The sequence below is a fragment of the Halopseudomonas phragmitis genome, from assembly GCF_002056295.1.
Lineage (GTDB): Bacteria > Pseudomonadota > Gammaproteobacteria > Pseudomonadales > Pseudomonadaceae > Halopseudomonas > Halopseudomonas phragmitis.
Genome location: NZ_CP020100.1, coordinates 2,190,020 through 2,303,149 on the forward strand (window position 1 = coordinate 2,190,020; position 113,130 = coordinate 2,303,149).

Sequence of the window (113,130 nt, forward strand, 5' to 3'; positions counted from 1 at the left end):
TTTTCGATCAACAACAGTGGTGATGATCAGGCAATGCAGATCGGGATGCACCACGACGGCATGCACTTTTTCCCGATTGAGGGTGAGGAGCCTTTTGAGGGTAGCTCCGAAGATGGCTTGCTGGTACTCAACCACGAGTACGTAGAGCCGCGCTACATGCATGCCTCACATTTGGGCCAGTCGCTGAGCTCCGGGGCGGTGCTGGTCAACGCTGGGGTGCGTGCCACCGATGAGGTTTTGAAAGAAATGAATGCGCACGGCATCAGCATCGTGCGGGTTCGCAAGGGCGTCAATAATGAATGGTCGGTTCAGCCCGACAGCCTGAACCGCCGGATCACAGCGCTGACTCCGATGGAAATTCAGGGGCCGGTGCGTGGTTCGAGCTTTGTACGCACTCTGTACAGTCCCAATGGCACCATGACCCGCGGTACGTTGAATAACTGTGCCCATGGCGTGACTCCGTGGAACACCTACATGTTCTCTGAGGAGAACTGGGCTGGTTATTTCCGTAATGGTGGCGACAACCCTCGCGAGCACTCACGCTATGGGGTCAACTCATCGCCGACCGGAACCGGCCGTTACGCCTGGGAACTGGCCGAGAGCGGTGAAGATCAGTACATCCGCTTTGATGCCAGCATCAAGGGCGCCGATGCTACCGCGGATTATCGTAACGAACCGAACTGCTTTGGCTGGATGTGTGAAGTTGATCCTTTCGATCCGACCAGCGTGCCGAAGAAACGTACCGCTTTGGGGCGTTTCGCCCACGAGGGTGTGGTATTCGCCCCGGCAGTGGAAGGCAAGCCGGTGGTCTGCTACTCCGGTGACGACTCGACTTTCCAGTTCATCTACAAGTTCGTCAGTGCCGAGAACTACAACCGTAATACCGCCAGCGGCGCTTTGCTGGATACTGGCACTCTGTATGTAGCCAGGTTCAATGCAGACGGCAGCGGTGAGTGGCTGCCGCTGGTATACGGCCAGAACGGTCTGACCAATGCCAACGGTTTCACCAGTCAGGCCGATGTTCTGGTCAATACCCGCCTGGCAGCCACCACCGTTGGGGCTACGCCGATGGACCGTCCGGAGTGGGGCGCGGTCGATCCGAACAATGGCGACGTATATTTCACCCTGACCAACAACAGCGCTCGTACTGAGGATCAGGCAACTGGCGCCAACCCGAGAGCGGTCAACCGCCATGGCCATATCATTCGCTGGGCTGAGGCTGACGGTGAGCATGCTTCCAATAGCTTCGAATGGGATATCTTCCTGTTTGCCGGCGATGGTGGTGAAAGTGGTCAGGATAACCTGACTGGACGTGACCTTAATGGCGATGTGCTGGGTGAAGAGGCCTACATGAGCTCGCCGGACGGCCTGTGGATCGACAAGGACAGCCGGGTCTGGATTCAGACCGATATCGGCGAAGGGTCGCAGAATAATGGGGTGTTTGAGATCTTCGGCAATAATCAGATGTTTGCCGCCAACCCGGAGACTGGAGAAATTCGCCGTTTCCTGACTGGGCCGATCGGTCAGGAAATTACCGGGGTGATCACTACGCCGGATCAGCGCACCATGTTCATCAATGTTCAGCATCCGGGTGCTACCGCTACTCCCGCCGAGTGGGCGGCTGGTGAGACCCGTAGCACCTGGCCGGACCACATGCCGTCGCTGTATCCGCCGCGCTCGGCCACGGTGGTGATCTGGAAGGATGACGGTGGCGTGATCGGTACCTGATCCGGTCGACAGGGCCGGCTTCAGCTCCGGCCCTGTCGCGGGCAGCAATAACAATCCATTTTGTCGAATTTGCGCCGCGCACTACCAGCGTGGCGCCTTGTTTTGGAGAAGCTCTCATGGGTATTGGCGGAGTCAGTGTTGGTTCGTTGTTGATTGTATTGGTCATTGTCATGCTGCTGTTCGGCACCAAGCGCCTGCGCACCATTGGCAGTGATCTGGGTGGCGCGCTGAGCGGGTTCCGCAAGGCGGTCAAGGAGGGTGAGGACACTCAGGAGAGCCTGAGTGCGCTGGAGTCCGCTACGGTACATTCCGTACACAAGGACCGCTCGGTCGGCAGAACAGAGCATGTTCGATAGCGGAATTACCGAACTGCTGCTGGTCGCGCTGGTGGGTTTGCTGGTGCTCGGGCCTCAGCGTCTGCAGCATAGCGCCAGGGTGTTGGGGCGGCTACTGGGCAAGGCCAAGGGTTGGCTGGCAGAGGTACAGGCTCAGGTGGGGCAGGAGTTGCCCGAGGCTGAGTTGAAGGAACTGCGCCGGGATATGGAGCGGGTGCGTTCATCCAATGTGCGGCGGAATCTGTTGGAGCAGGTTACGCTGTCCGAAAAGTCAGAAAGGGCTGATATCACAAGGTAACAGCCCTTCTGACTTAAATACTGCTTATGGAGTGCAGGCTGGCATCAGGCTACGCACGACTTCTTGAGGGAAGCCATCGATGGTATAGGTACAGCCAAAATTGCTGTCAGCCATTTGTGCCTGATCAAGCAGGTCATCGCCGCCCGGTTTGATGCCGTTTTGCTCCCATTGGATCATTGCGTCGAAGGTTGCGGTGAACTCGGCTATAGAGAAATCACAGTGGCCCGGCGCTCTTATCGCGCGTTGTACTAGCCAGTCCCCGAAACCGTTGGCCTCAAGATTCTGGCGATAAATTTGCTGCATGCTGATTGGGACGAACAGGTCGCCCAGGGTATGCACGGTGACCACGGGGATCTCGGCGTAAAGCTCACCATTGACCTTGGGTATCCAGCGCAGGCCGTCTTGGCGCAGGGCATTGGCTCCAGGTACGGCTTCTGCCTGAATTATGCTCTGGTTGAAGGCTTGTTCATTAGCACTCAGTGTCTGTCCGGGTAATGTCTCGAAGCGATAAACAGTGCTGGTCGTGTCTACTACGCTGTCGTTGAGAATACCGGTGATGGTTCCGTCGGAACCGAGGAAGCCCTGGAGCAGGTCTTGGAAACCGCCAAAAGCCTGTGCGTAGATGGGCCGTGGACCGCCGGTCAGGTTCTGCAAAATCGGAAAGAGTGGCTGTCCGGCAAGAGTCAGACCCAGTGGTGTCTTGTTTGCGGCGTAGTCGGTCCATAGTACCTCTCGAGCGATATCTCGCTTCTCGATGGCTTCATCGAGCGGTACCGGGAAACTGTCAGCACCGACACCGGCCAGTTGGTACAAGGCCAAACCGTAGGCCGTAAAGTAGTCAAACAAGGCGGTGTCGCCCATGACGCCGCACATGGGGGCTGCGCCGGCATAGGGAACGAAGTTGTTGGCGGTTTGCTGGGTTTCAAGCTCGATTGCGGCACCAGCAATATGCCCACCCATTGAGACGCCGGTAATGTAGTACTTGTCTGGTTCGGCCAGAGTGCGGCCATTGGCTGCAGCGATATCGGTGAAGGCCAGGGCAAGCTTGTTGGTATCCTCAACGCCAACCCTGACATCGTAGAAATTGGCGCTGTAGGTTGAGGCCGCCCAGGCGAAGCCATTGTCCAGCAAGTACTGGCGCATGGGCGGGCTGTCGACTGTCAGGTCAGGGCCTTCGCCTCTGAATCCGTGTGCATACATCACTAGATGACCGTTCCAGTTTTCCGGCACTTCGATGCGATAGCCTGCTCCGTCAAGCACTCCCCACCAGCGGCTGGTGTTGTCGTAGGCCGGAACACCGGCAGCCAGTGAGGCGAAGGGCAACTGAGCTTCATTCACGACAAAGAAGCCGTCATCAATACGTTCCTGTTGGGCGCGAACGGGCTCGTCGGGGGTGGGTGCAGTTCTGTTGCTGCTACTACTGCTGCTCAGGCAGCCGCTCAGCGCCAGGGCGCTGACCGCCAGACCAATGTAGGCGGTTTTTTTCAGCTTGTTCATTATTATTCTCCTGAATGCGCAAGGCCGTTTTGTTGTGAGGGAGTTGTTGGCGATGCTGTCGCAAGTTAAGTGGCAAACGCGCCGAGGAGCAAGTAGCCGAAGGGGCTTGAACGGTTTTTTGCTGGACCGGATATGCTGACTTATCAGTCGGTTTGATCACGGTTTCTGAAACTTCACCCGTTTGGGTGATCTGGTCGCGCAATAACCCATTCTAGGGGTTGCTGGCGTGTGGCAAATTCGTGACAATCGAGACAGTGGTGCAGCCTGTTTCAGGCGTATAACAATAATTTTGCAAAGAAAGGTCAGTAGTGTGTAACACCATTGACCCTCACTACCGGACGTAGTGTGCGCTTTGCCTTGGAGACCCTATGCCGCTGGTTGCCCGAATCCCTCTCGAGCCCCTGCTTAGACTGGCCACGTTCCTGTTGATATTGGTTGCTGCCGTGTTGTTGGGGCGTCTGACCTGGGCGGTTCTTGAACCCTCGAGTCTGATGCCGGCGGTCGAGCCGGTCAGTCAGGCCGCAGCGCCTGGTACAGCCTCAAGCACTGTCTCATTGGCCAGTTTCCGAGAACTGGCTGGTAAATCCATTCTTGGCTCTGCCAATGCCCCCGCTCCGGTGCAGATCGATGCGCCGGAAACCACTCTGAGCTGGGTGCTCAAAGGTGTGTTTTCCGATCCTGATCCGGCGCGGGGAGCTGCCATCCTCGCGCCTCAAGGTCAGCCTGAAAAACTCTATCGGGTCGGTGCCAACCTGCCGGGTAATGTACGCCTTGAGCAGGTACTGGCTGACCGGGTGTTGCTGGCCCGCGATGGGAAACTGGAAACCTTGCGCCTGCGGCGTGCGGAAACGGCCTCGCGTAGCGCTCCCCGGGCTGCGCCCGCGTTGCCGAGTGTCGATCCTGGCGTGACTCTGGCCAGCGATGGCGGGGTCGCCCGGATTGATCGTGACGCCTGGGTGAATGATCCGCAGCGTTTCCTCGATGTGATTACGGTCAACCCGGTCATGGTCGAGGGGGCGCTCTATGGGCTTGAGGTCAGACCTTCGCGCAATGCCCGTGAGTTCGAGGCAGCTGGCCTCCAGTCTGGTGATGTGATTCTGGAAGTTGAAGGGCGTCCGGTGGCTGAGATCAATGACTACCGCGAGATTCTTCAGGAGCTTTCAGGTGCCAGTAGCGTGTCCGTTTCGCTGGAGCGTGGTGGCGAGCCCATGAATATAACGATAACGATGGATTGATACAGAATGCTGAAGCTGTCCCCGTTTTGCCGTCATGCCTTGCCCCTGGCGCTGAGCCTGGTGCTGAGCACGCCCTTGCTGGCGCAATCTACCTCGGCCGATCCCAATGAAGAGCTGGTACTCAATCTACGGGATGCGGATATCAATGGGTTGATCGAGATCGTCAGCCAGGAAACCGGGGTGAACTTCATTGTCGACCCCCGCGTGCGCGGCCAGGTCAATGTGGTCTCCGGACAGCCGATCCGGCGTGGCGAGCTGTATGACCTGTTCCTCAGTGTGCTCAAGTCCTATGGTTTTGCTGCAGTCACCGGCGCCGAGGGTACGGTACGGATCATTCCCGAAGTGCAGGCCAAGGAGAACGAGATTGCCGGGCTTGAACCGGGAAGTCGTGGAGATGAGGTAATAACCCATGTCATCAGCGTCAAGCATATCAATGCCGGGCAACTGGTGCGGATTTTGCGCCCGTTGGTACCCAAGGGTGGGCACCTGGCGGCTGCAGCCGAGTCCAATACGCTGGTCATAGCCGATACTGCAGCCAATGTGCGACGGATCCAGGCGCTGATCGAGCGGATCGACCTGGAGTCAATGGAGGACTTCGAGCTGATCGCCTTGCGTCATGCATCGGCAATTGATGTCGTGCGTATGGTCCAGGGGCTGGAGGGCGCAGCTTCAGGTGAGGACTTCACCAAGCGTACCCGGGTCATTGCCGATGAGCGGACCAATACCGTGATTCTGCGTGGCGATCCCGAAGGTCGACGCGGGCTGCGGAGCATGATCATGGGGCTGGACGTACCCGGCGAAGATGCCGGGACCCAGGTGCACTATCTGCGTTACGCCAAGGCCGAGGAAGTTGCCGAAGTGCTGCGCGGAATTGCCGAAGGTCGCGAGTTGCCTGGCAGCTCCGGCCAAGCCGGAACCAGCGCGACTGCCACCGGGAGTGGTGGCTACAGTAGTAGTAATCTTGGGCGGGTGAGGATCCAGGCCCATGAAAGTACCAACTCGGTAGTGATCAACGGTCCGGCCGAGCTGAGCCGGGAAATGGCGATGATTATCCGGCAGCTGGATATCCGCCGGGCTCAGGTACTGGTCGAAGCGGTGATCGCTGAAGTCTCCTACGACCGCGCCAAGGAGCTGGGGGTGCAGTGGGGCTTTGGTAACGAGCGCAGTGGGGTAGGGGTGATCAACTTCAACCGCAATGACCGGGGCATCCTCAACTTTGCTGCTGGGCTCAACTCCTTCCTGGAGGGTGATGTATCGACGCCGCCGGCGTTGGGTAGTGGTGCCACCATTGGTGGGATCGGGCGGATCGGCAGCTCGCACATTGCCGTGCTGGTCAACGCCCTGCAGGGAGACAGCTCCAGCAATATCCTGTCGACCCCGAGTCTGCTGACTCTGGATAACGAAGAGGCGGAAATTGTTGTCGGTCAGAATGTGCCGTTCATCGTCGGCCGTTCAATCGAGAGTTCGGGCCAGGCCTTTGACACCATTCAGCGTGAGGATGTCGGGATCAAGTTGCGTATTCGCCCGCAGATCAACGAAGGCAACGCGGTACGTCTGGAAATCGAGCAGGAAGTGTCGCAGATCGCTCCGGGCGCCAGTGGCGCGGCTGATATCATCACCAACAAGCGAAGTCTGACCACCCATGTGATGGTCGACGACAATGAATTGATCGTGCTCGGCGGGCTGATTGACGACCAAATGGTTGAAACTCGCGACAAGGTGCCGGGGTTGGGCGATATCCCCGGACTGGGTCGATTGTTCCGGTATGACACCGCCAGCATGGAAAAGCGCAATCTGATGATTTTCCTGCGTCCGGTGATCGTGCGCGACCGTGCGGTGGCTGAAAGCCTGACCCACTCCAAGTACAGTTATATTCGTGACCAGCAGGTGCGTGAGCAGAGCCGTCGTGATCGCCTGATGCGCGATGTGGATCTGCCGATTCTACCGGACTGGGATTACCTGCTCAGCCTGCCGGCTCCGTTCGAGAATGCGATGCAGGGCGCTACCCCTGACCGTTCGCGGATTATCGCCCCGCCGACCAACAACTGAGGGGAGGTCGCGGATGAACGACAGTGAGATTGCTGATCTGGGGAATACCCCGGGCCATCAGGCGGAAACCGGTTACCGGTTCGCCCGCCGCTTCGGTGTTTTGCCCGGGCAATTACACGATGGCGAGCTGGAAGTGTATGTGCGTGCCGACTGTGACCCCCAGGCCTTGTTGGAACTGCGGCGCCGGGCCGGGCATCCGCTGCGCCCGACGGTGCTGGACGATGACAGTTTCGCTGCTCGCCTGCGCGAGCGCTACGAGCGTTCGGCCAACGATGCCATGCAGTTCGTCGAGGGGCTCAGTGATGATGCCGACCTGATGTCGGTCGCTCAGTCGCTGGCCGAGCCGGAAGATTTGCTTGAATCACAGGATGAGGCGCCGATCATCCGCCTGATCAACGCCTTACTGTCTGAAGCGGTTAAGGAAAATGCTTCGGATATCCATATCGAACCGTTCGAGAATCGTCTGTCGATTCGTTTGCGGGTCGACGGCGTGCTGCGCGAGGTACTGGAGCCGCCCAGGGCTCTGGCTCCGGTGATCGTGTCGCGGATCAAGGTTATGGCCAAGCTGGATATCGCCGAGAAACGCCTGCCGCAGGACGGCCGGATTGGCTTGCGGCTGGTCGGTCGAGCGGTTGATGTCCGGGTGTCTACTTTGCCATCTGGGCATGGCGAACGGGTGGTGCTGCGTCTGCTCGACAAGCAGGCCGGACGCCTGGAATTGCGTCAGTTGGGCATGTGCGACGAGCATTATCAGGCCATGGAGCGGGTTATTGGGCGGCCACACGGCATCGTGCTGGTCACTGGGCCGACTGGCTCGGGCAAGACCACTACCCTGTACTCGGCGCTGATGCGGCTCAATGATCGCAGCCGCAATATCCTCACCGTCGAGGACCCGATTGAATACTATCTGGATGGCATCGGCCAGACCCAGATCAACACCAAGGTCGACATGACCTTTGCCCGCGGGCTGCGGGCAATCCTGCGTCAGGACCCGGACGTGGTGATGGTCGGTGAGATCCGTGACGTGGAAACCGTGCAGATAGCTATCCAGGCCAGTTTGACCGGTCACCTGGTGTTCTCCACCCTGCATACCAATACCGCCATCGGTGCCATTACCCGCTTGCGTGATATGGGGATCGAGCCTTTCCTGTTGTCTTCGACCCTCAACGGCGTGCTGGCTCAGCGTCTGGTGCGGACCCTGTGTCCGGCCTGCCGCAAGCCTCATCAGGCCAGTGCCAGCGAATGCCGGTTGATGGGAGTCGACCCCGAGCAGCCCCCCACCCTCTATAGCGCTGCTGGCTGTGAAGAGTGCAATCACAGCGGTTATCGCGGGCGTACCGGGATCTATGAGCTGATTGAGATTGATGACACCCTGCGTGGTCTGATTCATGACGGTGCTAGTGAACAGGCCATGGTTCGGCATGCCCGGCTGGCGCAAATGGGAATCCGTCAGGATGGCCTGCGCCGGGTGCTGGCTGGCGAGACCACGCTGGAGGAAGTCCTCCGCGTGACCCGGGAGGACTGACCGTGCCGGCCTTCGAATATACCGCGCTGGACGCTGCCGGCCGAGTTCGCAAGGGCGTCGAGGAGGGCGACTCCTCGCGTCAGGTGCGGGCCCGTCTGCGTGAGCAGGGGTTAATGCCGACCACCGTCAGTCAGGTGGCTGAGCGCAGCAATTTGCTACGCATGCCGGTGTTTCAGGCCCGGGTCAAACCACTGGAGCTGGCCCTGGCTACCCGGCAGATGGCGACCCTGGCACGTGCCGGCATGCCAATTGAGGAGGTCTTGGGCACGGTGGCTCGGCAGAGCGAGTCGGCCAAGGTTAAGACCACTCTGGCGGCTGTGCGCACCCGGGTTATGGAGGGATTGCCGCTGGCCCATGCCATGGGTGAGTTCCCTTCGGTGTTTCCGCCAATCTATCGCACGACCATTGCCGCCGGGGAGCAGGCCGGGCGGCTGGATCTGGTGCTTGAGCGGCTGGCCGACAATGTCGAGGCGCAAAACGCCATGCGCCAGAAGATCCAGTTGGCGATGTTCTATCCGGCGATCCTGACCGTGGTCGCTCTGTTGGTTACCGTGGCGCTGTTGACCTATGTCGTGCCGGAGGTAGTCCAGGTCTTTGCCGGTATGAATCAGGAGTTGCCGCTGCTGACCCGTTCATTGATCGCCACCAGTGATGCCCTGCGACAATGGGGCTGGTTGATGCTGCTGGTGCTGATTGGTGGTCTGCTACTGGGGCGTGAACTGCTCAAACGTCCGGCCTTGCGTTATCGCTGGGATAGCGGTCTGTTGCGCATGCCTCTGTTGGGGCGACTGACCCGAGGGCTCAATACCGCCCGTTTCGCTCGCACCCTCAACATTCTGGCTGGTAGTGGTGTGCCATTGCTTGAAGCGCTCAATATGAGTGCCAGCGTGATAACCAACGTGCCCATGCGCGAAGCCGTAGGAGATGCCGCGCAACGGGTACGTGAGGGCGCGGGTATAGGCCATTCCCTCGAGCGCAGCGGCTATTTCCCGCCCATGACGCTGAGCCTGATCAAAAGTGGTGAAAGCAGCGGTACCCTTGATCAGATGCTTGAGCGGGCTGCCGAAACCCAGGAGCGTGAACTGGAAGCGCGGATCGCCATGGTCATGGGGGTATTCGAGCCGCTGCTGATTCTGGCTATGGGAGGCATTGTACTGATTATTGTGCTGGCCATTCTGTTGCCGATCTTTGAACTCAATCAACTGGTGAATTGAACATGTGCAAACCTGTAACCGTTAATGCGCGCCGGCAATCCGGCTTCACTCTGATCGAGGTTATGGTGGTCGTGGTGATTCTCGGAATTCTGGCTGCGGTGGTGGTGCCCCGGGTCATGGATCGACCGGATCAGGCCAGGGTTACCAAGGTTCAGAACGATATCCGTGCGCTGGAAAGTGCCTTGAATTTGTACCGCTTGGACAACTTCAACTACCCAACCAGCGAACAGGGCCTGCGGGCTCTGGTGGTTCAGCCAACTGGTCCGGATGCTCCGCGTAACTGGCGTTCGGGCGGCTATATTGACCGCTTGCAGAAGGATCCGTGGGGTAATGATTACCAGTACCTGCGTCCGGGGCGTGACGGTCGGGAATACGACCTGTTCAGTTTCGGCGCCGATGGCCGGGCCGGCGGTGAGGGCAACAACGCCGACATCGGCAACTGGAATCTGGATCAGTCCCCTGGCCGTTGATGATGCGCCTGCTGCGGGTTGAGTGCCAGGGCCAGAGGGGCTTCACCCTGTTGGAGCTGCTAGTGGTACTGGTCCTGATCGGAATCGTTGCCAGCCTGGCAACCCTGTCGCTGGGCAATGGTGCCGAGCGCTTGCTGCGCAGCGAAAGCGAACGCCTGGCGGGTGTGCTGCGGCTGGCCCGTGATGAACTGTTGATTACCGGGGGGGCAGACCGGGCATTGGGCCTGCGACGCGACGCCTACAGCCTGCTGGAACTGGTGATTCTCGATGATGCCAGCCGTGAATGGCAGCCCTTGCTGGATCCCCAGCTGGGGCCGCGTCAGCTCGAAGAAGGACTGCTTGAAATCAGTTTCCAGCAGAACGGCAATCGCCGACCGCTGCCGCAGACCGGGGGCTGGGAGCCGCATGTGTACTTGAGCAACACCGGTGAAATGACTCCAGGGCTGATTATTTTGCGCGTGCCCCGGCAGAACCTGGAACGGCATATCGAGATTGGCCTGGAAGGGCGGGTGGAGGTGCTTGATGCGCAGCCCCGTTGAGCGCGGTTTTACCTTGCTGGAGGTGCTGGTGGCCCTGACTGTGCTTGGAGTGGCCCTGGCTGCGCTGGTCAAGGGCGGAGCCGATCATGCCCGCAACACCGCCTATTTGCAGGAACGGACCCTGGCCCATTGGGCCGGGCAGAACTTGTTGGCCGAGTACGAAACCGGCATGCGTCCGGCCCAGACTGGCAACCGTACCGGTGAAACCAGCATGGGGCCTTACCGGTTCGGCTATCGGGTGGAAATGAGCGATTACAGCCCGCAGAGTCCGTTCCCGTTACCAGCGGTGCGGCGGGTTGATATTCGCCTGTGGCTGGCCGAGCGTGGCGAGGCTGAGCAACGGGCCATGGTCACCGGGTTCGTATTGCCATGATGGGGCGACGTCCTGCTCAGCGCGGCTTCACTTTACTGGAAATGCTGATCGCCCTGGCGGTATTTGCGGTCATGAGCATGGTGGCCTATCAGGGCTTGCGGGCGGTATTGGATGCCGACCGGATCAGCCGGGAGCAGGCTCAGCGGCTGGCCGATCTGCAGGTGACCCTGAGTGTGCTGGAGCGGGATCTGGCCCAGGTAGTTGATGTGGTGGTGCGAGACGAGTTTGGCGACCGGCTGCCGCCTTTGCGCTTGCGCCCCGGCGGGGAGGCGGTACGGTTGGAGCTGGTCAGGGCCGGTGCTGGTGGCGAGCAGCGTCTGCGGCGTACTGCCTGGCGTCTGACCGAGCGCGGGCTGGAACGCGAACTGTGGCCTGGCGTCGATGTGGTGGACCGGGACAGCATGAGGGTACGGCCCTTTGCCAACCTGGTCGGTGAGCAGCAGCGCCTGGGCGTGGACAGTGGCTTTGCCTTCGTGGTGCGAACTGCAAGTGGATTGGAGCGGGTGGATGCCTGGCCGCCGCTGGATGGGGACCCGGCGGCGACCCAGTTACCGTTGGCCGTGGAGCTGGTGCTGGATGTGCCTGGGGTAGGCGAGATTCGCCGTTTGATGGCGGTGGGGCAATGAGGCAGACCCAGCGGGGCGTAGCGCTGGTCACCGCGCTGTTAGTGGTGGCTCTGGCAGTCGTGGCAGCGACTGCCATGGCCTTGCGCGGCCAGGCTGATATTCGCCGGACCAGCGCAGTGTTCGAACGCGATTTGGCGCGTCAGATCGCGCTGGGCGCGGAAAAGATGGTGCTGCAGTATCTTGAGCGGGTCGATGGGCCTGATGATTTGCTCTGGGACACCTGCCGCTCGCCAGTGCTGCCGTTTCAGGTCGATCAGGTCCGGCTGCAGGCGACCCTGGACAACATGCAATGCCGTTACAACCTCAACGCTCTGGCCGGCGCTGACGAGGCTGAACTGGGCTACTTTGCTCGTCTGGTCGACCGGGTCGGTCAGGATGCGGGCGTATCGACCCCACCGGGCGCGCAGTTGGCGATGGCGGTGAACGACTGGATGAATGCGGAAACTGACGATCCCATCTATCGTCTGGCTGATCCGCCTCGGGCGTCTGGCAACAGGGCTTTTTTACTGGCTTCGGAACTGAACAGTGTAACCGGAATGACGGCCGAAGCCTGGCAGGCCATGGCCCCCTATCTGGCGGCATACCCTGGTACTGCCAGCCCGATTGATCTGGTACGCAGTCCGGAACTGCTACAGGAAGTGTTTAGTGGCCGGCCAGTGCCGGATCAGGCGCCTTGGTATGTGCGGCTGGAAGTGGTGGCGGAATTCGGCCAGCGGCGGTTTTACCAGTGCAGTCTTCTGGATGCGCCCAATGGCAGAGTGGTCCTCAGAGAACAAACGGCTTGTGAGCCCTGATAAAGAACGGATCAAGTTATGTTGATAGTGCTGTTAGCGCAAGCTTCTGCAGGTGAGTCAGCTCTTCTGCCCTGGTGGCGGCTTGAGCGTGATGGGCAACTGCTGGAGTATGGGGAGTCCAGCCTGCAGGTGCTGCGTGATCGTTTTCCGGGCGAGCGGCTGCGGGTGCTGGTGGCGCCGGCCATGGTCAGCCTTTACCGGGTTCAGGTGCCGGCCCGCAGGGCCTCGGTAGTACGTGCAGCGTTGCCGTTTGCCCTGGAGGATCAGCTCAGTCAGGAGCTTGATGAATTGCACATTGTGGCCGGCCCGCGTCGGGCTGACGGCAGCCTGGCAGCGGTGGTGGTTGAGCATCGGCTGATGGAGCAGTGGCAGGAACAACTGGCCGCAGCTGGTTGGCGTGCCGAACTGCTTCTGCCGCTGAGCGCGCTGTATGAACAGCGTGAACCCGAACAGGGTCTGGTCCTGATGCCGGTGGATTGGCCCGGTTTGCCGGAGGGGGTGCTGGTGCTCTCGGCTGACCAGGAGCCGGTGCTGGTTGAGTCGAGCCTGTTGGCGTTTTGGCTGCAGCGGCGGCTGGCGGACGTAGAGCCTGAACAGCGGCAACTACGCCTGTGCGGTCTGCAAGTCGAGATGCTGGGCACGCTTGATCCGCAGTGGACAGTACTGACAGAGCCGACGCCACTACCCGAGCGGCAGACTCTGCTGGCCCGGTGTCTGGGTCATCAGCAACCCTTCAACCTGCTCAATGGGCCTTATGCCGCCAGTATGGCTGCCCCGCCTTGGCGCAAGCTGCGTCCACCGCTGATCGCCGCCGCCGCAGTTGTGGTTTTGCTGGTCGTGCAGTTGGGGTTGGAGTGGTGGAGCCTGAGTCGTGAGCGTGAACGTCTGTGGCTGGAGGTAGACCGCCTGTTCAGTGCGACCCTGCCCAATACGCCGCAAAGTGATCCGGTGTTCCAGTTTCGCCAGGTGCTGGAGGGGCGCGGCGACGCTGCCAATGGTCAGGCCAGTCTGGGGCCGCTACTGCATGATGCGCTGACGGCGATCAGCAATGTCGGCAAGGCCCGGATCCGGCAGGTTCGCAGTAACGGCGAAGAGGTAGAGATCGAGTTGCAAGTGGCCTCCTTCGCCGAGCTTGAGTCGATCAGGGCCGAGCTGTCGGCCAATCCGCGGCTGCTTGAAAGCCTGCAAGGGGCCGATTCTGGCAGCGAAGGTGTGACCGCGCGGTTGCGGATTCAAAGGAGAGCATCATGAGGGCCTGGTGGGAAAGTCTGGCCCAGCGCGAGCGCCGAGTCTTGAGTGTGGGGCTGGCAGTGCTGGTTGTGGTGTTGTTCTGGATCATGATCTGGGAGCCGCTGGCCAATCAACGCAGCAGCCTGCGTAATGAGGTCAGTCGCCTGTCGTCCGAACTGGCCTGGATGCAGCAGGTGGCTGATCAGGTGCGGCGTCAGGCCGCGGTCCAGCGTTCACAGGGTGAAACCGGACGCAGTAATGGTTCGGTTCTGACGCTGGTCGAGGTGTCGGCCAATGCTGCTGGTGTCAAACCGGCATTAGAGCGCCTGCAGCCGGAAGGGCAGGGGGCACGGCTGTGGCTGGAAGGTGTTGGTTTTGATGCCTTGCTGGTGTGGTTGGCCGAGTTGGAACAGCGTCACGGCTTGTTGGTGAGTCAGTTGGCGGTGGATGTCGGTGACGAACCGGGCCGAGTTTCGGCGCGGATTTTGTTGGAGCCCCGCTGATGCTGCGACGATTTAATCTCAAGGGTATGCTGGCGCTTGCGTTGCTGGTTTATCTGTTGACGCTTGCCTGGCATTTGCCCGCGTCGTTCGTCTGGCATCGGCTATCGGCCCAGTTGCCGGTGCCTGTCGAGTTGCAGGGACTGGCCGGCACGCTGTGGTCCGGGCAGGTGGCCCGGATCACTGTAGATGGTATCGACCAGGGCGGGTTGCGCTGGCAATGGCGCCCGAGCGCCCTGATGCGTGGCCAGGTGCAACTGGATCTGGAGTGGCTGCCTCGCAATAGCCGGGTACAGGCTCAGCTCAAGGCAGGCATCGGCGTTGTGCGTCTGGAGCAGGTCAATGGTCGACTCGATGCTGCCAGCATGGCGATGGTCAACAAGGCGCCATTCCTGCTGGGGGGAACCTGGCTGTTGGATGTACCTGTGCTTGAATTGCGCGATTTCGAATTTGTCAGTGCTGCTCATGGGCGTCTGGTCTGGCAGGAAGCGGCAGCAGGTCTGCCGCAAACTTTGGCCCTGGGGCATCTGAAAGCCGAGCTGGATAGTCGCGACGGGTGGCTGACCATGGCCTTGCAGGATCAAGGCGAGGGGCCTCTCGGGTTGCAGGGGGATGCTCGCTGGCGCCCAGGCCAGGCGCTGCAGCTCAATACCAGGATACAGGCCCGTGAGGTCGCTGACCCCAGCCTGGCTGGCGCGGTGGCGCTGCTCGGGCGGCCTGACAGACAGGGCTGGGTGCGTTGGCGTGCCCAGCTTCAGTAGCAAGAGGAGATAACCATGCGATGGTTGGTACTGCTGGCGGCGCTGGCAACCTTAGGCGGTTGTGCTTCGATGGGCCAGATAGATGGGCAGCGCACTGCAGCGATCAATGATGCCAGGGCCAAGCTGGGATTCAGCGGTTGCGACATGACTCTGGTTGAGGAAATTCGGCGTCTGAAAGAACCAGGGCTGGAGCTGGAGGCGGGTTATCAGTGCCTGCAGCAGGGTGAGCTGGCTGAAGTTGAACGGCTGCTGGGCGACTATCGCCAGCGTCATGTGTCGCCGCCGTATCCGGATTATGCCGATTATCTGTTGGGTCTGAGTGCGCTGCTGCGCTTCGAGATGCTGGGCGAAGAAGACCCTGAGCGTCTGCAGTTGGGGCGTGAAGTACACCGGCAACTGGCCGGCTTTGTGCGGGCTTATCCGCAATCGAGCTATCGCGAAGGGGTAGGTCAGAGCCTTAAGGCGGTGCTCGACGGGATGGCGAGAACCGAATATCGCCTGGCCCAGGAGGCTCTGGCGCAGGGAGATAATGACGCTGCGGCTGCGCGCTTGCGCTATGTGGTTCAACAGTATCCACGCAGCGCTGCGGCAGGTGATGCGGCCTCGTTGCTGGAGCGCCATGATGCACTTTGATGGGGCTAGCTAGTGACCTGCGGCCAAGCGGTTGTGCACAGTCACGGAGCAAGCTTGTCACTTTGCTGTCACAACTGCGCGTAACTTGCTGAAAGTAGAGTGTATTTGCGCAAGATATTGATTTTTAAAGATAAAATTAATTGATCAGTTTTTGATCATTCTGAACCCGTCCAGCGTGTTTCAGGCGCTGAACGGGTTTTTTATCAGGCTACCCACAGTTTTATCCACAGATATTGTGGATAGTTCCCATTGCCTCTCGGGTTATACGCCCTGGGGGATGTCTTCACCACCCAGCGCATTGCTCAGGGCTGGGATTAGGCTCGACAGAGTCATGGCCATCAGGGTAAAGCTGGCGTCAAGTTGTCCGGCCATATCGTCGCCACCTTGCTCGTCGGCTTCCTCGCGCAGCAGATCCTCGAACTTCAGGCGCTTGATGGTCAGCTTGTCATCCAGGCTCAGGGACAGCTTGTCACGCCAATGCAGGCCAAGCTGGCTGACCTGCTTGCCAGCGCTCAGGTGTTGCTGGATTTCATCGCTGCCCAGATCCTGACGCTTGCAACGGATAACACCACCGTCCTCGGAGGTATCGCGCAATTCGCACTCATCGCTGATCACAAAGCCCTCCGGGGCTTCGCCGCTGCGTACCCAGTCGGTCATGCAGGCGGCTGGAGCCATTTTCACGTTGAGTGGCCGTACCGGCAGGCTACCAGTGCCTTCACGCAGCAGGTTAAGCAGGTCTTCGGCGCGCTTGTTGCTGGAGGTATCGACGGCGATCCAGCCTTCGGCAGGCGCAATACAGGCCAGGGTTGTCTGGGTCCGGGTAAAGGCGCGCGGCAGCAGGGACATGATGATGTCGTCCTTGAGAGTGTCACGCTCCTTCTTGTAGACCTTGCGTCCGTCACGAGCTTCGATCTCTTCGACTTTCTCAGCCAGCGCGTCCTTGATTACGCTGGAGGGCAGCATGCGCTCTTCCTTGCGCAGCGCGACCAGCCAATAACCCTGAGCCACTTGCAGCAGGTTTTCCGAGTGTCGACCGAACGGGGTGGTCCAGCCCAGGGTATGGGTCTCCTGGCTGGCACAGGGGCGAGCCGGACGTTGTTCCAGAGCCTTGAGCAGCTCGGCTTCGGTGAAGGGGACGGATTGACTGAAACGATAGAGGAGGAGATTACGAAACCACATGGTGCTGTCCTTGATGAATGATGCATGGGCGCAGGGCGCCCAGGGCCGCCCATATTGCCTGAGAGGTCCGCTGGCGACCAGTCTTCCCGGGGCTTTGAATAAGGTATTGATAATGAGTGAAATTTTTTTTGAAAAAGGTATTGCCAGGTTGGGAAAAGGTGCCTAGAATGCGCACCACTTCGAGAGCAAATGGGTGGTTAGCTCAGCTGGGAGAGCATCTGCCTTACAAGCAGAGGGTCGGCGGTTCGATCCCGTCACCACCCACCACTCGAGAAGTTACGCGCAGCGGTAGTTCAGTCGGTTAGAATACCGGCCTGTCACGCCGGGGGTCGCGGGTTCGAGTCCCGTCCGCTGCGCCATTTCCTTCCTGTTTTCCTTCCCCTAGTGACACTGTTATCGATTTCCAAGATTGCCTGACTGGCCGGTAGCCTGTCCGGGCAAGCCCTGTTAAGCTTCCTGCTTCCATAGTGCCCGTCACGGGCTTGTTACTTGAGGTAAGCATGAAGCGAAATCTGCTGGCAGCCAGCGTAGCCATTAGCATTCTCACCCTGGTCGGTTGCGGTGAAAAAGAGCCTGAGCTCAATACCCCGATCCAGCAGGCATCCTACGGTATTGGTCTGAACATGGGCGAAAGCCTGTTGCAGGATGGGCTCGATGATATCGATCCCAAGGCCCTGGCCCTCGGCATGCAGGATGCGCTGGCGCGCGAAACCCCGCGTCTGGATGACGAAGAGTTGATGAAAGCCTTCTCCGAGCTGCAAAAGCGTGCTGAAGACCGGGCGCGCAAGCTGGCCAGCGATACTCTGGAAGCGAATGAAAAATACCTGACCGAGAACGGCCAGCGCGATGGCGTGACTACCACTGCGTCGGGTTTGCAGTACGAAGTGCTTGAGTCCGGCGATGGCGAGGGTGCCAAGCCGACTGAGACGGATGTGGTTACCGTGCATTATGAAGGTCGACTGGTCGATGGCACTGTGTTCGACAGTTCCATTCGCCGTGGCGAGCCGACTCAGCTTCCGGTCAACGGTGTCATTCCGGGTTGGGTCGAGGCGCTTCAACTAATGGAAGTGGGCGACAAGTGGAAGGTGACCATTCCCAGTGAGCTGGCCTATGGTGACCGCAGCCCGAGCCCGGTGATTCCGCCGAACTCGGTACTGGTATTTGATATGGAGCTGATCAGTATCGACTCGCTCGAAAATTGAGCCGAGTCGGTAACGGATCGCGAGGCCGGGCCAGAGCGCCCGGACCTCACAGTGTTACCGTTATGCACATTTGCAGGTAACACACAAGACTTGATTTCCCTTCCTGATTCATGTTTTCCCCTTTCGCATAACTCCATGATTTTAATCATATTTTTTGTTGATTAAAAAATGTCCATTCTGTCCTGAGGGCCGTTTAAACAGGCGTTTGCGCGACTTGCTCAAGCCTTGTTCACAGACTTATCCACAGCATCTGTGGGTAACCATGATCAAGGGCTCAGAGGCCCTCGAATGGTTGTAGCAAATGGGGCAGGGTGCCGTCTTCAACCAGACTGTCGATGGCTTCAGCCACCTGGCGGGACCAGTTCGGATCCGGGTAGCTTACGACGCACTGCAGGGCAAAATGCTCAACTACCCAATCATTCAGGCGCAGGTTGTCCAGCCCTTGTTGGGCAATGGCATATTGGGCCGAGCGGCGAAACTCGATGGTTGCATCCAAGCGGCCATGCAGCAGCATGTTGAGTCGGGTCGGCAGGTTTCGGGCGTCATGTCGGATCACCTGCCCGGAATTGAACGCGTTGGTCAGTTCCGGGGCGTAGTAATAACCCAAGGTGGTGCCGACAATGGCGCCAGACAACGAGCCCAGGTCATGAATCGGGGCTTGATCGAGCCGGTTGATTATGATGTCGGCATCTTCATAGATTACCCGGCTCCACTGGTAGCGATCAGGCTGCTCAATCCAGTTTGGTATGGTGTTGCAGATGACGTTGATGTGGTGGCTGGCCAAGGCGTCGTCAATGCGGTTGTTGGGGACTGGAATGAAGCGCACAGATCGGCCCAGACGCTCGGCGACGGCGTGTCCCAGGGTTAGGGTGATGCTGGGGCCGAGCTGATGGTTTTCGACTACCACATAGGGCGCGGGGTCGTTGGGGGCATAGCCCCATTTCAATGGCGAGCCAAGGCCGGTGAGCGGCCAGATGACCAGGCTGGTACTGATGAGGGGTATCAGCGCTCTTCTCACATTGCGACCTTTTTCGCGAAGAAGTTCGCTCATACTAAATGAGTTGTTGGGTTTTTTGAACGGATGAGTCCGGTTTTTAAAGCGCGCTTGTGTGGACCAGGCTTAGTGGTCGTAATATAACGCTCGGAGTCGCGCGACTGGATAGCTTTTGTGCCAGCGCCAGGTCGCTCAGCTCAGGCTCGGCCTCCGGGCGACCAAGCCAATAACCCTGTACCCAGTCCACACCCATGCTGCTGAGGGTTTCCAGTTCTTCGCGCTGTTCTATACCTTCAGCAATGATATGGGCCTGAGAAGCGCGTGCTATGTTCAGCATGGAGCCAACAAACTCTTTCTTGAGTGGGTCGCGGTGAATGCCATCGATGAAGTGCCGGTCGATCTTGACGAACTCTGGGCGCAACTCCGACCACAGCCGTAGGCTCGAATAGCCGGCGCCCAGGTCGTCCAGGGCGATGGTGAATCCCATGTCGCGGTAATGATGCAGGGCGATGTGCAGCAGGTTGTAGTCTTCGACCGGGGCCTGTTCGGTCAGTTCGATGACCACGCGCTTGGGGTCAAGCCTGGCGGTCTTCAGCATTTGTAGGGTGCGGCCTGGGGAGTGGCTTTGCTCCAGCAGGCTTTCGGGAGAGACATTGAGGAACAGGCGTCCAGGCAGGCATAAGCTGCTGAAACGCTTGACGGCTTGTTGCCGGCAGAGCATCTCTAGTTCGGTCAGCAGACCGGTGCGGCGGGCGGCGGCGAACAGAATCAGTGGTGAGTGCAAAGGGCTGTTCGAGGGGCCGCGACTCAGCGCCTCGTAGCCGACAATCCGCTTTTCCAGAGTTGAAACTATAGGTTGAAACAGGGTGTTCACCGCCTGGTGGCGGAGGATGGTGCGTAACGCTTGGCGCTGTTCGGAAAGAGTCATAGCGGAGCCGGGCTGGTAAATCGGAAATCAGCCAGGTTGTCCTCTGCTGGTTACATCACGGACAACCGATCTGGTTCCGTGAGTGTGACCAGCAGCGATGACATTAAGATGACATGATAAGGCTCAGCTGGCTTTGGCTACCTGTTGCTCCAGCTCCAGCAGATCGATCAGGATTTTTCCAGTCTCGGCCAGGAAGGGGTCGTGCTCAGACTCCTGCTCCTCATGACCGGCAGCCAGTTCGCCTTCGAGTGGATCATCCTTTTCCAGTTCGGTGAGCAGAGTTTCACCTAGGGCCTGGCGGCGCTGATTCTCCAGAGCTAATAAGCGCTCCTCGAACTCCTTCTGCTGCTGGCGGCGCTTGGCTTCGTTAAGCGGCAACTGCTCGCGGGCCTGCACTTCACGGTTCAGTTCGATGCGAGCCATGGTGTAGGTGAAGTCCGGATCATTGGCTGCGCGTTGCAGATGACGCTCGGTCAGAGTGCCGAGCAGCGGCGCGAGCTGGCGGTCACTGCGGTATTTGGCCGGGGCGATGGTGTCCCAGGGCAGCGCGCGCGGCAGGCTGCTTTCACCAATGTCGGTGGTTTCAAGCAGAGACGGATAGCTGATGTCGGGAATCACGCCGCGGTGCTGGGTGCTTTGCCCCGATACGCGGTAGAACTTGGCTAGCGTCAGCTTCAGCTCACCATGATTGAGCGGCTGGATTGACTGTACAGTGCCCTTGCCAAAAGTCGGTTCGCCGATGATCAGCGCCCGACCGTAATCCTGCATGGCACCGGCAAAGATTTCCGAGGCCGAGGCGGACAGCCGGTTGACCATGACCGCCAACGGACCACCATAACTGATGCCGGTATCAGGATCGTCGAGAATCTGCACCTGGCCTTGGCTATCACGCACCAGAACGGTCGGGCCGCGATCGATGAACAGGCCAGTCAGTTCGGTGGCTTCCTGCAGCGAGCCGCCGCCATTGTTACGCAGGTCCAGGACGATGCCGTCGACTTTCTGGGTCTGCAACTCGCTCAGCAACTGGCGTACGTCGCGGGTGGTGCTACGGTAATCCGGGTCGCCGCGGCGGTAAGCCTTGAAGTCGATGTAGAAGCCGGGCACCTCAATGACGCCGATGCGATAATCGCGCCCTTGTTGGGTGAAATCCAGAACTCTGGACTTGGCCGCCTGGTCTTCAAGCTTGACAGCCTCGCGCACCAGAACCACTTCGCGGCTGGTTAAATCGGTGGGCGGGTTGCTGGCCGGAATGACCTCCAGGCGCACGCTCGAGCCTTTGGGACCGCGAATCAGTTTGACCACCTCATCCAGGCGCCAGCCAACCACGTCGACGATTTCGCCAGTGCCCTGGCCGACACCGATAATACGATCAGCCGGGGCCAGTTGTTGGCTTTTCTCGGCCGGTCCGGCCGGAACCAGGCGTACGATCTTGGTAAATTCGTTATCGCTTTGCAGGACAGCGCCAATACCTTCGAGCGACAGGCTCATGTTGATATCGAAGTTTTCCGCATTCTCCGGTGACAGGTATTGAGTGTGCGGATCGTAGACCTGAGCCAGAGCGTTGATGTAGTTCTGGAAAATGTCTTCACTGCGGGTCTGGTTCAGGCGCAGGGCCTGGCCTTTGTAGCGTTTGTCGAGCAGTTCGGCGATGCCATCAAGGTCGCGGCCAGCCAGTTTCAGACGCAGTACTTCGTCCTTGAGTTGTTGGCGCCAGAGCTGCTTGAGCGCATTGTTGTCGGCTGGCCAGGCGGCTTCTTCACGGTCGACCAGAATGGTCTGGTCGCTGTTGAAGTCGAGCTTGTCAAGGCCTTCGCCCAGCAATGACTGAATGAAGTCGACCCGTTCCAGGGCGCGGGTCAACTGGCGCCGATGCATGTCGAAGCCGACACTCAGATCGCCGGCCAGGAGTAGGTCGTCAATGCGGTAACGGTAACCCTCGAAACCCTGGATATCGGCTGCGCTGAACAGGCTGCGTTGAGGGTCGAGATGACGCAGGTAAGTGTCGAAGATTTCACTGGACAGAGCATCATCCAGTCGAATCCGGTTGTAGTGATGCCGACGCAACAGTTCCACGGTATTGAGGCTGGCAATCATTTGCTCGCGCGTGGGCTGCAGGCTGTCGAGGTCCAGGGTGGTGCCCTGCGGGTCCGCTGCGTAACCGGTACCGCCGAAACTCAGTAGGGCGATAAGGCAGGTCGTGCGCAGGGTATTTAAGCCGTTCATCGAAGTATCACATCCGGACTGGGTGGGAGTATGCTCTTAGGCCTCATACGGGAGCATGGGTTCCCGTTACTGTAGACCCTTTAATTGCACTATGGAGGCAGCGTGAGAGGATTGCAAGCCGAGGGCGGGGCCCTGATTTGGCGTGAACAGCCCCATGTAGAGCTGGCCGAGGGCCAGGTGCGGGTGCGTGTTGCAGCGGCAGGATTAAATCGTGCCGACTTGTTACAGAAGGCGGGGATGTATCCGCCGCCGCCCGGTGTGACCCAGGTGCTGGGGCTGGAGTGTGCCGGAGAGGTGGTTGAAATCTGTGGTGCTGTGCGCTGGCAGGTCGGTGACAGGGTCTGTGCGCTGTTGGCGGGCGGTGGAATGGCCGAGGAAGTGGTGGTTGATGCCGGCCACCTGTTGCCAGTGCCCAAGGGTATGAGCTGGGCCGAGGCGGCGGCGATTCCCGAAGTGTTCAGTACCGCCTGGCTCAATGTGTTCGAATTGGCTGCGGCCAAGCCGGGTGAAAAAGTCCTGATTCATGCGGGTGCCAGCGGGGTGGGTACGGCGGCGATTCAGTTGTGCAAGGCGCTGGGCAATCCCTGTTGGGTCACGCTCGGTAGCCAGGGCAAGCTCGATGCCTGTCTGGCACTGGGAGCAACGGGTGGTCTGTTGCGCCAGGCCGGGATTGCCGGGCTGGCCAGCGAGGGGCCCTTCGATGTGGCTCTGGACCCGGTTGGGGCGACCTATGCGGCAGATCATCTGGACCTGTTGGGGGTGGATGCCCGCTGGGTGATTATCGGTCTGATGGGCGGACGTGAGGCGACACTGGATCTGGCCAAACTGCTGGTCAAGCGTATTCAGTTGATCGGTTCGACCTTGCGTACCCGCAATGCTGACTTCAAGGCTGGCCTGCTGGCGCGTATGGAGCAGCGCCTGTGGCCATTGTTCGCTAGCGGTGAGTTGAAACCGCTGGTGGCCAAGACCTTTGGCTTTGATCAGGCCGAGGAGGCTTTTGCTGAACTGGCGGCCGATCAGATTGTTGGCAAGGTTGTGCTGGTGCGCTGATTGTTGTCTACGACAGTGAAGCCTTAAGGAACCTCTGAAAAACTACCTGCGTTGGCAATACTGCGTTAAAAATGGCCTCAAGATGCTCATTTACAGCGCGTAAACTGCGCTCTTTCGGCCATTTTTGCCTTGTCTTGCCGGCCTCGCCTACGTTTTCAGAGGTTCCTTAAATCAGGGCTTCGCTGTTGAAAAACTCCCGCAAAGCGCGAACCAGATAGCCGGGGTCACGACTGCCGGCCAGTTCGCGGATCGAGTGCATGGCGAACGTCGGCGCGCCGACATCGACCGTGCGCACACCCAGACGGCTGGCAGTGATCGGGCCAATCGTGCTGCCACAACCCATATCACTACGCACCACGAAACTCTGTACCGGTACTCCGGCCTGGTGGCACAGGTGGCGGAAGAAGGCGGCTGTTTCGCTGTTGGTGGCATAGCGCTGGTTGCTGTTGACCTTGATCACCGGGCCGGCGTTGAGTTGTGGGCCGTGGTTGGCGTCGTGGCGGTCAGCGAAGTTGGGGTGTACCGCGTGGGCGTTGTCGGCTGATACCAGCAGTGAACGCTGAATGGCGCGAATGCGGCTCTCGGCTTCCGGCAACAGGCGGGCCAGCACGTCTTCCAGGAACGGACCGTCGGCGCCACAGGCCGAGCAGGAGCCGATCTCCTCGTGGTCGGTGCACACCAGCAGGCAGGCCTGACGCTTGTCGCTGTCGAGCAGGGCGCGCAGGCCGGCGTGGCAAGACAGCAGGTTGTCCAGGCGCGCGGCGGCGAAGAAGTCCTCGTCCAGCCCCAGGGTGCTGGCCGGCTGAGTGTCATAGAAGCTCAGTTCGTAGTCCAGAACCTGGTCAATTTCCAGGTTCGGGTGTTCTTGCTGCAACTGTGTAACCAGTAGTGCTCGCAGGTCGCGGCGTGGTTCCAGGCTGTGGGCCAGGACTGGCGGCAGGTGGGTCTGGGCATTGATGGCCAGGCCGTCATTGACGCCGCGGTTGAGGTGAATTGCCAGGCTCGGGATTACCGCGATGGGCCGCTTGAAGTCGATCAGACGGCTCTGCAACTGACCGCTGCAGTCGCGAAAGGTCACGCGGCCGGCCAGTGACAGGTCGCGGTCGAACCAGGGCGCGAGCAGGGCACCGCCATAAACTTCGACGCCCAGTTGCCAGAGCCCCTGCATGTCGATTTCCGGCTGCGGCTTGACCTTCAGGCACGGGCTGTCGGTGTGTGCGCCCACCATTCTCAAGCCGCGCTCAAGAGCGCCTGGCTCGCCAGTGCGAAAGGCGATCAGTGACGAGTCGTTGCGCCGTACCAGGTAGCTGCCATTGACCTTGAGCTGCCAGTCATCACGCTCATCGAGCAGCTCAAAGCCGGCGTCCAGCAAGCGCTGGCTGAGGCTCTGAGTGGCATGGAACGGCGTCGGGGACGCCTGGATGAAGTCGGCCAGATCCTGGTTCAGGGTGCTGTGGGGCATGGCATGTTCCTTGTTCAGAAAGGGGCTGGGCTGTCGAAAACCAGGTGTTCTTTGCTCTGCGGGTGGCGAATGCCGAGCCGGGCCGCGTGCAGCGCCAGGCGTGGGCAGGCGGCCAGGGCCTGGCTGTGGGCATAGAGCTGATCACCCAGCAGCGGATGCCCGATGGCCAGCATGTGTACGCGCAACTGGTGCGAGCGCCCGGTGATCGGGGTCAGTTCAACCCGACAATAGTTGCTGTGCCGTTCCAGTACCCGCCAGAATGTCTGGGCCGGCTTGCCCAGTTCATGATCGACGATATGACGGGGCTTGTTCGGTGGATCATAACGCAGCGGCAGGTCGATGTGGCCGCTGTCGCTGTCCGGCTGCCCCCAGCACAGGGCAATGTAGGTTTTCTCGGTTTCCCTGTCGTGGAACTGGCGAGACAGTTCGCGATGGCTGTCCGGGTCGCGGGCGATCACCAGCAGACCGGAGGTTTCCCAATCGAGCCGATGGACGATCCGGGCTTCGGGATAGCCGTTGTCCTGCAGACGGGTGATCAGGCAGTCTTTGTTGTCTTCAGCACGGCCGGGAACCGATAGCAGCAGGCTGGGCTTGTCGACGATCAGAAAACACGGATCCTCGTGCAGGATCCCGATATTGGTCAGCGGCATGCAAACTCTGAAGGCGCCGCCGTAGCGGCGCCTGTCATCAGGGGCGGTCGGGCAGGGTGATGTTCAGTTCGAGAATCGAGCAGTGGTCCTGATTATCCAGGGCCACATGTACTTGCTCGCGGTCGATCGGCACGTACTTGCTGATCACGTCGATGATTTCCTGTTGGAGCTGCGGCAGGTAATCAGGTTGAGTACGCTGGCCACGCTCATGGGCGACGATGATCTGCAGGCGCTCCTTGGCGACGGAGGCCGGCGTGGTGCTTTTCTTACGGTCGCGGAAATAATCGAAAATGCTCATTAACGGCCACCAAACAGGCGCTGCAGCAGGCCCTTCTTCTGCGCTTCGAGGAAACGATGCGGAACGTCTTTGCCGAGCAAGCGGTCGACAGCGTCGCTGTAGGCCTGGCCGGCATCGCTCTTGTCATCCATGATTACCGGGATACCCTGGTTCGAGGCCTTGAGTACGGCCTGGGATTCGGGGATTACCCCCAGCAGCGGAATCGACAGAATTTCTTCGACATCGCTGACAGAGAGCATTTCGCCGTTTTCCACCCGCTCCGGGTTGTAACGGGTCAACAGCAGATTTTCCTTGACCTTGCCGCCCTGTTCGGCCAGCCGTGATTTGCTGGCCAGCAGTCCGAGCATGCGATCGGAGTCGCGTACCGAGGAGACTTCCGGGTTGGTCACGACAATTGCCTCGTCGGCGAAGTACATGGCCAGGTGGGCACCTTTCTCGATGCCGGCCGGGGAGTCACAGACGATGAAATCGAAGGTTTCTTTCAGTTCGTTGAGAACCTTTTCAACGCCTTCCTCGGTCAGGGCATCCTTGTCGCGGGTCTGGGACGCCGGCAGGATGTAGAGGTTGTCGGCGCGCTTGTCCTTGATCAGGGTCTGATTAAGGTTGGAGTCGCCGTTGATCAGGTTGACGAAGTCATACACCACGCGACGTTCACAGCCCATGATCAGGTCCAGATTGCGCAGGCCAACGTCGAAGTCGACGATCACTGTTTTATAGCCGCGCAGGGCGAGTCCGGTACCGATGGCGGCGCTGGTCGTAGTCTTGCCAACACCGCCTTTGCCTGAGGTAACGACTAGAATCTTTGCCAAGATGACCTTCCTGTCGATATATGTGAGGTTGCTCTGGTACCGGCGTTACAGCGCTCTGCGCCGGTCGGTTCGAATTGGTTTGGGTGGCCCGGGTACTGGCTTCAGGCCAGATATGGCGGGCACTCCCGGATGGCGCACAGTATCTGTCAAAGACTCGTCATCTTCAAGTTGTCGCCGTCGAGGAATGTCTGAGTGGCCTGTTTCCAGAGGCTGTCCTTACGCAGATCCTCGGCTACCTTGTAGTGCCCGGCGATTGAGATCAGTTCAGCCTCAAGGCTCTGACACAGGATGCGGGCTTCGGTGTTGCCGCGCACGCCAGCCAGGGCCCGGCCACGCAGTGGGCCATAGACGTGGATATGACCATCGGCTAGCAGTTCTGCTCCGGCGCTGACTGGAGCCAGAACCACCAGATCGCCGCCACGGGCATAAACCTGCTGCCCGGAGCGGACCGGTTGAGTGATGATCCGGCCCTGGCTGGGCGGCGCCTCACTGGGGGCTGGGGCTGGAGACGGTTCGGCCGGCTTGGTCGGCTCACCGGCAAGTTCCTGGGGTTTGTCGCGGTTGCGTCCCGGCGGCATCAGTACTAGCCCTGCGTCCTGGGCCAGTGGTCGGCAGCTTTCGTTGCCGCGCAAACCAACTGGCAGCAGCCCATGCTCACGGCAGATACGCAGCAGGCTGGCCAGACTGCTTGGGTCTGGCTGGCCGTCTAGTTTGTCGAGACCGATGACCACAGGGGTGTCCTGAAAGAAGTTGGGAGCCTGCTCGACTTTTTCGGCCAGTTGCCGGGCAAAGCGTTCCGGCTCCTGGCGCACCAGCTCAAGTACGGTCATGGTCAGCATGCCGCCCTTGAGATGGAAGACGGGGTCGTTATCTAGCAGGTCAAGGGTGGTTTCAACGCTCATGTTGGTTCCAGGCTCAAGTGATGCGGACACTTATATAGGCTGGCTATGCTAATCGCAAGGGAACCTCTGAAAAACTACCTGCGTTGGCAATACTGCGTTAAAAACAGCCTCAAAATGCTCATTTACACCGCGTAAACTGCGCTTTTTCGGCTGTTTTTCCTTGTCTTGCCTGCCTCGCCTACGTTCTTCAGAGGTTCCCAAGAGTTGTTCGGTGCCTCTCACAGGGTAGAATGCGCCTTTTGCCGAATGGTTTGCCGAGAATGAGTCGTCCTGGTTTCAGTGCCCGCCTGGTACACCCCCGCTATTGGCCGCTGTGGTCGGGCTTGGGCGTGCTCTGGCTGATTACCCGTTTGCCATATCCGTTGTTGCTGCGGCTTGGCCGGGTGCTGGGTTGGGCAATGTACCACCTGATGCGGGAACGACGCAGCATTGCCCGGATCAACCTGCAGCTGTGCCTGCCTGGCTGGTCCGAGGCGCAGCGTGAGGCTCTGGTGCGTGAAAATTTTGCCAATTATGGCATCGCTCTGTTCGAAATGGCCATGGCCTGGTGGTGGCCACCCAAGCGCTTGGCCCGGTTGGCCCACATCGAAGGGCTGGAGCATCTGCAGCGGGCTGCCGCCGAGGGGCGGGGTGTGGTGCTCATGTCGCTGCATTTCACTACTCTGGAAATTGGTGCAGCGCTGCTGGGGCAGGCGGTGACCATTGATGGTATGTACCGTGAGCATGACAACGCCGCGTTCGATTTTGTGCAGCGGCGTGGCCGAGAGCGTCACAATGCCGATGCCAAGGCGGTTGAGCGCGAGGATGTGCGCTCGATGCTCAAGTCGCTGCGCGCCGGACGGGCAATCTGGTATGCCCCGGACCAGGATTATGGGCGCAAGGCCAGCATCTTTGTGCCGCTGTTTGGTGTGCCAGCGGCCACGGTGACTGCGACCAGCACCTTTGCTCGATTGGGTAAGGCACTGGTGGTGCCCTTTACCCAGGTCCGGCTGGATGATGGGAGTGGTTATCGACTGGTGGTGCACCCGCCGTTGGAGGGTTTTCCAACGGGTGATGATCATGTTGATGCTCTGCGTATCAACCAGTGGGTGGAGCAGGCGATACGCGAGCATCCTGAGCAGTACATGTGGGTGCACCGACGCTTCAAGACCCGGCCAGAGGGTGAGGCTCGGCCTTACCCGAAACGTCAACGCCGCAAGCGCAGAAACTGAGGATGGGCATGCACGGAAGTCTGAGCGAACAGGCCTGTACCGGACTGATTCTGTCCGGCGGCGGTGCTCGGGCGGCCTATCAGGCCGGGGTGCTCTCGGTGGTTGCCGGGCTGCTGCCCGATCATTCAAGGAATCCGTTCCCGGTGATCTGTGGCACGTCTGCCGGGGCGATTAATGCCTTGGCGCTGGCTACTCATGCCGATGATTTCAGTGCCGGGGTCGAGCGGATGCTGGAGGTGTGGTCTGAGTTCCGCTGCCATCAGGTCTATCGCACCGACTGGCTGTGCCTGCTGGTTCAGGCCTGGCGCTGGAGTCGGGCCAATTTGCTGGGCTGGGGTGGGCGCCAGCCGACTTCACTGCTGGACAACAGTCCATTGCGCGAGCTTCTGGCCAGCCGGCTGTCCTTTCACAAGATTGAACAGGCGCTGCAGAGTGGGTACTTGCGGGCCGTATCGGTCAGTGCCTTTGGATATCAGTCGTCGGAGTCGGTATGTTTTTATCAGGGCCATGAGCGCATTGTGCCCTGGAGCCGTCATCGTCGGGTTGGGGTGCAGACCCAGTTGGGCCTGGAGCATTTGATGGCTTCGGCAGCCATCCCTCTGGTGTTTCCGCCGGTGCTGATCAATCGCGAATGGTATGGCGACGGTGCGGTGCGTCAGCGGACGCCTGTCAGTCCGGCGCTGCACCTGGGAGCCAACCGGGTACTGATCATCGGGGTGTCGGACAACCTGAGTCAGCGCGAGGCGGCTGGTGGTCGGCGTGGTCCGCGCTTGCGTACAGCGCTGCCGCCGACGCTGGCACAGATTGGTGGACACCTGCTCAACAGCACCTTCGTTGACCACTTGGAGGCCGATGTCGAGTTGCTCGAACGGCTCAATCGGTTGTCAGGCTATCTGCCGCTGGCGGCCCGCCAGCATGGCAAGGGTGTGCGCCCGGTGGAAGTGCAGATCATCTCGCCCAGCGAGCCGCTGGATGTGATTGCCAGCCGCCATCGTAAGGCGCTGCCGGCAGGGCTGCGGGCCTTCATGCGCGGCAGTGGTGCAACCCGGGCTTCGGGTGGCAGTGCCTTGAGTTACCTGTTGTTCGAGGCTGAGTATTGCCAGGAGCTGATTGAGCTGGGGCGCAAGGATGCCTTAGCCCAGCGTGAAGCCTTGCAGAGGTTTCTCGGACTATATTGCCCTTTGTAGGGCTGGTGGGAACGGGGCTCCCACCAGCCCAGAGAGCTACCCGGCAAGCAGAATGCGAATGGCGTCCAGCCGCACCTTGGCCTGGCGCAGGGTTTGCTCGCCAACCTGTTTCTGTTGCTCCAGAGCCTGGATTTCCGCCGGTTTGACCAGTGGGTTGACCGCTGCCAGAGCCTTCAGACGCTCGATTTCCTCATCCATCTGCTGGCTGTATTGGTTCGCCGCGCTGTCGACCAACTCATAGTGCTGCAGATCGGCCAATGCCTCGGCGCGGTCAAGCAGGCGCTCGACCACCTCTCGCTGGCTTTTGGCAACCTTGCTGGCCAGGTGCTTGGGCAGTTGTTCAAGTTGCGCATCGAGGGTGTCGAAGCTGACCTTGGCGGCCAGATCGTGACCGTTGCTATCGAGCAGGCAACGGACCGGTGTGGGCGGCAGGAAACGGTGTAGTTGCAGATGCCTTGGGGCAATGGCCTCGCTGACGAACAGGCATTCGAGCAGCAGGGTTCCAGGTTTGAGCGCTTTGTTCTTGAGCAGGGCAACCGCGCTGTTGCCCATGCTGCCCGATAGCACCAGATCCATGCCTCCCTGGAGCATCGGATGCTCCCAGGTGATGAACTGCATGTCCTCGCGGGTCAGGGCAGTTTCGCGATCATAAGTGATGGTCACGCCTTCATCGTCACCCAGCGGGAATCCGGCGTCGAGCATGCGCTCGCCAGGGCGCAGGACCAGCGCATTGTCGGAATGGTCTTCGCTGTCGATACCGAACACATCGAACAGTCGTTCCATATAAATAGCCAATTGCGGGTCGTGGTCCTGCCGTTCGATCTGGGCAATCATGCGCTCGGCATCGCCATGGCCGCGTGAGTGGATTTCCAGCAGGCGGTCGCGACCGTCGTGCAGTTCCTGCTCCAAGGCCTGGCGGGCATCGCCAGCTTCCTGGATCAGGGCTTCCCAGTCACTGTCGTCCGGGTGATCCAGATGTGCGAGCAATCGGGTGCCGAACTGGTGTTGCAGGGTATTGCCAGTTGGGCAGGTGGCGAGGAAGGCATTCAGGGCCCGGTGATACCAGTCGAACAGGCGTTCCTGGGCCGTGCCTTCCAGGTAGGGGATATGCAGTTGAATTGTTTGGCGCTGGCCAATTCGGTCCAGGCGACCAATGCGCTGCTCCAGCAGGTCAGGGTGATTGGGCAGATCGAACATCACCAGGTGATGGGCGAACTGGAAGTTGCGGCCCTCACTGCCAATCTCTGAGCAGATCATCACCTGGGCACCAAACTCTTCGTCGGCAAAGAAGGCAGCCGCCCGGTCCCGCTCGACAATGCTCATGCCTTCGTGGAACACAGTGGCCGGGGTGCCGCTGCGCAGACGCAGGGCATCATCCAGATCCAGTGCCGTTTCAGCATGGGCGCAGATCACCAGTACTTTGCTGCGCTTGAGCATTTTTAAGGTGTCTATCAGCCACTCAACCCGGGGGTCGTCCTGCCACCAGGCAGCTTCCTCGGCGCTGGTTTGTCCTTGCAGGGCTGTTTCCGGATACAGCGCGGCACGGCCCTCAATATCGGTGTAGATGCCTGGGCACGGGAGCGGGTAGGGGTGCAGTTGCCGCTCAGGGAAACCGGCGATTGCCGCGCGGGTGTTGCGATACAGCACTCGACCGGTGCCATGACGGTCGAGCAACTGACGAATCAGGCTGTCGCGGGCGGCTTCGCCGGCCTCGCCTGGCTGTTCCAGGTTGGCCAGCAAGGCGCTGGCGCTGTCACCCAGCCAGTTGATCATGGTTTGTTGGTCGCTGGCGCTCAATGACTGGCCGTCGAGCAGGCGCTGGACTGCTTCGGCAACTGGGCGGTAGCCGGCACTTTCGGCGCGAAAGGCTTCCAGGTCATGGAACCGGTCCGGATCAAGCAGGCGCAGGCGGGCGAAGTGGCTGGCCTGGCCCAGTTGTTCTGGGGTTGCGGTCAGCAGCAGGACGCCGGGAATCAATCGGGCCAGGGTTTCCACCAGTTGGTATTCGGGGCTGGCCTGTTCTTCGTGCCAGACCAAGTGGTGGGCTTCATCGACCACCAGCAGGTCCCAGTCGCTGGCCAGCAGCCAGTCATGTATCTGGGGCCGTAGTTGCAACAGCTCCAGAGAGACCAGGGCCAGTTGCTCTTCTTCAAAGGGGTTGTCCTCGGCGCCCTGGCAGCGATCATCATTGAACAGGGCAAAGCGCAGGTTGAAGCGCCGACGCATTTCCACCAGCCATTGGTGCTGGAGGTTTTCCGGTACCAGAATCAGGATCCGCCGGGCGCGCCCGGTCTGCAGTTGACGGTGCAGTACCAGGCCGGCTTCGATGGTTTTGCCCAGGCCAACTTCATCGGCCAGCAGCACTCGCGGGGCAATCCGGTCTGCCACGTCGCGGGCAATATGAAGCTGGTGTGCGATCGGCTGGGTGCGAACCCCGGACAGGCCAAGCAGTGGTGAGCGTTGGGTCCGGCAGTAGTGACGCAGGCTTTCGTAGCGCAGACTGAACCAGGCCAGCGGATCGATCTGACTGGCGAACAGGCGATCGCTGGCCAGGCGGAACTGGATGAAGTTATCCAGCATGGTTTCGGCGAATTCGGTCTGGCTGCCATTGTCGCGCAGGCCGCTGTATACCAGCAGGCCGCTGTCTTCGCGGACATCGCTGACGGTCAGGGTCCAGCCCTCGTGGTGGCTGATCTGATCCCCTGGTGAAAAGCGCACGCGGGTCAGCGGTGCGTTGCGCAGTGCATAGTGACGGGTTTCGCCGCTGGCAGGAAACAGCAGTACTACCAAGCGTTCATCCTGTGACAAGACCGTGCCCAGCCCCAGTTCCGATTCACTGTCACTGACCCAGCGTTGCCCAGGAGTGAATACTGTCATGTGCTGCTCCTACCCGTCTGCAAAAAAGGGCGCTATGGTAACCGATAGGCCGAGCCTCACAAACCGCTGTCTGGCCTTGTTTTTAATAAGGTTGCCAAGGGCAGTGTGTTGTCCGGTTTTGTCGGTTGCGTCACAGGTTTGGGGATAAAGCTTGCGTGGTTGCTGTCGATAGATAGAAGAGTAGTTCAGTGCTGATGGTCGGCGGCACTTTATGTCGTTCTCGGAAATCCGTTCCGACCGTACGAGGTGAGCCATGCTGATTCCCGGGCTCCCGAACGTGGGAGCGCAACAAGACGTGATCAAGCCCAAGCGCCAGGTCCAGCCGACGGCGGAAACCGGGCCGACTCGCGAGGCCGTGGACGACAAATATCTGGAAAGGCGTCAACGCGATATTGGCCACTTGCCCGAGCGGCGCCGCAGCCGCCGGCGCAGGCTGGGAGAGGCTGATGCCGAGTCAGGCGCTGCGACGGTTGAGCCGGTTGAGTTGCCCAGCAAAGGCTTGTTGATTGACATCGAAGTCTGAGCCGGTGGTAGTCTGTAAGGGACAATTGCAGGTGACCTATCATGGATAAACCCCAGCAACCCGCCATCATTGATTTTGATGAAGCACGCCGCGAACGTATTCACGACATTCACGAGGCCAGGCTGCAGCAGGTGCGCTCGGCCTTTGAGCAAGCCTTCCCGCTCAAGAGCAAGCCCGCCAAGCCGGCTCGCGGCAAGAAGAAATCCCGCAAACGTTAGAAAAGTTCGCAAAATTGATCCGGGTCAATAACCCGGATTTTTTTTGTGGATATTCTGCAATCGTTGATGGACGCAAGGTGGGGAGAAGCCCATGTATATCGATGATGCAGTGATTGCCGGTGTGTTGACGGTTGGTTTGATGATCGCGTTCTTGGGAGGGGTCGGTTATTTCATCTGGTCCGATAGTCGCAAGGCCAAGAACAAGCGTTCCTGAGTAGGCCTCAATGGTTTTCAAGTGCATGGCTCGCAAGGCCTTTGGCGGTCACCTTCTGGGTTGACCGCCTTTTTTTTGTTGCTGGTGGTAGTGGGTGGGTGTGGCTGTGATACTGTATATAAATACAGTTATTGAGGTTTGCCATGACTTCTCAATACCAATCGGGGCGCGGTGCCCAGGCTAACCCGGTCAATCGTTTTGCCCCGCTGCACAGCGAATCTTGTGATGACGGCTGGTTCCAGGAGTTGCCTGAACGCTGCGTGACTGAGGTGCGCGAAGAACAGTCGCGGCACATCATCAGCCGTAACAACTCGCCGGACTTGCCATTTGATCGCTCGCTCAATCCATATCGAGGTTGTGAGCACGGTTGTATCTACTGTTACGCCCGACCAAGTCATGCCTATTGGGATCTGTCGCCGGGGCTTGATTTCGAGACCCGGTTGATTGCCCGCACCAATGCCGTTGACTTGCTGGAACAGGAGCTGTCACGGCCTGGCTACAGTTGTGCGCCAATCAATCTGGGAGCCAATACTGATCCTTATCAGCCAATCGAACGCAACTACCGCCTGACTCGAAGGTGTCTTGAGGTGTTGTTGCGCTATCGCCATCCGCTGACCCTGGTTACAAAAGGGGCTTTGGTGTTGCGTGATCTGGATCTGCTCGTGGCTCTGGCTGAGCGGCGTCTGGTCCGGGTGATGATCAGTCTGACTACCTTGGACGATGACCTGAAGCGCAGACTAGAGCCGCGCGCGGCTTCTCCAGCGGCGCGTCTGCGGGTAATTCGCGCGCTGCGTGAGCGGGGGGTCCCGGTTGGGGTGCTGTGCTCGCCGATGATTCCGCAGATCAATGATCATGAGTTGGAGCATCTGCTGGACGCGGCGGTGGCGGCTGGTGCCGACAGTGCCGGCTATATGCTGTTGCGTTTGCCGCGTGAGGTGGCAAGCCTGTTTCAGGACTGGCTAGAACAGCATTATCCGGGCAAGACCGAGCATGTACTGAGTCTGTTGCGCCAGTCGCGTGGTGGCCAACTTTATGATGCCAGCTTTGGTAAGCGCTTTCGCGGTGAGGGGCCGTTTGCCGAGTTGCTGGCCCAGCGCTTTCAGTTGGCCTGTCGGCGTCTGGGGCTGCAACGGGCGCAGGGTAGCAGCGAGCTGGATTGTTCGCAGTTTGCCCCGCCAGGTCGACAAATGGGGTTGTTTTGAATGTCAGTGACGGTAGCTAGGGTCTGAGCGCAGTAGAATAGTGGCATGACTACTTTATCCAAGCGTCCTCGCTGTCAGCGCTGCCAGCGCCCTCTTGATCACTGCCTGTGTCCCTGGATACCCGACCTGGAGTCTCGCACGCGAGTGCTGATTATCCAGCACCCGAGCGAACGCCAGCATGCGCTCAATACTGCACGCCTGCTGGCTCTGGGGCTGCGTCAGTGCCAATTGCTGGTGGTGGAGCGGTTGGATGATCAGCCCGAGTGGCAGGCCTGGCTACGTGACTCGAACTGGCGTACCGAACTGCTGTTCCCAGGGCCGGATGTGCCGCTGCTGAGTGCCGCGGTGGAAGATTCGCGCCCGCGACAATTGGTGTTGCTCGATGGCACTTGGCGCAAGGCCCGCAAGCTGCTGTATCTCAATCCGCTGCTGCAGGAGTTGCCAAGGGTGGCGCTGCCAGTTGCCGGCAAGAGCCGGTACCGGTTGCGCAAGGCGCCTTCGGCCGAATCCCTGGCAACCATTGAGGCTGGTGTTCTGGCCTTGAGCCTGATCGAACCGCAAACGGACTTCTCTCCCCTGCTAAAGCCCTTCGAGCGAATGATCGAGGGGCAGATTCAGGCCATGGGCCTGGATACCTATCATGCGCATCACCCCCATCAGTGACTGATGGGGGTGGCCCATTCGCCGCAGTGATGTTGCCCATCTTTGCTCATCAGCCGGGTTTTCAGTCGCTAGACTGAGGCCATACAAAAACAAGAACTCAATCGCCGAATTATGGCGAACTGCTGCGATTAGAGAGGCATTTATGCAATTGACTGGGCAACGAGTGGTGATCACTGGAGCGGGTAGTGGGTTGGGCCGGGAGCTGGCTCTGCGCTATGCACGCGAAGGCGCCAGGCTGCTATTGGCCGATATTCAGGATGAGGGCTTGAAGCAAACCCGGGCGCTGGTCGAAGCATCTGGTGGTTGGGCGTTGACTCAGCGCTGCGATGTACGCGATTTCAGTCAGTTGGCGGCGTTGGCCCAGACCTGTCAGGAGCGCCTGGGTGGTGTCGAGGTACTGATCAACAATGCCGGAGTGGCTTCTGGAGGATTTTTCTGGGATCTGTCGCTTGAGGATTGGGATTGGCAGATCAGCATCAACCTGATGGGCGTAGTCAAGGGCTGCAAGGCGTTCATGCCAATGCTGACCGAGCAGCGCCAGGGCCAGATCATCAATATTGCTTCGATGGCGGCACTGATGCAGTCACCTGGGATGAGCAACTACAACGTAGCCAAAGCTGGTGTTGTGGCCTTGTCGGAAAGCCTGCTGGCCGAGCTGCGTCCGCTGGGCATCAAGGTCAGTGTGGTGTGTCCGTCGTTCTTTCAGACCAATCTGCTGGACTCCTTCCGCGGCCCGGACCAACAGAGCAAGCAGCAAGTGGCCAAACTTTTGGAAAGCTCGCCCATTACTGCGGCCGAGGTGGCCGACATCATTTATCGGGAAAGTCAGGCCGATCAGTTCATGATCCTGCCGCACGAGGCTGGCAAACAGGCCTGGGCGCTCAAACAGGCCGACCCGCAGGTCATTTACGACGATATGGCACGCCTTGCGTCGAAAAAAATGGGTTTGCCGCTGGCCGAATAACCGCGCCGCCCCAGTGGCAGCGCGCTGTGGTTGTGGCACAATGCGTCTTTGACCTGAAAGGGCAGGGCTGAGGCGTATCATGTTGTTCAACTGCGGGCGCGGAGTCACGGATGGCTGCTGATACGCGGCGGGTTGCTTTTCTTCTCTGGCCGGGAACACACCCGGCCACTCTGGTGCCTGCGCTTTCGGTATTGCGCTCGGCCAATCGCATGGCTGAGAGCCTCTGTTACAAAGTCGACTGCTTCAGCCTGGACGGCCAGCCGCTGGTTAGCCCGGAAGGGTTGCAGATGCCTGCCCGGCAATGGCAAGCCCCGTATCCCGAATTGCGCCGGCTGTGGCTGGTTGCCGATCAGTTGCCCGAGACCCTACCGGCAACCCTGGTGCAACATTTGCGGACGCTGGCGCGTGATGGCTTGCCGCTGGGGGCGATTGAAGGCGGTGTTTTCCCTCTGGCGATGTCCGGGTTGCTTGATGGGCACCGCTGTGCGGTGCATTGGCGGATGATCGATGAGTTCCGCGAGCGTTTTCCGGCGGTGACTGCTTCCAGCCAATTGTTCGAGCAGGACCGGGCCCGGCTCAGTAGTAGCGGTGGTCAGGCCACGCTGGATCTGTTCTTGAGTCTGGTGGCCGAAGATCATGGGCAGGATCTGGCAGCTCTGGTAGCTGAGGACCTGGTGCTTGAACGGATTCGCGATGGCAGTGAGCGTCAGCGGGTGCCGCTGCGCAATCGTTTGGGCAGTACTCATCCGAAGCTGACCCAGGCGGTAATCCTGATGGAGTCGAACATCGAGGAGCCTCTGACCACTGATGAAATTGCCCGCCATGTGTGCGTGTCACGGCGCCAGTTGGAACGGATTTTCAAGCAATACCTCAATAGCGTACCGTCGCAGTATTACTTGGAACTGCGTCTGAATCGCGCGCGGCAAATGCTGCTGCAAACCAGCAAGTCGATCATTCAGATCGGCTTGTCCTGCGGATTTTCATCTGGTCCGCACTTTTCCAGTGCTTACCGGAACTGCTTTGGCATCACTCCGCGAGAGGATCGCAACCAACGTCGTGCCCAGCAGGCGATGGATGCCGGTGCCAAGGATACGCAAGAACAATGAGCCGGGGGCTGCCGGGCTTCAGTCGTGATTATTCCGCCAAGGGGCGGGCAGAGGAGAGGAGAGCAATGTCGGATTCAATGCAGGTCGACCGGTCGGATTTTGATCGGGTCATGGTTCCCAATTACGCGCCAGTGGACATGGTACCTGTTCGTGGCCTGGGCTCGCGCCTGTGGGATCAGCAGGGTCGTGACTATATCGATCTGGCCGGCGGCATTGCGGTCAATGCCCTGGGGCACGCCCATCCTGGTCTGGTCGAGGCACTGACCGAGCAGGCCGGCAAGCTCTGGCATGTCTCCAATGTGTTGACCAATGAGCCGGCCCTGCGGCTGGCGGCCAAACTGATTGAAGCGACTTTCGCCGAGAAAGTTTTCTTTGCCAACTCTGGCGCCGAGGCCAATGAGGCGGCGTTCAAGCTGGCCAGGCGCTGGGCGCATGAAACCGCCGGGCCGGACAAGCATGAGATCATCGCCTGCACCAACAGCTTCCATGGCCGGACCCTGTTTACCGTCAGTGTTGGCGGTCAGCCAAAATACTCGCAGGGCTTTGGTCCGGCAATCGAAGGTATCAGTCATGTACCGTATAACGACCTGACGGCACTTGAGCAGCTTATGTCAGCGCGTACCTGTGCGGTGGTTATTGAGCCGATTCAGGGCGAAGGTGGGGTGATTCCGGCGACGGATGCATACCTGCAAGGCGTGCGGGCGCTGTGTGACAAGCACAATGCCCTGTTGATCTTCGACGAAGTGCAAAGCGGAATGGGTCGTACCGGCAAGCTGTTTGCCTATATGCACAGTGGCGTGGTGCCGGACATATTGACCAGCGCCAAGAGTCTGGGCGGCGGTTTCCCGATTGCCGCAATGCTGACCAGTGACCGAATTGCCCAGCATTTCGGGGTGGGTACCCATGGCAGCACCTATGGTGGCAACCCGCTGGGCTGTGCAGTGGCCGAACGGGTGTTGGATATCGTCAATACCCCGGAGCTGTTGCAGGGTGTCGACGCGCGTCATCAGTTGCTGGCCGAAGGCTTGATGGCGCTGTCCGCCGAGTTTCCGGTATTCGAACAGATTCGTGGGCGTGGGTTGCTGATTGGCGCGGTATTGACCGAGGCCTGGCGTGGCCGGGCCCGGGATATTCAGGAGGCTGCTCAGCGCCATGGCTTGTTGGTACTGCAGGCTGGGCCTGATGTGATGCGCCTGGCTCCGAGTCTGGTAATCCCTGAAGCGGATATCCGCGAAGCGTTGCAGCGCTTGCGCGCAGCACTGGCCAGTCTGGCTGGTTGATACCCGGAGGCTTTCATGCTGGTCCAACGCCTGTGCTGTACCGCCGACCTGAGCGCCATTGAAGCGCTGGCCGCCGCCAGTCCTGTGGGGGTGACCTCATTGCCGGCGGACCGTCAGCGGCTGGCCGAGATCATTGAAAGCTCTGAAGCGTCAATGGCTGAAGAGGTCGCCTTCAGCGGTGAGGAGCGCTACTTCTTCGTGCTGGAGGATGCTGACAGTGGGCGTCTGGTCGGCTGTAGCAGTATCATCGCGGCGGCGGGTTTCAGTGAGCCGTTCTATACCTTCCGCAACGAAATGTTCGTGCATGCCTCGCGTGAACTGGGGTTGCACAACCGTATTCACGTATTGTCGCTGTGTCATGATCTGACCGGTTACAGCCTGTTGGCCGGGTTTCATCTGCAGCCTGAATACCAGCAGCACTGTTCGGCCATGGCGCTCAACGCCCGTGGCCGGTTGCTGTTTATGGCCAGTCATCCGCAACGTTTTGCCGAGTCGATTGCGGTCGAGATCGTCGGTATCAGCGATGAGCAGGGGAATGCGCCGTTCTGGGATGCGGTCGGGAGACATTTCTTCGCGGTCAGCTATAGCGAGGCCGAGCTGATTGGCAGTAGTCGTGGGCGCAGTTTCCTGGCCGAGCTGATGCCGGGTTATCCGATCTATGTACCGATGCTGTCGGATGAAGCGCAGGAGGTGATTGGTCAGGTTCATCCGTCGGCACAGGGGGTGTTCGATATCCTGCTGCGCGAGGGGTTCGAAACCGACAATTATGTCGATATCTTCGATGGTGGGCCGGTAGTGCATGCCAAAACCGCCGACCTGCTCAGTGTGCGGCACAGCTATCAGGCTGCGGTTCAGGTTGGCAAAAGCGCGGGCGGTTCGCAGCGCTGGCTGGTGGCCAATGGTCAGGTTGGCGGTTTCCGGGCCACGATGCTGGAACTGGACTGGCAGCCTGGGCAGCCGCTAACCCTGGATAATCGTCAGGCCGAGTTGTTGCAGGTGGCCGCCGGTGACGCGGTTCGGTTGGTCAAGGAGGTCTGAATATGCTGGTACGAGCTGCGGGTAGCCGGGATTTGCAGGCGCTGCTGGAAATGGCCAGCGCCGCTGGCTCCGGTTTGACCACCTTGCCGGCCAGCGAGGAGCGCCTTGCCAGACGCTTGCAGGTTGTTGAGCAGAGTTTCCGTGGGGGCATGCCGATGGCCGATGCGGACTATCTGTTCGTGCTCGAAAGCGAGGCAGGAAAGGTGATAGGCACGAGCGGGATGGTCGCCGCCGCAGGTCTGCGCGAACCCTGGTACAGCTATCGCATGGGGTTGACGGTCACGGCTAGCCGGGAACTGAATGTCTACCGGCAGCAGCCGACGCTGTTTTTGGTCAATGATCTGACCGGAGCCACGGCGTTGTGCTCGCTGTACCTGCCGCCGGAACACCGGCAGGGGCTCAAGGGGCGATTGTTGTCCAAGGCCCGGTTCCTGTTCATGGCCGAGTATGCCCAGGATTTTGCTGCTCGGGTCATCGCCGAGATGCGTGGACGTTCCGATGTGCAGGGGCGCTCACCGTTCTGGGATAGTCTGGGCCGGCATTTTTTCAAGATGGAGTTTGCCCGGGCCGATTACCTGACCGGGATCGGCAGCAAGGCCTTCATTGCTGAGATGATGCCAAAATTTCCACTGTATGCCTGCTTTCTCAGCGATGAGGCGCGTGCTGCCATCGGTCAGGTGCACCCTGATTCCGAGCCAGGGCTGTCGATGCTGCGCGAGGAGGGCATGAGCTATCAAGGCTATATCGATATCTTCGATGGTGGTGCGACCCTGGAGGCACCGCTGGCCCAGGTGCGTGCAGTCAGTGATAGTCAGATATTGCTGCTGGCGGTTGGTACGCCGGGAGATGAAGCCAGTTCCTATCTGATCCATAATCGCGGCCGCCACAATTGCCGGATAGTCGCGGCTTCGGCCCGTGTGGCAGCGGGCACTTTGGTGGTGGCGCCGGATACCGCTGAGCGGCTGGGGTTGCGTGCCGGAACTCCGGTGCGGGCTGTGTCGCTGGTCGGCCGGCAGGGGGATAGCATGCTTGACCCCTACCAACTGCCGGGCTGACGGCTGATTGCCGGGTCTTCTATACTGAATTATCCAATCATATGAGGGAGGTTCAGTTCATGCGAGGTCTACTGGTGTTGCTGATGCTGCTACCGGTATGGGCGCTCGCCGGGCAGTGTCCAGCTTTGTTGCAGCATGAGTTGCCGGCGTTGCGCTCGCAGGATCGCATCGACTTGTGCGGTTTTGCTGGCAAGCCGCTGATCATCGTCAATACCGCCAGCTTTTGCGGTTATACCCCGCAGTTCGAAGGGCTGGAGAATGTTTATCAACGCTATCGCGAACAAGGCCTGGAGGTTCTGGGCGTGCCTTCCAATGATTTTCGTCAGGAAGCCAGGGATCAGGCAGCCATTGCCGAGGTGTGTTATGTCAATTATGGCGTCACCTTTCGCATGAGCGAACCGCAGGTGATCACCGGCAAGCAGGCGCATCCGCTGTATCGTGCTCTGGCTGAGCAGGCGGGTGAGCGTCCACGTTGGAATTTCCACAAATACATTGTCGGGCGTGACGGTCAGGTCAAGGCCAGTTTTCCCAGTGCTGTCAGTCCGGATGATCCACGCTTTATCGAGGCGCTGGAAAAAGCCCTGTGATCTATCAGCATCATAGGGATTATCAAACCGGCGGCTGATGCGCGCTGTCACCTTATACCTATATAATGCAACCCTTTGCCATGCGTGCGGCCGGCTTGTGCCCGGGCCTGCGCATGGGCCGACAATCTTGTGGTAAGGGACCTATGAAAAGCGCTGAGATCCGTGAAGCCTTCCTCCGCTTCTTTGAAGAGAAGGGGCATACCCGTGTCGCCTCCAGTTCGTTGATTCCCGCGGACGACCCCACCCTGCTGTTCACCAATGCCGGGATGAATCAGTTCAAGGACTGTTTTCTCGGGCTTGAGAAGCGTGGCTATACCCGCGCCACTACCAGTCAGAAGTGTGTGCGTGCCGGCGGCAAGCACAACGATCTGGAGAATGTCGGCTACACTGCGCGTCACCATACCTTCTTCGAGATGCTCGGCAATTTCAGCTTTGGTGACTACTTCAAGCGTGACGCCATCCACTATGCCTGGGAGTTTCTTACCTCGGATAAATGGCTGAACTTGCCCAAGGAAAAGCTCTGGGTCACCGTCTATGCCAGTGACGATGAAGCCTATGAGATCTGGAACAAGGAAATTGGCGTGCCGGCCGAGCGCATGGTGCGCATCGGTGACAACAAGGGTGCGCCCTATGCATCGGATAACTTCTGGGCGATGGGCGATACCGGCCCCTGCGGCCCCTGTACCGAGATCTTTTTTGACCACGGCCCGGAAATCTGGGGTGGCCCGCCTGGCAGCCCGGAAGAGGACGGTGACCGTTACATCGAGATCTGGAACAACGTGTTCATGCAGTTCAATCGGACTGCCGACGGCCAGATGCAGCCGTTGCCGGCGCCCAGTGTCGATACCGGGATGGGGCTGGAGCGCATCAGTGCGGTGATGCAGCATGTGCACTCGAACTATGAGATCGACCTGTTCCAGAGCCTGCTCAAGGCGGCTGCCCAGGCGATTGGTTGTGCCAACGATGATGCTGCCTCGCTCAAGGTGGTGGCAGACCACATTCGCTCCTGCGGTTTCCTGATCGCAGATGGTGTGCTGCCTTCCAATGAAGGGCGTGGCTATGTGCTGCGCCGGATCATTCGCCGTGCCTGCCGGCACGGCAATAAGCTTGGGGCCAAGGGCTTGTTCTTCCACAAGATCGTGGCGGCTCTGGTGGCTGAGATGGGCGAGGCCTTCCCTGAGCTCAAGGCGCAGCAGGCGCATATCGAGCGGGTGCTCAAGAGCGAGGAAGAGCAGTTCGCCAAAACTCTGGAGCAGGGCCTGAAGATTCTCGAACAGGATCTGGCGGGTCTTGAGGGCAATGAAATTCCCGGTGATGTGTTGTTCAAGCTGTACGACACCTATGGGTTCCCGGTGGATCTGACTGGTGATATCGCCCGTGAGCGCGGCCTGTCGATCGATGAGGCCGGTTTTGAGGTGGCGATGGACGCTCAGCGCGAGCGCGCCCGTTCGGCCAGCCAGTTCGGCCTGGACTACAACAGCCTGGTCAAGGTCGATGCCGATACCCGGTTCGAGGGTTACGCCAGTACCGATGGGGCAGGCAAGATTGTGGCTCTGTTCCGCGACGGTAAGGCAGTCGATCAACTGGCTGATGGTGAAACTGGCGTGGTGGTGCTGGATCAAACTCCGTTCTATGCAGAGTCCGGCGGCCAGGTGGGCGATACCGGCTACCTGGAAGGTGCTGGTGTGCGTTTCGATGTCCGCGACACGACCAAGGCTGGCGGGGCTCATCTGCACCATGGTGTGGTTGCCAAGGGCGGTCTGAGTGTCGGCGCATCGCTCAAGGCAGTGGTCGATGCCGGGGTGCGCCAAGCTACCAAGCTCAACCACTCGGCTACCCATCTACTGCATGCCGCGTTGCGCGAGATCCTCGGTGAGCATGTGACCCAGAAGGGCTCACTGGTGGATAGTCAGCGTCTGCGCTTTGACTTCAGTCATTTCGAGGCGATCACCGCCGAACAGTTGCGTGCACTGGAGTTGCGGGTCAATGAACAGATTCGGCTCAACTCGGCGGTGCAGGTTGAAGTTACCGATATTGAGACCGCCAAGCGCAAGGGGGCAATGGCCCTGTTCGGCGAGAAATACGGTGAGCAGGTGCGGGTACTGACCATGGGCGGCGGTTTTTCGGTCGAGCTGTGCGGTGGTACTCATGTCGAGCGCACAGGCGATATCGGCCTGTTCAAGATTATCAGTGAAGGTGGGATTGCGGCTGGCGTGCGTCGTCTGGAAGCGGTAACTGGTCAAGGCGCGTTGGATTATGTGGCTGAGGCCGAGGACCAGTTGCGCCAGGTGGCGCAACTGGTCAAGGGTAGTCGCGATAACCTGTTGGACAAGGTATCAGGGTTGGTTGAGCGCAATCGCCAGTTGGAGAAAGATGTCGAGCAGCTCAAGGCCAAGGCTGCCAGCGCTGCCGGCAGCGATCTGGTTGCAGAGGCTCAGGTTCTGGGTGACTTGACCGTGTTGGTCAAGCGCCTGGATGGCCTTGATGGCAAGGCCCTGCTGGCGCTGGTTGATCAGTTGAAGAATAAGCTCGGCTCGGCGGTGATCCTGCTTGGCGGCGAACTGGATGGCAAGGTGGTGCTGGTTGCCGGGGTCACTCAGGATCTGACGGCCAGGGTCAAGGCTGGTGACCTGATCCGCAATACTGCTGCCAATGTTGGTGGCAAGGGTGGCGGACGTCCGGACATGGCGCAGGGTGGCGGTACCGAAGTGGCGGCGCTCAATGCTGCGCTGGCCGGGGCGTTGGAGTGGTTGGCGCAACAGTAGTTTGGGGCAGGCACCTGTCGGTGCCTGGTGGCGGGGTCGGGATAACCGACTTTAATGGAGGTTGGTGCAACACATGGCACTTATTGTCCAGAAGTTTGGTGGTACCTCGGTGGGTAGCGTTGAACGCATTGCCCAGGTGGCCGAGAAAATCAAGGGGTTCAAGGCGCAGGGTCACGATCTGGTGATCGTGGTGTCGGCCATGAGTGGCGAAACCAACCGTTTGATCGATCTGGCGAAGCAAATGCAGGCAGTGCCTGATGCGCGTGAGCTGGATGTGATCGTTTCCACCGGTGAGCAGGTAACCATTGGTCTGTTGGCCATGGCCCTGAAGTCCCGGGGCGTGCCGGCGGTTTCCTATACCGGCAGCCAGGTTCGCATCGTTACCGACAGCGCCCACAACAAGGCCCGCATCCAGCATATCGATGACGCCAATATCCGCGCCGATCTTGAGGCGGGTCGGGTGGTGATTGTTGCAGGGTTCCAGGGGGTCGATGAGCAAGGCAACATTACTACGCTTGGTCGTGGTGGCTCTGATACCACTGGAGTAGCTCTGGCCGCTGCGCTTAAGGCTGACGAGTGTCAGATCTATACTGATGTTGATGGGGTCTATACCACCGATCCGCGGGTGGTGGAGCGTGCCCGCCGACTGGACAAGATCACCTTTGAGGAAATGCTGGAAATGGCCAGCCTGGGCTCCAAGGTGCTGCAGATCCGCTCGGTCGAGTTCGCCGGCAAGTACAACGTCCCGCTGCGCGTGCTGCACAGCTTCAAAGAGGGTCCCGGGACCCTGATTACCCTTGAGGAAGGTGCTTCAATGGAACAACCAGTCATTTCCGGTATTGCCTTCAACCGTGATGAAGCCAAGCTGATCATTCGTGGTGTGCCTGATACCCCGGGTGTGGCCTTCAAGATCCTGGGGCCGATCAGTGCCGCTAATATTGAAGTGGACATGATTGTTCAGAACGTGGCCCAGGATAACACTACCGATTTTACCTTCACCGTGCACCGCAATGACTTGCGCAAGGCGGAAGACATTCTGCGTAAGGTGGCCGAAGATATCGGCGCCCGGGAGGTCGGTGGCGACGACAAGATCGCCAAGGTCTCGATCGTTGGGGTTGGCATGCGCTCCCATGCTGGCGTTGCCAGCAAAATGTTTGAGGCGCTGTCGCGCGACGGTATCAATATTCAGATGATCTCCACCTCGGAAATCAAGATCTCGGTAGTAATCGACGAGAAGTATCTGGAGCTGGCGGTACGTGCCTTGCACACCGCATTCGACCTGGATGCCGAAGCGGCAGCTGGCGATCACCTATAATCTGATTGATGGGTTGGGGTTTTTTGCCCCTCAGGGCACGGTGTCTGGCTGCCGTGTCCGCCGGTCGAGGAACCGTGGAAACAATCTGCGACTAAAGCGGACGAACACGGGGCAGGGATAGCGGTCAAGATGACTAGCCGTCCCGGCTGTATCGACAGGCAACAAGCCGGTTTTTTGCAGACTGCTGTGTCCTGATCAAAGCAAGGAGAAATGGAATGCTTATTCTGACTCGACGGGTTGGTGAAACCCTGATGGTGGGCGATGAAGTGACTGTAACCGTACTGGGTGTCAAAGGAAACCAGGTGCGAATTGGCGTCAACGCCCCGAAAGAAGTGGCGGTGCATCGCGAGGAAATCTACCAGCGCATCCAGAAAGAAAAGGATGAAGAACCAAATAGCTAATTTTATTGAATTTTTCGTTGCATTCGCGGCGGCGCGCAGTTAGTATTCTGCGCGTGTTACGGAGAGGTGGCCGAGAGGCTGAAGGCGCTCCCCTGCTAAGGGAGTATACCTCAAAAGGGTATCGCGGGTTCGAATCCCGCCCTCTCCGCCACTTTTGCTTGTTGTAGTGGCGTCAAACGTTAGTTTCTGAAATTAAAGAAAAAAATGTTTGACAGGTGGTTTAAAAGCCCTATAATTCGCACCCACAACGCACTCGTAGCTCAGCTGGATAGAGTACTCGGCTACGAACCGAGCGGTCGGAGGTTCGAATCCTCCCGAGTGCGCCATACAGAAAACCCACTGACATGTCAGTGGGTTTTTTTTTGCCCGAAGGGTGGCCGCCGAGGCTGAGCCGGCGTCCAAAGCCTGCTAGGCTTGGAAGCGTTGGCTATCGTTGATTCGCAAGGGTCGACCAGCGCTGGTTTGTCCTGTCATGGAAGTATGGCTATGTCAGAGCTCAACAGAAAATCTCCGGAAAGTCTTCAGGACCGGCTGGACCAGGTGGTGCAGTTGCTCAATCGCCATCGTCTGGTGGAGAACCTCGTGCACAAGCAGGAGGGTCAGCATCAGGAGTTGGTTGAGCATCTGGTGCATCAGCAGAACCTGGCTGAGTTGCAGCGCAAGCTTGACGAGTTGCACCCGGCTGACGTTGCCTTCATTTTAGAATCGCTGCCGCTGGAAGAGCGTCTGGCGATCTGGCAGTTGGTACGTTCCGAGCGTGATGGCGACATCCTGCTTGAGGTCTCCGACGCGGTCAGGGAAACCCTGATCGCCGACATGGACAGCCACGAGATCATCGCGGCTGCCAATTCCCTTGATGCTGATGAACTGGCTGATCTGGCTCCGGATCTGCCGCGCGATGTGGTTCGTGAGCTGATGGATACGCTGGATGCCCAGCAACGTGAGCGACTCAAGTCGGCCTTGTCCTATGACGAGGATCAGGTTGGGGCGTTGATGGACTTCGATATGGTGACCATTCGCGATGATGTCACCCTTGAGGTCGTGATTCGCTATCTGCGACGTTTCGATGAGTTGCCTGACCATACCGACAAGCTGTTCGTGGTTGATACCGAAGGCGCTCTCAAGGGCGTATTGCCGATCAAGAAGCTGTTGGTTGGTTCCCCCGATGCTCTGGTGGGGGAAGTCATGGCCGAGGATCCGGTGGTGTTCGATCCGGAGGATGATGCCGGGGAGGCTGCCCAGGCGTTCGAGCGTTATGATTTGGTGACGGCGCCGGTGGTGGATGCCAAGGGCAAGCTGTGCGGGCGTCTGACTATCGATGAGATGGTCGACTATATCCGTGAGGAGAGTGAAGCTGAAGTGCTGAATGCGGCGGGTCTGCGCGAAGAGGAGGATATCTTCGCCTCGGTCTGGAAGTCGGTGCGCAACCGTTGGGCCTGGCTGGCAATCAACCTTTGTACTGCGCTGGTCGCTTCGCGGGTGATTGGCTTGTTTGAGGGCTCGATTGAGAAGTTGGTGGCGCTGGCAGCCTTGATGCCAATCGTTGCCGGGGTTGGTGGCAACTCGGGTAATCAGACCATCACCATGATCGTGCGCGGGATTGCCACCGGCCAGGTTCAGGTCGCTCACGGTAAGCGGCTGTTGCGCAAAGAGGTCGGTGTGGCGCTGTTCAATGGCTTGTTCTGGGGAATGGTACTGGCTGGAGTGGCCTATCTGCTCTATGGCAATCTGCCGTTGTCGGTCGTACTGCTCTCGGCAATGACGCTGAACATGTTGCTGGCTGCTGTTATGGGGGTATTCATACCCTTGATCCGGCTACGCCTGGGGCGTGATCCGGCGCTGGGCTCAAGTGTTATGATCACCGCAATTACTGACAGTGGCGGCTTTTTTATCTTCCTGGGGCTCGCAACTATCTTCCTGCTCTGAAATAGGCTGACCGAGTGGTCAGTGATGTCGCCTGGATTGCTAAAAATGTCACATCAGGATACATTAGCCCGGTTTTTGCTATAGGCGGGATCAATCTGGGAGGGTTGCGGCTGATCAGTCGCCGATTTGTTCCGCTGATATCTTAAAGGCATGCCGATTGGCGTGCCTTATTATTGCAGGAGATACAATGACTTCGTCCGACTTGCTGCTTGAAGGTGTGGAACTGATGCTCATCGGCATGGGCTCGGTGTTCACTTTCTTGGTGATCCTGGTGATCGCGACAACCCTCATGTCCAGAATTCTGGGACGCTTTTTCCCTGAAGCGGCCCCTGCACCGGCTGCCGCCGCTGCCCGGCCTGCCGCTCCGGCTGCGGTCGATGCCGAGACCATCGCCGTCATCGGTGCCGCGATCAAGCAGCACCGCGCCAAGCGCCGCTCCTGACACCCATTTTTCTTTAATCACGGTTTCCCATTACAAACAAAGGCCATAACCCTATGACCGATACCAAGAAGCCCCTGGGCATTACCGATGTAATCTTGCGCGACGCCCATCAATCGATCCTTGCGACCCGGATGCGATTGGAAGACATGCTGCCGATTGCCGGCAAACTCGACCAGGTTGGTTTCTGGTCGGTTGAGTCCTGGGGCGGAGCGACCTTCGATGCCTGTATCCGTTATCTGGGAGAGGATCCTTGGGAGCGTATCCGTGAGCTGAAGAAGGCCATGCCCAATACCCGTCAACAAATGCTGTTGCGCGGTCAGAATCTGTTGGGTTATCGGCACTATGCCGACGACGTGGTGGAAAAGTTCGTTGAGCGTGCCGCCGTCAATGGCGTAGATGTGTTTCGGGTATTCGACGCGATGAACGATCCGCGCAATCTTGAAACCGCCCTCAAGGCTGTGAAGAAGCAGGGCAAGCACGCTCAAGGCACGATCTCCTATACCACCAGCCCAGTACATACCATCGACATGTGGGTCGACCTGTCCAAGCAAATCGAGGACATGGGGGCGGACTCGATTGCGATCAAGGATATGGCTGGGATTCTCACTCCATACACGGCCTTTGAGCTGGTCTCGCGCCTGAAAGCGACTCTGGATATTCCGGTTCACATGCAGTGCCATGCCACTGCCGGTCTGTCGACTGCTGCAATCCTCAAGGCTGTTGAGGCCGGCATCGACAATGTCGACACTGCCATCTCCTCAATGTCCATGACCTATGGCCACTCGCCGACCGAGTCGGTAGTAGCGATCTTCAAGGATACTGATCGCGACACCGGTCTGAATCTGGATCTGCTGGAAGAAATCGCCGCCTACTTCCGTGAGGTGCGCAAGAAGTACGCCAAGTTCGAGGGTAACCTCAAGGGTGTGGACTCGCGGATTCTGGTTGCCCAGGTTCCGGGTGGCATGCTGACCAACATGGAAAGCCAGCTCAAGGAGCAGGGCGCTAGTGACAAGTTCGATGCCGTGCTGGCCGAAATTCCACGCGTGCGCGAAGACTTGGGCTTTATCCCGCTGGTAACTCCTACCTCACAGATCGTTGGTACCCAGGCGGTGATCAATGTCCTGACCGGTGAGCGCTACAAGTCGATCACCAAGGAAACTGCCGGTGTTCTGAAAGGCGAGTACGGCGCTGCGCCGGCCCCGTTCAATGCCGAGTTGCAGGCCCGTGTACTGGATGGCGCTGAAGCCATTACCTGCCGCCCGGCTGATGTGCTCGAGCCGGAAATGGACAAGCTCAGCGCCGAGCTCCAGACAATTGCTCAGGAGAAAGGGATCAAGCTGGCCGCCGATGCAATCGACGACGTGCTGACCTATGCGCTGTTCCCGCAGATCGGTTTGAAATTCCTGGAAAATCGTGGCAATTCCGATGCCTTCGAGCCGGTGCCGACAGGTAAGGAAGTCAGTGCCGCGGCCAAGCCGGGCGAGCCGGAAGTCTATACCGTGACCGTTAATGGCAAGGAGTTCGTGGTTCAGGTTGCCGATGGTGGTGATATCACTGGTATCAAGCCTGTCTCTGCCGATGGTGCCGCTCCGGCTGCTGCGCCTGCTGCGTTGCCGGCTGGTGGCGGTGACCCGCAGGCTGCTCCGTTGGCTGGCAATATCTTCAAGGTGCTGGTCAATCCGGGCGATCAGGTCCAGGAGGGTGATCTGGTGATGATCCTTGAGGCCATGAAGATGGAAACCGAAGTGCGAGCCTTCAAGGCCGGCACTGTTGGCAGTGTCAACGTCAAGGTCGGCGACGCGGTAGCGGTCGGCGATACCTTGCTGACCATCGGTTAAGGGGGAAGGTTCATGGAGAAGCTTCTCCAGTTGTGGCAAACCACTGGTTTGGCCCATATCGCACCTGGCCAACTGGTGATGATCGTCATTTGTCTGGGCTTGATCTACCTGGCCATTCGCAAGGGCTTCGAGCCCTTGCTGCTGGTGCCGATTGGCTTTGGCGGGATTCTCGCCAACCTGCCGATCGCCGGCATGGGTGATCCGGGTGGGTTGTTGTACATGTTCTACAGTGCCGGGGTACCAACCACAGTATTCCCGCTGCTGATCTTCATGGGCGTGGGGGCGATGACCGATTTTGGTCCCATGCTTGCCAATCCGCGTACTCTGTTGCTTGGTGCGGCGGCCCAGTTTGGTATTTTCGGTACCTTGCTTGGGGCTCTGGCGCTTACGGCCTGGGGTATTCCTGGTTTTGAGTTCAGTATCCAGGAAGCCGCGTCGATTGCCATCATTGGTGGTGCCGATGGTCCGACTTCGATCTTCGTGACCTCGCAGTTGGCTCCGCACCTGCTGGGACCGATTGCTGTGGCGGCCTATGCCTATATGGCGCTGGTGCCGATGCTGCAGCCGCCGATCATGCGTGCTCTGACCTCGCAGAAAGAGCGGGCCATCACCATGACTCAGCTGAGGGTCGTCAGCAAGACCGAGAAGATCATTTTCCCGCTGTTGCTGCTGATGCTGGTGGCGATGCTGTTGCCTTCAGCGGCTCCTCTGGTTGGCATGCTGTGCTTCGGTAACCTGATGCGCGAGTGTGGTGTGGTCGAGCGTCTGGCCGATACCGCCCGCAATGCGTTGATCAACATCGTTACCATCGCCTTGGGTCTGGCGGTAGGTTCGCAGCTCAAGTCCGAGTCGTTCCTGCAGTTGACCACCATGGGTATCCTTGTACTGGGTATGGTGGCCTTCTGTGTTGGTACCGCGGCTGGTGTTCTGATGGCCAAGTTGATGAACCTGGTCAGTAAGCAGCCGATCAATCCGCTGATCGGTTCGGCTGGGGTTTCGGCGGTGCCGATGGCCGCACGGGTCTCGAACAAGGTCGGTCTTGAGGCCAATCCGCAGAACTTCCTGCTGATGCATGCCATGGGGCCGAACGTTGCCGGGGTGATTGGTTCGGCAGTGGCGGCGGGTATCCTGCTCAGCTTTGCCGGCTAATAAGCTGGCTCCAGCCAACAAAAAAACCCGCGAAAGCGGGTTTTTTTGTGCCCGGTCTAAGCCGGGTACGGGGTGCCTGCGAGTGAGCTGATCAGGCTCAGGCAGATTCGCTGGCCAGCAGGGCGAGCAGGGCGTTTTGCTGGCGCCGGCTCATTTCCCGGAAGCGCAAAAGCAGTTCGCGTTCGGGGTGGCTCAGGTTGTCCAGTTGTTGGTCATTGAGAACATGGCGGCTCGGATGCTCGGGCAGGCTGGGCAGATCCAGCAGGCTGTGTTCCAGCCGGGCGATGATTTCCGAGTTCATGCTGCGGTGATGTTGTTTGGCGACGTCTGCAATACGGTCGCGCATACCTTGCGGCAGGCGAACGACAAACTTGTCGGCGGTACGGCTAGTGTAGTTTTGGGTTGCAGTTTTCATAGGGCAACAATAATCGCTTTTGAAGATTAATCGATACTGGCCAATTGGAATCCGCGAGGCTTCCTGCCATCCAGAACACCTGCCAATCAGGCATCAGCGCCATAGATGAATTTTGACAGCAATTTCTACTTCAGTGCCTGCCTTTATACTCTTTTTTTGAACCAGATGGCACATTGGCGACAAAATAATGTCTATCTTTGTGACAAAATTCCGACGGATGGCATTTTGGAACTATCCGGCGGTCTGGCCTGTCTAGAGTGGTCAAGCGGCTTGGCTTTCGGGTAAGATGCCGCCACCATTTCAGCGACGGCCCCGTTGGCCAGTCACTCTTTGAGTGGTAATTCCACCAGTGGTTCCCTGTGCGCTTGTAGCTCAGCTGGATAGAGCAACCGCCTCCTAAGCGGTAGGTCGCCGGTTCGAATCCGGCCTTGCGCACCATTTCCCTGTTATCGTTGCCTACACTGGCTCTATACGTCGGTTATGTTGTTTCCATGGAGGATCGATGCCCAGAACCTTGACTGCGTTTTCCTCGTTGTATTTCGCCACGCTGTTGATGCTGCTTGGCAGCGGTTTGCTCAGTACTTATCTTGGGTTGCGACTGGCCCAGGACGGAGTGAGCGAGCTGTGGATCGGTGTGATGATGACCGGCTATTACCTGGGACTGGTGCTGGGTGCGTCGGTAGGGCACCGGTTGATCGCTCAGGTTGGTCATATCCGCGCCTTCGTGGCTAGTGCTGGGGTGGTTACAGCATCGGTGTTGGGGCACGCTCTGACCGGTAGTGTCGAGATCTGGCTGGGGCTGCGCATTCTGGTCGGCATGGCGATGATGTGTCAGTACATGGTGCTTGAAAGTTGGCTCAATGAGCAGTCCGAGTCCCATCAGCGTGGCATGGTATTCGCCAGTTATATGGTAGTGACCTATCTGGGGCTGGTCTTGGGGCAGGTGGTGCTGACGGTCATGCCGGAGCTGGATATCAAGCATCTGCTGTTGGTCGCGATGTGCTTCTCCCTGTGTCTGGTACCAGTCGCGGTTACCAAGCGCCTGCATCCTGCACCGTTGCACCCGGCACCACTCAAGGTCCGGTTATTTGTGCAGCGGATTCCGCAGGCCTTGACCACTGTCGCGGTTGCCGGCTTGCTGCTGGGCGCGTTCTATGGACTTGCTCCGGTGTTTGCCAGCGGTGTTGGTTTGAGCACCTCGGAAATCGGGGTATTCATGGCCGTGGCCATTGGTGCTGGTTTGTGCGCGCAGTGGCCGGCAGGCTGGTTGTCGGACCGTTTTGAACGCAGTCGGACCATTCAGTTGAATGCCATTGTGCTGACCGGAGTGGTGTTGATCATCGCTCTGACGGCGGCTCCCGATTTTGCCTTGCTGGTGCTGACTGCGATGTTTGGGGTGCTAGCCTTCACTCTTTATCCTTTGGCGGTAGCGTTGGCCAACGACCATGTTGAGCAGGAGGAGCGGGTGCCGCTCTCGGCAATGTTGCTGGTGACCTTCGGTCTGGGTGCCAGTTTGGGGCCTTTGCTGGGTTCGCTGGTGATGAAGCAATGGGGCATTGAGATGCTCTATGTGTTTATGGCCTGCTGCAGCATGATTCTGGTGGTCAAGGTCAGACCGGGTACGGTAACGGGTGATCATCTGGTCGAAGAGGCGCCAGTTCATTTTATGCCGGCTGCCGGTAACGTAGTGAGTTCACCGCTGGCGGCTGCTTTGGATCCGCGGGTTGATGAGCAGATGGTGGTCGAGCAGATGCTGGACGATGGTGATGCGCTGGCTGCAATGAGCGAGCGGGACGAAGATCAGGCCGATCATCGCCCCGGCTAGACAGGGTCAGAACAGATCATTCTTCTCAAAACGGCGGGCCTCGCGCTGGAGTTGGTTGACGAAGCGGTCGATCTGGCGCTGGATATTGGGACTGGCCTGCTTGAACTTGATTCCTACCTGGGTTTCATCCTGGTTGGCGTCGTAGTGGCAATGACGGATTTCCACGCTTACCGGCATGCGCCCGCTATCGGGTAGTTCCAAGTAACTGAGGTCGAACACTTCGCCTGGTTGCAGGCGTTCGTGCCAGGCACCGGCAAGGCGGATTTTGCAGCCGGTGGCGGATATGTCGATCAGTTGGCCGTTGGCTTCATAGCTGCGCTGACTGTGGACCAGTCCGAGTTTGGTATTGAGCCCGCGGGCTACAGCTGCCCTGAACGCGCCACGTTTCTGGTGATAGGTCAATTCAAGCGGCAGGCTGGTTTCAAACGCCGGAGCGTCATCGAGCATGACCTGGCGGGCGCTCGGACAGTACCAACGAATATGCACGCCGTCACGCCAGGCGTCCACCTGAAAGGCTTCCTGCTGGCTCATGTAGCGATTGCCTTCCTGGGGGATCAACTCATCGATCCATAGACGATCACTGTCCAATTGGACGATAAAGCTCTGAAACGCCTGGTGGCGATCATCGAAGCTGATTTTCAGCGGTTCACGGTGTTGCTGCAAACCTTTGAGCAGGGCCAGGATTTCGATGCTCGAACGAATCTCGCGGGGCGGCTGTGGGCCAGCTTCTTCTTCAAACAGGTTTGACACTTAGGTATCTCGGCTCGAACGACAATCGGTCAACTATAGCAGGCTGATGGCCTTGTGACAGCCATCTCAGGCCTTGCTCAATGGCCTGCCTTGACTGCCATGAATTTGACCCAGGCGATCATACAAATTGCTACTGGGTTCGCCTTGGTTGCGCAGCATGTCGAGCAGGCGCACCGTGACGTGCTGGTTGTGATGAACCAGTCGGGCGTTGCGCTCATTGGCTTCACGGCATTGTTGCAAAGCCTGAAGCAGTTCCCGGTATTGAGTGTGCAAGGCTTCGCCGTGAGTGTCATGGATATGACGCTCAAGTTCGCCGGTGGCGGCCAGGCCCTGGCTCTGGCAGTAGCTGGTGAGCGCGCTGTCCAGTTGGCTCAGTGCTTCTATCGCGGGGGCTTTGGCGGCTACCAGAGTGTCAAGCTGCTGTAGGTCGCGGGCGCTGAGAGCGGCCAGTTCCTGGTCCAGAAGCTCAATGAATTGACGCCCGTGCTCAAGGGTACGCTCAATGATGGCGTTAAGGTCTTGCATGCGGTGGCTCCTTGGCGCTAGCCGCCACTCGCACAGGGGGAGTGGCGGGGATCAGTTTTCCAGGTTCAGCAGCTTGTCGGCAATACGGGTGCTGTCGACGCTGTAGTTGCCCTGGGCGATAGCCTGGCGAATCTGGGCGACGCGTTCACTGTCAACTTCCGGCAAATCGCGCAGGCGTTCTTCAATAGCCTGCAATTGTTGTGCCTGGCTGCTGAGCTTGACTGCGGTATCTGCCGCCGGCGGGCTGGCCGGAGCCTTATTGGCCTGGTCTTTGCTGGCGCTTTCGAGCCCAGCATCGCGCTTACCCGCTGCGGCGCCACTCTGGGCGCTACGGCTGCTGCCGTTGGCATTGTTGGAAGCGTTGAAGTCAATAACCATTCTGTTGTCCTCAGGACCTAATATTTTCTATCAACACCTGTAACGGCCGATGTTGGAAAAACTTTAGGAAAAAAACCTGTGACAGGGCGCACAAAATGCCGCAGGTTGCTGATGCCGCAGTATAACCCAGTCGGTTGCTCCTTCACATCGCCACCTGCACCTGCCCGGGGCCCAGAATGCGGGCGGTGACCACTCTGCCCGATCGGGTGTTGCGGACCCGGATCTGACTGCCGGTGATGCCGCCTTCCAGGGCTTCGCCGGGCATACGCACAGCTATCTGGGCGTTGGCGGCGCTGATCACTACCTTGTCGCCACGCCGGACCACTTCATCGAGTTCAAGCTGGCTGGCACTGATGGCGCTATCGGCGCTGATCGGGCGGCGTACCCGCATGCCGACCACCTGGCTCGGGTCGGTCAGGTAGGTGTCTCCCAACTGGCCGATGTCCCGTTCCAGCAAGGCGATATCCTGGTTGCCGATCACGTTATGGCGCCCCAGCGGTCGGACAGCCACTACTACGTTCTGATACAGGCTGACCTGGGCAGGAACAAATAGTCGCCAGCGATTTTCACCTTCGCAACTGACGCGCACCGTGACCCGACCGACCGGCACTGCCGGACTTTCCAGGCTGACGCTGAGGTCTTGGTCGGCACACTGCGGCAGACGCAGGCGCGGGTCCAGTCGGCTGACCTGGATTTGATAGCGGGCCTCGCGGGCACTGCGGGCCAGGTGCATTTCTATTTCATCCTCAAGAAATGCAGTAGTCGCGCCGATAAGCTGATCAATCAGCGGATTGGCCGAGCTGGCGGCGGAAAAAAATACCGTCAAAGCCATGCACTGTTTGAGAAAACGCATACAATACACCTGGATGGCAAAGGTTGCTGCCCGTCAAGTTGTTGGCATTGCGTTGAATCCAGCAAGAAGCGTGCCGTTCTGCTTACCGTGACCCATAATGTCTATAAGGAGTTGCTCATGGCTGGCGTGATGGATTCGGTCAATCAGCGTACTCAGTTGGTTGGCCAGAATCGCCTGGAGCTCTTGCTGTTCCGGTTGGCGGGCAACCAGCTTTACGGCATCAATGTGTTCAAGGTCAAAGAGGTGCTGCAATGCCCCAAGCTGACCTTGATGCCCAAACTCAACCCGGTGGTTCGTGGTGTTGCGCATATCCGTGGCGGTACGCTACCGATTCTCGACCTGAACAAGGCAACTGGCGGTCCAGGGCTGAGCAACCTGGACAATACCTTTGTGATCATTACCGAATACAACACCAAGGTTCAGGGTTTTCTGGTGCGCTCGGTCGAGCGGATTGTCAACATGAACTGGTCAGAGATTCATCCGCCGCCACGCGGGACAGGACGTGAGCACTACCTGACGGCGGTGACTCGGGTTGATGACCAGATGGTCGAGATCATCGACGTCGAGAAGGTGCTGGCAGAGGTCGTGCCGGTCAACGAGCACTTGTCTCAGGGCCTGGTTGACGAGCAGACACAGGCCGAAGCGGTGTCGCGCAAGGTCCTGATCGTTGATGATTCGTCAGTAGCGCGCAAGCAAGTCAAGCGTTGCCTGGAAGAGGTCGGGGTTGAGGTGGTTGCGCTCAACGACGGCAGGCAGGCTCTGGACTGGCTCAAGGCGTTGGCCGATAGTGGCGAGGATGTTTCCAGCCATCTGTTGATGATGGTTTCGGATATCGAAATGCCGGAAATGGACGGTTATACCCTGACTGCCGAGATTCGCAATGATTCTCGTCTCAATGGCTTGCATGTGATGCTGCATACTTCCTTGTCAGGGGTGTTCAATCAGGCCATGGTGAAGAAGGTTGGCGCGGATGATTTCCTGGCTAAATTCAAGCCGGATGAACTGGCTGGCCGGGTGGTCGCCAGGCTGCATGCCCTGAGGGGAGAGGCGGGTGCCTGAGAGTGGATTTGAATTGATTATGGGGCAAGCTGCGTGACGTCATCCAGTCAGGATTTTCAGGTGTTCCGGGAGTTTCTGGAAAAGGCCTGCGGCATTGTGTTGGGGGACAACAAGCAGTACCTGGTGGCCAGCCGGCTCAATCGGTTGATGGATCAGGAAGGCATCAAGAGTCTCGGTGAATTGGTCAAGCGGATTCAGTTCCAGCCGCGTGGCGGCTTGCGTGAGGCGGTCATTGATGCCATGACCACCAATGAAACCTTGTGGTTTCGCGATGTCTATCCCTTCGATGTGCTCAAAAACCGATTGATTCCTGAGTTCATTCGGGATAATCCCGGTCAGCGCCTGCGGATCTGGTCGGCGGCCTGTTCTTCGGGGCAGGAGCCGTATTCGCTGAGCATGGCGATCGATGAGTTCGAGCGCGCCAATCTGGGCCAGTTGCGCGGTGGTGCCCAGATCGTCGCGACCGATCTGTCGGGCGGTATTCTCAATGCGGCAAAGGGTGCCGAATACGACAGTCTGTCGGTTGCCCGGGGGTTGTCCCAGGATCGCCTCAATCGTTTTTTCGATCCTGTCGGGCCGGGGCGCTGGGTGGTCAAGCCGGCTATTCGCAATCGGGTCGAGTTTCGGGCGATGAACTTGCTCGACAGTTACGCCATGCTCGGCAAGTTCGATATCGTCTTCTGCCGCAATGTTCTGATCTACTTTTCGGCGGAAGTGAAGAAAGACATCCTGCGACGCATGCATGCCACGCTCAAACCGGGCGGGTACCTGATGCTGGGGGCTTCCGAAGCTCTCAACGGTTTGCCTGAGCTGTACCAGATGGTGCAGTGCAGTCCGGGGATTGTTTACAAGGTCAAGTAGGGTTCTCTGATTCTGCTGATTCTGATTGCCGCCCGCCCTGGGCGGCAATTTGCCTTTTGCCTTTTGCCGCTTTTTGCCATTGCCAGCTTTGCCGCTTGCCGGTCAAGTCTTGCCGCACGGCGTTCTTTATATCTTCTATCCCATTGAAAATAAAGGGATTGGCGTTTTGGCACGGGCTTTGCTTTTGAACTCCTGAAAGTTATCGGTCGGCTAGCAGCCGGAGTGGGAGTGTCACTATGAGCCTGAATTTTGAGCGTGCCCTGGGGCTGCATGAGCAAGCGCTGAAGTTTCGCGCCGAGCGTTCAGCAGTGTTGGCCAACAATATTGCCAACGCCGAAACCCCGAACTATAAGGCCCGCGATCTGGAATTCGCCAGTGTGCTGGAGGCTCAGCAACAGGGGGGTGCCCAACGCTTTCAGGCTAACCAGACACATGCTCGGCATATTGCCGCTGAAAGCCTGATTGATCAGGCGGCGGGGCTGCGTTACCGCGTGCCGCTGCAGCCAGCCGTCGATGGCAATACTGTGGATACCCAGGTCGAGCAGGCCAAGTTTGCCGAGAATGCCATTCAGTTTCAGGCCAGCTTTACCTTCCTCGACAGCAAGTTCAAAGGGCTGATGACCGCCCTGCGTGGAGAATAACCATGTCCCTGACCCAGATTTTCAATATTGCCGGTTCCGGCATGAGCGCTCAGTCGCTGCGGCTCAATACTGTCGCCAGCAACATAGCCAACGCTGAAACCGTATCCAGCAGTATCGATCAGACCTATCGGGCCCGGCATCCGGTGTTCGCCACCGTATTCAGCAGCCAGCAAAACCTCGGGCCGTCGTTGTTCGCGCCTGAAAGTGAGCCGGGGCAGGGTGTGCAGGTGCTGGGCATCGTCGAATCGGATGCCGAGTTGCAGGCTCGCTACGAGCCAGATCACCCAATGGCCAACGAGGACGGGTATGTGTACTACCCGAATGTCAATGTGGTCGAGGAAATGGCCAACATGATGGCTTCATCAAGGGCCTACCAGACCAACGTGGAAATCATGAATACCACCAAGACCATGCTGCAGCGCGTGCTGACGCTTGGGCAGTGATAAGGAAGCCTTGAATCATGTACACCAATAATGTCGGTGCCGGCGCCCTGGACAACTACCAGATCGACAATGAGCGCTTCAACAAGGGGGGCGAGCTGGGTAAGGACGAGTTCCTGAAACTGCTGGTGGTTCAGCTCAATAATCAGGACCCGCTGTCGCCGCAGGAAAACGGTGAGTTCATCGCCCAGTTGGCACAGTTCAGTACAGTGGAAGGTATCGGCAATCTGAACGACAGCATGGAAGCGATCATGAGCGGTTTCCAGTCGTCCCAGGCGCTGCAGGCATCCTCTCTGGTCGGGCGCACGGTGATCGTGCCGACCGACAAGGCAATTGTCGATACCGCTGAAGGGATCAAGGGCGACGTGGTTTTGCCGCAGTCCAGCAGCAACGTATTTGTGGGCATCTATGACGAGGCTGGCACTATGGTGCAGCGGATCAACCTGGGCAGTCAGCAGTCTGGTTTGGTGGCGTTCGAGTGGGACGGCACCGATAGTGGCGGCAATATTTTGCCGCCCGGCAAATATAGCTTCAAGGCTGAAGCTGGCATCGAGGGTGAAAACCAGCAACTGATTACTCTGCTGCCGGCCAATGTCGACAGCGTATCGCTACCGGGCACGCCGGGTGGCGACCTGATTCTCAATGTGGCGGGCCTTGGCAGTATCGGCCTGTCGCAAGTTCAGATCATTGGCAAGTAACGTCGTCTGTGACGCATTGATACAAGGAACCAGATCATGTCCTTCAATATCGGTTTGAGTGGTATCCGGGCGGCGTCGGCCGACCTGAATGTTACCGGTAATAACATCGCCAATGCCGGTACCATTGGCTTCAAACAGTCACGTGCCGAGTTTGCCGATGTCTATGCCGCCTCGGTGCTGGGCACCGGACGCAATCCGCAGGGCAGTGGCGTGCTGCTGAGCAACGTGGCCCAGCAGTTTACCCAGGGCAATGTCAACTTCACCCAGAACACCCTGGATCTGGCGATCAACGGCAATGGCTTTTTCGTCACCAGCAACAATGGGGCGATCAGCTATACCCGTGCCGGTTATTTCGGGACTGACCGTGAAGGCAACATCATCAACAACTTCGGTGAGCGCTTGCAGGGGTATGGGGTCAATCCGGTCACCGGGCAGATCAATCAAGGTGTGCGGACTGATCTGCGGATCGATACCCGGGCCGCCGAGCCGAATGCCACCACCGAGATTCGCTCGACCCTCAATCTGAATTCGACCAATGTGCGCCCGGCTCTGTGGCAGGAAGCCTATGACCAGGCCTATGCTGCCTCGATTGCTGGTGCTGCTGATCCGGACAATCCGACCGCCGGCGAGATCGCGGCTGCCGAGGCTGCTGGTCTGGCTGCCGCCGAGGTTTCCTTCGATCCGACTGACTCAACGTCCTACAACAGTTCGACATCAGTGGATGTTTACGACAGCTTGGGCAACTCGCATGTGCTGACCAAGTACTTCGTCAAAACCGATGCCAATACCTGGGAGATGATCGTGCTGGTCGATGGTCGCGACCCGCAAACCGGGGTGCTGGCTTCGGATCCGGCCTATGCGCCTTCGGCTGGCGCGCGTTTTGATGTCAACTTCAACAATGCCGGGCAAATGACCACTGCCCAGCCGTTCAACCTGTCCGGCTGGGTGCCACTGGACGCTAACGGTCAACCCACCGGCGCCACCTCGCCGGTCGCTCAGTTGGCGATCAATCTGACCGGTTCGACCCAGTATGCATCGACTTTTGGGGTTAACTCGGTAGTGCAGGACGGTTTTACCACCGGTGAACTGGCGGGCCTGGAAATTGACGATACCGGGGTGATTTTCGCCCGTTACACCAACGGTCAGACCCGGGTTCAGGGGCAGCTCATTCTTGCCACCTTTGCCAACCAGCAGGGCCTGACGCCGTTGGGCAAGACCGCCTGGGCGCAGTCGTTCACCTCTGGTGAACCGGTGATCGGTACGCCGGGGTCGAGCACGCTTGGGGTGGTGCAGTCAGGGGCGCTGGAAGCCTCCAACGTGGAGCTATCCGATCAACTGGTCAACCTGATCGTGGCCCAACGCAACTATCAGGCTAACGCCAAGACCATTCAAACCGAGGATGCGGTGACGCAGACCATCATCAACCTGCGCTGATTCTCGCTTGCTGGAACGGCAATAGCGGCAATGGTCTTTGCCGCTATTGCCGTTTTTATTTTCTGCTCGTTTATATCTTTTTGATTTTGCTGAACAAATACCGTCCCGATAGGTCTGGCACGATGTCTGCATTACTCCTGGTGAATAAGGTTAAAGCGGCAATTCTTTGTCGAACCGGGAGTTCCCATGGACAAATCGTTGTACATCTCCATGACCGGCGCCAGTCAGAACATGCTGGCGCAACGGGCGCACGCCAATAATCTGGCGAACATCAATACCACCGGTTTTCGCGGTGATTTCGAGCAGGCTCGGTCGATGCCGGTGTTCGGTGAAAGCTATCCGACCCGGGCCTACGCGATGACCGAACGCCCGGGCACCAACTTTTCCCAGGGCAGCTTGCTGGAAACCGGTCGTGACCTGGATATCGCCGTGGAAGGTGAGGGGTGGATCGCGGTTCAGGCTCCGGACGGCACTGAGGCCTACACCCGGGCCGGCAGTCTGGGCGTCGATGTGTTCGGCATTCTGCGTACCAGCAATGGTTTGCCGGTGATGGGCAATGCCGGGCCGATCGCCATTCCTCCGGCCGACAAAATCGAAATCGGCGTAGACGGCACCATCACCATTCGTGCCCAGGGTGAGGCGCCCAATGTGCTGGCCGAGATTGACCGGATCAAACTGGTCAATCCCGATCCCGCTTCGTTGCGCAAGGGCCCAGACGGTTTGATGAGGGTCGAGGGTGAGCTGGAGCAGCCGGCTGACGGTGCGATTCGGGTAGCTACCGGTTTTCTGGAAGGCAGCAACGTCAATGCGGTGTCGGAAATGACCTCAATGCTGGCGCTGGCCAGGCAGTTCGAGCTGCACGTCAAGATGATGCGTACCGCCGAAGAAAACAGCCGGGCCAGCGAGCGCCTGTTGCAGATCAGCTAAAGTTATCGGAGAAACAACATGCACGCAGCACTCTGGGTAAGCAAGACCGGTCTGTCCGCTCAGGACACCATGCTCACCACCATTTCCAACAACCTGGCCAACGTCGCAACCACTGGTTTCAAGCGTGACCGGCCCGAGTTCGAGGACCTGCTGTATCAGGTCAAACGCCAGCCTGGCGGCCAAAGCACCCAGGACACCCAACTGCCATCTGGCCTGCAGGTCGGGACCGGGGTGCGGGTGGTTGGCACGCAGAAAATCTTCACCCAGGGCTCGTTGCAGACTACCGAGCAACCGCTGGACATGGCCATCAACGGCCGCGGGTTTTTCCAGATACTGATGCCTGACGGCAACATCGGTTACACCCGTGACGGTAGCTTCCACCTGGATGCCGAAGGCCAGATCGTCACTTCCAGTGGCTTTGCGTTGGAGCCAGGCATTGCCCTGCCCGATGACGTGCAGACCCTGACCGTCGGTGAAGACGGCACAGTCAGCATCACCGTATTCGGCGACCCGGGCATTCAGCAGATTGGTCTGATCCAGACCGCCGACTTCATCAACCCGGCCGGCATGCAGGCGATTGGTAACAACCTGTTCCTGGAGACCGCTGCCAGCGGCGCGCCACAGGTTGGCAACCCCGGTCAGAACGGCCTGGGTACTGTGCTGCAGAACACCCTGGAAAATTCCAACGTCAGCGTCGTCGAGGAACTGGTCAACATGATCACCACTCAGCGCGCCTACGAAATGAACTCCAAGGTGATTTCCACCGCCGACCAGATGCTGCAATACGTCAGTCAGACCCTCTGACGGGAGTGATGTGAAATGAACGCCCTGAGAACCACTGTGTTGATGCTGGCCAGCCTGAGTCTGGTGGCTTGCGTGCAAACTCCGCCGCGCCCGGACGATCCGGCCTATGCGCCGGTACTGCCGCGCACGCCGATGCCGCAGGAGCTGAACAATGGTGCGATTTATCAGCCAGGGTTTGAAATGAGCCTGTATGACGACCGCAAGGCGCATCGGGTGGGCGACATCATTACCATTACCCTGCAGGAGCGCACTGCCGCTCGCAAAAGCGCCGACAACGAGATCAGCAAGAGTAGCTCGACTCAGATCAGCACCCCGACCCTGTTTGGCAATGGCGTACGCATGGGTGGCCTGAACATGGGGGTTGACATGGGGGGGGAGCGCAGCTTTAACGGTGACGCTTCGGCCAATCAGAGCAACAGCCTGACAGGTTCGATCACTGTGACTGTGGCCGAAGTGTTGCCCAATGGCATTCTGCGGGTGCGCGGTGAGAAATGGATCACCCTAAACAATGGCGATGAGCTGATCCGCATTGCCGGGCTGGTACGCAGCGACGATATCGGTCAGGACAACACTGTACCCTCGACCCGGGTGGCCGATGCCCGTATCACCTATTCGGGCACCGGTGCCTTTGCCAATGCCAGCCAGCCCGGTTGGCTCAGTCAGTTCTTCATGAGCCCGCTGTGGCCTTTCTAGGAGCATCGATCATGCGTAGCCTGCTGCTTTCCCTGTGCCTGATTCTGCTCAGCCCGCTGGTACATGCCGAGCGTTTGAAGGATATCGCCAGTATTGCCGGGGTGCGGACCAACCAGTTGATCGGTTATGGCCTGGTGGTTGGTCTTGATGGTTCTGGTGACCAGACCAGCCAGACCCCGTTCACGGTGCAGACCTTCAACAACATGTTGACCCAATTCGGCATCACAGTGCCGCCGGGGACCCGGATTCAGATGAAGAACGTTGCCGCAGTGGCGATTCACGCCGACCTGCCGCCGTTCGCCCGCCCGGGGCAGACCATCGACATCACCGTGTCCTCGATCGGCAATGCCAAGAGTCTGCGTGGCGGCAGCCTGCTGATGACCCCGCTCAAGGGGATCGATGGTCAGGTCTATGCCATTGCCCAGGGCAATCTGGTGGTCGGCGGCTTCGGTGCCGAGGGCGCCGATGGCTCGCGGATCACCGTCAATGTACCGAGCGTTGGCCGGATTCCCGGCGGCGCTACGGTTGAACGGGCGGTGGCCAGTCCGTTTGCCTCCAGCGATCACCTGGTGTTCAACCTCAATCGTCCGGACTTCACCACCGCCAAGCGGGTGGTTGATCAGATCAACAACACCTTTGGCCCTGATGTGGCCCAGGCGCTGGACGCCGGGGCTATCAAGGTCCGGGCGCCGCTGGATCCGAATCACCGGGTCGACTACCTGTCGATGGTCGAGAACCTGCGCATTGAACAGGGCAACGCCGCCGCCAAGGTCATCATCAATTCGCGCACCGGCACTATCGTCATCGGTCAGGATGTCCGGGTTCAGCCGGCGGCGGTGACCCATGGCGGGTTGACCGTGACCATCAGTGAAAACCTGCAGGTCAGCCAGCCGGGTGCACCCTTCGGTGGCGGTCAGACCGTGGTGACGCCCAGCTCACAGATTGATATTGCCGAAGGTGATGGCCGGATGTTCGTCTTCAACCCCGGGGTTTCTCTTGATGAGATCGTCCGTGCGGTCAACCAGGTAGGTGCGGCTCCCGGTGACCTGATGGCGATTCTCGAAGCCCTGCGTCAGGCCGGTGCGCTGAATGCCGACCTGGTGGTGATCTGAGCGGAGCAGCGAGCATGAACCTTACAAGCCAGCAGAGCCTCAACTACACCGACCTCAATGCCATGAGCCAGCTCAAGCATGGTAGCCAGGCCAACAGCCCGGGCAACCTGCGGCGGGTGGCTGAGCAGTTCGAGTCGCTGTTTCTGAACATGATGGTCAAGAGTATGCGCGATGCCAACGAAGTGTTCGCCGAGGGCAATCCGCTCAACACCAATCAGACCCGCTTCTATCAGGATATGTACGACAACCAGATGAGTGTGCATTTGGCCGAGAAGCAGGGCGTTGGGCTGGCCGACATGATGGTGCGGCAAATGTCACCCAAGGGCCAGTCTGGTGGTTCGCAAGCGGCTGAGGCTGCACCGGCAGCAGACCAGTCGGCCCTGCTGGCGCGTCGGCGGCTGGCGATGATCAGCCGTAATCCGGCGGTAATGGGAGAGGGCGCCGCTCCGGTTAACAATGAGCGCCCGGTTAGCCAGGCCGAGAGCGTGACCAACTGGCAGCCGCTCAGGGCTATGCAGGGTGTCAGTCGCACTGCGCCAGCGCAGAGTTCAGTCAGTGACGCTGCGATTGCCGGGCGGCGCAGCTTTGCCAATCCGGCCGAGTTCGTTGCCACCATGCTGCCGATGGCCGAACGTGCCGCTGAACGCCTTGGCATCGACCCACACTACCTGGTAGCCCAGGCAGCTCTGGAGACCGGCTGGGGCCGCTCATTTGCCGGCGGTAACAGCCATAACCTGTTTGGTATCAAGGCTCATGGCGGCTGGCAGGGAGATTCGGCCTCGGCCATGACCCATGAGTTCCGTGACGGCGCGCTGAATCGTGAACGGGCCAACTTCCGTGCCTATGCCTCGTTCGAGCAGAGCTTTGACGACTACGTTGAATTCCTGCACCGCAATGGCCGTTATCAGCAGGCCTTGCAGACTACCGACAACCCTGATGCCTTTTTCCGTGAGCTGCAGCGCGCCGGTTATGCCACCGACCCGCAGTACGCCAGCAAGGTATCGCGCATTGCCCGCCAGTTGCTCAGCCAGCAGACTACAGCCGGCAATGACAACCGTCAGCTGAGCTGAACAGGGAGTAAAGCATGGCAGACCTGTTATCGATTGGCCTGAGTGGCCTGTCCATCGCCCGAACCAATCTGGCGGTCACCGGACATAACATCACCAACGTCGACACCCCCGGCTTTTCCCGCCAGGGCGCGATCCAGTCCACCCGTCCGGCCCAGTTCACCGGTGGCGGCTATATCGGCTCCGGGGCGACCATCGTCGATGTGCGGCGGATATACAACTCGTTCTATACCAACCAGTTGCAGGTCAGCAGCGCGATCAGCAGCGACGTCAAGGCTTACAAGAGTCAGATCGATCAGCTCGATGCGTTGCTCGGTGGGACCACCACCGGTATTGGCCCGGGTATCCAGAAGCTGTTTGCCGCGCTACAGACCGCTGCCGAAGATCCGGCCAATATTCCGGCCCGGCAATTGGTTATTTCCGAATCCCAGGGGCTGGCCAGCCGTTTCAACAGCCTGTATGCGCAACTGGAAACCCAGAACAACTTCATCAACAAGCAGATGGGGTTGGTTTCCGATCAGGTCAACCGGCTGTCGGCGAGTATTGCCGGTTATAACAATGCGATTGCGGTAGCTGCGTCCAGTGGTCAGCAGCCTAATGATCTGATCGATGCCCGCGACGAGGCGATCCGTCAACTGAGCACCTATATCGGGGTGACCGCGGTTCCTCAGGATGACAACACTATCAACTTGTTCATTGGTTCCGGTCAGCCACTGGTGGTTGGTAATAGCGCGTCGCGGCTGGAAGTGGTGCCGGGTTTGCGTGATCCGTCACGCTCTGAGGTGCAACTGGTCAATGCCGGGTCGCGGCAAGGGGTAACCGACCTGATTACCGGTGGGGAAATGGGTGGTTTGCTGCGTTATCGTAGTGAAGTGCTGGATGATGCCTTCAATACCATCGGTCGGCTGGCGCTGTCGATTTCCGAACAGATCAATAACCAGCTGGGCCAGGGCCTGGATCTGCTGGGCAATGCTGGTGGCAACCTGTTCACCAATATCAACAGCCCCGAGTATGTTGCTCTGCGCAGCCTGGCCCGGGCCGGCAACAGTGATGACAGCGCACTGCTTGGGGTGAATATCACCGATACCAGCAAGCTGACCACCTCCGACTACGCTCTGGAGTTCACCAGTGCCGACACCTTCACCTTACGCCGGCTGTCGGACAATACTCAGGTCGGGGTATTCAACATCAACGATGTGCCACCACCGGAAGTCGATGGGTTCAGCATCTCTGCATTGAACGGCAGCTTTGCCGCCGGGGACCGTTTTGTCCTGACGCCGACCCGAAATGCCGCCGCCACCATCGGCACGGTGATGACCCAGCCTGAGCAACTGGCACTAGCTCTGCCAGTCACGGCCGAGGCAGCGCTGAACAATCGGGGTAACGGTACCATCAGTCAGCCTGAGATCATTGATGGTCCGCAGCCGCTGGACACTGCCGCGTTGCAGGCCATGCTGCCATTCAGCTTCACGGTCAATAACAATGAGTTGACGGCCAGTAGCGGCAGCTTCGTGCCCTCGCCACTGACCATTACCCCAGGGCAGCCGAATCAGGTCGAGTGGACCGATGGTACTCACACGCTGCGTTTCACTGTGGCCGGTAACCCCCAGGATGGCGATAGCTTCAGCGTTAACTACAACGCTGATCCGGCAACCGGTACACCAGGTGTATCGGACAACCGCAATGCGCTGAAACTGCTGGAGTTGCAAAACAAGGCGGTGATTGGCTTGCAGGGCGGTGCCAGCGGGATCTCCTTCGTCGACTCCTATGGCGATATGGTGCAGCGGGTCGGAACCCTGACCGCTCAGGCGCGCATGGATGAACAGGCCAGTGGCGCAGTGCTGGCCCAGGCCCAGAACAACCGTGATTCGGTTGCCGGGGTCAACCTGGATGAAGAGGCGGCCAACCTGATCAAGTTCGAGCAGTACTACAATGCCTCGGCGCAGATCATTCAGGTTGCTCGCTCCTTGTTCGATACATTGATCAGTTCCTTCCGTTAACGGTGCCGGTTATGCGTATTTCGACCATTCAGGCTTTCAATAACGGCGTCAACGGCTTGCAGACCAACTATGCGAGCCTGACCCGAACTCAGCAGCAGATCAGTACCGGGATGCGCATACTGTCGCCTGCCGATGATCCGGTGGCCTCGGTGCGGCTGTTGCAACTGGATCAGGAGGCCTCCAGGCTAAGCCAGTACAAGGCCAATCTTGATGCTGCGGAAAACAGTCTGACTCAGGAAGAGATCGTGTTGCAGTCGGTGGTCAACATCATGCAGCGGATCCGCGAGATTGCCGTACAGGCTGGTAATGGCGCTCTGGACAGCGGTGATCGGGCCAGTCTGGCGCAGGAACTCAAGCAGCGTGAAGACGAGCTGTTCGGGCTGTTCAATAGCCAGAATGCCCGTGGCGAGTATCTGTTTGCCGGTTATCAGGGCAAGACTCAGCCGTTTATCCGCGAGCCCGATGGCAGTTACAGCTATCAGGGTGATGAGGGCCAGCGGTTTCTCGAGATCGCCAGCGGCAACCAGATTGCCATCAATGATAACGGCAAGGCGCTGTTTCTCGATATTCCCAATGCCAACCGGGTCGATACGGCTGCTGATCCGGGTAATACCGGTAGTGCGCGGATTTCTCTTGGGCAGGTGGAGAACAAGCTGGCCTTCGACAATCAGCTCTATCCGCTGGGTGGGGTACAGATCGTCTTTTCCAGCACCACGGACTACGAGATTGTCGACAGCAACGGCGATCCGTTGGCGCCCCCGGTCACCGGTCAGCTAAGCCCCAACGAGGACAATGAATACACCATCCGCTATGGTGGGGTAGCCATTACCCTCAATGGCGAGCCCGCAGCGGGCGACAGCTTCAGCATTACCCCCAGTGGAGAGGAAAAGCGAGGCATCCTCGACAGTATCCGGGTGTTGCGCCAGGCACTGGAAAATGCTGAAGACACTCCCGACGGTAATCTGGCCACCCGCGACGCAGTGGCGGTGGGTCTGCTCAATATCGACAATGCCATCGGCACGGTGTTAAGCAAACAGACCGAACTGGGTGCGCGGCTCAACGTGATCGATACCCGGCGTGATGAGAACCTTGATCTGACCCTGATCAACCAGTCGGTTACCTCGGAGCTGCAGGATCTGGACTATGCCGAGGCACTCAGCCGTCTCAGCCTGCAAACCGTGCTGCTGGAGGCGTCACAGCAGAGCTTCGTCAAGATCAACGGCCTGAGCCTGTTCAATCTGCTGCGCTGAGGCGTTGACGGTTCTCGTCTTGCAATAATCGTATGAAAGCCCGGGCGGCCGGCGACAGTGGTCGTCCGACCCGGGTTACCAGGCCATAACTGGTACCGGGCAGCAGTTCCGGCCAGTCCAGCAATACCAGCTCTCCACGTGCCAGGTCCGGGTCCAGAATGTCTCGTGTGGCAAAGCTCAGGGCGTCACTGTGGCGTACCAGGCGCATCAGTACGTCCAGGTTGTCGCATTCCAGGTTGATCAGTGGCTCGCGGCCGGCAAGTGTGCGGCTCATGTAATCATGCACCGGTTGCGGCAAGCGGAAGCTTGCCAGTGGATAGGTGTTGAGGTCGGCATTGTTTAGTCCGGCCTTGTTGGCAAGCGGATGGCCGGCCCGGCAGAACAGTACGCTGGGGTTTTGGCGTAGCGGCAGCACATGCAATTGCGGATCCTGCTCCAGCTCCCGGATATCGGCGACGAACAGTTCCAGGGTGTCAGCCAGCAAGCGCTCGCGTAACTCTTCCCAATGCTGGATGACCAGCTTCAGCGCCACGCCGGGGTGCTGGCGATTGAACCGGCCCATGGTTGCAGGCACCAGTCGGGCAGCCGGGAAGGGACCGGCGCCAATCAGCAGTTCGCCTGACTCCAGATCGTTGAACTGTTGCAGGGCGTTTTTCAGCGCTGCACTGCCGGCCAGCAGGCGTTTGGCGTGTTCAAGTACCAACTGTCCCTGTGGGGTCAGTTCCACGCCCTTGCCGCCACGAATGATCAGTGGGCAACCCAGGCGCTGCTCCAGGTTCTGGATGCTGCGGGTTAGTGCAGGCTGGCTCAGGCCGATGGCTTCCCCAGCGCGAATAAAGCCCTGGTGTTCGACCAGGGCAACAAAATGGCGCAGGGCGCGCAGGTCGATGGGCTGACTCATTGGTCGTTGCTTCCGGTAGCGGCCAGGTTGTCGAGAATCGGACAGTCTGGCCGGGTATCACCATGGCAACAGTGCGCCAGGTGGGCGAGGGTGTCTCGGATAGCCTGAAGATCAGCAATCTTCTGTTCCAGCTCAAGCACATGTCCCTGGACCAGGGTTTTGACCTCCGCGCTGCTGCGTTCGCGGTCCTGCCACAGAGCCAGAAGCTGGGCAATCTGTTCGATCGAAAAGCCCAGACCACGGGCGCGATGAATGAACCGCAGGGTATGCAGGTCGCGTTCGTCATAGCGGCGATAACCTGCCGCGCTGCGAGCGGCATCGGGCAGCAGATCGATGCTCTCGTAATGACGGATCATGCGCGGGGTCAGACCACTGTGTTTGGCTGCTTGGCTGATATTCATTGCTGTTCTCTATCCAGGTCTGGCCGCCAGCGCTTGAGCAGCAGGGCATTGGTCACCACACTGACGCTGCTGGCCGCCATCATGGCGCCGGCCATCATCGGATTGAGCAGGCCGATGGCTGCCAACGGGATGCCCAGACTGTTGTAGATGAAGGCCCAGAACAGATTTTGACGGATTTTGCGCCAGGTGTGCCGGGAAATATCCAGTGCCGCAGGGACCAGTTGCGGTTCACCGCGCATCAGGGTGATACCGGCGCTGTGCATGGCCACGTCGGTGCCGGTAGCCATGGCCATGCCGACATCGGCGGCGCTCAGGGCTGGGGCGTCATTGATGCCGTCGCCGATCATCGCCACCACCCGGCCTTGTTCGCGTAGACGCTGAACGTGTTGAGCTTTGTCCTCGGGCAGTACTTGGGACTCAACATGCTTGATTCCCAATTCAGCGCCGACGCTGTTGGCGGCAGCCTGACTGTCGCCACTAATCAGCCAGGTGTCTATACCCTGCTGGCGCAACTGTGCGACGGTATCCCGGGCGCCGTCCTTGATCTGGTCGGCATAGGCCAGCAGGGCCTGGGCTTTGACTTGCCCGGGCTGCCCGGCAGCCAGCCAGGACAGGGTATGGCCCTGGGCTTCGTGGTTGTCGGCCTGGGCCTGGCTGGAGTTCAGCTCCACGCCCAACTCATTCATCAGCAGGCGGTTGCCAAGCCAGACTGACTGACCGTTGACCAGACCGCTGGCACCGCGACCGGCCTGAACCCGGAACTGCTCGGCGTCGGCGCTGCTGATTCCGTGCTGGATGGCATAGTCACGCAGGGCCGCGGCCAGTGGGTGTTCGGCCTGACGCTGAACCGCCAGGGCCAGGCTTAGCGCAGCATCATGCTCCGCCCCATTCAGTGGCTCAAAGGCTTGAACCACAGGCTTGCCCAGGGTCAGGGTGCCAGTCTTGTCGAAGATCACCGTATCGACCCGATGGGCCTGCTCCAGCGCTTCAGCGTCACGAATCAGAATGCCATGGCGGGCGGCCACCCCGGTACCGACCATGATCGCGGTAGGGGTGGCCAGGCCGAGTGCACAGGGACAGGCAATCACCAGCACGGCGATGGCATTGAGCAAGGCCTGCTCAGGGCCGAACCACAGGCTGCCCAGCGCCCAGGCCGCAACGGCAATGACCAGAACCACCGGCACGAACACTGCACTGACTCGGTCTACCAGGCGCTGGATCGGCGCCTTGGACGCCTGGGCGTTTTCCACCAGCCGGACGATTTTCGACAACAGGGTGTCCTGGCCGATGGCGGCGGTATCGAGCAGCAACATGCCGTCCTGATTCATCGCTCCGGCACTGACCCGGTCGCCAGGCTGCCGGCTGACCGGCAGGCTTTCACCGGTCAGCATCGATTCATCCACATGGCTGCCACCTTCGAGCACCAGGCCATCGACCGGAATGCGCTCACCGGGTTGAACCACTACCTGGTCACCAATCCTGATCTCGCTCAGGGCGACCAGTTCATCACCCTGGGCTGTTCGCCGCCGAGCCTTGTCCGGGCGCAGGGCGGTCAGAGCTCGGATTGCTTCCAGAGTCTGGCCCTTGGCCCGGCTTTCCAGATATTTGCCCAGCAGCACGAAACTGATGATGATCGCTGATGCTTCGTAATAGAGCACCGGCATCTGACCGGCCGGGGTGCTGAACACATGCCAGGTGCTCAGGCTCCAGCCAGCCGATGTGCCGATGGCCACCAGCAGGTCCATGTTGCCGGTACGGTTGCGCAGGGCATGCCAGGCGCCCTGATAGAAGCGGGCACCGAACACGAACTGGACGATTGAGGCCAACAACAGTTGCAACAGGGCAGGCAGCATCAGGTCGTGGCGGCCGAACAGTTCCGGCAGCATGCCCAGCGCCAGCGGCGCGCTGAGCAGGGCTGCAGCGATCAGGTGTCGGCGTTCACGTTGCAGGCGTTGGTGTTGGGGATCTGTTTCACTGCCGCCCGTCGTTTCCTGCTGGTTCAGCCACTGACCGGGGTAGCCGGCCTTGACCAGTGCCTGTAACAGACTGTCTGGGTCAGTGCCTGCGAGCAATCTGACTCGGGCCTGTTGACTGGCCAGATTGACCTCGGCGCTGAGTACGCCAGGGACTTTGAGCAGGGCGGTTTCGCTGCGGCGTACGCAGCCGGCGCAGGTCAGGTTGCTCAGACTCAGCAGGCGCTCTTCGATAGCCACGCCATAGCCAGCATGCTGCACAGCCTCGCAGGCGGCCGCGAGTTGTTCAGGTTGTTCAAGTTGCAGTTGGGCAGTTTCCGCGGCCAGGTTGACCTGGGCGGTCCCGATCCCGGGAATTGCGCCCAGCGCCTGCTCAATCCGGCGCACGCAGCTGGCGCAGTTCATGCCGCTGATATGGAGGGTGACTGTGCTCATGATCCAGCTCCTGAAGATAGGACAACCAGATCATGAGCCTTGACATGATGTCAAGGTCAACAGCCCCTAGTATTTCCCCAACGGCTCAGCTCGGCTTGCTGGGATCGACAAAACCGTCCGGTTTGACCACCAGCACATCGCAGGGGACATCATCGAGTAGTCGCTCGGCGGTGTGTCCAAGCAGGGCGCTGTCCAGACGTGAACGCGATACCGCCCCCATCACCAGCAGGTCGATATCCTGGTCGCTGGCGAACGCCGGAATTGCCTCTTCCGGATAGCCCTGCAGCAGATTTCGGTGTGAGGCGTCTACTCCGGTCTGATTGGCCAGTTGCTCAAAAGCGCTGGCGTGGCGTTGGCGAACATCATCGGCATAACCATCGTAATCGGTGATCACACTGGCATCGAAAACCAGGGTGCGCGGCAGCGGGTTATAGCAGTGCACGACATGGGGCTGGCTGTTGGTTAGCTTGGCCAGACCCTGGGTCAGGGAGATCAGTTTCAGGTCCAGTGCCGCCGGTTTGTCCGCCTCGTGCAGCGGATCGACGCTGGCGCAGAGTTTTTGCAGCGGTCGATCGGCCTGCTTGACCAGCCAGACCGGTACTTCGCTATGGCGGATCAGCTGCCAGTCGGTATTACTCAGTAGCAGGCGCTTGAGCACATTGTGGTGGTGGGTGGTTTTCAGCACCAGATCAGCCTGGTATTCAGCGATGGCGCGCAGAATATGGCGGTCCAGACGCTTGCCCCAGAGTGCTTCGGTATCGACTTTGAGGCCCTTGTCGCGCAGTGGTTTGGCCAGCCGCTCGAGAAAGCCTTCACGATGTCTGATCAATGATGCGCGCGCCTTCTCCAGGCCGGGGGTGTCGAACAGAACACCCCCGTCGAGCGCAGGAATGTAGTCGCACAGAAACAGGGTGATCCGAGCCTGCGGATAGTGAGCGCTCAGCTGCTCGGCACGACGCAGGCAGGGTTGCTCATCTTCACTGGTGGGGTCGATGACTACCAGCATGTGTCGAATATCCATGATCTACTCCTTTCAAGGGAATGTTCCAAGGTTAGGCCATTGATCAGAGCCTTACACTGATCTGGGTCAATTTGACCGTTGCCCTTGAGAAACCTCGGGACTGGCCGATAACCTGACAAACCATCGCAAAGATCATTGCCATGTCAAAAACTCTGCTAGCCGCACTTGCCCTGGGCATTTTGGCCGGTTGCGCCTCGAACGCCCATAACAGTCACCTGAATCAGGCCTATCAGGCCTATGATCGGGGCGACTGTGCCCAGACCATTTTCCAGTTGTCCCGGGCCGAGCGGGCCAGCCGTTCGCGACCGCATCTGCAACCGGAAATCTCATTGTTGAGGGGGCTGTGTCTGGAGCGTCAGGCTCTGTACGTGGATGCCGCGCAGACTTACCGTTACCTGCTCCGGCATTACCCCAATAGTGAGTATAGTTATCGGGCCGGCGCACGCCTGGAGACCCTGCGTCAATTGGGTCATTACCAGCCGGATCAGCGCTTGCCGCCCGAGCGCCCCTGAGTGTGCGGTTCACTATATGGCCCTTGGCCGTACTTGGGGGCTGGGCTATGCTTAGCGAACTGATACCCGACTGGTATCAGCTCCTGGACCCTAGCGGCTATGCGAATTCGTCAGCTTGTCATCATCTGCCTGGTGCTGTGGTTTGGCCCGGTTGCCGCCAGCGAGATCTATCGCTGGGTGGACGAGCACGGCCAGGTCCATTTCGGTGAGCGCCCGCGCGAGGGCGCACAACGGGTTGAAGTGAGACCTCAGGTGGTCGAACGTGATGCCCAGGTGCGCCAGCGGGAACAGAATCTCCAGCGTCTGATGGATGTACGCACCGAGGAACGTGCGGCGCGACAAACCGCTGTACTTGAACAGCGGGCCAGGCAACAAAGCCATTGTGATGCTCTGCGCCGAGAGTTGGCGCGGTTCGATGGCCGGGTCCTCTGGTACGAGGAGGATGCCAACGGCAAGCGGATGGAGGTGGAACCTAAACGAGTCGAGGCGCGCAAGAACGCCTTGCAAGCTGAAATCAGGGAGCGTTGCTGAATATGCAGACGACGCCTGTTCCGGAGTCCCCGGAGCATATCGAAAAACGCCAGATCACCCGGCATCAGCTAGGAGCTTACCTGCAGGTTTTCAATCAGTGCACCGGTCGGCCGATAGGCTATTTGGGTAATGTATCGCGTCAGGGTCTGATGCTGATCAGCCCGTTGCCGTTGATGGTCGATGAACTGTTTGAACTGCAATTGCGCCTGCCGTCCAGTTTGCACCCCTATCAGCGGTTGGACTTTCAGGCCCGAAGCCACTGGTGTCGCGAAGATGTCACTCCGGGGCACTTCGATACTGGCTTCAGCCTGGTGGGTAACCAGCCGGCTTTTGCTGAACTGACCGATGCGCTGACCCGCTACTTCAGTTTCATGCGCACGGAAGATGCCTGAACGCCCAGCATCGGGTACCCTGCGGCTTTGTGTTGCAGGGAGAGGGGTATGGCCGAGAGTTTTTTCTGGTACGACTTCGAGTCAACCGGCATCGATCCGCGTCGTGACCGGCCTCTGCAGGTGGCCGGCGTTCGCACCGATGCAGAGTTGAACGAGGTCGACGATCCACTGTGCATCGATTGCCAACTGTCGCCGGATATTCTGCCGCATCCGATGGCCTGTCTGGTTACCGGGATAGGCCCGGAACGGGTCATGGCGGGGCTGCCCGAGGCTGAATTCATTCAGCGTCTGCATCATGAAATGGCTACGCCGGGCACCTGTAGCGTGGGTTACAACAACCTGCGCTTCGACGACGAGATGACCCGTTTCAGCCTGTACCGGAATTTCTATGATCCCTATGCCCGTGAGTGGCAGTCAGGCAATAGTCGCTGGGACCTGCTTGATGGCTTGCGTGCCGCCCACGCCTTGCGCCCCGAGGGCATCGAGTGGCCACAGCAAGACGGGCTGGTCAGCCTGCGCCTGGAGCTGCTGACGGCCGCCAATGGCATTGATCATGGTCAGGCTCATGATGCTTTGGCCGATGTCCGTGCGACCATTGCCATGGCTCGCCTGTTGCGTCAGACCCAGCCGAAACTGTTCAACTATCTGCTGGGGCTGCGCCGTAAGCCGGCGGTTAATGCCCTGATTGATCTGCGCAACGTTCGACCGCTGGTCCATGTGTCTGGTCGTTTCGGGCGTGAGCGTCACGGATTGGCGCTGGTGTTGCCGCTGGGCTGGCATCCGGTCAATCGCAATGCATTGATTGTCTATGACCTCGCTGCCGACCCGGGCCTGCTCAATGAGCTGACGGCCGAGCAGTTGCGTCAGCGCCTGTACACTCGTCAGGAAGACTTGGCCGAGGGGCAGCAGCGTCCGGGGCTGAAGTTGGTGCATATCAATCGCTGTCCGTTTCTGGCCGACCTCAAGGTGTTGCGCGCTGAAGATATTGCGCGTCTGGGGCTGGATATGCCGCTTTTGCTGGCTAATGCCCAGGCTCTGGGGACATGGCGGGAAACCGGCCAGGCGCTGCTCAGGGAAGTTTACAGTGATACGGCTGAGCAGAAGGAGGCTCAGTCTGATCCAGAGTTGCAACTCTATGACGGGTTTCTTAACGATACGGACAGGCAGTTGCTGCCGGACATTCGCCAGGCTGACCCCGATACACTGGCTCGACACTCCTGGCCCTTACGTGACCAGCGGTTGGTTGATCTGTTGTTCCGTTATCGGGCGCGTAACTTTCCCGATACTCTGACTGCAAGCGAGCAGGAACAGTGGCGGCAGTTTTGTCGGCAGCGGCTTCAGGGGCGGCTGCCCGGAGCACCATTGACCCTGGCAGACTTTAATCGGGTCTTGAGTGAGGCGATGCCCCAAGCTTCTGCTCAACAGCAGCAGTTGCTGCAAGACTGGCAGCGCTATGCCGAGGATCTAGCCCGTTATCTGGCCGTGAAGATGGAGTGATCCGAGTCAATAAAAAACGCCCAGATCAATGGGCGTTTTTTATTGTTTCAGTGCTTCTAGCCAAGCACCTTGGCCCAGCTTTCAACAGTATCGGCACCGTACTGCTCTTTCCAGGCTTTCAGGGTCTTGTGGTTGCCGCCTTTGGTTTCGACAACTTCACCAGTGTTCGGGTTCTTGTACTGTTTGACCTTGCGCGCGCGCTTGGCGCCTGCAGTGGCCTTGCCGGCCTTGGCAGCGGGGGTCAGTTTGTTATCCGGGTCGAGCAGAGCGACTACATCTTTCAACGACTTCCCGTATTGGCTCATCAGCCCTTTGAGTTTTTCTTCAAACTCGATTTCTTTCTTGAGCTTGTCGTCGTTCGACAGAGACTTCAATCGTTCGGAAAGTTCACGGATGGTTTCTTCGATCTGACGATACTCTTGCAACTTGGACATGGAAGTTGATCCTTGTTTCCTGAAATTGGGGATGACGTGGCAATCATAGTTAAAACGACAAAGTTATACAATGTGTCGGTTGGAATGAGGTTGATTGAAAATTACAACTATGTGACTGCGTCGATAGGTCGCAGGCCTTTTCGACAAGTGCTGAAAATATTCATCAGGCCGGCTAGAATGCCCGCCTTGGTCGCGTCAACTTTGTCAGGCGCGCAGTGTGGGAGTTGAGTAATGCGTACCTATCGTTTGGTAATCGCCTGTCCGGATCGGGTAGGTATTGTGGCTAAAGTCAGTAACTTGCTGGCCACCTATAATGGCTGGATCAGTGAAGCCAATCATCATTCGGATAACCTGTCGGGCTGGTTTTTCATGCGTCATGAGATCCGGGCTGATTCCCTGCCATTTGATCTGGATGGTTTGCGTACGGTTTTTGCTCCTATTGCCGCCGAGTTCTCAATGGACTGGAGGGTAAGTGATTCCTCCGAGCGCAAGAAAGTTGTGTTGATGGCCAGCCGCGAATCGCACTGTCTGGCCGACTTGCTACATCGTTGGCACAGCGGGGAGCTGGCTTGCGATATCACCAGTGTGATTTCCAACCATGATGATCTGCGCAGCATGGTCGAGTGGCACGGTATTCCTTTCCATCATGTGCCGGTTGATCCGCAGAACAAACAACCGGCCTTTGCCGAAGTGACCCGCCTGGTGGATGAACAGGGTGCCGACTGTATTGTGCTGGCGCGCTATATGCAGATTCTGCCGCCGGAGCTGTGCCAGCGCTATGCGCATCGGATCATCAATATTCACCACAGCTTCCTGCCGTCGTTCGTCGGCGCCAAGCCGTATCACCAGGCTGCTCAGCGCGGGGTCAAGCTGATTGGCGCCACCTGCCACTATGTGACCGAGGAGCTGGATGCCGGCCCTATCATTGAGCAGGATGTGGCCCGGATTACCCACCGGCACAATGTTGAAGACATGGTGCGGCTCGGGAAAGACGTGGAAAAAATGGTACTTTCGCGCGGTTTGCGCTATCACTTGGAAGACAGGGTACTGGTTCACGACAACAAAACCGTGGTTTTTAACTGATGGTGAATTGAGGTTGTGGCCGGACCCTCCAACAAGAGAGGAGGCCCTATGCTCAAGTCAGTCAAAGTGCGCGACTACATGACGACTGATCTGGTGACATTCAGCCCGGAAACTGACCTGTTCCGGGCTATTGACACCCTGATCGAACATCGTATTTCTGGTGCGCCGGTAGTGGACGGTGAGGGCCACTTGCTTGGCCTGCTGTCCGAAAGTGACTGCCTCAAGGGCATTTTGTCCGGGAGTTACTTCGAGGAAGCCGGTGGTCGGGTTGAGTCGGTGATGACGGTGGTGGTGGAAACCATCGATGCCGATGCCGATATCATCAAGGCTGGTGAACACTTCATTCAGAAACATCGACGGCGTTTGCCGGTGATGGATGAAGGCCTGCTGGTGGGGCAGATCAGTCGTCGGGATATTCTGCGCGCGGTCAAGGCCTACAATCATCACGGTGCTCCCAAATGACCGACCTCTGGCGCGATGATGATCAGGACTATGACCCGTTGGGGCAGGCGGTGGCTGGTTTGCCACCGGTCATAGGTGGCGTTTGTCTCGCGCGCTTCGATCCTGAAGCTATGAACGCTGACAGCGGTACCGACTTTGCTGCGGTAGCCGATCTGGCGGCGACCCAGGAGGCCGCCGCCGACTCGGATTCAGATCCGGAAGCTGCCGACCAGCTCACGTAGTCGGTTGACCTGCTGCTCCAGTGAGGTACAGGCGCGCAGGGTCGATTGCAGGTTTTCCACCCCTTCCTGATTGAGGGTGTTGATCTCGGTGATGTCCATATTCAGGCTTTCGATCACCGATGTCTGTTCTTCGGTGGCGGTGGCGACCGACTGATTCATGTTGTCAATCTCGCCAATCCCCTGGGTGATCTCTGTCAGCCGCTGCCCGGCCTGACTGGCTACTTCGACGCTGTGCTCGCTGTAGCGCTGACTCTCCTCCATGTTTTTCACCGCGGTGCTGGCATCGCTGCGCAGTTCTTCAATCATGTCATGGATTTCCTTGGCCGAGCTCTGAGTCCGGTGAGCGAGGCTGCGGACCTCGTCAGCGACTACGGCAAAACCGCGACCGGCCTCACCGGCACGGGCGGCTTCGATCGCCGCATTGAGTGCCAGCAGGTTGGTCTGCTCGGAAATCCCCTGGATAACGTCGAGGATCTTACCGATATCTTCGGTGCGGTGGCTCAGGGACTGGATGGTCTGGCTGGAAGCGGTGATCTTGGCCGACAGGTCCTGCATGGCCTGAATGGTCTGGGCCACGACCTGACTACCCTGGTCGGCTCCACTGCGCGCGCCGCTGGCCTGCTGTGAGGCATCTGCTGCGTTGCGGGCAATTTCCTGGGCGGCGGCGCCCAACTCATTGATCGCGGTGGCTACGCTGTTGGTGCGACTGGCCTGTTCATCTGAGCTGGCCATATTGGCATTGGAGGCGTTGACCACATTCAGTGCGACATCGTTGAGTTCCTGGCTGGTGGTTGCCACCTGGCGAATCGAGGCGTGAATCCGCTCAACGAACTGGTTGAAGGCGGCAGCCAGGCGGCCAAATTCGTCGCGGCTGGTGACCGGCAGGCGGCGGGTCAGATCGCCTTCGCCCTGGGCGATATCTTCCAGCGCCGAGCCTAGCGAAGTCAGGGGTGTTAGCAGGTAGCGAATCAGCAGGCTGAGCAGCACGACAATGGCGATCAGGGCAATCAGTGCGGCGATCAACGCGGAAATACGGAAGCTGGTCAGGCTGGCAAAGGCCTGATCACGACTGATCGACAGCCCGACATGCCACTCCACGCCTGGCAGTCCTGTGACCGGGATGAAGGTCAGCAAGCGGGCTTCGCCGCCCATTACTGCATCCTGTAGCTCGCTGTTGATGCGTGGCGTGTCTCCAGGGTAGATCTGGCTCAGAGTCTGGGTTTGAAGGCTGGCATTGGGGTGTACCAGAATGGTGCCATCGCGGTTGACCAGGAACGCATAGCCCATGCCGTTGAAGTCCAGTGCGTTGATGATGGTCGAGATAGTTTTCAGGTTCAGGTCACCACCCACCACATCGTTGCCCGACGGGGTGGCGATGGTCATGATCAGGTCGCCAGTGGCGGCGTCGGTGTAAGGCTGGGTAAGAACGGTACGTCCGGCGGCCTTGGCGTCCCTGAACCAGGGCCGGGTGCGTGGATCATAGTCAGCCGGCATTTGTGAGTCCGGCCGCATGGTGAAGGCGCCGTTCATTTCGCCCAGATAACTGAAGTCGAAGGTGCGGTTGAGCGTGCGTTCTTCCAACAGCTCAATCATACGACTGCCATCGTCGGCGGCCAGATTGGAGGCCAGGTTCTCGAGTAACAGAACCCGGCCCGACAGCCAGTTGCTGATATTGGCCGCAGTCAAGCCGCCAGCATCACTCAGATAAGTGCGCAGATTGTCCTGCAGCGTCTTGCGCTGCAGGTAATCGTTGTAAAGGGAAAATGCCGAAAAGGCCGCGATTACCACAAGGCAAGCGGCGATCAGGATTTTCTGGCTGAAACTGAGTTGGTTGGGCATGGGGCGCAAGTCTCGTTAAAACAGAATAGGAAAGCATCACCTTGATAACGTCCAGGCGGCCAAAAACTTTAATCAGGGGGAACGCAGTGTTGTTTTTTTTGCCCCAGTCAGATGTCTGGTGATGGCGCTAAGCTATCATTGGCGGCGAGTCGGTTTCAGTTAACCGACAAAGGGTTCGCATTATAACCGTGAGCGCGATCATTCGGGCGCTCGTTCATCGATTAGGGATTCTTATGCTGTTGAGAAACTATTCCATCGCTGCCCGGCTGGCGGCGGGTTTTGCCGTGATGGCAGTAATTGTTTTGTTGTTAGGTATGCTGGGCATGCGTGAGATGGGACAGATGCGCCAGCAGGCTGAGGAGGTGGACAGCCACTGGGTGCCCGGCATGCAGTTGATCAACAGTTTTGGTCAGAACTTTATGCGGGTACGGATTTTTACCCTGCGCATCATGCTGGATGAGGACGGCAGCGATGCGGCCAGGCTCAACACGCAGATCAACGAAATGACTCGGCAGGTCGATGCCGACCGGCAGCGCTATGCAGCTCTCATAAGTTATCCGGATGAGCAACGCTTGTTCGAACAATTCAACCGCGGCTACGAGGGTTACCTGGCGGCCCAGCGTGAGGCATTGGATCTGGCATTGAACAATCGTTTTGATCTGGCCCTACAGCATGTTGACCAGGTATTGAATCCGCAGGCCGATCAGGTGACCCAGGCACTGCTGGCCCTGGAGCGTTATACGGTTGAGAGGGTGGGCGCTGCCGCCGATGAGTCTGCGGCGAGCTACTCCAGTGCGCGCAGCATGGTGATAGTTGCGGTCATTCTGGCGGCTCTGCTTACGGTTTTGCTGGCCTGGACCCTGACCCAGAGCATTATCGGTCCAATTCGCCAGGCCGTGCAGGTCAGTGAAACTGTGGCCAAGGGGGATCTGACCCGCTTGATCCAGGTTCAGGGTCGGGATGAACCGGCCCGCCTGTTGCGGGCGCTGGCGAGCATGCAGGAGCAGTTGCGCGACACTATTGTGGGCATTTCCAACTCCTCGACCCAACTGGCTTCGGCGGCCGAAGAGTTGAACGCCGTGACCGAGGATGCCACCCGTGGCCTGCAGCGCCAGGATGATGAAGTTCAGCAGGCGGCTACGGCGGTCAACGAGATGACTACCGCTGTCGAGGAAGTGGCCAGCAATGCTGCGTCCACCTCGGATCTCTCACAGCAGGCTACCCGGATTACCGAAGAAGGGCGTCAACAGGTCGGCAATACCCTGACCAGCATAGGAAAACTGACTGAAACCATCGGTGCTTCGGCAGATGAAGTACAGGATCTGGCCGCTCGGGCTCAGAGTATCAGCCAGGTGCTTGATGTGATCCGGGCAATCGCCGAGCAAACCAATTTGCTGGCACTCAATGCAGCGATCGAAGCGGCTCGTGCCGGCGAGGCCGGGCGCGGCTTTGCCGTGGTTGCCGATGAGGTGCGGGCGCTGGCCCATCGAACCCAACAGTCAACCAGCGAGATCGAAGAGATGATTTCCTCGATTCAGCAGGGCAGTGAGAGAGCGGTAGAGGCCATGGGTATCAGTCGTACCATGTCCGGCAATACCCAGGCCTTGGCCGATGCGGCGGGGCAGGCATTGCGTAGCATCAGTGAGGCAATCGGCCAGATCAACGAGCGCAATCTGGTGATCGCCAGTGCAGCTGAGGAGCAGGCCCAGGTGGCGCGTGAGGTTGACCGCAATCTGGTCAATATTCGAGACCTGTCTACCCAGTCTGCAGCCGGTGCCGAGCAGACCAGCAGCTCCAGCCGCGAGCTGTCGCGTCTGGCGGTAGAGCTGAATGACCTGGTAACGCGCTTCAAGGTCTAGGCAGGTCCGGCCCCCGAAAGGGGCCGGAAGAGGCTGAATGAACGGCGCCCAAGGGCGCCGTCTTGATTCAGGGCAGGGTCAGCTCCACCACCCGCAGGGTGGCGGCGTCGATTTCACTGTCGGTCAGTGGCATCGAACGCCACTGCTTGTTGCTGAACAGCTCGGTCTGGTCGGCGAAGAACTCAGACTCCGGATCGTGAGCCTGGCCGTAGGTCACGTAGACCTGAGCCTTGGGGCCTTGCTCGTCGTAACTCAGCGCCAGGGCAAAACTGGTACCGTAGTTGATCCGGTAGGCGGCAACCGGTCCGTTACCCTCGTCCAGCAAATCCAGGCTGGCGCTACCGGCAATGTCCTGACCGGTCAGAATGGTCCCGGTCTGGGCAAGGCTGCGGGCATTCTTGCTGATCATGTTAAAGATCCCCTCGAACGACTGCCCGCCATGAATAGGGAAGCGATGGTTCGGGTCGGACGATTTCAGCACGTACTGCACATCACCCAGTGCCACGTCCAGGGCAACGTTATTGTCGCTCAGGCGCTTGGCAGCCTTATGCAGGGCCTGGAGTACCGGATCGGTCAGCGGGTCGGCCGCCAGCGGCGCCAGGTCGCGTGGGGTGTCAGCCGGACTGTCCGGGTCGAAAGGTACTGCGAACAGGTTGTTGTGCAGATCGCGGTGAGCGCTGACTCGGAACTCCTGAAGAAACTCACGCATCATGGCGGCGCCACGACTGTCCAGGTTGTAGAGTCCATCCCAGTTGGCCAGCACGTTACAGGGCGTTGCCAGGCTTTCCAGTTGACCGTCGACTTCAACCTGCGGGTTAGCCTGGCAGCGCTGGACCAGTTGCTGGCGGAAGCTGCCACCAAACAGCGAGCCGTTGTGGTCCAGGGCCAGTTTCAGGGCCTCGATATCGAACACCTGATCGGCCAGTGTCAGGCCAAAAGCGTGAGGGTCGCTGATCAGTTGGGCGTTGTAGCGGGTCCGCGGACTGCGCACCACCTGCTCAGGGCCGAAGGCAATGCTGTAGCCTTCCAGTGGCTCCTCGACATGCGACAGCCAGTGACTGCTGTTGGCATTGTAGGCATAGTCGCGGCGGGTCACCTTGGGTGCCAGGCTGTAAGGCACGATGCCCGGCGCTACGGCCTCGGGGTGGTTGACCCACTCGAACTGCGACAGGTGTCCTGGCAGCAGAATTTGGCCGGCACCGTCCTGCCACAGTGCCTGGGCCGCAGGATCGTTAGCTATTGCGTTGCGCCAGAATCCTTCGGCCTGCGCTGACAGCAGAGGGGTGACTGAGGCGTCGATATAAGAGGCGTTGCCATCCTTATCGATCATGATGGTGTTGACCCAGGGTAGGCCCTGGATCTCAGCCAGTGCGGTTTCCAGCTCAGCAGTGCTGGTGGCCTTGTTCATCGCCAGCCACTGATCGAGCATCCGGTGGTTGCCGAGGTTGGCGTCGCGGTAGGTGATTGCCGTCGTAGTGCTCCAACCGAGTGCCGGGTTCACGGAAGACAGGTCGATCATCGGGCCGTAATGACTGAAGAATACCCGGCGAGTGAACGGTGCCAGCGAGTCATCGGGCAGCTTGACCTCGACTATGACGTCTTTGTAAGTGATGTCGCGCAGTTCGCCGTCATAGAAGTAGCGCTGGGCATTGGATGGGTCCAGTTGCAGCTGGTACAGGGTGAAACGCTTGGCCTGGGAGACCGTATGGGTCCAGCCCAGATGCTGGTTGAAGCCCAGGGTCACGATCGGAATGCCGGTCATGTTGGCACCGTGGGCCTGCAGTTCACCGGGAATGTTCAGATGGATTTCATAGAAACGCGAAGCACCGTCCCAGGGAAAGTGCGGATTGCCAAGCAGCAGGCTGTTGGCGTCGCGGACCCGGTCCGTACCTAGGGCCCAGCCATTACTGCCGATGCCTTCATTTTTCAGCACCAGCTCCGGATCAAGCTGGGCAGTCAGGTCAAAGGCGCTGGCCAACGGTTTGGGCTGGTCGTCGGCCTTGGCCAGTTGAGATTGTTGCTCGCTGTTGTTCTTGAGCTGAGTGATTCCGCCTGGCGGCTGGGCTGCGGCCATGGCCTGGAGGAAATTGCGGGTACTGGCCAGGGTGGCCATGTCCAGATACGTGGCCAGCAGGGTATTGGCAGTGATTGGTTGGACCCATTCGGCGCCGCGACAGGGTGTAGGGTAGTCCTGCGGGCTGTGGCGCTCGGCCAGTGCGTTGTTGTAGCCCTCAGCATAGCCGTTGATTAGGGCCTGGGCATCGCCGGATAGCAGTGAAAAGCGTTCCTCGGCCATGCTTTCAAAATCGATGGCCTTGTAGGCGACATCCGACAGCAGATTGGCGTTGTTCGTACCGGGCCCGAAGAATTTGGCCTTTTCGCCTTGCAGTGTCACTACCTGTTCGGCCAGGGTGCAGAGGTTATGCTCGGCCTGGGCGTGGGCGACGCCATAGCCGAGACCGAAGTAGTCATTGGCTTTGACATGGGGCACGCCATGGGTGGTGTAGGTGATGGTTACATCGGCGCTTGGGCTGGGGGCCGGAGAGCTGCTGGAGGAGCCGCCGCTGCTGAGGCAGCCTGACAAAATGACGGTGCCGGCAACCAGAGTGCCGGCCAGCTTCTTATGCATTGTCACATCCTTTTGTTTTACGTTGTTATTAGGGGTGGTCGACGGGGGAAGTCGACCTGTGCTCACCCAATTGGGTGAAGCCTGCCCACTCTCCAAAGCGGGCTGGAAGCTGTCAATTGAGGCGGCTGATGGGTGAATCTGGTGTGGTTTTCAGTTTTTGCTTGTGGAGTGACTTGGACAGGCATTCAAACCCTTATTGTTGAAGGATTATTGCCTTCATTTTTCAGTTATTGATTTTTTGTTGCGCAAAGGGGGCGGGCGTGGTGAGCGCCAGATTGGCGTGAAATGCACTGGGAGGCATGCTGAGGGAGCTGTCTGGCAAAGTGCTACCCGGGGTGACCCGGGCAGCGTTCAGAGTACTGCTCAGACGGTTTCGGTAGCCGAGCTGGACTGCATCAGTTTGGCCGTTTCTGGAGCCGGAGTGCGGATCAGATGATCAAAGGCACCCAGAGCTGCGGTGGAGCCGGCACCCATGGCGATGATGATCTGCTTGAACGGGACGGTAGTGACATCGCCAGCGCCGAACACGCCGGGGATGTTGGTTGCACCACGGCTGTCGATCTCGATCTCGCCAAAGCGGGTCAGGTTCAGCCCTGAATCCTTGAGCCACTCGGAGTTCGGCACCAGACCGATCTGGACGAAGATGCCAGCCACATCGACCTGCTTGCTTTCGCCGTTGGTGCGGTCGGTGTAGGTCAGACCTACCACCTTGCTGCCATCACCACGTACTTCGGTGGTCTGGGCATTCATGATGATCTCGACATTCGCCAGCGAACGCGCCTTGCGCTGCAGAACTTCATCGGCGCGCAGGCTGTCACCGAACTCCAGTACGGTGACGTGTTCGACGATACCTGCCAGGTCAATCGCCGCCTCGATACCGGAGTTGCCGCCGCCGATCACGGCCACGCGCTTGCCCTTGAACAGCGGGCCGTCGCAGTGTGGGCAGTAGGCTACGCCTTTGCCCCGGTATTGTTGTTCGCCGGGTACGTTCATTTCCCGCCAGCGAGCACCGGTGGCCAGAATGACGCTGCGGCTGGACAGAGTGGCGCCGCTTTCCAGGCCGATCTGGAGGTAGTCGCCCTGGGTCAGGCTGGCGGCCTTCTGCTCGGTGATCACCTCAACATCATATTCCTTGACGTGTTGTTCCAGGTGCGCCACCAGCTTCGGACCCTCGGTGTAGGGAACCGAGATGAAGTTTTCGATACCCACGGTATCCATTACCTGGCCACCGAAGCGATCAGCGACGAGGCCGGTACGGATGCCTTTGCGTGCGGCATAGATGGCCGCTGCCGCGCCAGCCGGGCCACCACCAACGATCAGTACATCGTACGGGGCTTTCTCGTTCAGTTCGGCGGCCTTGCGCTTGGCTGCACCACTGTCGACCTTGTTGACGATTTCCGCCAGGCTCATGCGGCCCTGGCCGAACGGCTGACCATTGAGGAACACCGAAGGTACGGCCATGATCTGGCGCTGTTCGACTTCATCCTGGAACAGGGCGCCATCGACCATTGCATGGGTGATGTTCGGGTTCAGCGTGGCCATCAGGTTCAGTGCCTGGACCACGTCCGGGCAGTTCTGGCACGACAGGGAAATATAGGTTTCGAAGTGGAACTCGCCATCGAGGTTGCGGATCTGCTCAAGCAGAGCTGGGTCGGCCTTGGACGGGTGGCCACCGGTTTGCAGCAGGGCCAGGACCAGCGAGGTGAACTCGTGGCCCATCGGCAGGCCGGCAAAGGTGACTCGTGGCTGCTCGCCAGTGCGCCCTACCGACATGCTCGGAGTGCGCGGATTGGCGGCGTCAACCAAGCCGATCTTGCCCGACATTTCGGCAATTTCGTTGGCCAGTTCGTGCAATTCTTTGCCCTTGGGGCTGTCATCGACGGACACGCTGATTTCAATCGGGTTAACGATATGCTGCAGGTACGTGTCCAGTTGTTTCTTCAGATTGGCGTCCAACATGTGCGTGTCCCTTGTGACAAAGCATAAATTTCAGGCGTAAAAAACCCGGCCCGCCGGAGGCAGCAACACAGCGCTGCAACGGGCCGGGTTGGCAGGACGGGTCTTAGATCTTGCCGACCAGATCCAGCGAGGGAGCCAGAGTGGCTTCGCCTTCTTTCCACTTGGCCGGGCAGACTTCACCCGGGTGGGCGGCAACGTACTGAGCGGCCTTGACCTTGCGCAGCAGGTCGCTGGCGTCGCGGCCGATGCCTTCAGCAGTGATTTCAACGGCTTGGATGACGCCTTCCGGGTCAACGATGAAGGTGCCGCGGTTGGCCAGGCCCTGATCTTCACGCAGTACTTCGAAGTTGCGGCTGATCTGCATGGTCGGGTCGCCGATCATGGTGTACTGGATCTTGCCGATGGTTTCGGAGCTGTCGTGCCAGGCTTTGTGAGTGAAGTGGGTGTCGGTGGAGACCGAATAGATCTCAACGCCCAGCTTCTGGAACTCTTCGTAGTGATCAGCCACGTCGCCCAGTTCGGTCGGGCAAACGAAGGTGAAGTCAGCCGGGTAGAAGAAGAATACCGACCACTTGCCTTTCATGTCGGCTTCGCTGACCTGGACGAACTCACCGTTTTTGAACGCTTGAGCGGTAAACGGCTTGATCTGAGTGTTGATAACGGACATTGCAACTCCTTGTCTGAGTAAATTAGTCAGTGGGTTGTGAAGACGGAGCGTATGTTAGGGCTCTGTCATGGATACTTAAAATAAATTTCAACTAAATCTTGGATAGTCTTTCTCTATCTATGGTCATTGTTGATTTTTTCAAGGGGGCTTTCAAGCTTCCCATTGGGTCTCTGCACTACATGGCAGCCTGGCACGATGGCGTGTCATTGCAGTGACAGACTGCTGGTCAATGCCTGCATCAATTGACCGGCGTCAAGTCCCCGGGTTCAGCCATCGGGCAGAGTAGCAGCCAGATGTGTTCCGCTTGGGAGGGTTTATGCAACTGGTGTGTCCTGCTGGCAGCCTGCCGGCGCTCAAGGCTGCGGTGCGCCAGGGTGCCGATGCCGTCTATACCGGTTTTCGCGATGATACCAATGCCCGGCACTTCGCTGGACTGAATTTTACCGAAAAGCAATTGCAAAGTGGCCTGGAGCTGATTCGCCGGGAAGGGCGACAGCTGTATATCGCGGTCAATACCTATGCCTTGCCCGATGGCTGGCCTCGTTGGCAGCGAGCAGTAGACCAGGCCGCGGATCTTGGGGTCGATGCGCTGATCGCGGCTGACCCCGGGGTGCTGGCTTATGCCAGCCGGCGTCATCCGGCGCTGCGGCTGCATCTGTCGGTCCAGGGTTCGGCGACCAATGCCGCGGCGCTGACGTTTTATCACGAGCGCTATGGCATTCAGCGGGCGGTCTTGCCACGGGTGCTGTCGTTGGCTCAGGTGCGCCAAGTGGCGGCGGGCAGTCCGGTACCGATCGAGGTATTCGCCTTCGGCAGCCTGTGCATCATGGCTGAGGGGCGCTGCCATCTGTCTTCCTATGTCACTGGCCAGTCGCCGAACTTGTGCGGCGTCTGCTCGCCGGCCAGTGCGGTGCGCTGGACCCAGGAGCCCGAGGCGCTCAGCTCACGACTTAATGAGGTGCTGATCGATCGCTATGTCGAAGGTGAAGCTGCCGGTTATCCCACCCTGTGCAAGGGTCGGTTCATGGTCAATGGCAAGCGTTTTCACGCGTTGGAGGAGCCGACCAGTCTCAACACCTTGGCACTTATTCCGGAGCTGGATGCAGTCGGAGTGGTAGCAGTCAAGGTCGAGGGCCGGCAGCGCAGTCCGGCCTATGTTGAGCAGGTGGCCAGGGTTTGGCGTCAGGCGCTGGACAGTTATGCCCGGGCGCCGGATCGGTTCGCGGTCGAGGCTGGCTGGAATCAGGCGCTGGCCTCGGTGTCAGAGGGCAGCCAGACCACTCTGGGTGCCTATCACCGGGCCTGGCAATAATCGAGAGAAATGACGATGAAACTGACATTGGGGCCGATCCTGTTCTACTGGAGTCGTGAGGCGATCATCGACTTTTATGCCGATATGGCTACCCAGCCGCTGGACGTTATCTACCTGGGTGAAACCGTATGTGCCAAGCGCCGAGCTTTGTCGCTGGATGACTGGCTGGGCCTGGCGCGTGATCTGCGCGAGGCCTGCGATGCTGAGGTTGTGGTGTCCGGGCTGGCCTTGATCGAAGCGGCTTCGGAGTTGTCGAGTTTGCGGCGGTTATGCGACAACGGCGATCTGCTGGTCGAGGCCAACGATATGGCCGCGGTGCAGTTTCTCAGCGAACGCAAACTGCCTTTTGTCGGTGGGCCGTCGCTGAATCTGTACAACGCCTTTGCCGTGGCCGAGCTGATGAACGCTGGCATGCTGCGCTGGGTGCCGCCGGTTGAGTGCTCGCAGGCCCTGCTCGAGCATCTTCAGCAGCAGGCCCGTGACCAGGCGCTGAGCTTGCCGGAACTGGAAGTGTTTGCCTGGGGCTACCTGCCGCTGGCTTATTCGGCGCGCTGTTTTACCGCCCGCGCGGAAAACCGGCCCAAGGACGATTGCGGTTTCATCTGCCAGCACTACCCCGAAGGTATTCCGCTGTTGACCCAGGAGGGCCAGCCGCTGTTTACCCTCAATGGCATCCAGACCATGTCGGCCGGGGTCTGCAATCTGTTGGCCGAGTATCCGAAAATGCGGACCATGGGGGTCGATGCCTTGCGCCTGAGCCCGCGGGCGACCGATATGGGCGAGGTCATTGCGCAGTTTCAGGCTGTGCGCCAAGGCCAGCAGCCGCCCGTGTTGGTGGATGGCTGCAATGGCTACTGGCATGGCCAACCGGGCATGCTGCGGGTTGAGGAGGTCGGGTTATGCTGAACCTGGGCTCTGTGCTTTTGCGACTCAGCGAACCGCTGCTGCCAATGAGTCGGCATGTACCGTTTCTGCTCCAGCAGTGGGTACTGGAAGCGCTGTTGCGGCGCTGGCTGGCCAGACCGCTGGAGGAAGGCGAGTTCGATCTGTTAGCCGGACGCTGGTTACGGCTGGAGGTCAACGATCTGGGGCTGGCCTGGAACCTGACCCGGGACCAGCATGGCCTGCGTTTGGCCGACCGCTCGCCGGCAGATGTGTTGATCAAGGGCAACTGGCGTGAATTTCTGCTGCTGGCCAGCCGGCTGGAAGACCCCGATACCCTGTTTTTCCGGCGCCGGTTGGTGATTGAGGGCGACACCGACCTGGGGCTGGCAGTGAAAAACCTGATGGACAGCCTGGACCCTGAAGAGTTGCCGCCAAGGCTATGGGCTTTGCTTCAGCAGATGGGCAAGGCTGTGCAGCATCGGGCTGGTACGGATGCTGCTTGTCAGTCACAGGCTGAGGAGGCGAGAGCTCTGCGCAACGGCTGAGGCTGTCAGGGGTGCCCCAAAGTTGGGCGCGCGCTGTACCTGTTTGGTGCTTTATCGCCTTGCTTGGCCCGGGCGCGGGCAGACATGCTAGAGTGTCGTTTTGCAGCAACCAGCCTGTCGGCGGTGGAGACAGATCATGACAGACGCAACTTTGACAGACGGCCTGGGCCGGCGCATTGATTATCTGCGCCTGTCTGTGACTGACCGCTGTGATTTTCGTTGCGTTTACTGTATGGCCGAGGATATGACCTTTCTGCCTCGGCAGCAGGTCTTGAGCCTGGAAGAGATCGAGCGTCTGGCTCGGCTGTTTGTTGCCCAGGGGGTAAGCAAGATCCGGATTACCGGCGGTGAGCCGCTGGTGCGGCGTGGTGTGGTTGAACTGTGTGAGCGGATCAGCGGCTTGCCCGGACTGCGCGAACTGGTTATGACCACCAATGGCTCGCAACTGGCCAAACTGGCCGGGCCGCTGGCCGCCGCCGGGGTCAAGCGCCTGAACATTAGCCTCGACAGCCTTGATCCGCAGCGCTTCAAGGCGTTGACTCGTACCGGGGAGCTGCAGCAAGTGCTGGCTGGTATTGAGGCCGCTCGCGAGGCCGGTTTTGCCCGGATCAAGCTCAATGTGGTGGCGCTCAAGGGCCGCAACGCCGATGAACTACCTGCGCTGGTTGACTATGCTCTGGCTCGAGGGCTGGACATCAGTTTCATCGAGGAAATGCCGCTCGGGCATGTTGGTCGTTCACGGGCCGAGACCCTGTGCAGCAGCGACGAAGTGCGGGCGCTGATCGCCGAGCGTTATGCGCTGCTCGACAGCGCCGAAAGCTCGGGTGGTCCGGCGCGCTATGTACGCGTTGAAGGCTATCCCGAGTCGCGTATTGGTTTCATTTCACCCCACTCAAACAATTTTTGCGCTACCTGCAATCGGGTGCGCCTGACCGCTGAAGGGCGGCTGCTGCTGTGCCTTGGGCACGAAAACTCTCTTGATCTGCGAGCTCTGGTTCGCCGTCACCCAACCAGTGATGCGCCGATTCTCAAGGCGCTGCAACAGGCACTGCTGCGCAAACCGGCCCGCCACGAGTTTGATGTGAATGAGGTGCAGGTAGTGCGCTTTATGAATGCCAGTGGTGGTTAGGGTCTGTTGCCGACCGGGCTATTAGGCTTTCGTGCAATTAATCAGTGTTCCCTTAAGGACCATAACAGTTTGCCGCATTCTGTCAGCTCAGCTGTAACTGTTTGGCCGTCTGGACGCGCCCTAGAATAGTGCAAGTCTGTTTCCCTCCTGCGTTCATTTTCGGGTCTTTCCATGCACGTCGCATCCGGCCGCTGGCTGTACGGTTTTCTATTGGCAATGACCACCGCCACGCTGTGGGGGGTATTGCCGATTCTGCTTAAAGAAGTGCTCAAGGACATGGACCCCTTTACCGTGACCTGGTACCGGATGATCAGTGCTGGTCTGGTTCTGTTCATCTGGCTGGCAGCGCGGCGCCGGCTGCCTTCGATTCGCGCGTTGTCGTCCACCAACAAAGTCCTGTTGGCTGTGGCAGTGTTGGGGTTGGCCTGTAATTACGTACTGTATCTGATGGCGCTTAACCGGCTGACCCCGGGTACCATGCAACTGATCATTCAGGTTGCGCCGATCATGCTGATGATTGGCAGCATGCTGGTGTTTCGTGAACGCTTTGGGCTTGGTCAGGTGTTGGGGTTGGCGGTCCTGATGCTGGGGTTCGGACTGTTTTTCAATCAGCGCCTGGGTGAGCTGTTTACCCAACTGAGCGGTTACACCCTGGGTATTCTGATTGCTCTGGCAGCGGCGTTTTCCTGGACGCTGTACGGTTTGGCGCAAAAGCAGTTGCTGACGGTCTGGTCATCGGTCACGGTGATGATGGTGATTTATCTGGGCAGTTCGGTACTGTTGTTGCCGCTGGCCGAGCCGGCCCAGATTCTCAGACTGTCCCATCTGCAGTTGTGGCTGCTGGCTGGTTGTTGCCTGAATACCCTGGTGGCCTATGGTGCCTTTGCCGAGGCACTGGTTCACTGGGAGGCTTCGCGGGTCAGTGCTACGGTGGCGACCACACCGCTGCTGACCTTCAGCATGGTGGCGCTGGGTGCGCTGTTGTGGCCGAGCGTGGTCGAACCTGAACTGCTTAACAGCCTGGCCTATATCGGGGCGCTGCTGGTGGTGGGCGGTTCGGCTCTGATTGCCCTGGCTCCAAGTCTGATCCAGAACCTGCGCAATCGCCGCCTGCGGCGGCTAAGTGTCACGCCGCCACCGGCCGGTTCTTGATTGGCAGCACAAAAGCGCAGTAGCCCGGTTTGTTGTTGACCTGTTCTGGACCGTTAGATGCCAGGGATGGCATCTACGAGCCCCCAGGGATGGGTTTACGGCGTGTCCAGAACAGGTCAACAACAAACCGGGCTGGCAGTGATCTCGATTAATCAGCGCTCCCTAACATTCCCTCTGGCCTGACCGCTGCATCGAACTGCGCCTCATCCAGATACCCCAATGCCAGCGCCGCCTGTTTCAGGGTGGTGCCTTCGGCGTAGGCTTTCTTGGCGATGTCTGCGGCCTTGTCGTAACCAATGACCGGATTCAGTGCGGTGACCAGCATCAGGCTGTTGTCCAGATGCTCGCGCATCTTTGCAGTATCCGGTTCCAAGCCTTCGATGCAGTGTTCGCGGAAACTGGTGCAGCCATCGGCCAATAGCCGGATCGATTGCAGCAGGTTGTGAATGATCACCGGCTTGAACACGTTGAGCTGCAGGTGACCATGGCTGGTGGCAACGCCAAGGGTGACGTCGTTGCCCAGCACCTGGCAGGCAATCATCGACAGTGCCTCGCACTGGGTCGGGTTGACCTTGCCGGGCATGATCGAACTGCCGGGCTCGTTGGCCGGTAGCCGGACTTCCGCTAGGCCCGCACGCGGGCCACTGCCGAGCAGTCGCAGATCGTTGGCCAGTTTCATTAATGTCAGCGCCAGTTGCCTGAAGGCACCATGCAGTTGCACCAGAGGTTCATGCCCGCTAAGCGCTGCAAACTTGTTGTCGGCGCTGGTGAAAGGCAGGCCGGTCAGTTGGGCCACTTCGGCGGCTAGCAGGCTGGCAAAGCGGGGTGGGGCATTGAGTCCGGTACCCACTGCAGTGCCGCCCTGAGCCAGAGCGCAGACTTTGGGCAGCGCCTGTTCCACCGCTTCAAGCCCCATATCCAACTGGCTGACGAAGGCCGAGAGTTCCTGACCGAAGGTTACCGGGGTGGCGTCCATCAGATGGGTGCGGCCAATCTTGATCAGTGCTTTGTGCTGTTCGGCCTGTTTGGCCAGTGCTGTGCGTAGTGCCTGCACGGCCGGTAGCAGGCGGGCGTGGGTTTCCTTGACGGCCGCCACGTGCATGGCGCTGGGAAAGGTGTCGTTGGAGCTTTGGGCGCGGTTGACGTGATCATTGGGATGGACCGGCTGTTTGCCACCCAGGGGTTGCCCGGCCAGTTGGTTGGCGCGGTTGGCGATGACCTCGTTGACGTTCATGTTGCTTTGGGTGCCGCTACCGGTCTGCCAGACTGACAGTGGGAAGTGCTGATCCAGGCTGCCGCTGAGGATGTCGTCGGCAGCCTGTTCGATCAGGCTGGCTATGTCGTCCGGCAGGTTGTCCAATTGCCGGTTGACCCGAGCTGCGGCTTTCTTGATCAGGGCCAGGGCATGCACGACTGCCAGTGGGATACGTTCTTCGCCGATGGCGAAGTGGTGCAGGGATCGTTGGGTCTGGGCTCCCCAGTAACGCTCGGCGGGCACCTCTATCGGGCCCATGCTGTCGGTTTCGCGACGAGTGTCCATGGTCGGACCTCCCTTGACTGGCGATGTGGGGGTGGGACTGTCAGTATAGGGGCTGGTGGTCACTGATATCGAGTTGGGAGAGGGGTATGCGGGTTTTTCTGCTGGGACTGGTGCTGGGCAGTTGGGTGATGCTGGTCCAGGCTGATGAGGCCAGTCATCGGGCCAGTGCCGAGCGATTTCTCAAACTGGCCAAGGCCGAGGGTATGACCGCAACGGTTTACGAGCAGGTCGGGCGGGCGCTGACATTGCAGTTCGCCCAGATGGGTGGCTCGATGCAGCACGAGGATCTGCTGCGTGACTATCAACGCCAGGCCCGTGCGCTGCTTGACACAGAGCTGGCCTGGGAAGCGATGCGTGACGAGTTGATCGATTTGTATGTACCGCTGTTCAGCGAGGCTGAGTTCGAGCAGTTGGCCGAATTCTACCAGTCGCCGGTTGGGCGCAAGCTGATGGACAATCTGCCAGAGCTGACCCAGAGTTCGCTGGCCATTACCCGAACACGCTGGGAGGAACGCCTGGCGCCCCAGATCGAAGAGTTGGTGGAGCAACTGGCCGCCGATCTGGAGGATCGCCAGGGTGGCCTGCGCTAGAGTCAATAGCCCATTATTTGCCGAATAAAACGCTGATTAATTGAGTTTTAGTGTTAGCCCAATTGGCGCTGACCTGTTCTGGACACGCCGTGAACCCATCCCTGGGGGCTTGACGATGCCCGTCCAGGGCATCGACAGTCCAGAACAGGTCAGCGCCAACTGGGCTGCTTGGCTTTTGTGTTATTAATCAGTGTTCCCTTAACTGGAGTAATCCCATGAGTAGCACCCAAGTAGCCTTGAATCAGGCCCTGCAAGCGCTGGAGCCGGTTCATCTGGAGCTGGTCAATGAAAGCCACATGCACAGCGTACCGCCTGGCTCGGAGTCGCATTTCAAGGCCGTGGTAGTCAGTGCGCGGTTCAACGATCTGAGCAAGGTCCGTCGTCATCAGGCGGTCTATGCGGCGCTGGGTGAGTTGATGCAGCGCATTCATGCGCTGGCATTGCATACCTACACCCCGGATGAGTGGCAGGCCCGCCAGCAGGCACCGGATTCGCCCAATTGCATGGGCGGTAGTAAAGCTGACCACTGAACGTTCAGTCATCTCCTGCTGTTTGATACACTGCGCGCCCTAAGGAAACACTGATTAAATCAGTTTCGGTGCTGGCCCGGTTGGTGCTGACCTGTTCTGGACACGCCGTGAACCCATCCATGGGGGCTTGGCGATGCCCGTCCGGGGCATCGACAGTCCAGAACAGGTCAGCGCCAACCGGGCTGTTGAGCTTGTGTGCAATTAATCAGTGTTTCCCTAATTGGTGCGCCCTTTACGCGGGCGATAACTGAATGTACGAGGTAGGCATGTCCAAGATTGTAGTGGTGGCGTTGTACAAGTTCGTCACGCTGGAAGATTTCGAGGCTCTGCGTCAGCCGTTGCTGGATGTCATGGTCGATAATGACGTCAAGGGTACGTTGCTGCTGGCCCGGGAAGGAATCAACGGGACCATTTCCGGCCCGCGGGCCGGGTTGGATCAAGTGCTGGCCTGGTTGCGCAACGATGCCCGCCTGGCCGATCTGGACTGGAAAGAGTCGCTGTGCGATGAGCAGCCGTTCTACCGGACCAAGGTCAAGCTGAAAAAGGAAATCGTTACCCTGGGTGTGCCGGGCATCAGTCCCAACGAGAAGGTGGGTACCTATGTTGAGCCCCAGGATTGGAATGCGCTGATCAGCGATCCTGAGGTGCTGCTGATCGACACCCGCAATGACTATGAGGTGTCGATTGGTAGCTTCAAGGGTGCCATTGACCCAAAAACCAAGACCTTTCGTGAATTCCCCGAGTATGTGAAGCAGCATTTCGATCCGGCCAGGCACAAGAAGGTTGCGATGTTCTGCACTGGTGGCATCCGCTGCGAAAAGGCCTCCAGCTATATGCTCAAGGAAGGTTTTGAGGAGGTCTATCACCTCAAGGGCGGCATTCTGCAATATTTCGAGGACGTGCCGGCAGAGCAGAGTCTGTGGGATGGCGAGTGCTTTGTGTTCGACAACCGGGTTACCGTGCGCCACGATCTGGCTCCCGGATCCTTTGGTCAATGTCACGCCTGTCGTCATCCGGTTTGCGCCGAAGATATGGCATCGCCGCAGTATGAGGAAGGTGTCAGTTGCCCGCACTGTTACGACAGCCTGCCAGAGAAGACCCGCCAGCGGGCGGAGGAGCGGCAGCGGCAGATCCAGTTGGCCAAGCTGCGCAACCAGCCGCACCCTATCGGCCTGCCGCAGGAACTGGCTTCACCCAACGCCAAACGCTGACGGAGACTGACACTAATGACCCAGCGCCTGATCTATGTGATGGACCCTATGTGTTCCTGGTGCTGGGGCTTTGCTCCGGTGATCGATGCTATCCAGGCTCGTTATCCCGAGCTGACTATTCATCTGGTTGCCGGTGGCTTGCGACCAGGGCAACGTGAACCTGTCGATACTGCCACCCGCCAGGTTCTGGCTGAGCACTGGCAGGCGGTTGAACAAGCGTCAGGGCAGCCCTTTCTTCAGCCGCAGCAACTGCCGGATGGTTTCGTCTACAACACCGAGCCGGCTTGTCGGGCTCTGGTTGCCGGGCGCGAGCTGGACAATCAACTGGTCTGGAATCTGGTCAAGGCGATTCAACAGGCGTTTTACGCCAGCCTGGCAGATGTGACCCAACCTGGGGTGCTGGTCGATTTGGCAGAGAGCTGTGGCTATTCGCGAACGGCGTTTGCCGCCAGTTACGATGCTGAATCTACCCGTGCGGCACTGGCGGCCGATTTTTCCTGGACCCGGGACCTGGGGATTGCAGGTTTTCCGACGTTGCTGGCCCAGCGCGACGGCCAGTTGGCATTGCTGACCAACGGTTATCAGTCTGCTGATCAGGTGCTGGCGCTGTTGTCACGCTGGTGCGAGGCTGGACAGGCAGCATCGGCGTCATGATGGTCAGTCTGAGTACCCTGATTCACCTGGCGTTGCATGCACTGGTGCCGCTGCTGGTGGCTTGGGTGTTTTTTCGCAGTCGGTGGCGCAAGGCCTGGCTGATCATGTTGGCGACCATGCTGGTGGATCTTGATCATCTGCTGGCCGACCCGCTATTCGATCCCAATCGTTGCTCGATCGGCTTTCATCCGCTGCACAGCTATACCGCGATCACCTTCTATCTGCTGATGTCGCTTTGGCAGCCGACCCGCTTGGTGGGCCTGGGGCTGCTGATTCACATGCTGGTGGATGCCAGTGATTGCTGGCGCATGGCTGGTTTTCCATTGCCATAAAATGGCTTAGCGTTCGCGCAAGGCCTCGGCACGCGCCCTCAGCACCGGCTTGAGTAGATAACTGAGAATGCTTTTCTGGCCGGTGATGATGTCCACGCTGGCGATCATTCCGGGGATGATCAATAGCGGGTGGTCGCTGTCGCCCAGGTAGTTGCGTTCGGTACGCAGGCGGATCAGGTAATAGCTTTCGCCCTGTTCATCGGTCACGGTGTCAGCGCTGATGTGCTCCAGTTCACCCTTGAGCCCGCCGTAGATGGTGAAGTCATAGGCGGTAATCTTGATCATGGCTTCCTGGCCGGGATGCAGGAAGGCGATGTCCTGCGGACGAATCCTGGCCTCAAACAGCAGGCTGTCATCCAGCGGAATGATTTCCACCAGATCATCGCCCGGCTGGATGACCCCGCCCACGGTGTTGACCAGCAACTGCTGGACGATGCCATTGACCGGTGAGGTCACCAGAGTGCGGCGCACCCGGTCTTCCAGTGCCAGGCCTGAGGCCTGGGTTTTTTCAAGTTCCACGCGGGTCTGATTCAGTTCGCCCAATGCTTCGCTGCGGAACCGGTTGCGGGCTTCCTCGATTTTGCGTTCGACTTCCCGCAGGGCCGATTCGGCTCGAGGAATGGCCAGGGTGGTGCCGTCCAGGTTGCCCCGGGTTTCTACTTCGGCACGGCGCAGGCGCAACACTTCCACTTCAGAAATTGCTCCATCGGCCACCAGTGGCGCCGACATGTTGATCTCCTGGCGTAGCAGAGCCAGGCTGTTACGGAACTGGCTCTGCTTGGAGCGCAGCTCACTCAATTCCTGGGCGCGCTGGCGGCGTTGCTCCTCAAGAATGGCCAGTTCATCATTCAGGCGCCGTTGTCGGCTGTCGTGCAATGCCAGTTCGGCAGCGGCCAACTCGGGTGCCTCTTTCAAGACATTCTCCGGCAACACCAGATCTATACCTTCGGTTTCGGCGGTGAGCCTGGCCAGTTTGGCCTGCTTGCCCAGACGTTCGGCCCGGGTTTCCTGCACGTTCGAGGCAAACCGGGTGTCGTCCAGCCGCAGCAAGGGGTCGCCACGGTTGATGATCTGGCCTTCACGGACCAGGATTTCGGCTACGATTCCGCCTTCCAGGTTCTGGATGCGCTGCAGCTTGCCGGAGGGTATCGCCTTGCCCTGGCCGCGGGTCAGCTCTTCGACTTCGGCAAAGTGAGCCCAGGTCAGGCCGGTCACGATGAACGCGACCAGAGCCCAGAGCATCATCCTCGCCGAACGGGGTGAGTCTTCCAGGATTGCGTGGGCCAAGTCTGGAAGTGGGGCCTCGGTGATGGTCCTGGCCGTTGGTTTGGCGGTAGTTTTGCCGTTGTTTTCAGGGGCGGGCGACATTGACTTGCCCCTTGCGCAAGGCTTCCAGGACCTGCTCCTTGGGTCCGTCGGCGACGATTTTTCCTGCGTCGATAACAACCAGGCGGCTGACCAGAGCCAGCATCGAGGCCCGGTGGGTAACCAGAATCAGGGTTTTTTGTGCAATTACCTGAGCCAACTGACGCTTGAGGCGTTCCTCGCTGCTGTTATCCAGCGCGCTGGTGGGTTCATCAAGGAGCAGTATCGGTGGGTCCAGCAGCAGGGCACGGGCAACCGCCACTGCCTGGCGTTGGCCCCCGGAGAGGTTCTGGCCGCGCTCACCAACCTCCAGGTTCAGGCCCTGGGGATGCTGGCGGGCAAACTCGCTGACCCCGGCCAGGTTGCAGACCTGTTGCAGGCGCTCGTCATCGACATAGCGGGCACCCATAGTCAGGTTGTCGCGCAGGCTGCCGCTGAACAGTTGGATATCCTGGGGGACGTAGCCGATATTGTGGCGCAGGTCAGCGACATCAAGCTGGTGGATGTCCAGGCCGTCGATCAGCAGGTGGCCGCTGTCGGGTTGATAGAGATTGAGCAGCAGTTTTTCCAGGGTGCTCTTGCCCGAGCCGCTGCGGCCGATAATGCCAACATGCTCGCCGGGCATGATCTTCAGACTGATATGGTCCAGCGCCGGATACTGCTGCTGAGGGTAGGTAAAGCTCAGGTTGCGGACTTCAATCGCGCCGTGCAGGTTTTGCCGGTGGGTTGGCAGGCTGTTGGCCTGACGTTCCTGGGGCATGGTCATCATCTGGTCGGTGGTCGAGACGGTCAGTTTGGCCTGCTGGTAACGGGTCAACAGGCTGGCGATCTGTGACAGCGGCGCCAGTGCCCGGCTATTGAGCAGGTAGCAGGCGATCAGGCCTCCCATGCTCAAATTGCCCTGCATGATCAGGTAAACACCGCCGACAATGACTGCCACTCCCGACAGTTGCTGAATGAACAGGGTGCCGTTGACGGCCAGAGTCGATAGCTTGCGGGCCTTCATTTCCAGTCGACTGAGGCTACCAATGGTGGTTTCCCACTGCCGCTGGCGCTCGCTTTCGGCGCCGGTCACCTTGATCAGGTCGATACCGCCCAGGGTTTCGATCAGCATGGCCTGACGTTCGCTGGCCAATTGCAGGCTTTGCTGGATCGCGCGTGATAGCGGGCCCTGAATCAACCACCCCAGCAACAGGGTCAGGGGGAACGCCAGTAGCGGGATCAGTACCAGTGGGCCGCCGATCAGGCCGATAACCAACAGGATCAGTAAGGCGAAGGGCAGGTCGATCAGGCTGGTCAGGGTCAGCGAGGTGAGAAAGTCGCGCAGGCTCTGGAATTCGTGAATGTGTTGGGCAAAGCTGCCGACCCGCTCGGGGCGGGCCTTGAGATTCATGCCGGTGATGCGTTCAAACAGGGTGGCGGACAGGATCAGGTCGGTTTTCTTGCCGGCCAGATCAAGGAAGTAGCTGCGCAGGGTACGCAGAATCAGGTCGAACAGCAGCGCCAGGGAAATGCCGATGGCCAGGACCCAGAGGGTGGTCAGCGCCAGGTTTGGCACGACCCGGTCGTAGACGTTCATGACGAACAGCGGGGTACTCAGGGCAATCAGGTTGATCAGAAAGCTGGCGACCATGGAATCGGCATAGAGCCTGCGCGACAGACGCAGGGTATCGCGGAACCAGTGCCGGGTACGGGGTATGGGCGAGCTGTGCGGCAGCTCCGAACGATGCCGTGGTTGGGCGAAGAAGGCCTGTCCAGAATACAGCTTGGCTAGCTTGGTGCGTTCGATCTGCTTGGCGCCGCCGGCGGATTCGCCTGTCAGTATCCGAGCCTGGTTGGTATCGATCCAGGCCTCGAGAACAACATAGCGGCCATTGTTCAGAAACAGCAGGGCCGGGAGTGCTATGTCGTCGATAGCCTCCAGCGAGCGGCTCAGAATACGCCCTTGCAGGCCGGCACGTGCCACCGCACGGGGCAGCAGTTCGGGGACCATGCGTTGGTCCAGCAGGGGCAGGCCGGCGGTCAACTGGCCTTTACTGGTTTTGACCTGCAGGCAGTCACACAAGGCCAGCAGGGTATCCAGCAAAGGATCATCGAAGCGCCCGCGTGGATCATCGCGGGTGCCGGTTTTTGCCTCTTGGTCGGGGCTCGGCGGCCCCGACAATACGTCAGGCATGCTCAAGATTTACTGTCCGGCTGGCAGGAGTGTGCTGTGCACCTCGGACAGTGCCATTGCTTCGGCTGGTGCGACAATCGACTGGCTACGCAGCAGGTCACCGGTTACCGCCAGGAGCCGGTACTGGGAAAAGTACTCGACAAAGCGGGTTTCGGTCAGGCGACGCTGGGCGGTGAACAGTTCGTTTTCACTGTCGAGCAGGTCGAGCAGAGTGCGTTCGCCAATGTTGAATTGCTGTCGATAGGCTTCACGGACCCTGACACTGTAGTCGACATACTGTTGAGCGATCGGCACCTGCTGGCTCGCGCTGTCCATCGCGTTCCAGGCCAGACGCAGCTCTTCGGTCAGTTGCCGGTAAGCGTTGTTGCGTATCTCCAGGGCTTCGTTCATCTGGTGGGCGCTGGAGTGCATACGTGCTTGGTCACGCCCGCCGCTGTAGAGGTTGTAGCGCATCCGCAGCATTGCCTGCCATTCGTTGTAATGGCCTGGGCTGCCGTCGAGGTTATTGTCGACGTTGCGCGACAGTTCCAGATCGAAGCGCGGGTAGAACGGAGCCTTGGCTGTTTCATATTGCTTTTGGGCGGCCTGATGATCAGCTTCGGCGACCTTTATCAGCGGGTTGTTGGTGATATTGGCCAGGGCCGACTCCAGAGAGCCAGGGAGGTGGTGGGCAATCGGCCCCGGCAGGCTCAGGTCGCCGGGAAGCTGACTGACCACGCTGTAGTAGACCGCTTCGGCATCGATCAGGTTGGCCTGTTCGGTGACCAGGTTGTTGCGGGCCAGGGCCAGACGGGCCTCGGCCTGATCAAGGTCGGCTGTACGGCCGACGCCGCGCTCACTGCGCAGCCGAATCTGATCATGCACACGTTGGTGGCTACTCAGATTGTCTTCGGCCAGTCTAACCATTTCCCGGCGCATCAGCACTTCGTGGTAGGCCTCCACTGTGGCCAAAGCGATCTGCTCGGCGGTACTCAACACGCGGTAGGCTCTTGAATTTACCGTGGCTTCGTTGCGTCGCACATCATTGGGTGTGGCAAAGCCGTCGAACAGCATCTGACCCAGTCTCACCTGTCCCTCGCCACGGGTCAGACGCCTCCAGTGATCTCCTCCAGCCCGTGTGGCAGGGCTATCGGTACCTTCGCGGCCATAACCGGCACTCAGGTCAATGGTTGGTAGGTAGCCGGCCCTCGCTCCCTTGAGATCCTCATTGGCCGCCAGCCGGCTGTTGGCGGTGGCCCTAATTTGCGGGTGGGTATCAAGAGCTGTCTGAATCGCCTGCGGCAGGGATTGCCCCTGAGCTGCAAGGCTGACTGACAGCGCCAGCGGCATGATCAAGTATTGCCAGGTCGTGATCGTGCGCATAAATCCTCCGTTGAATGCCAGTTTCTGTTGTGTCCATGCACTGCAGTGCCTCATGCGCCTAATCCCAGTTTAGATGGGGCTGGTGATGGCACAACGCTGTTTCGAAAGCATTCTGATATCAAAAGGAAGTGGCTGAACGCCCCGATATTTCCAATGCATCTAATGCTTTCCAGGCACATGCCAGATCTGTGTAGTATATTTTTTGAGCAAAAGCCAATTATCTGGCATGAGGCCTATTTTTCGTTGGTTGTTGACGGTTTTGTGACGCTGTGCTGGCGCCATTAATTTGCCGCTGCTTTGGGTGATGGAAGGCTTTGTTGAACCCCAGGATTGGCTGTTCGGGAATGGAAACAGGTTGGCTCTCGACTCTCTGGTGAGCGGGGGCGTTGTCATCGGTTGCGAAAGGGAGTCATTCACATGGCTGGCATCAATGCAGTGGTAATCAAGGTTATCGGTCAGGTATTCGCGGTTGGTCCTGGCGGGGAAAGGCGCCTGCTGGTTGAGGGAGACCGGGTTTTGGCCGGAGAAAGGGTGATCACCGGCGAGGCTGGTGGTGTTTCTTTGGCTCTGGATGACGGTCGAGAGCTTGATCTGGGCAGAGAGTCTTCGTTCCTGTTGAGTGACTCGCCTCCTGCGGCGGATGAGCCGATGGATATCGAGGCTATTCAACAGGCCATTGCAGCAGGTGCTGACCCGACCTTGCTATTTGAGGCTACGGCCGCTGGCCTGGGTGCTGGCGCAGCCGGTGGTGGTGAAGGCGGGGGGCACAGCTTTGTATTGCTTGACCGCCTGGATCTGCGGGTCAACCCGCAGGTAGGCTACGATACGGCCGGTCCCCAGTTCGCTACGCTCGATATTCCCCAGGATGAAGATCTGTTCTTCGCGCAGGATGAGGAGTTACCGCCGCAAGAGCCGCCAGTGATCAGTATTCAACCAATTGGCGGTGCCGATGCTTCGGTGACAGTGGAAGGCGGAGTGCTGGAGTTTCTGGTGACCTTGTCGGCTCCCAGCTCTGTACCCATTACCTTCACCTGGACCCTGAGTTTTGGCACTGCCGAATTAGCTGATCTGCAAGCCGGGGTGCTGCTGACCAATACGGTGACCATCCCTCCGGGGGTTACCAGCTATGTAATTTCGATTCCCACTTTTGATGACGATATCTATGAAGGTGGCCCAGGTACCTTTGAGGACCTGTTTATCACCATCAGCGACGTGATCGCCGCAACTCCCGGGCAGACCCAGGTTACCGGGCTGATCGAGGACAATGATCCGTTGCCGGTGGTCAACATCGTTGAAGTAGCCGAAGGCGTTGGTGCGGTGACGGTGGAAGGCGGCAATCTGGTGTTCCAGATCAGCCTCAGCGGTCCGTCCAGCGAACCGGTCGAGGTGTTCTGGGAACTGGTGCTCGATGGCACGGCTGAAGAAGCCGACCTGATCACTCCGGTGACCTACAGCGGTTCGGTGATCATTCCCGCCGGTGAAACCAGTGCCCAGGTCATTGTCCCCACCTTCGATGACGACATTTTCGAGGGCGGCCCCGGCACCTTCGAGGATCTGAGTTTCAACCTGACCGGGGTAACTGGTGCCGGGCTCGGCACGGCCTCCAGCGTCAGCGGCCAGATCGAAGACAACGAACAACTGCCGGTGGTCAACATCGTTGAAGTGGCCGAAGGCGTTGGTGCGGTGACGGTGGAAGGCGGCAATCTGGTGTTCCAGATCAGCCTCAGCGGTCCGTCCAGCGAACCGGTCGAGGTGTTCTGGGAACTGGTGCTCGATGGCACGGCTGAAGAGGCTGACCTGATCACTCCGGTGACCTACAGTGGTTCGGTAATCATCCCCGCTGGTGAAACCAGTGCCCAGGTCATTGTCCCCACCTTCGATGACGACATTTTCGAGGGCGGCCCCGGCACCTTCGAGGATCTGAGTTTCAACCTGACCGGGGTAACTGGTGCCGGGCTCGGCACGGCCTCCAGCGTCAGCGGCCAGATCGAAGACAACGAACAACTGCCGGTGGTCAACATCGTTGAAGTGGCCGAAGGCGTTGGTGCGGTGACGGTGGAAGGCGGCAATCTGGTGTTCCAGATCAGCCTCAGCGGTCCGTCCAGCGAACCGGTCGAGGTGTTCTGGGAACTGGTGCTCGATGGCACGGCTGAAGAGGCTGACCTGATCACTCCGGTGACCTACAGTGGTTCGGTAATCATCCCCGCTGGTGAAACCAGCGCCCAGGTCATTGTCCCCACCTTCGATGACGACATTTTCGAGGGCGGCCCCGGCACCTTCGAGGATCTGAGTTTCAACCTGACCGGGGTAACCGGTGCCGGGCTCGGCCCGGTCTCCAGCGTCAGTGGTCAGATCGAAGACAACGAACAGCTGCCGGTGGTCAACATCGTTGAAGTGGCCGAAGGCGTTGGTGCGGTGACGGTGGAAGGCGGCAATCTGGTGTTCCAGATCAGCCTCAGCGGTCCGTCCAGCGAACCGGTCGAGGTGTTCTGGGAACTGGTGCTCGATGGCACGGCTGAAGAGGCTGACCTGATCACCCCGGTGACCTACAGCGGTTCGGTAATCATCCCCGCTGGTGAAACCAGCGCCCAGGTCATTGTCCCCACCTTCGATGACGACATTTTCGAGGGCGGCCCCGGCACCTTCGAGGATCTGAGTTTCAACCTGACCGGGGTAACCGGTGCCGGGCTCGGCCCGGTCTCCAGCGTCAGCGGCCAGATCGAAGACAACGAACAACTGCCGGTGGTCAACATCGTTGAAGTGGCCGAAGGCGTTGGTGCGGTGACGGTGGAAGGCGGCAATCTGGTGTTCCAGATCAGCCTCAGCGGTCCGTCCAGCGAGCCGGTCGAGGTGTTCTGGGAACTGGTGCTCGATGGCACGGCTGAAGAAGCCGACCTGATCACTCCGGTGACCTACAGCGGTTCGGTGATCATTCCCGCCGGTGAAACCAGTGCCCAGGTCATTGTCCCCACCTTCGATGACGACATTTTCGAGGGCGGCCCCGGCACCTTCGAGGATCTGAGTTTCAACCTGACCGGGGTAACCGGTGCCGGGCTCGGCCCGGTCTCCAGCGTCAGTGGTCAGATCGAAGACAACGAACAGCTGCCGGTGGTCAACATCGTTGAAGTGGCCGAAGGCGTTGGTGCGGTGACGGTGGAAGGCGGCAATCTGGTGTTCCAGATCAGCCTCAGCGGTCCGTCCAGCGAACCGGTCGAGGTGTTCTGGGAACTGGTGCTCGATGGCACGGCTGAAGAGGCTGACCTGATCACTCCGGTGACCTACAGTGGTTCGGTAATCATCCCCGCTGGTGAAACCAGCGCCCAGGTCATTGTCCCCACCTTTGATGACGACATTTTCGAGGGCGGCCCCGGCACCTTCGAGGATCTGAGTTTCAACCTGACCGGGGTAACCGGTGCCGGGCTCGGCCCGGTCTCCAGCGTCAGTGGTCAGATCGAAGACAACGAACAACTGCCTACCCTGGATTTGGAGGTCAATGCCAAGGGGATTGGCGCGGTGGTCGAGGAGGGGGGTGATCTGGTGTTCAAGGTCAATCTCAGCGGTCTGTCAGCCTTTGAGACCAGCGTGGACTGGACCATTACCTTTGGCACTGCCAGCCCCGATGATTTGACCGATCCGCTAACCCTTAGCGGTACCCTGATCATTCCCGCTGGCAGTGCCTCGGGCAATATCGTGATATCCACCTTCGATGATCTGCTGTTCGAAGGTGGTCCAGGTACCTTTGAGAGCTTGTTCCTGACCCTCAGTAATCCGGTCGGGGCTCAATTGGGTGTCAGTGTGGCCAAAGGGCTGATTGAAGATAATGACCTCCTGCCCGAAGGCACTGCGGACAAGTACAAAGTTATCGAAGGGCAGGTGCTGGATTCGGAAGCTGACGGAGCGATCCAGGGCGTGCTGTTCAATGACCAGCCAGGTTTGAGTGTTGCCAGTGTTTCACTCAATGCCGATGGCAGTGACCCACAAGCGGTAGGTCCTGGCGGCCTGGTGTTCATGACTGCTTTGGGAGGGACGTTGACGGTCTACGCCAATGGCGAGTTCGTCTATCAGGCGCCGGTGCTGAATCATCCGTTGGATCAGGACTATCTGCTTGATAGCTTCTACTATCTGGCCTCCGATGGCACCAACCTGTCTGAGCCGATTAAGGTCAGCATCAAGGTCTTCGATACCGAGCCGGTCATTGAGGCGGTCGAAAATCTGGTAGTGGACAATACCGCAGGAGTGACCATCGGAACCTGGAGCTATGACCCCGGTGCCGATGGCTTGCGTCAGCAGATGGCTGACCTGGAAAGCGGCATCAACCTCAGCTTCGACAGCTCTGGTTTGAACGGCACCTTTATCAGTGAGCGCGAAGATGTCTATCAGGGCGGCGACTATCTGGGTGAGAAGCTGACGGTCAAGGTCCAGGATGGAGATAATGTCTATACCTTCTTCACCCTGTTCATGAAGGTGGACGGCACCTACGAGTTCGACCTGATCACGCCCAATCCGACTCTGTCTGAGACTAATACCTTCGACAAGAACATCGGCGGCAATTTCTCTGAGTTGTGGACCGAGCAGATCTTTGGCGCCAGCTTCAATTCCTCCACGGATATCCGTTTCACCGGAGGCGGTGGGGCCTCGGTCAACTCCAGTACTCAGGGCATTGGGGTTGGTAACAACTTCATCAGCGCTGGCCAGTCACTGAACATGGCGTTCTTTGTCGCTGATGGCGATGGCAACACCGCAACACACCCGACTGAGCAAAAGGAAATCAACATCGCCAGTCTGAGCTTCTTCTTCGCCGGAGGCTCGGGATCGGCAGTGATCAACATCCTGGTCAAGGATGAAAATGGGGCGACTATAGCGACCCTCAATGGCGTCGATATCAGTCATGGCGCTCCGGTGGCGGTCAATGCCCAGGACCTGAATATCCAGGGGTTCTACGAGCTGACTGTGCAGCATGTTTCCGGTGACCAGATGCGTCTGCGCACCTTGAGCACGGAGGTGGAAATTCTGCCGGCGGATCAAAAGCTCAACTTCAATGTTGAGATTGTTGACGCCGACTTTGACGCAGATGATTTCGACTTTACAGTCGATATAGCCACACCGGTGATGAGTCAACTGCTGGTCGGTACTTCTGCTGATGATGTGCTCCCCACTGGGACGGGGGATGCCATCGCAATTGGTGATGTGAAGGGCATTCTGAGTGTTGAGAATCCTGACAACTACAACATAGTTTTGATTGCTGACTTGTCCGGCAGTATGGCGTTCAACTCAGGAACGCCAGGTCTGACCCGGGTCGAGCTGATGAAGCAGGCCCTGACCAAGCTGGTCAATGATCTGGCCCAGCACAACGGCCAGGTCAATGTTCATCTGGTGCCGTTTGGCACCAATATCGCTACGCCTCAAACCTTCAACCTGGGCAATCCAGCTGAAGTAGCGCTGTTGCTGGCTGCGATCATGGCCATGGAGGCTACTCTGGGTGGCACCAACTATCACGCGGCCTTGCTGGCAACCGAGCAGTGGCTGGATGGGCAGGTGCCGACGACACAGGGGTTCCACAACAAGGTGTTGTTCCTGACTGATGGCAATCCTACCTACCATTTGAATAATGGTGGTAACCCGGTCTCTGGAGGGGCCGGAGATACGACCAGCGCTGCCAATTTGTCCAATGCAGTATCGGCCATGGCGTCGCTGGTTGGCAGCCACGATGTGGCAGTCAGCGCGATTGGTATCGGCGCCAATATCAATGAGAACTACCTGCGGTTCTTCGACAATACCTCGGTGACAGGAAATGCCACGGTACGGATTGGCGGAACCAATATTTCCGGTCCGGTCGGTCAGGTCGAAATCGTCAATACCGCTGAGGATCTGGAGTTGGCTCTGAGCGGTGCGGTCGACCTGGTACCCTTTGTTGGCGATGACATAGTGATCGGCAGTGATGGCGATGACATCCTGTTCGGTGACACCATCAGCTCCGATGCGCTGGGCGCGGCCTACGCCGGGCAGGGCTATCAGGGATTGGTCAATTATTTGACCGATCAGCTTGGCCGGGCTCCCACCACTGAAGAGCTGATTGCCGAGATTCGCAGCGATCCGCTGAAGTTTTACGATCCGAACAACCCGCTGGGTGGTGACGATGTGCTGATTGGCGGTGCCGGTAATGATCTGCTGTTCGGAGGGGCCGGTGATGACGTGCTGATTGGCGACCCGGGCAACGACATCATGTATGGCGGTCTGGGGGCCGACACTTTCGTCTGGCAGTCCGGTGATCAGGGTAGTGTCGATAGCCCGGCCGTTGATATCGTCATGGATTTCAGCCTGGCCGAGGGTGATCGTCTGGATCTGAGTGAGTTGCTTGGCGGTATCGACGCTGGCGATATCTTCAGTTACCTGCAAGCGGAGGGGACGGTGTTCGAGGGAGTGAACAGCACCCTGCTGAAGGTCAGCAGCAGTGGCGATGTGGCCGATGCGGTGGATCAGCAGATCCTGCTCAAGGGCGTCAGTTGGAGCAATGCCGACATCAGCAACATGCTGGCAGATCCGGACCCGAGTCTTCTGGTCTGAGCCGTAAGAGGTGAACAAGGGCCGGCCTGGGTGACCAGGACCGGCCCTTGTTCTATAGTGGCTGCACTACCAGCGGTAAAAGCCGGGGGCGAGGATGTTTGTCAAACGCGATGAACGGGGCTGGATCATCGATGCGTCACTGGACGCGCAGGCTGGTTACCACGAGCAGTTGGCCGATGATCATCCGGAATTGCTCGACTGGGGACGTCAGCAGGCGGCTCTGGCCAGTCTGCAGCGGCTGCGTGACAGCGACCAGGATCTGGTCCGGGTGATCGAGGATCTGGTCGATGTGCTGTTGCAGCGCGGAGTAATCCGGATCACCGATCTGCCCGAGGCGGCGGTGGCCAAACTGGATCGCCGCTCCCAGGCTCGTGCCCGGCTCAGCGAACTGGCGAACCTGATTGATCAGGATGAAGGCGGTCCGCTGATCTAGGAAGCCTGATTAGCCGCTCAGCCAGCCTGCTCCTGCCAGCTTGCCGGCTCTGCCAGGGCCCGTCCCTGCATGGCTTCGATTCCCAGGCTGATCAAGGCCTGAATCTCTCCTTTGGTTTGTACCTGCTCGGCGATCAGCGGCAGATCAATCCGTTGTGCCGTTTTGACCAGGGCTTCCAGGTACAGATGTTTTTCCGGGGCCTGGTCCAGGTCTCGAATAAAGCTGCTTTCGATCTTGAGATAGGCCAGCCCGATCAAAGCCAGTTCACCAATCAGGCTGAGTTGGCGGCCAAAGTGCTGCAGGGCCAGTTGGCAACCACTGGTTTTCAGCTCGGCTGCCAACTGGCCGACATCCTGGCTGTTTTGCAGGTAGCGAGCGTCGATCTCTAGAGTCAGATAATGGGCGCCGTTGTGTTTGTCCAGTTGCTGACTTAGTCGTTGCCGCTGCTCAGGATTATGCAGGGTGTCGGCGGTGATGCTCAGGGCCAGGGCGCCAGGGTGTTTGTCCAGATGTGCCAAAGCCATGCTCAGCATGCACTGATCAAAGGCTCCTGCCAGCCCCAGACGTTCGATCCAGGGCAGGAACTGCCCGGCACTCATCAGTTGGCCCTGGGTGTCGGGGAGTCGTACCAGCAGCTTGTGATGCAGTACCTGGGTCTGGCCCTGGCCGCCCATGGCTGGTTGGAAATGCAGGACGAAACGGCGCTGCTCGATTGCCTCGCTGAGCAGGGTACGCCAGCCGTGGGCGGTATCGACTATTTGCCCGGCATCAGCCGGGCGATAGCCCGGTTTGATTCTCTCGCCTGCGGTGCTGGACTCGGCCAGCGCCTGATCCATACGGCTCAGTACCTGGGCATTACCATCGCCTGGCCGGTAACCGGCAATTCCCAAGGCTATCGGCTGATGCTCCACCTGGCTGATCAGGTCTTCCAGGCTGCTGGCCTGGGTCGCCAGTTGGCCGGCGAGCGCCTGAATGTCTTCCAACTGACTGCCGGGTGCCAACACCAGAAACTCTCCTCCGCGTGAACGGCAGCACAGCCAGGTCGGATGGGCCGCCTGAATAGCTTGCAACGGGACGGCCATGGCCTGGAGGATGGCGTCGGTACGAGCGGCGCCCAGGGTCTGATTGAGCTGATTGAGATTGCCCAGGCGCATCGCCAGAAGAAAGCCATCGGGCGTTTCGCCTGGCGTTAGCGCGGCCTGCAGGCCGTGCTCAAAGGCCAGTCGGTTGGGCAGGTCGGTCAGGCTGTCATGGTAGGCCTGACGGCGGTAAAGCTCGGTTTGCGCGGCCTCCTGTTCGAACAGATTCTTGAGTTTGCCGACCATCTGATTCATGGCCAGAACCACATGGCGCAGCTCTGGTGTGCGTGGCACCCGGGGCAGAGTGCGATATTCGCGCCGGGTAATGGCTTCGGCCTGGTCGGCCATGGCCAGTAGCGGACGCAACTGGCGTTTGAGCAGCAAGGCGCCGAGCAGGGCGCTAATCACGCCACACAGCAGCAGCCAGCCGAGAGTGCCCAAGGCACTGTCCCACAACCGGTTAAGGGCGAACTGCGGGTGGCTCAACACCTCGACCCGGGCGAACTGTTGCCAGCCGCGCATGATCAGCGCATCGCCGCCCTGGGCCTCTAGGTTGACCAGTCGTACGAACCAGCCAGGTGCGCGGGTTTCGTCGAGGCTGCGGGTGCGCTCGACCAGCACCTGGCCGTCGGCAATAGCGACTACCCGGATGCTGGCGAAATAGCCGCTATCAAAGATCGAGCTGACCATCAGCTCAATCATGGCTGGATCTTCGACATGGGGCGTCAGCGATAGCCCGAGGGCCGTGGCCGCGTCCTGGGCGTGCGAGCGTAGCTGAGTCTGGAGCTGATCTCGGGAGTTTTCCACACTGACCAGAAAACTCCCGCTGAACGCTATCAGCAGGAACAGGCAGATGGCCAGGAGAAGCTGTTTTACCAACGACATGGTGTACTCCTCATCCTCATGGTGCCGTGAACTCGGTGAAACCTTCGTCACGCATTTTCCGCAACAGGTCCTGCCAGCGTGACAACTGCTTGGCTGAGCCGGTTTGGGTACTGCCGCCGGCGCTGGCAAGCCAGAGCCCTTCGGCGTTGAAGCTGTAAACCGGGATCAGGTCTGGGCGCTGCGAGGCAGGACGGATCTCGTCAATCAGGTTGTCCAGTACCAGCGGCTCGCTGTCCGGTGTCCGGTAATAGGTCAGTACCATGTGGGCCTGATTCAGCTCCACAGCCTTGACGTAGGTCAGACGCAGATGATCATTGGGAATGCCCAGTCGGCGCAGGCTGAAATATTTGGCGATGGCGTAGTCTTCGCAGTCACCGGCGCCTTTGACCAGCGATTCGACCGGGGTGGCCCAATAGTCAATCTCGCCCCAGATGTCGATGTCGTCGGCAAAACGCAGGCGCTGGTTAAAAAAGCGGTTGACGGTGTTCAGCAGGCTTTGGGTGTCGCCATTGCCCGGATTCTCAAGCAGCGCCTGCCATTCCTGCAGGCGCCAGCGGGCCTGCATATCCAGGCTATAACGCTGCTCGGCACGGGCGATGATTCGGGAAAAGTCCCAGCCGTAGCCAGCCAGTGATACCAGCATCAGGCAGGTCAGAACAATGGGCCAGAACCTGGGGCGAACTTTCACTGTGGCGGGCTCTCACTCGGTCGGGAGCGCTAGGCAAACTCTGAACAGGGTTGCTTTCGTCATTGCGAGGGCTGTAGGCCCGTGGCAATCCATGACGCGTTTTCAGCGGTTCCCTGAGTCCGATGACCACAGTGTAGGCAAGGGATGCCGTCCTTGCATAATGATGGCACCGGTCTGACCGGTGCCGGCGGTTCAATGGCGTGACAGCAAGGCGGGCTTGGGCTTGTCTTCCGGGGCGTGGAACAGCAGGAACAGTTGAGTCAGGACTTCCGGAATATGGGCCAGCATGTCCTCGACCATTTCCTGGTCACGGGCGATCTCGGCGAACTCGGGCTGATCCTCGAACAGACCGGAGCCGACCATGACCGGTAGCAGCAGTTCGCTGACCGCTTCTTCTTCATTGTCGAACCAGTCTTCTTCGCGCAGGAAGACGCCTTCCATGAAGCCGATACACCAGCTACGCAAATCGGACTCATCCGGCTCGTCACCCAGACTCAGTTCACAAGGCAGTTCGATATCCTCGTCGCTGGCCAGTTCCCGGGCGATGCGAGCCTTGAGTTCGACCAGAGTCCCCTCGATGTCGGCCTGTTCCTGATCGTCCTGATAATTCGGCTCTTCAGCGAACAGTTCGGCGATCCACTCGTCTTCCGGAACTTCGACCGGGCTGATGCACAGCGCGGTCAGG

At 59.2% G+C, this 113,130-nt stretch carries 103 protein-coding genes, 5 tRNA genes and 1 pseudogene (2 of these 109 only partly in view); 77 read left to right on the forward strand and 32 right to left on the reverse strand.

Going from position 1 to position 113,130, the window contains the following annotated elements; all coding sequences use genetic code 11:
- The 3 genes from BVH74_RS10110 to tatB form a co-directional block, all read left to right on the forward strand.
- A protein-coding gene (locus BVH74_RS10110; protein ID WP_080049947.1) for a PhoX family protein crosses the window boundary here: on the forward strand, positions 1–1,728 show its 3' portion. 369 nt of this gene lie to the left of the window's left edge; only the last 1,728 of its 2,097 coding nucleotides appear in the window; its start codon lies off the left edge, out of view; the stop codon is at positions 1,726–1,728.
- Positions 1,729–1,844: 116 nt separating this feature from the next.
- Complete coding sequence (locus BVH74_RS10115) at positions 1,845–2,084, forward strand: Sec-independent protein translocase subunit TatA (protein ID WP_080049948.1); 240 nt, start codon at positions 1,845–1,847, stop codon at positions 2,082–2,084.
- On the forward strand, positions 2,074–2,361 hold the full coding sequence (gene tatB, locus BVH74_RS10120) for a Sec-independent protein translocase protein TatB (RefSeq protein WP_080049949.1): 288 nt from the start codon (positions 2,074–2,076) through the stop codon (positions 2,359–2,361). Before BVH74_RS10115 ends, tatB begins: the two co-directional genes overlap by 11 nt.
- Before the next feature lie 24 nt (positions 2,362–2,385).
- On the opposite strand, the gene BVH74_RS10125 is transcribed toward tatB, so the two are convergent.
- Positions 2,386–3,858, reverse strand: a complete 1,473-nt coding sequence (locus BVH74_RS10125) for an alpha/beta hydrolase family protein (protein ID WP_080049950.1) — start codon at positions 3,856–3,858, stop codon at positions 2,386–2,388.
- A 368-nt stretch (positions 3,859–4,226) separates the two neighbouring features.
- Here BVH74_RS10125 and gspC point away from each other — a divergent pair, with 368 nt between their 5' ends.
- The 13 genes from gspC to bamD are packed head-to-tail and all read left to right on the forward strand — an operon-like array spanning position 4,227 to position 15,807.
- On the forward strand, positions 4,227–5,093 hold the full coding sequence (gspC, locus tag BVH74_RS10130; RefSeq protein WP_080049951.1) for a type II secretion system protein GspC: 867 nt from the start codon (positions 4,227–4,229) through the stop codon (positions 5,091–5,093).
- A 6-nt stretch (positions 5,094–5,099) separates the two neighbouring features.
- A complete protein-coding gene (gspD, locus tag BVH74_RS10135; RefSeq protein WP_080049952.1) occupies positions 5,100–7,142 on the forward strand; it encodes a type II secretion system secretin GspD in 2,043 nt (680 codons plus the stop codon).
- A 13-nt stretch (positions 7,143–7,155) separates the two neighbouring features.
- Entirely contained in the window at positions 7,156–8,667 is a 1,512-nt protein-coding gene (gspE, locus tag BVH74_RS10140; RefSeq protein WP_080049953.1) for a type II secretion system ATPase GspE, read from the forward strand.
- 2 nt (positions 8,668–8,669) lie between these two features.
- Complete coding sequence (gene gspF, locus BVH74_RS10145) at positions 8,670–9,881, forward strand: type II secretion system inner membrane protein GspF (protein WP_080049954.1); 1,212 nt, start codon at positions 8,670–8,672, stop codon at positions 9,879–9,881.
- Between the two features lie 2 nt (positions 9,882–9,883).
- Complete coding sequence (gspG, locus tag BVH74_RS10150; protein WP_080049955.1) at positions 9,884–10,351, forward strand: type II secretion system major pseudopilin GspG; 468 nt, start codon at positions 9,884–9,886, stop codon at positions 10,349–10,351.
- The gene (locus BVH74_RS10155) at positions 10,351–10,890 is read left to right on the forward strand and encodes a prepilin-type N-terminal cleavage/methylation domain-containing protein (protein WP_080049956.1); all 540 of its coding nucleotides are present in this window, start codon (positions 10,351–10,353) and stop codon (positions 10,888–10,890) included. Before gspG ends, BVH74_RS10155 begins: the two co-directional genes overlap by 1 nt.
- Entirely contained in the window at positions 10,874–11,263 is a 390-nt protein-coding gene (gspI, locus tag BVH74_RS10160; RefSeq protein ID WP_080049957.1) for a type II secretion system minor pseudopilin GspI, read from the forward strand. Before BVH74_RS10155 ends, gspI begins: the two co-directional genes overlap by 17 nt.
- Positions 11,260–11,889 (forward strand): type II secretion system minor pseudopilin GspJ, encoded by a 630-nt coding sequence (gspJ, locus tag BVH74_RS10165; protein ID WP_205890114.1) that lies wholly within the window; start codon positions 11,260–11,262, stop codon positions 11,887–11,889. The genes gspI and gspJ overlap by 4 nt, the downstream gene beginning before the upstream one ends.
- On the forward strand, positions 11,886–12,683 hold the full coding sequence (locus BVH74_RS10170; protein ID WP_080049958.1) for a type II secretion system protein GspK: 798 nt from the start codon (positions 11,886–11,888) through the stop codon (positions 12,681–12,683). Before gspJ ends, BVH74_RS10170 begins: the two co-directional genes overlap by 4 nt.
- An 18-nt stretch (positions 12,684–12,701) precedes the next feature.
- Positions 12,702–13,934, forward strand: coding sequence for a type II secretion system protein GspL (gene gspL / locus BVH74_RS10175; RefSeq protein WP_080049959.1), 1,233 nt, complete (start codon positions 12,702–12,704; stop codon positions 13,932–13,934).
- Entirely contained in the window at positions 13,931–14,416 is a 486-nt protein-coding gene (locus tag BVH74_RS10180) for a type II secretion system protein M (RefSeq protein ID WP_080049960.1), read from the forward strand. The genes gspL and BVH74_RS10180 overlap by 4 nt, the downstream gene beginning before the upstream one ends.
- Positions 14,416–15,174 carry a type II secretion system protein N gene (locus BVH74_RS10185; protein ID WP_080049961.1) on the forward strand — a complete coding sequence of 253 codons (759 nt, stop codon included), beginning with the start codon at positions 14,416–14,418 and terminating at the stop codon, positions 15,172–15,174. Before BVH74_RS10180 ends, BVH74_RS10185 begins: the two co-directional genes overlap by 1 nt.
- Positions 15,175–15,189: 15 nt before the next feature.
- Positions 15,190–15,807 (forward strand): outer membrane protein assembly factor BamD, encoded by a 618-nt coding sequence (gene bamD, locus BVH74_RS10190; RefSeq protein WP_080049962.1) that lies wholly within the window; start codon positions 15,190–15,192, stop codon positions 15,805–15,807.
- A gap of 261 nt (positions 15,808–16,068) precedes the next feature.
- Here the strand turns inward: bamD and rdgC are convergent, their stop codons facing one another.
- Positions 16,069–16,986, reverse strand: a complete 918-nt coding sequence (gene rdgC, locus BVH74_RS10195) for a recombination-associated protein RdgC (protein WP_080049963.1) — start codon at positions 16,984–16,986, stop codon at positions 16,069–16,071.
- Between the two features lie 191 nt (positions 16,987–17,177).
- Between rdgC and BVH74_RS10200 the strand changes: the two genes are divergently transcribed.
- From BVH74_RS10200 to bamJ, 3 genes are all read left to right on the forward strand, one after another.
- A tRNA-Val gene (locus tag BVH74_RS10200) sits at positions 17,178–17,253 on the forward strand.
- A 15-nt stretch (positions 17,254–17,268) separates the two neighbouring features.
- Positions 17,269–17,345 (forward strand) — tRNA-Asp (locus tag BVH74_RS10205).
- Between the two features lie 141 nt (positions 17,346–17,486).
- Positions 17,487–18,188, forward strand: coding sequence for a BamJ family beta-barrel-assembly machinery protein (bamJ, locus tag BVH74_RS10210; RefSeq protein WP_080049964.1), 702 nt, complete (start codon positions 17,487–17,489; stop codon positions 18,186–18,188).
- A 274-nt stretch (positions 18,189–18,462) separates the two neighbouring features.
- Here the strand turns inward: bamJ and BVH74_RS10215 are convergent, their stop codons facing one another.
- The 3 genes and pseudogenes from BVH74_RS10215 to BVH74_RS10225 all read right to left on the reverse strand — a co-directional run bounded on the left by BVH74_RS10215 (position 18,463) and on the right by BVH74_RS10225 (position 22,333).
- Positions 18,463–19,206 (reverse strand): substrate-binding periplasmic protein, encoded by a 744-nt coding sequence (locus tag BVH74_RS10215; protein ID WP_177344524.1) that lies wholly within the window; start codon positions 19,204–19,206, stop codon positions 18,463–18,465.
- A 124-nt stretch (positions 19,207–19,330) separates the two neighbouring features.
- A pseudogene (locus BVH74_RS10220) lies at positions 19,331–20,110 on the reverse strand (EAL domain-containing protein); the annotation flags it as partial.
- Between the two features lie 123 nt (positions 20,111–20,233).
- On the reverse strand, positions 20,234–22,333 hold the full coding sequence (locus BVH74_RS10225) for a carboxy terminal-processing peptidase (protein ID WP_080049967.1): 2,100 nt from the start codon (positions 22,331–22,333) through the stop codon (positions 20,234–20,236).
- A gap of 102 nt (positions 22,334–22,435) precedes the next feature.
- Here BVH74_RS10225 and BVH74_RS10230 point away from each other — a divergent pair, with 102 nt between their 5' ends.
- Positions 22,436–23,383, forward strand: a complete 948-nt coding sequence (locus tag BVH74_RS10230) for an NAD(P)H-quinone oxidoreductase (RefSeq protein WP_080049968.1) — start codon at positions 22,436–22,438, stop codon at positions 23,381–23,383.
- 166 nt (positions 23,384–23,549) lie between these two features.
- Here the strand turns inward: BVH74_RS10230 and BVH74_RS10235 are convergent, their stop codons facing one another.
- The 5 genes from BVH74_RS10235 to minC form a co-directional block, all read right to left on the reverse strand.
- On the reverse strand, positions 23,550–24,845 hold the full coding sequence (locus BVH74_RS10235; RefSeq protein ID WP_080049969.1) for a M18 family aminopeptidase: 1,296 nt from the start codon (positions 24,843–24,845) through the stop codon (positions 23,550–23,552).
- Positions 24,846–24,859: 14 nt separating this feature from the next.
- Positions 24,860–25,495 (reverse strand): RluA family pseudouridine synthase, encoded by a 636-nt coding sequence (locus BVH74_RS10240; RefSeq protein ID WP_080049970.1) that lies wholly within the window; start codon positions 25,493–25,495, stop codon positions 24,860–24,862.
- Positions 25,496–25,532: 37 nt separating this feature from the next.
- Entirely contained in the window at positions 25,533–25,793 is a 261-nt protein-coding gene (gene minE, locus BVH74_RS10245; RefSeq protein ID WP_080049971.1) for a cell division topological specificity factor MinE, read from the reverse strand.
- Positions 25,793–26,602 carry a septum site-determining protein MinD gene (gene minD / locus BVH74_RS10250; protein WP_080049972.1) on the reverse strand — a complete coding sequence of 270 codons (810 nt, stop codon included), beginning with the start codon at positions 26,600–26,602 and terminating at the stop codon, positions 25,793–25,795. Before minD ends, minE begins: the two co-directional genes overlap by 1 nt.
- Before the next feature lie 146 nt (positions 26,603–26,748).
- Positions 26,749–27,504, reverse strand: coding sequence for a septum site-determining protein MinC (gene minC, locus BVH74_RS10255; protein ID WP_080049973.1), 756 nt, complete (start codon positions 27,502–27,504; stop codon positions 26,749–26,751).
- A 260-nt stretch (positions 27,505–27,764) separates the two neighbouring features.
- On the opposite strand from minC, the gene BVH74_RS10260 reads away from it, so the two are divergent.
- Positions 27,765–28,715, forward strand: coding sequence for a lipid A biosynthesis lauroyl acyltransferase (locus BVH74_RS10260; protein ID WP_080049974.1), 951 nt, complete (start codon positions 27,765–27,767; stop codon positions 28,713–28,715).
- Positions 28,716–28,723: 8 nt separating this feature from the next.
- Positions 28,724–29,902 carry a patatin-like phospholipase family protein gene (locus BVH74_RS10265; protein WP_119700927.1) on the forward strand — a complete coding sequence of 393 codons (1,179 nt, stop codon included), beginning with the start codon at positions 28,724–28,726 and terminating at the stop codon, positions 29,900–29,902.
- A gap of 36 nt (positions 29,903–29,938) precedes the next feature.
- Here BVH74_RS10265 and rapA read toward each other — a convergent pair whose 3' ends face one another.
- Positions 29,939–32,779, reverse strand: coding sequence for an RNA polymerase-associated protein RapA (rapA, locus tag BVH74_RS10270; RefSeq protein ID WP_080049976.1), 2,841 nt, complete (start codon positions 32,777–32,779; stop codon positions 29,939–29,941).
- Between the two features lie 277 nt (positions 32,780–33,056).
- Between rapA and BVH74_RS10275 the strand changes: the two genes are divergently transcribed.
- From BVH74_RS10275 to BVH74_RS10360, 20 genes are all read left to right on the forward strand, one after another.
- On the forward strand, positions 33,057–33,302 hold the full coding sequence (locus tag BVH74_RS10275) for a hypothetical protein (protein WP_155121707.1): 246 nt from the start codon (positions 33,057–33,059) through the stop codon (positions 33,300–33,302).
- Between the two features lie 41 nt (positions 33,303–33,343).
- Positions 33,344–33,520: a hypothetical protein gene (locus BVH74_RS18870; protein ID WP_165443776.1), complete on the forward strand. Its 177-nt coding sequence runs from the start codon at positions 33,344–33,346 to the stop codon at positions 33,518–33,520.
- Between the two features lie 91 nt (positions 33,521–33,611).
- The gene (gene ccoM / locus BVH74_RS19060; RefSeq protein WP_269434083.1) at positions 33,612–33,734 is read left to right on the forward strand and encodes a cytochrome c oxidase subunit CcoM; all 123 of its coding nucleotides are present in this window, start codon (positions 33,612–33,614) and stop codon (positions 33,732–33,734) included.
- A gap of 143 nt (positions 33,735–33,877) precedes the next feature.
- Positions 33,878–34,936: a PA0069 family radical SAM protein gene (locus tag BVH74_RS10280; RefSeq protein ID WP_080049978.1), complete on the forward strand. Its 1,059-nt coding sequence runs from the start codon at positions 33,878–33,880 to the stop codon at positions 34,934–34,936.
- 45 nt (positions 34,937–34,981) lie between these two features.
- A complete protein-coding gene (locus tag BVH74_RS10285) occupies positions 34,982–35,599 on the forward strand; it encodes a tRNA-uridine aminocarboxypropyltransferase (RefSeq protein ID WP_080049979.1) in 618 nt (205 codons plus the stop codon).
- 142 nt (positions 35,600–35,741) lie between these two features.
- Positions 35,742–36,563 carry an SDR family oxidoreductase gene (locus tag BVH74_RS10290; RefSeq protein WP_080049980.1) on the forward strand — a complete coding sequence of 274 codons (822 nt, stop codon included), beginning with the start codon at positions 35,742–35,744 and terminating at the stop codon, positions 36,561–36,563.
- 110 nt (positions 36,564–36,673) lie between these two features.
- Positions 36,674–37,669, forward strand: a complete 996-nt coding sequence (locus tag BVH74_RS10295; protein WP_080049981.1) for a GlxA family transcriptional regulator — start codon at positions 36,674–36,676, stop codon at positions 37,667–37,669.
- Between the two features lie 65 nt (positions 37,670–37,734).
- On the forward strand, positions 37,735–38,949 hold the full coding sequence (locus tag BVH74_RS10300; protein ID WP_080049982.1) for an aspartate aminotransferase family protein: 1,215 nt from the start codon (positions 37,735–37,737) through the stop codon (positions 38,947–38,949).
- Positions 38,950–38,964: 15 nt separating this feature from the next.
- Positions 38,965–39,987, forward strand: coding sequence for an arginine N-succinyltransferase (astA, locus tag BVH74_RS10305; protein WP_080049983.1), 1,023 nt, complete (start codon positions 38,965–38,967; stop codon positions 39,985–39,987).
- A 2-nt stretch (positions 39,988–39,989) separates the two neighbouring features.
- Complete coding sequence (gene astA, locus BVH74_RS10310) at positions 39,990–41,042, forward strand: arginine N-succinyltransferase (protein WP_080049984.1); 1,053 nt, start codon at positions 39,990–39,992, stop codon at positions 41,040–41,042.
- Positions 41,043–41,101: 59 nt separating this feature from the next.
- Positions 41,102–41,629, forward strand: coding sequence for a glutathione peroxidase (locus tag BVH74_RS10315; protein WP_080049985.1), 528 nt, complete (start codon positions 41,102–41,104; stop codon positions 41,627–41,629).
- A gap of 143 nt (positions 41,630–41,772) precedes the next feature.
- Complete coding sequence (alaS, locus tag BVH74_RS10320) at positions 41,773–44,394, forward strand: alanine--tRNA ligase (protein WP_080049986.1); 2,622 nt, start codon at positions 41,773–41,775, stop codon at positions 44,392–44,394.
- 73 nt (positions 44,395–44,467) lie between these two features.
- Positions 44,468–45,709: an aspartate kinase gene (locus tag BVH74_RS10325; RefSeq protein ID WP_080049987.1), complete on the forward strand. Its 1,242-nt coding sequence runs from the start codon at positions 44,468–44,470 to the stop codon at positions 45,707–45,709.
- Between the two features lie 215 nt (positions 45,710–45,924).
- Positions 45,925–46,110 carry a carbon storage regulator CsrA gene (gene csrA / locus BVH74_RS10330; protein WP_022963267.1) on the forward strand — a complete coding sequence of 62 codons (186 nt, stop codon included), beginning with the start codon at positions 45,925–45,927 and terminating at the stop codon, positions 46,108–46,110.
- A 60-nt stretch (positions 46,111–46,170) separates the two neighbouring features.
- A tRNA-Ser gene (locus BVH74_RS10335) sits at positions 46,171–46,261 on the forward strand.
- Between the two features lie 98 nt (positions 46,262–46,359).
- Positions 46,360–46,436 (forward strand) — tRNA-Arg (locus BVH74_RS10340).
- Positions 46,437–46,596: 160 nt separating this feature from the next.
- Positions 46,597–48,036 carry a magnesium transporter gene (gene mgtE / locus BVH74_RS10345; RefSeq protein ID WP_080049988.1) on the forward strand — a complete coding sequence of 480 codons (1,440 nt, stop codon included), beginning with the start codon at positions 46,597–46,599 and terminating at the stop codon, positions 48,034–48,036.
- A gap of 187 nt (positions 48,037–48,223) precedes the next feature.
- Positions 48,224–48,478 carry an OadG family protein gene (locus BVH74_RS10350; protein WP_080049989.1) on the forward strand — a complete coding sequence of 85 codons (255 nt, stop codon included), beginning with the start codon at positions 48,224–48,226 and terminating at the stop codon, positions 48,476–48,478.
- Between the two features lie 53 nt (positions 48,479–48,531).
- The gene (gene oadA, locus BVH74_RS10355) at positions 48,532–50,316 is read left to right on the forward strand and encodes a sodium-extruding oxaloacetate decarboxylase subunit alpha (RefSeq protein WP_080049990.1); all 1,785 of its coding nucleotides are present in this window, start codon (positions 48,532–48,534) and stop codon (positions 50,314–50,316) included.
- Positions 50,317–50,328: 12 nt separating this feature from the next.
- Positions 50,329–51,465 carry a sodium ion-translocating decarboxylase subunit beta gene (locus tag BVH74_RS10360; protein ID WP_080049991.1) on the forward strand — a complete coding sequence of 379 codons (1,137 nt, stop codon included), beginning with the start codon at positions 50,329–50,331 and terminating at the stop codon, positions 51,463–51,465.
- A 97-nt stretch (positions 51,466–51,562) separates the two neighbouring features.
- On the opposite strand, the gene BVH74_RS10365 is transcribed toward BVH74_RS10360, so the two are convergent.
- The gene (locus BVH74_RS10365) at positions 51,563–51,880 is read right to left on the reverse strand and encodes an Arc family DNA-binding protein (RefSeq protein ID WP_080049992.1); all 318 of its coding nucleotides are present in this window, start codon (positions 51,878–51,880) and stop codon (positions 51,563–51,565) included.
- Between the two features lie 361 nt (positions 51,881–52,241).
- On the opposite strand from BVH74_RS10365, the gene BVH74_RS10370 reads away from it, so the two are divergent.
- Together BVH74_RS10370 and BVH74_RS10375 are read left to right on the forward strand one after the other, a co-directional pair.
- Positions 52,242–52,318, forward strand: a tRNA-Arg gene (locus BVH74_RS10370).
- 64 nt (positions 52,319–52,382) lie between these two features.
- Positions 52,383–53,705, forward strand: a complete 1,323-nt coding sequence (locus tag BVH74_RS10375; protein ID WP_080049993.1) for an MFS transporter — start codon at positions 52,383–52,385, stop codon at positions 53,703–53,705.
- 6 nt (positions 53,706–53,711) lie between these two features.
- On the opposite strand, the gene BVH74_RS10380 is transcribed toward BVH74_RS10375, so the two are convergent.
- The 4 genes from BVH74_RS10380 to flgA all read right to left on the reverse strand — a co-directional run bounded on the left by BVH74_RS10380 (position 53,712) and on the right by flgA (position 56,211).
- On the reverse strand, positions 53,712–54,455 hold the full coding sequence (locus BVH74_RS10380) for a flagellar brake protein (RefSeq protein WP_080049994.1): 744 nt from the start codon (positions 54,453–54,455) through the stop codon (positions 53,712–53,714).
- Positions 54,456–54,521: 66 nt separating this feature from the next.
- Complete coding sequence (locus BVH74_RS10385; RefSeq protein ID WP_080049995.1) at positions 54,522–54,980, reverse strand: flagella synthesis protein FlgN; 459 nt, start codon at positions 54,978–54,980, stop codon at positions 54,522–54,524.
- Positions 54,981–55,031: 51 nt separating this feature from the next.
- Positions 55,032–55,358, reverse strand: a complete 327-nt coding sequence (flgM, locus tag BVH74_RS10390; RefSeq protein WP_080049996.1) for a flagellar biosynthesis anti-sigma factor FlgM — start codon at positions 55,356–55,358, stop codon at positions 55,032–55,034.
- A 142-nt stretch (positions 55,359–55,500) separates the two neighbouring features.
- The gene (gene flgA, locus BVH74_RS10395) at positions 55,501–56,211 is read right to left on the reverse strand and encodes a flagellar basal body P-ring formation chaperone FlgA (RefSeq protein WP_080049997.1); all 711 of its coding nucleotides are present in this window, start codon (positions 56,209–56,211) and stop codon (positions 55,501–55,503) included.
- A 117-nt stretch (positions 56,212–56,328) separates the two neighbouring features.
- Here flgA and BVH74_RS10400 point away from each other — a divergent pair, with 117 nt between their 5' ends.
- The 13 genes from BVH74_RS10400 (at position 56,329) to flgL (ending at position 69,197) form a co-directional block, all read left to right on the forward strand.
- The gene (locus BVH74_RS10400) at positions 56,329–57,270 is read left to right on the forward strand and encodes a chemotaxis protein CheV (RefSeq protein ID WP_080049998.1); all 942 of its coding nucleotides are present in this window, start codon (positions 56,329–56,331) and stop codon (positions 57,268–57,270) included.
- 33 nt (positions 57,271–57,303) lie between these two features.
- Entirely contained in the window at positions 57,304–58,131 is an 828-nt protein-coding gene (locus tag BVH74_RS10405) for a CheR family methyltransferase (protein ID WP_080049999.1), read from the forward strand.
- Positions 58,132–58,367: 236 nt separating this feature from the next.
- On the forward strand, positions 58,368–58,772 hold the full coding sequence (flgB, locus tag BVH74_RS10410; RefSeq protein WP_080050000.1) for a flagellar basal body rod protein FlgB: 405 nt from the start codon (positions 58,368–58,370) through the stop codon (positions 58,770–58,772).
- 2 nt (positions 58,773–58,774) lie between these two features.
- Entirely contained in the window at positions 58,775–59,215 is a 441-nt protein-coding gene (gene flgC, locus BVH74_RS10415; protein ID WP_080050001.1) for a flagellar basal body rod protein FlgC, read from the forward strand.
- Positions 59,216–59,232: 17 nt separating this feature from the next.
- On the forward strand, positions 59,233–59,910 hold the full coding sequence (flgD, locus tag BVH74_RS10420) for a flagellar hook assembly protein FlgD (protein ID WP_080050002.1): 678 nt from the start codon (positions 59,233–59,235) through the stop codon (positions 59,908–59,910).
- 36 nt (positions 59,911–59,946) lie between these two features.
- Positions 59,947–61,344, forward strand: coding sequence for a flagellar hook protein FlgE (locus tag BVH74_RS10425; protein ID WP_080050003.1), 1,398 nt, complete (start codon positions 59,947–59,949; stop codon positions 61,342–61,344).
- 186 nt (positions 61,345–61,530) lie between these two features.
- On the forward strand, positions 61,531–62,271 hold the full coding sequence (flgF, locus tag BVH74_RS10430; protein WP_080050004.1) for a flagellar basal-body rod protein FlgF: 741 nt from the start codon (positions 61,531–61,533) through the stop codon (positions 62,269–62,271).
- An 18-nt stretch (positions 62,272–62,289) separates the two neighbouring features.
- Positions 62,290–63,075: a flagellar basal-body rod protein FlgG gene (gene flgG, locus BVH74_RS10435; RefSeq protein ID WP_080050005.1), complete on the forward strand. Its 786-nt coding sequence runs from the start codon at positions 62,290–62,292 to the stop codon at positions 63,073–63,075.
- Between the two features lie 15 nt (positions 63,076–63,090).
- Positions 63,091–63,768 (forward strand): flagellar basal body L-ring protein FlgH, encoded by a 678-nt coding sequence (gene flgH, locus BVH74_RS10440; RefSeq protein WP_080050006.1) that lies wholly within the window; start codon positions 63,091–63,093, stop codon positions 63,766–63,768.
- Between the two features lie 11 nt (positions 63,769–63,779).
- The gene (locus BVH74_RS10445; protein WP_080050007.1) at positions 63,780–64,880 is read left to right on the forward strand and encodes a flagellar basal body P-ring protein FlgI; all 1,101 of its coding nucleotides are present in this window, start codon (positions 63,780–63,782) and stop codon (positions 64,878–64,880) included.
- Positions 64,881–64,894: 14 nt separating this feature from the next.
- Positions 64,895–65,950 carry a flagellar assembly peptidoglycan hydrolase FlgJ gene (gene flgJ, locus BVH74_RS10450; RefSeq protein ID WP_080050008.1) on the forward strand — a complete coding sequence of 352 codons (1,056 nt, stop codon included), beginning with the start codon at positions 64,895–64,897 and terminating at the stop codon, positions 65,948–65,950.
- A 14-nt stretch (positions 65,951–65,964) separates the two neighbouring features.
- Complete coding sequence (gene flgK, locus BVH74_RS10455) at positions 65,965–67,947, forward strand: flagellar hook-associated protein FlgK (RefSeq protein ID WP_080050009.1); 1,983 nt, start codon at positions 65,965–65,967, stop codon at positions 67,945–67,947.
- Positions 67,948–67,958: 11 nt separating this feature from the next.
- On the forward strand, positions 67,959–69,197 hold the full coding sequence (gene flgL, locus BVH74_RS10460) for a flagellar hook-associated protein FlgL (protein WP_080050010.1): 1,239 nt from the start codon (positions 67,959–67,961) through the stop codon (positions 69,195–69,197).
- On the opposite strand, the gene BVH74_RS10465 is transcribed toward flgL, so the two are convergent.
- From BVH74_RS10465 to BVH74_RS10480, 4 genes are all read right to left on the reverse strand, one after another.
- Positions 69,181–70,098, reverse strand: coding sequence for a LysR family transcriptional regulator (locus BVH74_RS10465; protein ID WP_080050011.1), 918 nt, complete (start codon positions 70,096–70,098; stop codon positions 69,181–69,183). The genes flgL and BVH74_RS10465 overlap by 17 nt on opposite strands.
- Positions 70,095–70,499 (reverse strand): Cu(I)-responsive transcriptional regulator, encoded by a 405-nt coding sequence (cueR, locus tag BVH74_RS10470; protein WP_080050012.1) that lies wholly within the window; start codon positions 70,497–70,499, stop codon positions 70,095–70,097. The genes BVH74_RS10465 and cueR overlap by 4 nt, the downstream gene beginning before the upstream one ends.
- Positions 70,496–72,907 carry a heavy metal translocating P-type ATPase gene (locus BVH74_RS10475; RefSeq protein ID WP_080050013.1) on the reverse strand — a complete coding sequence of 804 codons (2,412 nt, stop codon included), beginning with the start codon at positions 72,905–72,907 and terminating at the stop codon, positions 70,496–70,498. Before BVH74_RS10475 ends, cueR begins: the two co-directional genes overlap by 4 nt.
- An 85-nt stretch (positions 72,908–72,992) precedes the next feature.
- Positions 72,993–73,928, reverse strand: coding sequence for a universal stress protein (locus BVH74_RS10480; protein WP_080050014.1), 936 nt, complete (start codon positions 73,926–73,928; stop codon positions 72,993–72,995).
- 140 nt (positions 73,929–74,068) lie between these two features.
- Here BVH74_RS10480 and BVH74_RS10485 point away from each other — a divergent pair, with 140 nt between their 5' ends.
- The 4 genes from BVH74_RS10485 to sbcB all read left to right on the forward strand — a co-directional run bounded on the left by BVH74_RS10485 (position 74,069) and on the right by sbcB (position 76,860).
- Positions 74,069–74,440 (forward strand): tetratricopeptide repeat protein, encoded by a 372-nt coding sequence (locus tag BVH74_RS10485; RefSeq protein WP_080050015.1) that lies wholly within the window; start codon positions 74,069–74,071, stop codon positions 74,438–74,440.
- 99 nt (positions 74,441–74,539) lie between these two features.
- A complete protein-coding gene (locus BVH74_RS10490; RefSeq protein ID WP_080050016.1) occupies positions 74,540–74,971 on the forward strand; it encodes a DUF4124 domain-containing protein in 432 nt (143 codons plus the stop codon).
- 2 nt (positions 74,972–74,973) lie between these two features.
- On the forward strand, positions 74,974–75,363 hold the full coding sequence (locus tag BVH74_RS10495) for a PilZ domain-containing protein (protein WP_080050017.1): 390 nt from the start codon (positions 74,974–74,976) through the stop codon (positions 75,361–75,363).
- A 48-nt stretch (positions 75,364–75,411) separates the two neighbouring features.
- The gene (gene sbcB, locus BVH74_RS10500; protein WP_080050018.1) at positions 75,412–76,860 is read left to right on the forward strand and encodes an exodeoxyribonuclease I; all 1,449 of its coding nucleotides are present in this window, start codon (positions 75,412–75,414) and stop codon (positions 76,858–76,860) included.
- 56 nt (positions 76,861–76,916) lie between these two features.
- On the opposite strand, the gene mvaT is transcribed toward sbcB, so the two are convergent.
- Entirely contained in the window at positions 76,917–77,294 is a 378-nt protein-coding gene (gene mvaT / locus BVH74_RS10505; RefSeq protein WP_080050019.1) for a histone-like nucleoid-structuring protein MvaT, read from the reverse strand.
- A 231-nt stretch (positions 77,295–77,525) separates the two neighbouring features.
- Between mvaT and purU the strand changes: the two genes are divergently transcribed.
- The 3 genes from purU to BVH74_RS10520 are packed head-to-tail and all read left to right on the forward strand — an operon-like array spanning position 77,526 to position 79,060.
- Positions 77,526–78,377 carry a formyltetrahydrofolate deformylase gene (purU, locus tag BVH74_RS10510; protein ID WP_080050020.1) on the forward strand — a complete coding sequence of 284 codons (852 nt, stop codon included), beginning with the start codon at positions 77,526–77,528 and terminating at the stop codon, positions 78,375–78,377.
- Positions 78,378–78,425: 48 nt separating this feature from the next.
- Entirely contained in the window at positions 78,426–78,839 is a 414-nt protein-coding gene (locus tag BVH74_RS10515) for a CBS domain-containing protein (RefSeq protein ID WP_080050021.1), read from the forward strand.
- Entirely contained in the window at positions 78,836–79,060 is a 225-nt protein-coding gene (locus BVH74_RS10520) for a hypothetical protein (RefSeq protein ID WP_080050022.1), read from the forward strand. Before BVH74_RS10515 ends, BVH74_RS10520 begins: the two co-directional genes overlap by 4 nt.
- Here BVH74_RS10520 and BVH74_RS10525 read toward each other — a convergent pair.
- A complete protein-coding gene (locus BVH74_RS10525; protein ID WP_080050023.1) occupies positions 79,028–80,899 on the reverse strand; it encodes a methyl-accepting chemotaxis protein in 1,872 nt (623 codons plus the stop codon). The genes BVH74_RS10520 and BVH74_RS10525 overlap by 33 nt on opposite strands.
- Before the next feature lie 233 nt (positions 80,900–81,132).
- Here BVH74_RS10525 and BVH74_RS10530 point away from each other — a divergent pair, with 233 nt between their 5' ends.
- The gene (locus BVH74_RS10530) at positions 81,133–82,758 is read left to right on the forward strand and encodes a methyl-accepting chemotaxis protein (RefSeq protein WP_080050024.1); all 1,626 of its coding nucleotides are present in this window, start codon (positions 81,133–81,135) and stop codon (positions 82,756–82,758) included.
- 67 nt (positions 82,759–82,825) lie between these two features.
- Here BVH74_RS10530 and BVH74_RS10535 read toward each other — a convergent pair whose 3' ends face one another.
- The 3 genes from BVH74_RS10535 to ahpC all read right to left on the reverse strand — a co-directional run bounded on the left by BVH74_RS10535 (position 82,826) and on the right by ahpC (position 88,013).
- Positions 82,826–85,387 carry a penicillin acylase family protein gene (locus BVH74_RS10535; RefSeq protein WP_080050025.1) on the reverse strand — a complete coding sequence of 854 codons (2,562 nt, stop codon included), beginning with the start codon at positions 85,385–85,387 and terminating at the stop codon, positions 82,826–82,828.
- Between the two features lie 363 nt (positions 85,388–85,750).
- Positions 85,751–87,346, reverse strand: a complete 1,596-nt coding sequence (ahpF, locus tag BVH74_RS10540; RefSeq protein WP_080050026.1) for an alkyl hydroperoxide reductase subunit F — start codon at positions 87,344–87,346, stop codon at positions 85,751–85,753.
- A 103-nt stretch (positions 87,347–87,449) separates the two neighbouring features.
- Complete coding sequence (gene ahpC, locus BVH74_RS10545) at positions 87,450–88,013, reverse strand: alkyl hydroperoxide reductase subunit C (RefSeq protein WP_080050027.1); 564 nt, start codon at positions 88,011–88,013, stop codon at positions 87,450–87,452.
- Between the two features lie 316 nt (positions 88,014–88,329).
- Between ahpC and ubiU the strand changes: the two genes are divergently transcribed.
- The 5 genes from ubiU to BVH74_RS10570 all read left to right on the forward strand — a co-directional run bounded on the left by ubiU (position 88,330) and on the right by BVH74_RS10570 (position 93,036).
- Positions 88,330–89,325, forward strand: a complete 996-nt coding sequence (gene ubiU, locus BVH74_RS10550; protein ID WP_080050028.1) for a ubiquinone anaerobic biosynthesis protein UbiU — start codon at positions 88,330–88,332, stop codon at positions 89,323–89,325.
- 15 nt (positions 89,326–89,340) lie between these two features.
- Positions 89,341–90,231 (forward strand): U32 family peptidase, encoded by an 891-nt coding sequence (locus tag BVH74_RS10555; protein ID WP_080050029.1) that lies wholly within the window; start codon positions 89,341–89,343, stop codon positions 90,229–90,231.
- Positions 90,225–90,755 carry a ubiquinone anaerobic biosynthesis accessory factor UbiT gene (gene ubiT / locus BVH74_RS10560; RefSeq protein WP_080050030.1) on the forward strand — a complete coding sequence of 177 codons (531 nt, stop codon included), beginning with the start codon at positions 90,225–90,227 and terminating at the stop codon, positions 90,753–90,755. The genes BVH74_RS10555 and ubiT overlap by 7 nt, the downstream gene beginning before the upstream one ends.
- 136 nt (positions 90,756–90,891) lie before the next feature.
- Complete coding sequence (gene moaA / locus BVH74_RS10565; RefSeq protein WP_080050031.1) at positions 90,892–91,884, forward strand: GTP 3',8-cyclase MoaA; 993 nt, start codon at positions 90,892–90,894, stop codon at positions 91,882–91,884.
- A gap of 171 nt (positions 91,885–92,055) precedes the next feature.
- A complete protein-coding gene (locus BVH74_RS10570) occupies positions 92,056–93,036 on the forward strand; it encodes a DMT family transporter (protein ID WP_080050032.1) in 981 nt (326 codons plus the stop codon).
- Positions 93,037–93,184: 148 nt separating this feature from the next.
- On the opposite strand, the gene fumC is transcribed toward BVH74_RS10570, so the two are convergent.
- Entirely contained in the window at positions 93,185–94,576 is a 1,392-nt protein-coding gene (gene fumC / locus BVH74_RS10575; RefSeq protein ID WP_080050033.1) for a class II fumarate hydratase, read from the reverse strand.
- 86 nt (positions 94,577–94,662) lie between these two features.
- Between fumC and BVH74_RS10580 the strand changes: the two genes are divergently transcribed.
- The 5 genes from BVH74_RS10580 to BVH74_RS10600 all read left to right on the forward strand — a co-directional run bounded on the left by BVH74_RS10580 (position 94,663) and on the right by BVH74_RS10600 (position 97,893).
- Positions 94,663–95,166, forward strand: a complete 504-nt coding sequence (locus tag BVH74_RS10580) for a DUF2059 domain-containing protein (RefSeq protein ID WP_165443777.1) — start codon at positions 94,663–94,665, stop codon at positions 95,164–95,166.
- 215 nt (positions 95,167–95,381) lie between these two features.
- Complete coding sequence (locus BVH74_RS10585; RefSeq protein ID WP_080050035.1) at positions 95,382–95,696, forward strand: BolA family protein; 315 nt, start codon at positions 95,382–95,384, stop codon at positions 95,694–95,696.
- 266 nt (positions 95,697–95,962) lie between these two features.
- On the forward strand, positions 95,963–96,907 hold the full coding sequence (gene trhO, locus BVH74_RS10590) for an oxygen-dependent tRNA uridine(34) hydroxylase TrhO (RefSeq protein WP_080051700.1): 945 nt from the start codon (positions 95,963–95,965) through the stop codon (positions 96,905–96,907).
- 15 nt (positions 96,908–96,922) lie between these two features.
- Positions 96,923–97,561 (forward strand): DsbA family protein, encoded by a 639-nt coding sequence (locus BVH74_RS10595; RefSeq protein WP_080050036.1) that lies wholly within the window; start codon positions 96,923–96,925, stop codon positions 97,559–97,561.
- Entirely contained in the window at positions 97,558–97,893 is a 336-nt protein-coding gene (locus tag BVH74_RS10600; RefSeq protein WP_080050037.1) for a DUF6122 family protein, read from the forward strand. The genes BVH74_RS10595 and BVH74_RS10600 overlap by 4 nt, the downstream gene beginning before the upstream one ends.
- 6 nt (positions 97,894–97,899) lie before the next feature.
- Here BVH74_RS10600 and BVH74_RS10605 read toward each other — a convergent pair whose 3' ends face one another.
- The 3 genes from BVH74_RS10605 to BVH74_RS10615 are packed head-to-tail and all read right to left on the reverse strand — an operon-like array spanning position 97,900 to position 102,796.
- Positions 97,900–99,261, reverse strand: a complete 1,362-nt coding sequence (locus BVH74_RS10605; protein ID WP_080050038.1) for an HlyD family type I secretion periplasmic adaptor subunit — start codon at positions 99,259–99,261, stop codon at positions 97,900–97,902.
- The gene (locus BVH74_RS10610) at positions 99,245–101,434 is read right to left on the reverse strand and encodes a type I secretion system permease/ATPase (RefSeq protein ID WP_080050039.1); all 2,190 of its coding nucleotides are present in this window, start codon (positions 101,432–101,434) and stop codon (positions 99,245–99,247) included. The genes BVH74_RS10605 and BVH74_RS10610 overlap by 17 nt, the downstream gene beginning before the upstream one ends.
- A gap of 9 nt (positions 101,435–101,443) precedes the next feature.
- Positions 101,444–102,796 carry a TolC family outer membrane protein gene (locus BVH74_RS10615; protein WP_080050040.1) on the reverse strand — a complete coding sequence of 451 codons (1,353 nt, stop codon included), beginning with the start codon at positions 102,794–102,796 and terminating at the stop codon, positions 101,444–101,446.
- 417 nt (positions 102,797–103,213) lie between these two features.
- Here BVH74_RS10615 and BVH74_RS10620 point away from each other — a divergent pair, with 417 nt between their 5' ends.
- A complete protein-coding gene (locus BVH74_RS10620; protein WP_080050041.1) occupies positions 103,214–109,360 on the forward strand; it encodes a retention module-containing protein in 6,147 nt (2,048 codons plus the stop codon).
- Between the two features lie 94 nt (positions 109,361–109,454).
- The gene (locus tag BVH74_RS10625) at positions 109,455–109,793 is read left to right on the forward strand and encodes a hypothetical protein (protein ID WP_080050042.1); all 339 of its coding nucleotides are present in this window, start codon (positions 109,455–109,457) and stop codon (positions 109,791–109,793) included.
- A 17-nt stretch (positions 109,794–109,810) separates the two neighbouring features.
- Here the strand turns inward: BVH74_RS10625 and BVH74_RS10630 are convergent, their stop codons facing one another.
- The 3 genes from BVH74_RS10630 to BVH74_RS10640 form a co-directional block, all read right to left on the reverse strand.
- Entirely contained in the window at positions 109,811–111,757 is a 1,947-nt protein-coding gene (locus BVH74_RS10630; RefSeq protein ID WP_080050043.1) for an EAL domain-containing protein, read from the reverse strand.
- Between the two features lie 16 nt (positions 111,758–111,773).
- Positions 111,774–112,403, reverse strand: coding sequence for a cysteine protease LapG (gene lapG, locus BVH74_RS10635; protein WP_373279492.1), 630 nt, complete (start codon positions 112,401–112,403; stop codon positions 111,774–111,776).
- Between the two features lie 234 nt (positions 112,404–112,637).
- On the reverse strand, positions 112,638–113,130 hold the 3' portion of the coding sequence (locus tag BVH74_RS10640) for a YecA/YgfB family protein (RefSeq protein ID WP_080050045.1). Its footprint extends 95 nt past the window's final position; only the last 493 of its 588 coding nucleotides appear in the window; the start codon falls outside the window, past its right edge; it ends in the stop codon at positions 112,638–112,640.

Bases quoted from the DNA above. Each gene is read 5' to 3' on its own strand.
- BVH74_RS10365 (WP_080049992.1), bottom strand. From the start codon at position 51,880: ATGAAAACTGCAACCCAAAACTACACTAGCCGTACCGCCGACAAGTTT.
- BVH74_RS10600 (WP_080050037.1), top strand. From the start codon at position 97,558: ATGATGGTCAGTCTGAGTACCCTGATTCACCTGGCGTTGCATGCACTG.
- BVH74_RS10115 (WP_080049948.1), top strand. From the start codon at position 1,845: ATGGGTATTGGCGGAGTCAGTGTTGGTTCGTTGTTGATTGTATTGGTC.
- BVH74_RS10485 (WP_080050015.1), top strand. From the start codon at position 74,069: ATGTCAAAAACTCTGCTAGCCGCACTTGCCCTGGGCATTTTGGCCGGT.
- BVH74_RS10480 (WP_080050014.1), bottom strand. From the start codon at position 73,928: ATGGATATTCGACACATGCTGGTAGTCATCGACCCCACCAGTGAAGAT.
- BVH74_RS10300 (WP_080049982.1), top strand. From the start codon at position 37,735: ATGTCGGATTCAATGCAGGTCGACCGGTCGGATTTTGATCGGGTCATG.
- BVH74_RS10290 (WP_080049980.1), top strand. From the start codon at position 35,742: ATGCAATTGACTGGGCAACGAGTGGTGATCACTGGAGCGGGTAGTGGG.
- BVH74_RS10585 (WP_080050035.1), top strand. From the start codon at position 95,382: ATGAGTAGCACCCAAGTAGCCTTGAATCAGGCCCTGCAAGCGCTGGAG.
- flgM (WP_080049996.1), bottom strand. From the start codon at position 55,358: ATGGTTATTGACTTCAACGCTTCCAACAATGCCAACGGCAGCAGCCGT.
- flgC (WP_080050001.1), top strand. From the start codon at position 58,775: ATGTCCCTGACCCAGATTTTCAATATTGCCGGTTCCGGCATGAGCGCT.
- trhO (WP_080051700.1), top strand. From the start codon at position 95,963: ATGTCCAAGATTGTAGTGGTGGCGTTGTACAAGTTCGTCACGCTGGAA.
- fumC (WP_080050033.1), bottom strand. From the start codon at position 94,576: ATGGACACTCGTCGCGAAACCGACAGCATGGGCCCGATAGAGGTGCCC.
- BVH74_RS10265 (WP_119700927.1), top strand. From the start codon at position 28,724: ATGCACGGAAGTCTGAGCGAACAGGCCTGTACCGGACTGATTCTGTCC.
- ubiT (WP_080050030.1), top strand. From the start codon at position 90,225: ATGCTGAACCTGGGCTCTGTGCTTTTGCGACTCAGCGAACCGCTGCTG.
- BVH74_RS10225 (WP_080049967.1), bottom strand. From the start codon at position 22,333: ATGAACGGCTTAAATACCCTGCGCACGACCTGCCTTATCGCCCTACTG.
- BVH74_RS10475 (WP_080050013.1), bottom strand. From the start codon at position 72,907: ATGAGCACAGTCACCCTCCATATCAGCGGCATGAACTGCGCCAGCTGC.
- gspG (WP_080049955.1), top strand. From the start codon at position 9,884: ATGTGCAAACCTGTAACCGTTAATGCGCGCCGGCAATCCGGCTTCACT.
- flgK (WP_080050009.1), top strand. From the start codon at position 65,965: ATGGCAGACCTGTTATCGATTGGCCTGAGTGGCCTGTCCATCGCCCGA.
- ahpF (WP_080050026.1), bottom strand. From the start codon at position 87,346: ATGTTGGACGCCAATCTGAAGAAACAACTGGACACGTACCTGCAGCAT.
- flgJ (WP_080050008.1), top strand. From the start codon at position 64,895: ATGAACCTTACAAGCCAGCAGAGCCTCAACTACACCGACCTCAATGCC.
- BVH74_RS10630 (WP_080050043.1), bottom strand. From the start codon at position 111,757: ATGTCGTTGGTAAAACAGCTTCTCCTGGCCATCTGCCTGTTCCTGCTG.
- BVH74_RS10125 (WP_080049950.1), bottom strand. From the start codon at position 3,858: ATGAACAAGCTGAAAAAAACCGCCTACATTGGTCTGGCGGTCAGCGCC.
- oadA (WP_080049990.1), top strand. From the start codon at position 48,532: ATGACCGATACCAAGAAGCCCCTGGGCATTACCGATGTAATCTTGCGC.
- rapA (WP_080049976.1), bottom strand. From the start codon at position 32,779: ATGACAGTATTCACTCCTGGGCAACGCTGGGTCAGTGACAGTGAATCG.
- flgB (WP_080050000.1), top strand. From the start codon at position 58,368: ATGAGCCTGAATTTTGAGCGTGCCCTGGGGCTGCATGAGCAAGCGCTG.
- alaS (WP_080049986.1), top strand. From the start codon at position 41,773: ATGAAAAGCGCTGAGATCCGTGAAGCCTTCCTCCGCTTCTTTGAAGAG.
- BVH74_RS10315 (WP_080049985.1), top strand. From the start codon at position 41,102: ATGCGAGGTCTACTGGTGTTGCTGATGCTGCTACCGGTATGGGCGCTC.
- bamJ (WP_080049964.1), top strand. From the start codon at position 17,487: ATGAAGCGAAATCTGCTGGCAGCCAGCGTAGCCATTAGCATTCTCACC.
- BVH74_RS10495 (WP_080050017.1), top strand. From the start codon at position 74,974: ATGCAGACGACGCCTGTTCCGGAGTCCCCGGAGCATATCGAAAAACGC.
- BVH74_RS10525 (WP_080050023.1), bottom strand. From the start codon at position 80,899: ATGCCCAACCAACTCAGTTTCAGCCAGAAAATCCTGATCGCCGCTTGC.
- flgD (WP_080050002.1), top strand. From the start codon at position 59,233: ATGTACACCAATAATGTCGGTGCCGGCGCCCTGGACAACTACCAGATC.
- gspC (WP_080049951.1), top strand. From the start codon at position 4,227: ATGCCGCTGGTTGCCCGAATCCCTCTCGAGCCCCTGCTTAGACTGGCC.
- BVH74_RS10595 (WP_080050036.1), top strand. From the start codon at position 96,923: ATGACCCAGCGCCTGATCTATGTGATGGACCCTATGTGTTCCTGGTGC.
- minC (WP_080049973.1), bottom strand. From the start codon at position 27,504: ATGAGCGTTGAAACCACCCTTGACCTGCTAGATAACGACCCCGTCTTC.
- cueR (WP_080050012.1), bottom strand. From the start codon at position 70,499: ATGAATATCAGCCAAGCAGCCAAACACAGTGGTCTGACCCCGCGCATG.
- BVH74_RS10295 (WP_080049981.1), top strand. From the start codon at position 36,674: ATGGCTGCTGATACGCGGCGGGTTGCTTTTCTTCTCTGGCCGGGAACA.
- sbcB (WP_080050018.1), top strand. From the start codon at position 75,412: ATGGCCGAGAGTTTTTTCTGGTACGACTTCGAGTCAACCGGCATCGAT.
- gspJ (WP_205890114.1), top strand. From the start codon at position 11,260: ATGATGGGGCGACGTCCTGCTCAGCGCGGCTTCACTTTACTGGAAATG.
- flgF (WP_080050004.1), top strand. From the start codon at position 61,531: ATGGACAAATCGTTGTACATCTCCATGACCGGCGCCAGTCAGAACATG.
- rdgC (WP_080049963.1), bottom strand. From the start codon at position 16,986: ATGTGGTTTCGTAATCTCCTCCTCTATCGTTTCAGTCAATCCGTCCCC.
- csrA (WP_022963267.1), top strand. From the start codon at position 45,925: ATGCTTATTCTGACTCGACGGGTTGGTGAAACCCTGATGGTGGGCGAT.
- BVH74_RS10570 (WP_080050032.1), top strand. From the start codon at position 92,056: ATGCACGTCGCATCCGGCCGCTGGCTGTACGGTTTTCTATTGGCAATG.
- purU (WP_080050020.1), top strand. From the start codon at position 77,526: ATGCGTACCTATCGTTTGGTAATCGCCTGTCCGGATCGGGTAGGTATT.
- BVH74_RS10555 (WP_080050029.1), top strand. From the start codon at position 89,341: ATGAAACTGACATTGGGGCCGATCCTGTTCTACTGGAGTCGTGAGGCG.
- BVH74_RS10425 (WP_080050003.1), top strand. From the start codon at position 59,947: ATGTCCTTCAATATCGGTTTGAGTGGTATCCGGGCGGCGTCGGCCGAC.
- mgtE (WP_080049988.1), top strand. From the start codon at position 46,597: ATGTCAGAGCTCAACAGAAAATCTCCGGAAAGTCTTCAGGACCGGCTG.
- BVH74_RS10240 (WP_080049970.1), bottom strand. From the start codon at position 25,495: ATGCCGCTGACCAATATCGGGATCCTGCACGAGGATCCGTGTTTTCTG.
- flgG (WP_080050005.1), top strand. From the start codon at position 62,290: ATGCACGCAGCACTCTGGGTAAGCAAGACCGGTCTGTCCGCTCAGGAC.
- BVH74_RS10325 (WP_080049987.1), top strand. From the start codon at position 44,468: ATGGCACTTATTGTCCAGAAGTTTGGTGGTACCTCGGTGGGTAGCGTT.
- bamD (WP_080049962.1), top strand. From the start codon at position 15,190: ATGCGATGGTTGGTACTGCTGGCGGCGCTGGCAACCTTAGGCGGTTGT.
- flgH (WP_080050006.1), top strand. From the start codon at position 63,091: ATGAACGCCCTGAGAACCACTGTGTTGATGCTGGCCAGCCTGAGTCTG.
- ahpC (WP_080050027.1), bottom strand. From the start codon at position 88,013: ATGTCCGTTATCAACACTCAGATCAAGCCGTTTACCGCTCAAGCGTTC.
- BVH74_RS10605 (WP_080050038.1), bottom strand. From the start codon at position 99,261: ATGTCGCCCGCCCCTGAAAACAACGGCAAAACTACCGCCAAACCAACG.
- gspE (WP_080049953.1), top strand. From the start codon at position 7,156: ATGAACGACAGTGAGATTGCTGATCTGGGGAATACCCCGGGCCATCAG.
- BVH74_RS10490 (WP_080050016.1), top strand. From the start codon at position 74,540: ATGCGAATTCGTCAGCTTGTCATCATCTGCCTGGTGCTGTGGTTTGGC.
- BVH74_RS10260 (WP_080049974.1), top strand. From the start codon at position 27,765: ATGAGTCGTCCTGGTTTCAGTGCCCGCCTGGTACACCCCCGCTATTGG.
- mvaT (WP_080050019.1), bottom strand. From the start codon at position 77,294: ATGTCCAAGTTGCAAGAGTATCGTCAGATCGAAGAAACCATCCGTGAA.
- BVH74_RS10625 (WP_080050042.1), top strand. From the start codon at position 109,455: ATGTTTGTCAAACGCGATGAACGGGGCTGGATCATCGATGCGTCACTG.
- BVH74_RS10350 (WP_080049989.1), top strand. From the start codon at position 48,224: ATGACTTCGTCCGACTTGCTGCTTGAAGGTGTGGAACTGATGCTCATC.
- BVH74_RS10375 (WP_080049993.1), top strand. From the start codon at position 52,383: ATGCCCAGAACCTTGACTGCGTTTTCCTCGTTGTATTTCGCCACGCTG.
- BVH74_RS10615 (WP_080050040.1), bottom strand. From the start codon at position 102,796: ATGCGCACGATCACGACCTGGCAATACTTGATCATGCCGCTGGCGCTG.
- gspI (WP_080049957.1), top strand. From the start codon at position 10,874: ATGCGCAGCCCCGTTGAGCGCGGTTTTACCTTGCTGGAGGTGCTGGTG.
- BVH74_RS10360 (WP_080049991.1), top strand. From the start codon at position 50,329: ATGGAGAAGCTTCTCCAGTTGTGGCAAACCACTGGTTTGGCCCATATC.
- BVH74_RS10580 (WP_165443777.1), top strand. From the start codon at position 94,663: ATGCGGGTTTTTCTGCTGGGACTGGTGCTGGGCAGTTGGGTGATGCTG.
- BVH74_RS18870 (WP_165443776.1), top strand. From the start codon at position 33,344: ATGGATAAACCCCAGCAACCCGCCATCATTGATTTTGATGAAGCACGC.
- gspD (WP_080049952.1), top strand. From the start codon at position 5,100: ATGCTGAAGCTGTCCCCGTTTTGCCGTCATGCCTTGCCCCTGGCGCTG.
- BVH74_RS10465 (WP_080050011.1), bottom strand. From the start codon at position 70,098: ATGAGTCAGCCCATCGACCTGCGCGCCCTGCGCCATTTTGTTGCCCTG.
- tatB (WP_080049949.1), top strand. From the start codon at position 2,074: ATGTTCGATAGCGGAATTACCGAACTGCTGCTGGTCGCGCTGGTGGGT.
- BVH74_RS10185 (WP_080049961.1), top strand. From the start codon at position 14,416: ATGCTGCGACGATTTAATCTCAAGGGTATGCTGGCGCTTGCGTTGCTG.
- flgL (WP_080050010.1), top strand. From the start codon at position 67,959: ATGCGTATTTCGACCATTCAGGCTTTCAATAACGGCGTCAACGGCTTG.
- BVH74_RS10235 (WP_080049969.1), bottom strand. From the start codon at position 24,845: ATGCCCCACAGCACCCTGAACCAGGATCTGGCCGACTTCATCCAGGCG.
- flgA (WP_080049997.1), bottom strand. From the start codon at position 56,211: ATGCGTTTTCTCAAACAGTGCATGGCTTTGACGGTATTTTTTTCCGCC.
- BVH74_RS10520 (WP_080050022.1), top strand. From the start codon at position 78,836: ATGACCGACCTCTGGCGCGATGATGATCAGGACTATGACCCGTTGGGG.
- BVH74_RS10610 (WP_080050039.1), bottom strand. From the start codon at position 101,434: ATGCCTGACGTATTGTCGGGGCCGCCGAGCCCCGACCAAGAGGCAAAA.
- BVH74_RS10385 (WP_080049995.1), bottom strand. From the start codon at position 54,980: ATGCAAGACCTTAACGCCATCATTGAGCGTACCCTTGAGCACGGGCGT.
- astA (WP_080049983.1), top strand. From the start codon at position 38,965: ATGCTGGTCCAACGCCTGTGCTGTACCGCCGACCTGAGCGCCATTGAA.
- BVH74_RS10515 (WP_080050021.1), top strand. From the start codon at position 78,426: ATGCTCAAGTCAGTCAAAGTGCGCGACTACATGACGACTGATCTGGTG.
- BVH74_RS10620 (WP_080050041.1), top strand. From the start codon at position 103,214: ATGGCTGGCATCAATGCAGTGGTAATCAAGGTTATCGGTCAGGTATTC.
- BVH74_RS10530 (WP_080050024.1), top strand. From the start codon at position 81,133: ATGCTGTTGAGAAACTATTCCATCGCTGCCCGGCTGGCGGCGGGTTTT.
- BVH74_RS10170 (WP_080049958.1), top strand. From the start codon at position 11,886: ATGAGGCAGACCCAGCGGGGCGTAGCGCTGGTCACCGCGCTGTTAGTG.
- BVH74_RS10280 (WP_080049978.1), top strand. From the start codon at position 33,878: ATGACTTCTCAATACCAATCGGGGCGCGGTGCCCAGGCTAACCCGGTC.
- BVH74_RS10180 (WP_080049960.1), top strand. From the start codon at position 13,931: ATGAGGGCCTGGTGGGAAAGTCTGGCCCAGCGCGAGCGCCGAGTCTTG.
- astA (WP_080049984.1), top strand. From the start codon at position 39,990: ATGCTGGTACGAGCTGCGGGTAGCCGGGATTTGCAGGCGCTGCTGGAA.
- minE (WP_080049971.1), bottom strand. From the start codon at position 25,793: ATGAGCATTTTCGATTATTTCCGCGACCGTAAGAAAAGCACCACGCCG.
- BVH74_RS10535 (WP_080050025.1), bottom strand. From the start codon at position 85,387: ATGCATAAGAAGCTGGCCGGCACTCTGGTTGCCGGCACCGTCATTTTG.
- ccoM (WP_269434083.1), top strand. From the start codon at position 33,612: ATGTATATCGATGATGCAGTGATTGCCGGTGTGTTGACGGTTGGTTTG.
- ubiU (WP_080050028.1), top strand. From the start codon at position 88,330: ATGCAACTGGTGTGTCCTGCTGGCAGCCTGCCGGCGCTCAAGGCTGCG.
- BVH74_RS10400 (WP_080049998.1), top strand. From the start codon at position 56,329: ATGGCTGGCGTGATGGATTCGGTCAATCAGCGTACTCAGTTGGTTGGC.
- BVH74_RS10445 (WP_080050007.1), top strand. From the start codon at position 63,780: ATGCGTAGCCTGCTGCTTTCCCTGTGCCTGATTCTGCTCAGCCCGCTG.
- gspL (WP_080049959.1), top strand. From the start codon at position 12,702: ATGTTGATAGTGCTGTTAGCGCAAGCTTCTGCAGGTGAGTCAGCTCTT.
- BVH74_RS10155 (WP_080049956.1), top strand. From the start codon at position 10,351: ATGATGCGCCTGCTGCGGGTTGAGTGCCAGGGCCAGAGGGGCTTCACC.
- BVH74_RS10285 (WP_080049979.1), top strand. From the start codon at position 34,982: ATGACTACTTTATCCAAGCGTCCTCGCTGTCAGCGCTGCCAGCGCCCT.
- moaA (WP_080050031.1), top strand. From the start codon at position 90,892: ATGACAGACGCAACTTTGACAGACGGCCTGGGCCGGCGCATTGATTAT.